Origin of the sequence: Nocardia sp. NBC_00511, assembly GCF_045161165.1 — a bacterium.
GTDB lineage: Bacteria > Actinomycetota > Actinomycetes > Mycobacteriales > Mycobacteriaceae > Nocardia.
In genome coordinates this window covers 6,251,673-6,365,352 of the sequence record NZ_CP107849.1, presented here as the reverse complement: position 1 = coordinate 6,365,352, position 113,680 = coordinate 6,251,673, and the positions used below count along the sequence as shown (strand labels likewise).

Sequence of the window (113,680 nt, the reverse complement as noted above, 5' to 3'; positions counted from 1 at the left end):
GTGACCATAAGCACAACCACGCGGGCCCGACTCGATTAATATGAGGCAGCCTCATGTCTGCGGCATTGTGGGTCCGCGGGGGGTGAGGAACCCGATGAAGGTCACGTTCGACACGCAGTACATAGGAGAGAGAACCATGGCTGCTCGAATTGCCTCGATCAGCGGGGTAGAGCACACCGCAATGCTGGGGCTGGGCGTCTACCGCCCGGCCCGCGTCGTCACCAACGACGAGGTGGCCGGCCCCATAGATTCCAGCGACGAATGGATCCGGTCGCGCTCCGGAATCCGCACCCGCCGCTTCGCTTCCGAGGACGAGACGATCCTGAAGATGAGCACCGCGGCCGCCCGCGACGCCATCGAGGCCGCCGAGATCGAGGCCGACCGGATCGACTGCGTCATCGTCGCCACCTCCACCTGGCTGTTGCTCACCCCGGCCGCCGCACCCCAGATCGCCACCGAGCTCGGGCTCACCGGCGTCGCCGCCTTCGACATCTCGGCCGGCTGCGCGGGCTTCTGCCACGCCGTCGCCATGGCATCGGACCTGGTCAAGGGCGGTACCGCGCGCAACGTGCTGGTGATCGGCGTGGAACGGCTCACCGACACGGTGAACCCGGCCGACCGCGGCACCGCCTTCCTGTTCGCCGACGGCGCGGGCGCGGTGGTGATCGGTCCCGCCGAGGAGTCCGGCATCGGCCCCACCGTGTGGGGTTCGGACGGCACCCAGCACCACGCCATCCGCCAGAACAAGGACTGGATGCAGTTCTTCCGCGAGATCGACGAGCAGGGCACCGACGCCGTCCGCCCGTACCTCGCCATGGAGGGCACGGCCGTCTACCGTTGGGCCGCACACTCTTTGGAGAAGGTGTGCCGCGACGCCATCGAAAAGGCGGGCCTCACCACCGACGACCTCGACGCCATGGTCCCGCATCAGGCCAACGGCCGGATCATCGAGATCATGGCCCGGGTGCTGAAACTCCCGGAGAACTGCGCCCTCGCCAACGACATCGAGGAGACCGGAAACACCTCGGCCGCTTCGGTTCCGCTGGCCATGGAGGCGCTGATGCGCAACGGCGACGCCAAACCCGGCGGCGTCGCGCTGCTCATCGCCTTCGGAGCGGGCCTGTCCTACGCGGCACAGGTGGTCCAGCTCCCGAACTGGAAGTAGCTTCGGGCTCCGAGTTATCCGATATCCCAGACGGCGGTCACCGTGAAAGTGACCGTCTGCTGGCCGGGTTCGAGGTTGATGCTGGGCGCGGCCGAGGGGGCGGCGTCCCGGTACATCGGGGTGGGCGTTGCGCCGCTGCCGTTTTCGCTGATGGTCTTCACCGTCTTCAGCTTCAGCCCCGACAGGTCCGCGTACTGCTGGGCGCGGCTCTTGGCATCATCGAAGGCGCGGGCGCGGGCATCGGAGAGCAGTTTGGTGTTGTCCTCCAACGCGAATGCCACCGAGCTGATGCGGGTGTCGTTGCCGCCCGCCTGTACCGCGGCGGACAGGATGCCCGACGCCTTCGGCAGGTCGCGCACCGCCACGTGCATGGAATTGGTGGCCCGATAGCCGGTGATGGCGTGCCCGTCGGTCCCATAACTGGGCTGCACCGACAGGTCGCTGGTGGTGATGTCCTCGCGTTTGGCCCCGGCGTTCACCATGGCGTCGGTGATGGACTTGGCCTTCGCGTTGGACTGGTCGACGGCGCTGGACACGTCGGCCGCGTTCACCTCGGTGCCGAGGTCGGCGTTGAGCACATCCGGTGTGCCCTGCACCTTTCCGGTTCCGGTGACGGTCACGGTCCGGTCGCCGGAGTCGGAGCTGCCGCAGCCGGTGAGCAGCAGTGCGACCCCGGTCGCCACGGCGCAGATGCCTGTCAGTCGTCGCATGCCCTCGAACCTACGCATGTCCGCCGGTGCGCAGCGGCGGAACACGCGGGGTTCTCAGTGCTCGACGGTGACCTTGATCCGATCGAGGGTCTGGTGCATGCCGTCGACCAGCGCGGCCTCGAAGTGCTCCTCGCCGCCGAACGCGGTGTCGATGGCCTTCTGCAGCCACCACGGCAGCTTGGCCGGAACGTCGCGACGCTGGGTCAGCGTGGTGCCGCCGTTCGCGGTCGGTTCGAGGTTGTAGCTCCAGACGGTGTGGTTCTCGGTCATCCGGAAGGCGATGGCGCGATTGGGCTCGAATCGCACCACGCGCGAGGTGGTCGGATACCAGTACCCGTCCGCGCGATTGAGATTCACCATCCAGGTGCCGGTGTGCAGGGTGCGGCCGAGGGGACGCACCCGCTTGGTCTGCGGGCTGAATTCCGGGGTGCGCTTCAGATCGGAGACGACGCCCCAGACCTGCTCGGGGGATGCCGCGATATCGATGCTGGCTTCCAGGGTGTTCGGCAACGTTGCCTCCGGGGACGAGAGTCGGTTTCAGGCATCGTAGGGGTGGTGGTGTGGGTCACCGTATATACGGTGTTCCGCATCACCGGGTTCGATCGATGGCTATGGCAACGACCATGAGTTGAAAATCAACTAGATCACATTCCGGCGGTGTCGATGTCCGAAATGTAATGGGCAGCGCACAATGTGGGATAAACGAAGCAACAGACACTGCCACCAGCTTCCGATCGGGAAACGTGAGGTGATCGGCCGTGAACCTGCGCTCGCTCCTGCATCGCGAGACCAAGAAGGTCCCGCTGCTCCCGCCGCCCCGCTCCACCGGGCAGCAGCGGCGTTTCAGACGTAAGTCCAACGGGGACCTCGAAGAGTGCCTGGAATGCCTGCTGACCCCCGGTGAGCTGGATCTGGTTCAGCGTCATCGGATTTGATCGGGGCCGCCGCGATGTTGTGCTTCTCGCGAAATCGGACCGCTCGGACGTATGCCGACTTGCGTCGCCTATTCATACTCGTTAGGTGACTTCACCAGTTGCCGCGAAGCCGGCCATCCTCAGCGTCGACGACGATCCTGGCGTCTCACGCGCGGTCGTGCGGGATCTGCGTCGCCGATACGGGGCGGACTATCGGATTCTGCGGGCCGAGTCGGGCGCGGACGCGCTCGATGCCTTGCGTGAGATGAAACTGCGCGGCCAGCCGGTCGCGGTCCTGATCGCCGACTACCGGATGCCCGGTATGAACGGCGTCGAATTCCTGGAGCAGGCCATGGACCTGCACCCGTATGCCCGTCGCGTACTGCTCACCGCGTACGCCGACACCAACGCGGCCATCGAGGCCATCAACGTGGTCGATCTCGACCACTACCTGCTCAAGCCGTGGGACCCGCCGGAGGAGAAGCTCTACCCGGTCGTCGACGCCCTGCTGGACGCCTGGCGCTCCGACGAGCACAAGCCGGTCACCGAGACCAAGGTGGTCGGGCATCGCTGGTCGGCCCGCTGCTCCGAGGTGCGAGAGTTCTTGGCGCGCAACCAGTTGCCGTATCGCTGGTATCAGGTGGACGAGCCGGAGGGCGCGCGGCTGCTGACCGCCGCGGGCACCGACGCGGACCACTGCCCGGTCATCATCAACCCGGGCGGCGAGGTGCTGATCATGCCCACCGACGCCGAACTGGCGGCCGGTGTCGGCCTCAACACGGATGCCTCCAGCGACTTCTACGACCTGATCGTGATCGGCGGCGGACCGGCCGGTCTCGGCGCGGCGGTTTACGGCGCGTCGGAAGGTCTGCGCACGGTGCTGGTGGAACGCACCGCCACCGGCGGACAGGCCGGGCAGAGCTCCCGCATCGAGAACTACCTGGGCTTCCCCGACGGCGTCTCCGGCGCACAGCTCGCCGACCGGGCGCGGCGACAGGCCGTGAAATTCGGGGCCGAGCTGATCACCGCCCGCGAAGTGGTGGCCCTCGAGGCCTGCGGCGCGGCCCGCGTGGTGCGCTTCGCCGACGGCGGCACCGTGGCCGCGCACTCGGTGCTCATCGCGACCGGCGTCAACTACCGCCACCACCCCGCTCCCGGCGTCGACGAATACACCGGCCGCGGCGTCTACTACGGCTCGGCCATGACCGAGGCCAGCGACTGCGCCGACCGCGACGTCTACATCGTGGGCGGCGCGAACTCGGCGGGTCAGGCGGCCGTCTTCCTGTCGCGCAAGGCCGCCGCCGTGCACATCCTGGTGCGCGGTGACTCGCTGGAATCGTCCATGTCGCACTACCTGATCCAGCAGATCGAGCAGATCCCCAACATCAAGGTGCAGACCCGCACCGAGGTGGTCTCCGCCGACGGCGACGACCACCTGGAACGCATCGTGCTGCGCAACAACGACACCGGCGTGGAAGAAAAGGTGGACGCCGAGCGTTTGTTCCTGTTCATCGGGGCCGCACCGGAAACCGACTGGCTCGACGGCCTGGTCGAACGTGACGACCACGGCTATGTGCTGGCGGGACCCGATCTGATGGTGGACGGCGCCAAGCCCGCGGGCTGGGAGCTGCCGCGTCCCCCGCAACATCTCGAGACCAGTGTGCCCGGCGTTTTCGTGGCCGGTGACGTGCGGTCGGAGTCCGCGAAGCGAGTGGCCTCCGCGGTCGGTGAGGGCGCGATGGCCGTCATGCTGGTGCACCGCTGGCTCGCGAAACAGTAGGAGTAGGCGAATGGGCAACACCCGATTGATCTGCGACCCGAACGAACTGCGTGACCTGTTCCTGTTCGAGAAGCTCAACGACGAACAGCTGGCGTGGCTGTGCCGCGACGGCCGGGTCGAAATGTTCGAGCCGGGACTGGTTTTCCGCGAGGGCGACCCGGCCACCTGCTTCTACGTCCTCATGGAGGGCGAGGTCCGGCTGACCAAGATGTCGGGCGGCGAGGAGATCGAACTCGTCCGCACCAGCCATCACGGGTCCTACTCCGGCGCGTGGACCGCCTACATGGGCGACAAGGTCGAGCAGCTCTACAACGCGTCGTTCTATGTGACGGTGCCGTCGAAGTTCTTCGTCCTCGACGCCGGAACCTTCGCGCACATGGTGCAGGAATGGTTCCCGATGGCGCTGCACCTGCTCGAAGGCGTGTTCTTCGGCAACCGCAACGCCAATGAGCGCATCGGACAGCGGGAACGGCTGCTGGCGCTGGGTTCGCTGTCGGCGGGCCTGACCCACGAACTCAACAATCCGGCCGCCGCCGCGGTCCGCGCCACCTCCTCGCTGCGCGAGCGGGTCGCGGGCATGCGGCACAAGCTCAAGATGATGGCGGCGGGCAAGTTCAACTCCGAGACCCTCGAGGCGCTGGTCCAGTTGCAGGAGGAGGCGGCCGCGCAGGTCGCCAAGGCGCCCACGCTGACCTCCCTGGAAGCCTCCGACCGCGAGGACGAACTCGGGGACTGGCTGGAGAACCACGGCATCGGCAACCCGTGGGATCTCGCGCCCAACTTCGTGCAGGCCGGCTTCGACATCGACTGGATGGAGAAGATCCACGGCACGCTGACCGATTGCGGCACCGATGTTTTCGAGGGCGCGATCCGCTGGCTCAACTACACCGTCGAGACCGAACTGCTGATGAACGAGATCACCGACTCGACGCAGCGCATCTCGTCGCTGGTGAACGCGGCCAAGCAGTACTCGCAGATGGACCGCGCGCCCTTCCAGGTGGTGGACATCCACGACCTGCTGGATTCCACGCTGGTCATGCTGGCGCGCAAGATCGGCGACGACATCACGGTGATCAAGGAGTACGACCACGGCCTGCCGCCGGTGCCGTGCTACGCCGCCGAGATGAATCAGGTGTGGACGAATCTGATCGACAACGCGGTCGCGGCCATGGGTGGCAGCGGTACGCTCACCGTTCGGACCTACCGCGAGAACGAGTGTGTCGCAGTGGAAATCGGTGACACCGGCCCCGGCGTGCCGGAGGAGATCCGGACCCGGATCTTCGAACCGTTCTTCACCACCAAACCGGTCGGCGAGGGCACCGGGCTCGGCCTGGACATCTCCTTCCGCATCGTGGTGAACAAGCATCACGGCGATATCCGGGTCGAATCCGAGCCCGGGAACACCCGATTCATCGTCCGGCTGCCGATCGAAGGCGCGGACGTGGCCGAATCCGTTTCAGCGGCAACCATTATGGAGGGCAACTGATGGCCGAGCAGATCGAAGGCATCGATATCGCGGTGTCGCCCAGCGGTTCCGGCTGCGTCGAATGCGACGCCGCGGGCGGCTGGTGGGTGCACCTGCGCCGCTGCGCGCAGTGCGGGCATGTCGGCTGTTGCGACATGTCGCCGAACCAGCACGGCACCAAGCACTTCCAGAGCACCGGGCATCCGTTCATCCAGAGCTTCGAGCCGGGTGAGGACTGGTTCTACAACTTCACCAGCGAGGAGATGTACGAGGGCGGGCCGGAACTCGCGCCGCCGCACGCACATCCGGCGGATCAGCCGGTGCCGGGTCCGCGCGGCCGGGTCCCCGCCGACTGGCAGCAGCACCTGAACTGATCGACGGCGTGGACGGCCGCTGAGCTTCGTCTTCCCGGGCCCGCCCCGGCCGGGTACGCTGCTGCTCGCGCCGGGTGGCTCCGGCGCGCAGGTGTTCCCGGGAAGCTCGGAAAGCAGGCATGAAGCGTCTATCGATCGTCGCCCTCGCGGCAGGTGCGATGGCCTTGAGTCTCGCCGGATGCGGTTCGGATCAGTCCGTGGCGGCCACCGGGCAGAAGCAAGCAGCCAGTTCCACCGCTGTGGTCAAACCGCTGGTCCCGGCCGCTTCGGTCACTCCCGTGGCACCCGTGATCGAGCCGCCCGCCGACGCGCCGGTCACCGCGACGGTGGTCAAGAAGACGACCGCGCCGGACGGTGCGCAGACCACCTGCGGCGACTTCCGCAATCTCAGCGAGGACGCCGAGCAGCAGGTCATCCAGCAGGTGCTGGCCGCCAATCCCGGCTCGTTCCTGGACGGCAATCCGCACTCGGCGCTGAGCACCGCGAAGCTGGCCTGCCTGTCCGGTAGCTACACCGATACTCCGGTCGCCGTCGCAATTCGGGTGTCCGCCAAATAGTTTGGATCCCGGCCATGGTCGGCCAGGGATCAGCGGCCGGTCGGCCCGCTCTCGCATCGTGGCGACGTGTGGACGGCTGTGGGGATACGGCGTGTTCGCGAGCGTATCCTGCTCAAACGAATGAGTGTTGCGAGAACGGGTGGCTGGATGGACGTCGACGGACTGGTCGAATTCGAGCGGCATCGACCACGACTGTTCGCACTGGCCTATCGGATGCTGGGTTCCGCCGCCGAGGCCGAGGACGCGGTGCAGGAGGCCTATCTGCGCTGGGACGCCAGCAATCGCGCCGAAATCCGTTCCGCCGAAGCCTGGTTGACCACCATCCTGGTGAATCTCTGCCGCAGCACCCTGGATTCGGCTCGCGCCCGCCGCGAGAGCTACGTCGGTCCGTGGCTGCCGGAACCCGTGCCGACCGGCCGCGGCGAACTCGGCCCCCTGGAATCCGCCGAACAGCGCGAAATGGTGTCGCTGGCCTTCCTGACCCTGATGGAACGGCTGACCCCCGCTGAACGCGCCGTCTTCGTGCTGCGGGAGGCCTTCGGCTACGCCCACCGCGAGATCGCCGACATGCTCGAACTGTCGGAGGCCAACTCCCAGCAGCTGTATCGCCGTGCCTCGCAACGGGTTCGCGAGGATCGACCCCGCTACGACCCCGCCCCGAAGCACGCGCGGGCGCTGCTGGAGAAGTTCCTGGTGGCGGCGAACGCCGGGGATGTGGCCGCGCTCGAGGCCATGTTCGCCGCCGACATCGTCTCCATGGCCGACGGCGGCGCCAACGTCAACGCCGCCCGCCGCGCGGTCGTCGGCGCGCACCGGGCCGCCCGCTACTTCACCTGGCTGTTCGCCCAGGAGGTCCCCGACCTCACCGTCACCCTCGACGAGGTCAACGGCGCACCGGCGTTCGTGGCGCGCTCCGGCGGCATCCCCGTCGTGGTGGCCACCGCGGAGTTCGCCGGCGACTCCATCGCCGCCGTGCACCTGATCGTGAACCCGGACAAGCTCGAGTACTTCGCCCGCACCACCGCTCCGATCTGAGCTGGATCGCGATGTGACCCAGCACACGTCGCGAAGCTGTCAGGGATTCGGGGGCTGCGTGGTCTAGAGGGTGTCGGCGCCGAACGGGGCCGGGCAAGGAGCACTCTCGTGAACACGCAGCATCGAATCGTCGTCCTGGGTGCGGGGTACGCGGGACTGGCCGCGGCACAGCGGGCGGTCAAGGCCAAGGGCGCGCGGGTCACCGTGATCGACGCGCACACCGAATTCGTCGACCGGGTGCGACTGCACCAGGTCCTCGCGGGTCAGGACGTGGCGCGCTGGGATCTGCGGAAATCGTTGCAGGACAAGGGCATCGACTTCATCAACGGGTGGGCCGCGCGGGTGGACGCCGAGGCGCGACAGGTCGAGCTCGCCGACGGTGCGACCGTCGGCTACGACACCCTGATCTACGCGCTCGGCAGCCGCGGCAACCGGTCGGGTGTGCCGGGCGCGGGCGAGCACGCCCACTCGGTGGCCGTCGCCGAGGATCTGCGCGCCATCCCCGAGTTGGCCGGTCGGGTCGCGGTGGTGGGTGCGGGCGCGACCGGTATCGAGGTGGCGGCCGAGCTTGCGGAGTCGCGGCCCGATCTCGAGGTGGTCCTGGTCAGCAGCGACGAGCCCGGCGTGTGGCTGACGCCCAAGGCCACCAGGCACATTCGCGCCACCATGGACCGGCTCGGTGTCGAGGTGCGCGTCGCGAAGGTCGCCGAGGTGACCGCCGCCGGACTCGAACTGGTCGACGGTGCGCGGATCGCGGCCGAAACCGTGCTCTGGACAACGGGTTTCGCGGTCCCGGCGGTGGCGGCCGACTCGGGTCTGCCGGTGGACCCGCGCGGCCGGATCCTGGTCGACGAGCAGTTGCGGGTGCCGGCGCATCCGGAGATCTACGCGGTGGGTGATGCCGCGGTGATGGTCGGGGTGAACGGTCGGGAGGCCCGGATGTCGTGCCAGGCAGCGCAACCCGCGGGCAAGTACGTGGGTGCGGCGGTCGTCGCGCGGCTGCGCGGGAAGACGCCGCGGCCGCATCGGCCGCGTTTCGTGCTGACCTGCGTGAGCCTGGGGCGCCGGGACGGGATCATCCAGTTCATGCACGCCGACGATTCGAACGCCCGCACGGTGCTGACCGGGCGGACGGCGGCGGGCATCAAGGAGTTCATCGTGCGGGCGGTGGGTTCGGCGGCCAAGCCGTGAGAGAAATCGTCAACCAAGGGTTGACCATCGAATGATGGTCAACCTAGAGTTGACGCATGACGAACTCTCTCCGCCTCGACGATCTGATCGACGGCATCAAGAAAGCCCGCCCCGACAACGCCCTGGACCAGCTCTCCGACGCCGTCGTCGTCGCCGGGCACATGAGCGAGGTGGGCGACCACCTCATCGGCCACTTCGTCGACCAGGCCCGCCGCTCCGGCGCCTCCTGGACCGATATCGGCCAGAGCATGGGCGTCACCAAGCAGGCCGCCCAGAAGCGCTTCGTGCCCAAGGCCCCCGGCGACCCGAGCGAGGCGGCGGCCCTCGACCCCAGCGCCGGATTCGCACGCTTCACCTCGCGCGCTCGGCATGTGGTGGTGGCCGCGCAGGAGGAGACCCGCAATGCCGGGCACGCCGAGATTCGCCCCGAGCACCTGATCCTGGGTCTGCTCAGCGAGCCGGAATCGCTCGCGGTGCACGCCATCGTCGCCAAGGGTGTTTCGGTCGAGGCCGTACGCCGGGTCGCCACCGCCGCGCTGCCGCCCGCCGCGACCGAACCGCTGCCCGCGCTCATCCCCTTCAGTGCGCAGTCCCGCAAGACCCTCGAATTGACCTTTCGGGAGGCGTTGCGATTCGGGCACAACTATGTGGGCACCGAGCACCTGCTGCTGGCGCTGCTGGATGTGGAGGACGGTTCCGGGGTGCTGTCCGGACTGGGTCTGGACAAGGAGTCGATCACCGCGGAGTTGACCGCCCTGCTCGCCTCCCTGCCCACGGTCGGCGAGTCCGGGGACACGCCGAAGTAGGTCCGATATCCGGCGCGCCGCGGACACGCAGAAGTCCGCATGTCGCTGCGACACGCTGCCGACCTGGTGATGTAGGGCAAGCGGGCGGTCCCGCGTCGCCGGGTCCCGTGGTGTGCGTGATGCGGCAGATACGATTGTGGAATGGCGGGATCCGAAAGTTCCGACCTGGTAGCGGGGGAACTGCGCGCTGACCTGCTGCGCGCGCTGAGTTATGTCTCCACCGAGGACACTCCCGACGGCGGCTACATCGTGAACGGCGACCTCCCACCCGAGGTGGCGCCGCCGTTCATTCGGGCCATCATGCGCATCGAAGCCGAACTTCTCCTGCAAGACGCCGAGCTCGTGACCGTCGAGCACGGTGAGCCTCGCACTCCGGAGGAGCGTCGGACCGACGCGCTGATCGCGCTGCTGCTGCGCGTGGACGACCGGTCGCACTTCTCGTAGTCCTCGCGAGACATCGGCCGCCGAGTGTGCTCGCGCGGCCAGAATGTCGTCGCGTCATGGGGATTCGCACCCTCGAATATCGCGGAGTTCCCTGTTCAGGGGCCTCGGGGCCGCGCCTTGACCTTGCACTCGCCTGGTGGGAGTGCTAGAAAGGGCATTGGCACTCCGAACCTGGGAGTGCTAGGTCGGGGCGGTGAGGCCGGGCTCCAAAGAGCCACTGGTCGTCCGTCGCGGGCACCAAGCCTGGCCAGAACCTGTCAATCCCCAGATCTGGAGGATCTCAACGCAATGGCCAAGACAATTGCGTACGACGAAGAGGCTCGCCGCGGACTCGAGCGTGGCCTGAACGCCCTCGCTGACGCCGTCAAGGTGACGCTCGGCCCCAAGGGTCGCAACGTCGTGCTGGAGAAGAAGTGGGGCGCCCCCACCATCACCAACGATGGTGTCTCCATCGCCAAGGAAATCGAGCTCGAGGACCCGTACGAGAAGATCGGCGCGGAACTCGTCAAGGAAGTTGCCAAGAAGACCGACGACGTCGCGGGTGACGGCACCACCACCGCCACCGTGCTCGCCCAGGCTCTGGTTCGCGAAGGCCTGCGCAACGTCGCGGCCGGCGCCAACCCGCTGGGTCTGAAGCGTGGCATCGAGAAGGCCGTCGAGGCCGTCACCACCTCCCTGCTCGCCACCGCCAAGGAGGTCGAGACCAAGGAGCAGATCGCTGCCACCGCCGGGATCTCGGCCGGCGACTCGTCCATCGGTGAGCTCATCGCCGAGGCCATGGACAAGGTCGGCAAGGAAGGTGTCATCACCGTCGAGGAGAGCAACACCTTCGGTCTCCAGCTGGAGCTCACCGAGGGCATGCGCTTCGACAAGGGCTACATCTCCGGTTACTTCGTGACCGACCCGGAGCGCCAGGAAGCCACCCTCGAGGATCCCTACATCCTGCTGGTCGGCTCCAAGGTCTCCACCGTCAAGGACCTGCTGCCGCTGCTGGAGAAGGTCATCCAGGCCGGCAAGCCGCTGCTGATCATCGCCGAAGATGTTGAAGGCGAAGCGCTTTCGACCCTGGTCGTGAACAAGATCCGTGGCACCTTCAAGTCCATCGCCGTCAAGGCGCCGGGCTTCGGTGACCGTCGCAAGGCCATGCTGGCCGATATCGCCATCCTCACCGGTGGCGAGGTCATCAGCGAAGAGGTCGGCCTCTCGCTGGAGACCGCCGGCATCGAGCTGCTGGGCCAGGCCCGCAAGGTCGTCATCACCAAGGACGAGACCACCATCGTCGAGGGCGCGGGCGACCCGGAGGCCATCAAGGGCCGGGTGCAGCAGATCCGCACCGAGATCGAGAACTCGGACTCGGACTACGACCGTGAGAAGCTGCAGGAGCGGCTGGCCAAGCTGGCCGGCGGCGTCGCGGTCATCAAGGCCGGTGCCGCCACCGAGGTCGAGCTCAAGGAGCGCAAGCACCGCATCGAAGATGCCGTGCGCAACGCCAAGGCCGCCGTCGAAGAGGGCATCGTCGCCGGTGGTGGCGTCGCCCTGCTGCAGTCGGCTCCCGCGCTGGACGCCCTGACCCTGACCGGCGACGAGGCCACCGGTGCGAACATCGTTCGCGTCGCGCTGTCCGCGCCGCTGAAGCAGATCGCCTTCAACGCGGGCCTGGAGCCCGGCGTTGTCGCCGAGAAGGTCTCGAACCTCCCGGCGGGCCACGGCCTGAACGCCGACTCGGGCGAGTACGTCGACCTGCTGGCCGCCGGCGTTGCCGACCCGGTCAAGGTCACCCGCTCGGCCCTGCAGAACGCCGCCTCCATCGCGGCGCTGTTCCTCACCACCGAGGCCGTCGTCGCCGACAAGCCGGAGAAGGCTGCCCCCGCGGGCGACCCGACCGGTGGCATGGGCGGCATGGACTTCTAAGTCCTGCTCCGGCAACGGAATTGAACAACGAGGGCCCGGCCACCTGACGGTGGCCGGGCCCTCGGCTCGTCTGCGGGGTCGCCGCGTCGGTGATCGGCCCTCGGGGGTCGGCCTCCCGCTAGTTCATCTTGCCTTCCATGCCGCTGTAGATCTCGGTGGCTTCGACGAAGCCGCCGCCGATGCGCTGGGCGAGGGCGAAGGCCTCGTCGCACTTGCGCAGGGAGGTCGCGGTGTCGGCGTCGTCGTGGACGGCGGCGAGGCGGGAGTGGTTGGCGCGCAGGTTGGTTCGGGCCGCATCGACCTCGGCGGGGAGGACGAAGCCGCCGACCGTGTAGTTGGTGTGGATGCTCTCCTCGGATTCCCATTCGAGTCTCGGGAAGGTCTGGGGTAGTGCGCCGAGTAGTGGTGCGTTGCTGCCGAATCCGGTGGGGTAGCCCAGCTCGGCTTCGACGCTCAGCCAGGTGGGCCAGACCTTGCCGCGGTCCATCCAGCCGGGGAGCAGCCGGGAGGTGAACTCCAGCAGCACGAATTGCAGGTTGCCGGTGAGCAATTCGGCCGCGTCGTGCACGCTGTCGTCGAAGAGGTCGGGGACCTCGGTGCGTCCGGCGCGCAGGGCGAGGGCGGCGCTGCGCAGCAGGCGCATCTTCCAGAACACGAAGGTAGGCAGGTTCTCGTCGTCCGGGACCTCGCCGCTGGCGTCCGGTTCGGTGCGGTCGGCCAGCGCCGGATCCAGTTGGTGCAGTGCGGCTTTCGCCAGTTCGTCGACGGTGTCCGGGGTGGCGCGCATATAGCGGAGCACCCATTCCGTCACCTCTTCGGGCGCTTCGGCGGTGATCAGGTACGGTCGTCCCCACACGTACAGGCCGCTGTCGAAACTGCCGCCGTAACCGGCTTCCTTCAGTGCGCCGAGCGCCCAGGCTTTCGCGCGGAACCGAACCTTGGTCTGTTCGGCCGCGTACCCCACCAGATCGTCGAGGTCGGTGTCGTGGCCCGCACCGGCGAGGTACGGCAGCACCCGCCGCTCGATCAATCCCATATCCACAGCGTGAAAGCTGGTGTCATATCCCACGTTTCGCACAGTAGCGGCGGCAGGCGACAGCGGTGGGCACCCGTATCGGTGGACGGATCAGTAGGTTGGCGCGAAGCCGACCAGATCGGCGATCAGGTTCATCTGGTGATCGAAGTAGTCGGGGACCGCGGCGATGGTGCCGTCGAGGCGGCCGAAGATCTCGACAGGGCGGAATCGCTTACACCCGGGCGCCCAGCAGGCGAACTTCGCGGGCTATGTGCTGTGGAGTGGCTGGATGCTGGCTCTGGCGGTCACATTCCGCTCCCGGTGAATCGGGCGCTGCGGATGGCGTCGGCGCGTTCGGGGAGCAGATTGTCGACGAGGGCGGTGAAGCGGCCGAGGACCGGGGCCAGGCGGCGCGGGCGGTCGATGATGGCGTCGCAGATGATTTGCCCGCCCTGCTCCGGAGTCAGGGCGTCGGCATTGCCGTAGAGCGGGTTGGGCGCGATCATCGGCGTCCGCACCAGCGGCAGGTAGATGGAGGTGAATCGCAGGTTCTCGGTGAGGGTTTCGGCCTGCAGGTTGGCGCTGAGCGAGTCGAGGGCGGCCTTCGACGCGACGTAGGCGGCGTAGCCGGGGCCGCCGTAGAGATTGGCCAGCGACAAGATGTTGACGACCTGCCCGTCGCGCCGCTCCCGCATGCCGGGCGCGAAGGCCAGGATCAGCCGGACGGCGGCGAAGTAGTTGAGCCGCATGGTGCGTTCGAAGTCGTGGAAGCGGTCGTAGGACTCGTCGAGCCGCCGCCGGATGGAGCGTCCGGCATTGTTGACCAGCACGTCGACGCCGCCGTGGTCGGCGAGCACCTTGGCCGCGACGGCGTCGAGGGCGTCGAAATCGTTGAGGTCGCAGGCGTAGACGGCGGCCCGTCCGCCGCGCGCGGTGATCTGTTCGGCGAGTTCGCGCAGCTCGTCCTCGCGCCGGGCGACCAGCAGCACCAGGCCGCCGGCGTCCGCGATCTGCTCGGCGGCCGCGCGTCCGATGCCGGAGGAGGCCCCGGTGATCAGCACGGTCCGGTCGGCGACGGCGTCGCGCAGGGTGCGTTGCCGTCGCAGTCGCGCGAGGCTGACCTGGGTGTCGAGGCCGTGTTTGATCCGGTACAGCAGTTCGCCGAGCTCGTTCATGGTTAGGGATGCTAAGGGCCACAGGTGGATTCGACCCGGGAATCGACCCCGCACGCCTCTAATGCCGGGTGCAGTCGTAGGCCGCGATCGAGGACCCGTCTCCGGGCAGTTCCGCGCAGTGCTGCCGGATCCAGGTGACGCGCTCGTCGTCGCCGGGACTCAGCAGCACCAGCCCGACCTCGTGGTCGTCGATCATCCGGGCCAACTCCGCGAGCCCGGGCACCGGGGCCTCGCCGGTGAATCCGCCGATGCTCGGAACCTGTTGCCCGCTGGTCAGAATGAACGGCGAGGCCAGCACCGTGGTGTAGGTGACCAGCGGATACTTCGGGTGGCCCGGCAGTTTCGCGAGTTCCCGGTTCAGCTTTTCGGCCTCGGGGATCGAGGCGGCCATGAACCCCTGGGTGATCTGCCGTGCGGTCGCGGATTCGAAAGGCGTGTCCAGCGGCCCGAATCCATTGACGACCACCGACACCGCGGCGACCGCGGGCGCGATCAGTGCGGTCGCGACCAGCAGCGCGACCCCGGCTGGGTCGCGGCGCGGGAAGGCGGCGGGCAGCACGGCCGCAGCCAGGCAGGTCAGCACCGTCGCGAGCAGGACCGTGAATCGCACCCAGTGCGGCGCGGGTTCGAGCAGGAACCAGCCGTATACCGCCGTCGCCGCCACCGCGACGACGGCGCACCCGAACACCCGCCGATCGGCCGACCGCAGTACGGCCGTCGCGCCCATCCCGATCAGTGCGGCGATCGCCGGGATCAGCACCGCCAGGTAGTAGGGGTTCACGGTGCCGATCACCAGGAAGACTGCCACGTGGATGACCAGCCAGCCGCCCCACAGCGTCAGCGCGGCGGTGCCGTGGTCCGTGCGTGGCCGTCGCCGCGCCGCCCAGGCCAGCCCGAGCAGGCAGATCAGCGCGAGCGGTGCCAGCCATCCGGCCTCGCGTCCGCCGCCGCCACCGAAGACATGGTCGAACCGGTTGTCGGGCCCGAGTACCAGTGCCGCCCGGTAACCCGCACTCGGAGATCCCGCAGTGGAGAAATTCGCCGAGCCGACGGTGAATCCGTCATTGGTGCGACTGGCCGCGTTGTAGACGAAGACCTGCTCGAACAGCGAGTTGTGGTGGCTGCCGTCGACATAGGGCCGACCTCCGGCGGGGAGCAGGCTCACCACCGTCATCCAGCTCAGCGATGCCGCCACCGCGACCGCACCGAAGCAGAGTATTCCGGTAACCCGTTGTCGCAGAGCGTCTTTCGGTGTCGCGATCAGAACGGCCGCCGCGAACGCCGGAATCACGAGCCAGGCCTGCACCATCTTGGCCTGGAACGCGAGGCCGATCCACAGCCCGCAGTAGATCAGGTGCCGGGTCCGCCCCGATCGGATGGCGCTGACCACCTGGTCGGCGGCCAGTACCAGCAGCAGGATGAGCAGGGTGTCGGAGATATTGCCGCGATCGAGGGCGACGGCCGCGGGTGCCAGTGCCATGACCAGTGCCGCGACGATCCCGGCCGCGGGCCCCGATAGTCGGCGCACCACGCGGTAGAGCACGAGCACGGTCAGCGCGCCCTCGATGACCTGCGGTAGCAGGTAGGCCCACAGGTGTGGCCCGAAGATCCGCACCGACAGCGCCTGTAGCCACAGTGAACCGGGCAGTTTGTCGATGCTGATGGTGGCGGCCGGATCGAAGGCCGCGAAGAAGAAGTTGTGCCAGCTCTGGCTCATCGAGCGCGCGGCGGCCGAGTAGTACAGGTGTGGTGTCTGCGCGCCGATGCCCCAGGCGTAGAGGACTGTCGCCGTCGCGGTGATGGCGAGCAGGGCGGGCCGGGCCCAGCGCGGTTGATCCGCGGGTCCGCGCAACCAGCGCGCCGGGGTGCCGCCGGATCGGCCGGGCGCTGCGATTACCGCTGTCACAGCCTCAATCTCGACCCGGGCGGTACGCATGTCAAAGGAATTCACCCTGTAGGAGGAGGGTTTCGCCGCGGAATCGCCCGTAGGGAGTACCGGACCCGGTCCGGGGGTGGAGATCGGATCCGGGTCGACTCAGGGTCGGTCGCGCCGCGCGGAGAGGGTGGCGGCGACATCGATGGGCCGGATTCCGAGCTCGGCGGCCGCGGCGGCGACCCGGGCTTGCACGCCGGCGTCGGCGGGGCGCCCGGTGTCGTAGAGGAGTTCGACCAACTCGATGGCCGCGATGGCCTGGGTCCGGGTGAGTAGTCGATCCGGCAGCCAACTGACACGCCAGTCGGTTTCTTTATGGCCCGGTAGGCGTTCTGCGAACTCGCCGACGACAGCACTGGTAATCGACCAATCGCAGACATACACACCAACCAAGGTCGTCTGTCGCGGCGTTTGTGGCAAGACCGGGCGAAGTGAATGGCGGACGGCGTCGATCAATACGCGGGGTGGACGCGACAAGATGGACAAACAGCGTCCTGACCAGCCGATTTGACATTGATTCGTAGCAACACGTAACTTAATCCAGGTCAGAGCGACACGGACACCGACCCGGAGCCCCAAGGGCCTGGGAAACGAGGTTGTACGAGGAGCGCCTGATGCTCACACTGGTTCGGTCCTGATCAGCGGATTTGGTTCTGTTGAGATGGATGAGCTATGTTTTACCAGCAGCCTCACCGACAAGCGGGACAAGAGCCCGGGGTTTCGGTGTGTGCGTGTGTTCTTTGAGAACTCAATAGTGTGTCGATGAATGTCAGTGCCAATTATTTAATTGGTTCCGATCTTTCGCACCCCCGTGTGGAGGGTCGGACATTTAGTCAGCAAATACTTTTGCTGGCGTTTGATTTTGCCAAGGTTTTCGGACTCTGGTTAATTCTTCCAATTAGCTCTTCGGAGCGAGTTGAGAGTCTTCAACGGAGAGTTTGATCCTGGCTCAGGACGAACGCTGGCGGCGTGCTTAACACATGCAAGTCGAGCGGTAAGGCCCTTCGGGGTACACGAGCGGCGAACGGGTGAGTAACACGTGGGTGATCTGCCTCGCACTCTGGGATAAGCCCGGGAAACTGGGTCTAATACCGGATATGACTTTCGGATGCATGTCCGATGGTGGAAAGATTTATCGGTGCGAGATGGGCCCGCGGCCTATCAGCTTGTTGGTGAGGTAACGGCTCACCAAGGCGACGACGGGTAGCCGACCTGAGAGGGTGACCGGCCACACTGGGACTGAGACACGGCCCAGACTCCTACGGGAGGCAGCAGTGGGGAATATTGCACAATGGGCGAAAGCCTGATGCAGCGACGCCGCGTGAGGGATGACGGCCTTCGGGTTGTAAACCTCTTTCGACAGGGACGAAGCGCAAGTGACGGTACCTGTAGAAGAAGCACCGGCCAACTACGTGCCAGCAGCCGCGGTAATACGTAGGGTGCGAGCGTTGTCCGGAATTACTGGGCGTAAAGAGCTTGTAGGCGGTCTGTCACGTCTTCTGTGAAAACTTGGGGCTCAACCTTAAGCTTGCAGGGGATACGGGCAGACTAGAGTACTTCAGGGGAGACTGGAATTCCTGGTGTAGCGGTGAAATGCGCAGATATCAGGAGGAACACCGGTGGCGAAGGCGGGTCTCTGGGAAGTAACTGACGCTGAGAAGCGAAAGCATGGGTAGCAAACAGGATTAGATACCCTGGTAGTCCATGCCGTAAACGGTGGGTACTAGGTGTGGGTTTCCTTCCACGGGATCCGTGCCGTAGCTAACGCATTAAGTACCCCGCCTGGGGAGTACGGCCGCAAGGCTAAAACTCAAAGGAATTGACGGGGGCCCGCACAAGCGGCGGAGCATGTGGATTAATTCGATGCAACGCGAAGAACCTTACCTGGGTTTGACATACACCGGAAAGCCGTAGAGATACGGCCCCCCTTGTGGTCGGTGTACAGGTGGTGCATGGCTGTCGTCAGCTCGTGTCGTGAGATGTTGGGTTAAGTCCCGCAACGAGCGCAACCCTTATCTTATGTTGCCAGCGCGTAATGGCGGGGACTCGTGAGAGACTGCCGGGGTCAACTCGGAGGAAGGTGGGGACGACGTCAAGTCATCATGCCCCTTATGTCCAGGGCTTCACACATGCTACAATGGCCGGTACAGAGGGCTGCGATACCGTGAGGTGGAGCGAATCCCTTAAAGCCGGTCTCAGTTCGGATCGGGGTCTGCAACTCGACCCCGTGAAGTTGGAGTCGCTAGTAATCGCAGATCAGCAACGCTGCGGTGAATACGTTCCCGGGCCTTGTACACACCGCCCGTCACGTCATGAAAGTCGGTAACACCCGAAGCCGGTGGCCTAACCCTTGTGGAGGGAGCCGTCGAAGGTGGGATTGGCGATTGGGACGAAGTCGTAACAAGGTAGCCGTACCGGAAGGTGCGGCTGGATCACCTCCTTTCTAAGGAGCACATCTCCACGACTCTTCACACAGGTGAATGACGTTGTGGCAGAGACCGTTTCGGACTCACATGTAGTCCGGCGGACGCTCATGGGTGGAACACTGACAACCTTCATCGCATTGCGGTTGGTCCTCTGTGACCGACCCGCGAATGGATATACCGACACACTATTGGGTCCTGAAAGAACAGACGCGAGTCTGAACTTTCTAGGAAATCAACAAACGACGAGACTGGCTTTCAGTCATACCGCCGAGCTTTGCTCGGGCTGGTGCTGAGATCAAAGCGCAGTCTCGTGTGTTGTTTGAGAACTGCACAGTGGACGCGAGCATCTTTGTTAGTAAGTGAAAAAGAGCGTACGGTGGATGCCTTGGCACCAGGAGCCGATGAAGGACGTAGTAGGCTGCGATAAGCCTCGGGGAGCTGTCAAACGAGCTGAGATCCGAGGATTTCCGAATGGGGAAACCCAGCACGAGTGATGTCGTGTTACCCGCGCCTGAATATATAGGGCGTGTGGAGGGAACGTGGGGAAGTGAAACATCTCAGTACCCACAGGAAGAGAAAACAACAGTGATTCCGTGAGTAGTGGCGAGCGAAAGCGGAAGAGGCTAAACCAGGAGCGTGTGATAGCCGGCAGGCGTTGCGTTCTTGGGGTTGTGGGATCTACTTTCTCATCACTGCCGTGATGGGCGACAGTCAGAAAAGAATGCGTTAGTCGAATTGGTCTGGGATGGCCGACCGTAGAGGGTGAGAGTCCTGTAGACGAAAACGTGTTCTCTGTCGTAGTAGACACCCGAGTAGCAGCGGGCCCGTGAAATCTGCTGTGAATCTGCCGGGACCACCCGGTAAGCCTGAATACTCCCTGGTGACCGATAGCGGACTAGTACCGTGAGGGAAAGGTGAAAAGTACCCCGGGAGGGGAGTGAAATAGTACCTGAAACCGTGCGCTTACAATCCGTCAGAGCCTTCCACTTTGTGGTGGGGTGATGGCGTGCCTTTTGAAGAATGAGCCTGCGAGTCATCGGTGTGTGGCAAGGTTAACCCGTGTGGGGTAGCCGTAGCGAAAGCGAGTCCGAATAGGGCGTTTGAGTCGCACACTATGGACCCGAAGCGGAGTGATCTACCCATGGCCAGGGTGAAGCGACGGTAAGACGTCGTGGAGGCCCGAACCCACTTAGGTTGAAAACTGAGGGGATGAGCTGTGGGTAGGGGTGAAAGGCCAATCAAACTCCGTGATAGCTGGTTCTCCCCGAAATGCATTTAGGTGCAGCGTCGCGTGTTTCTCACCGGAGGTAGAGCTACTGGATGGCCTAGGGGGCCTACAAGCTTACCGAAGTCAGCCAAACTCCGAATGCCGGTGAGTGAGAGCGCGGCAGTGAGACTGTGGGGGATAAGCTTCATAGTCGAGAGGGAAACAGCCCAGATCGCCAGCTAAGGTCCCTAAGCGTGTACTAAGTGGAAAAGGATGTGGGGTCGCGAAGACAACCAGGAGGTTGGCTTAGAAGCAGCCACCCTTGAAAGAGTGCGTAATAGCTCACTGGTCAAGTGATCCTGCGCCGACAATGTAGCGGGGCTCAAGTACACCACCGAAGCTGCGGCATTCAGACATTATCCCGCTTTCGAGCCAGGAGTCTGGATGGGTAGGGGAGCGTCCTATAGCCAGGGAAGCGGCGGAGTGATCCAGCCGTGGAGGCTATGGGAGTGAGAATGCAGGCATGAGTAGCGAAAGACGAGTGAGAAACTCGTCCGCCGAATGACCAAGGGTTCCTGGGCCAGGTTAATCCGCCCAGGGTGAGTCGGGACCTAAGGCGAGGCCGACAGGCGTAGTCGATGGACAACGGGTTGATATTCCCGTACCCGTGTATCCGCGCCAAATATCGAATCAGTTGTGCTAAGTATCCAAAAGCGGTCTTATCGAGCCTTCGGGCGAGAGGGAGCGTGGCTGCATACGACCCTGGCTGTAGTAGGTAAGCGATGGGGTGACGCAGGAAGGTAGCTGGGCCAGGTGATGGAATACCTGGTGTAAGCCTGTAGGGCGTTGTGTAGGCAAATCCGCACAGCATATAGCCTGAGAGGTGATGCGTAGCCGATTGAGGCGAATTCAGTGATCCTATGCTGCCGAGAAAAGCCTCTAGTGAGTTGGTACACGGCCCGTACCCCAAACCGACACAGGTGGTCAGGTAGAGAATACTAAGGCGATCGAGATAACTGTGGTTAAGGAACTCGGCAAAATACCTCCGTAACTTCGGGAGAAGGAGGGCCATGTCTGGTGAAGGGACTTGCTCCTGGAGCTGGGTGTGGTCGCAGAGACCAGTGAGAAGCGACTGTTTACTAAAAACACAGGTCCGTGCGAAGTCGTAAGACGATGTATACGGACTGACGCCTGCCCGGTGCCGGAAGGTTAAGAGGACCGGTTAGCACTTCGGTGCGAAGCTGAGAATTTAAGCCCCGGTAAACGGCGGTGGTAACTATAACCATCCTAAGGTAGCGAAATTCCTTGTCGGGTAAGTTCCGACCTGCACGAATGGCGTAACGACTTCTCAGCTGTCTCAACCACAGACTCGGCGAAATTGCAGTACGAGTAAAGATGCTCGTTACGCGCGGCAGGACGAAAAGACCCCGGGACCTTCACTATAGCTTGGTATTGGTGTTCGGTACGGTTTGTGTAGGATAGGTGGGAGACTTTGATCCAGGGACGCCAGTTTCTGGGGAGTCGTCGTTGAAATACCACTCTGATCGTATTGGACCTCTAACCTCGGACCCTGATCGGGTTCAGGGACAGTGCCTGGTGGGTAGTTTAACTGGGGCGGTTGCCTCCCAAAATGTAACGGAGGCGCCCAAAGGTTCCCTCAGCCTGGTTGGCAATCAGGTGTCGAGTGCAAGTGCACAAGGGAGCTTGACTGTGAGACCGACAGGTCGAGCAGGGACGAAAGTCGGGACTAGTGATCCGGCACCGGCAAGTGGAAGCGGTGTCGCTCAACGGATAAAAGGTACCCCGGGGATAACAGGCTGATCTTCCCCAAGAGTCCATATCGACGGGATGGTTTGGCACCTCGATGTCGGCTCGTCGCATCCTGGGGCTGGAGTAGGTCCCAAGGGTTGGGCTGTTCGCCCATTAAAGCGGCACGCGAGCTGGGTTTAGAACGTCGTGAGACAGTTCGGTCTCTATCCGCCGCGCGCGTCAGAAACTTGAGGAAGGCTGTCCCTAGTACGAGAGGACCGGGACGGACGAACCTCTGGTGTGCCAGTTGTTCCGCCAGGAGCACGGCTGGTTTGCTACGTTCGGAAGGGATAACCGCTGAAAGCATCTAAGCGGGAAGCCTGTTCCAAGATGAGGTTTCTCACCCCCTCGAGGGGTTAAGGCCCCCAACAGACCATTGGGTTGATAGGCCGGAACTGGAAGCCCTGTAAGGGGTGTAGGTGACCGGTACTAATAGGCCGAGGACTTACCAACAAAGTTGCTACGCGTCCACTGTGCGGTATCTGAAACAACACACAGATCACCGAGAAGACAGAAGCCCCACCATCATTCGTGATGGGCAGGGTGGATGGCTCTCTGTGTGACAGTTTCATAGAGTTACGGCGGCTATAGCGGTGGGGAAACGCCCGGTCCCATTCCGAACCCGGAAGCTAAGGCCACCTGCGCCGATGGTACTGCACTCGACAGGGTGTGGGAGAGTAGGACACCGCCGGAACATCATTCGCGAAACCCCCCTGACTTCGGTCAGGGGGGTTTCTGCGTTTTCTGGGGAACATTTTCCGGGGCGGGGAAGGTTCGATAGAGCATGGTTGTGGTGCCGGAGTCTGTCGAAGGGGTTTCGGGCCAAGCGGATTCGAGTCCGGGGGATCGGCGACGGCTCTGGGTGACGCTCGGCTATCTGGTGCTGCTTATGGTGTCGACCGTGGCGTTGACGCTGATCGATGATTCGACGATGGATCGAGTGCTGTTGCGGGCCAGCACGAATCTCGACAATCTCCTGCACGGCCATGTGGGCACGCTGCTGTCGAGTGCGTTCTTCATCGGGACCGGGGTGACGGCCTGGGTGATTCTGGCGATGTTGGCGGCCTTGCTCGCGTTGGCGGAGCTGCGGTTCGGGGCGGGGAGGTTGGTTCGCGTCTTTCTGGCGGGGCATGTCGGGGCGACCCTGGTGGTCGCTGTCGGACTGTGGGCCGCGGTGCGGGAGGACTGGCTGCCGGATTCCATCTCCGATGCCGAGGATGTCGGGATCAGTTATGGCGCGGTCGCTTTGGTGGGGGCGCTGGTGGCGGTGTTGCCCGCGGCGGCGCGGTGGTCGTGGTCGGCGGTGTGGCTGGCCTTCGCGGTGGACGGGGTGCTGGCGGGGCGGACGTTCACCAATGTCGGGCATCTGCTTTCGCTGGTGATCGGATTGGTGTTGGGGTATCGGATGATTCGGCGCGGTTCGGTGCCGGAGCGGCCGTTGACCTGGGTGGAGGCGGGGTTGCTCGCGGTATCCGCGGGGTTGGCGGGCGGCTTGCTGCTCGGCTGAGCGGAGCAATGGAGAGCACTGCTCTTGACTCGGACCGGCATTGCTGTGATCATTGGTCTCAATAGAGAGCACTGATCTCGGAGATGCAAATGTTGAGCACGATCTGGCAGGACTTCAACCTCGCAGTGGCCTTCGGGGCGGAACTCGTCGCCGTTGGCGCACTGGCGTATTGGGGCTACCGCACGGGACATGGCCGGGTGGCGAAGCTGGCGTGGGCCGTCGGTGCGGCGGTCGCGGCCATGGTGCTGTGGGGCCTGTTCGCCGCACCGCACGCGAGCTTCTCGATTCCGGCGGCGGCGGTGCTCACCAAGATCGCGGTCTTCGGTGGCGCGGCCCTCGGACTGTGGCGGCTCGGTCATCGGACGGCGGCGGTGGTCTTCCCCGTGCTGGTCGCCGTGAACCTGCTCGTCATCCACCTCGGCCACCTGTCGATGTGACGGAGGGTCGTTGGCCCGCTGGGAAATTCGCGCGACAGTGTCGGTGTCGCACGGTACGTTCACAGGGCGTGGTCGGATGGGCCCGCTGTCGATCCGAAGTCTGAAAGGGGCCGGTCATGCGTGATCTCCGCAGCGCCGTTGTGGCCCGTTCGCGCTTCGAGGTGATTCTGGTGTCTTCGCCGGCTCGGTGCCGGCTGCGCGGCCGGTACTGAGTCGAACCCCGGACCCTGTGGTCCCGGGGAATCGCGCTGTTCTTTTCCGGATCAGCACGAAGGACGTAAGACCGTGCGTACCAACATTTCTCGACAAGACCTGGCAGCCGTTCGCAATCTCGGGATTCTCGCGCATGTCGATGCCGGGAAGACCACCGTGACCGAGCGGATGCTGTTCCTCACCGGAATGACCCACAAGCGCGGCGAGGTGCACGACGGCACCACCGTCACCGATTTCGATGCGCAGGAACGTGATCGGGGCATCACCATTTTCGCCGCGGCCGTGAGCTGCCGCTGGCGTGAGCATCGGCTGACCGTCATCGATACGCCGGGGCACGTCGACTTCTCCGCGGAGGTCGAACGTTCCCTGCGTGTGCTCGATGGCGCGGTGGCGGTGTTCGATGCCGTCGCGGGGGTGGAGCCGCAGAGCGAATCGGTGTGGCGTCGCGCCGACCGGCACGGCGTCCCGCGCATCGCGTTCGTCAACAAGATGGACCGGGCCGGGGCCGACCTCGACGCCGCCGTCGAGTCGATTCGGCAACGGCTGCACCCGGTTCCGCTGCTGCTCCAGCTGCCGATCCGCACCGGTGACGTGTTCACCGGCGTGGTCGACCTGGTCGCACTGCGGGCGCTGCGCTGGGACGCCGCGACCGGTGTCGTCGACGAGCCCGTGCCCGCCGACCTGGCGGATGCGGCGCTCGCACGACGGCGCGCGCTGGAAGAGGCGGTGGCCGAACGGGATTCGGCGGCGCTCGAGGAGTTCGTCGAGCAGTCGGCGCTGACCGCCGAGACCTTGGCGGCCGGGCTGCGACGGCTGACGATCACCGGTGCCGTGGTGCCTGTGCTGTGCGGTGCGGCCTACCGCGATATCGGGGTGGAGCCGCTGCTGGACGCGGTGGTCGCGTATCTGCCGTCGCCGCTGGATCGGCCACCGGTGACCGGAATCTCCGGTGCCGGAACCGAATCGGCGCGAACCGTGGAGCCGGGGCAGCCGCTGGCGGCGCTGGCGTTCAAGGTGCAGGCCACCCCTACCGGGCGGCTCACCTTCGTCCGCGTGTATTCGGGTGTGCTCGCCAAGGGCGACACCGTGCTCGATGCCGGTACCCGGCAGCGGGAGCGGGTCGCGCGCATCCTGCGGGTGCAGGCCGATCGGCACGAGGAGGTCGCGGTGGCGACGGCCGGTGACATCGTCGCGCTGGTCGGTCCCAAGTCGGCGCGGGTGGGTGCGACGCTGTGCGCGCCGGACGAACCCGTGCTGCTGGAGCCGCCCGCGGCGACCGAGCCGGTGGTGTCGGTGGCGGTGGAGGCGCGTTCCAATGCCGACACCGAGAAGCTGGCGGTGGCGCTGGCCCGGCTCGCCGAGGAGGATCCGTCGCTGGTGGTGCGGACCGATGCGGAGACCGGGCAGACGCTGCTGGCCGGGCTGGGCGAACTGCATCTCGAGGTGGTGGTGGAGAAGTTGCGCCGTGACCGCGGGCTGGAGGTGTCGGTGGGCAGGCCGCAGGTGGCGTACCGGGAGACCGTGGTGCGCGGCGTGCGGGGCTTCACCTATCGGCACGTCAAGCAGGACGGTGGTTCGGGGCAGTGGGCGCACATCATTCTCGATGTGCAGCCGCTGAGCGAATCCGATGCCGGGGCAACCGGTTTCGAGTTCGTGTCGACGGTGGTCGGTGGCCGGGTGCCCGCGGAGTTCGTGCGCGCGGTGGAGGCCGGGTGCCGGGACGCGCTGGCGGCGGGTCCGCTGGGCGGGCATCCGGTCACCGGGCTGCGGGTCACCCTGACCGACGGCGCCACGCACTCGAAGGACTCCTCGGACCTGGCGTTCCGCACTGCGGGGCGGCTGGGGCTGCGGGAAGCCTTGCGCGCGAGCACGATGGCGGTCCTGGAGCCTCTCGCCGAGCTGACGGCGACCGCGCCCGAGCAGTACGTGGGCGCGGTGCTGGGTGATCTGGCCGCTCGTCGCGGGCGGGTCACGGGTTCGGTGTCGCGGCCCGGTGTCGCGGTGCTGACGGCCACCGTGCCGCTCGCCGAATTGTTCGGCTACGCAACGCGTTTGCGCAGCCGGACGCAGGGGCGCGGGACGTTCACCACCAGCCCGGTGGGGTACGCGGTCGCGCCGTGAGTGAGTAGCGATCCGGCGGGTGGGCGACGACTGTGTCGCGTACCCGCCGGGTTCGTTGCGAGGGTGGCTCATACCTCAAGGGTTGATTGTAGTCGCGACAACAGTTACTGTTGTCGCGACAACAGATTCATCGGCAGGGAGAAAAGCCATGATGTACTCGTTCACCGAAGCGGCCGTGATCACCGGCGATATCGACAAGATCTGGGCGGTCGCCACCGACGTGGCGCGCTGGTCGGAGTGGGATCCGCACGAGGAGAAGTCCCGCATCGACGGGGAGTTCGCGGCCGGAACCCGGGGCTGGGTGAAGCCCAAGGGCGCGCCCGCCGGGCCGTTCACCATCGTGGATGTGGCGGCCGGGCAGTCGTGGACCAGCGAGGCCGGGATTCCGTTCGGGAAGCTGCGCGGACACCGCACCTACGAGGCGCTCGGCGACGGCACCGTGCGGGTGTCGGAGAATGTCGAGGTACACGGTCCGATGGGCCCGCTGTTCAAGTTGATCTGGGAGAAGGGGATGCGGGCGGACATGCCGCGCACCTTCGCGGCATTGGAGCAGGAGGCGCTACGGCGTGGCTGAATCGTCGGATACCCCGCGCGGGCCGGTCGGCGTCCCGCGCGGACCGCTCATGAGTCCCGGGTTCTGGCTGCACCACGCCGCGCTGGAGTGGCGCGCGACGCTGGAGCGGAATCTGCGGCCGCTGGGGCTCACGCCCACCCAGTTCAACCTGCTGGCCTCGGCGGGTTGGCTGGGGCGGCAGGGTGAGTCGCCGACCCAGCAGCAGGTGGCCGACATGTCGGGGTCGGATCGAATGATGGCGTCCAAGGTGCTGCGCGCGCTCGAGGAGCGCGGGCTGCTGGCGCGGCGCGCCGATCCCGCCGACGCCCGGGTGCTGCGCATCGAACTCACCACCGCCGGCAGGGAATTGGTCGGCCAGGGGGTGCAGATCGCCGTGGACACCGACGTGCAGGTGTTCGGCGCGAACGGCGACGAGCTGCGCGAGCAGCTGAAACCGATTGTCGCTCACCGCCTTCCGGAGTGAATCCGGTCAGTCCTTGACCAGGATCGCGCGCGTGTAGAGCAGGGCGAAACCGAGGCGCTGGGTGTTCTGCTGGGATTTGGAACCGGGCTGGGTGGTGATCACCGCGATATCGCAGCCGCCCCGGGCGGCCTCGGCGAGGCGGGCGGACAGCAGCGCGGACTGCACGCCGTGGCGGCGGTGCTCGGGAAGGGTTGCCGCGCCGGTGAGTTGGGCCACGCCGCCGGACATGCGCAGGCTCGCGCCGCCCGCCACCGCGCCCGTGCGGCGGGCCAGGTAGCGGCGGATACCGGCCGCGCCGGTCAGGTCGCGCATGGCATTGGCGATGATCTCGGCGGGGAACTCCTCGTGCGAGGCGACGCCCTGGGTATCGGGGTGGGCGAAGCCGGTGGCGACGGCGTCGAGCCAGGTGTCGAATTCGCTTTCGCCGCTGGGGGATACGTCGACACCGTCGGCGCTCTCGGCGGTGCGGTCGCCGTGCAGTTCGAGGCCGAGCACGTTCTCGAAGGACACCAGCCGGTAGCCGCGGGTGGTGAGCAGTTCGGCGACGCCGGGATCGCCGAGCTGCGAGACTTCGGCCTGCACCGGTGCCCCGCGGGCCGCGAACAGCCGCTCGATCTCGTCGAGCTCGGCCGGATCCGGTACTCCGGCGAAGCCCAGCCCCGCCACCTTGTTCAACGGTGAACCGTCCTCGGCACAGGCGGCTACGCCGCCCGCGATCGGGATCACGAAGCCGGAACCGGTGCCCAGCCGGGTCGCGGCCGCGGCGCTGCCCTTCTCGATCAGCTCGGTTTCGACCCGCTCGATCCGTGCCGCCAGCTCCACCCCGCAGAACAGTGTGCCCTGATTGCTCGCCATGCGCCCGAGCCTAATTCGCCGGGTCCTCCCGAAGCCCGTCATTTTTCCGCGTCGTAGGGTCGGGTGGTGGCTGGTGATCAGGTGGGCGCGCTCGTGGTCGGATTCGACCTGGACATGACGTTGATCGACTCGCGCCCGGGGATCGCGGCGGTGTGGGACGAGGTGTCGGCCCGGACCGGGGTGCCCATCGATTCCGAGCTGGTGGTGTCGCGGCTGGGTCCGCCGCTGGCGGAGGAGGCGGCGAACTGGTTCCCCGAGCACCAGGTGCCGGGGGTGCTGACGATGTACCGCGAGCTGTATCCGGAGATCGGGGTGGAGTCGGCGCTGCCGCTGCCCGGGGTGGCGGAGTCGCTGGCCGCGGTGCATCGGGCCGGGGGCACGGTGCTGGTGATCACCGCCAAGTACGAGCCGAACGCACGGCTGCACCTCGAGCATCTCGGGCTGGCGGTGGACGAGCTGGTCGGCAATGCCTGGGCGGAGGAGAAGGGCGAGGTGCTGCGCGAGCGCGGTGCGGCCATCTATGTCGGGGATCATCTCGGCGACATCCGGGCTGCCAAGGTGGCCGACGCGGTGTCGGTGGCGGTGACCACCGGACCCTATGCGGCGGAGGAACTCTCGGCCGCGGGCGCGGATGTGGTGCTGCGCGATCTCACCGGATTCCCGTCCTGGCTGGCCGGTCACCTCGCGGGCTGAAGCCCTGCTCACCATGCGGGAGTGAGCTTTCCGACGCTGGTTAGCGTCATCCCGATTCGAATCCTGTCGGTGTCCGGGATGCCCGGATTAGTCTTCGACTCACGGTCACGAGTATCAGCACGTTCGAGCCCCGGCTCGCTGATCGGCAACCCTCGCGCGGCGGTGGGGTGCCCCGGGTGACGACCAGGCGGCGTCCGAGTGGGCGGCGCAAGCGCAAGCTCATTCCCTATGCCCGGCTGCGCCGGTGCGTGAGTGCAGAGGTTTGTCATGAGCAGGAAATGGTCCGGATCGCGTGCGCGTCGGATTGTGGTGGGAGTCGCCGCGGCGGCGTTGGCAGCGGGAACGTTGTCGGCGTGCGCGGGCAACTCGTCCGACAGTAGTTCCGACACAGTGTATTTCGGTGTCTCGGGGCCGAAGACGGGCACCTCGGCCGAGTACGGGCGGCTCTGGCAGCAGGGTTTCGACCTGGCGCTCGAGCAGGTCAACGCGGCGGGCGGGATCGACGGCAAGAAGGTCGCGCTGAAATGGGAGGACTCCCAGTCCGATCCGAAGCAGACGGTGCCGATCGCCACCAAGTTCGTCGACGACAGGTCGATCATCGCCGAGCTCGGCGACTTCTCCTCACCCGCCTCGATCGCGGCCTCGCCGGTGTACAACCGCGGCAAGCTGGTGCAGTACGGGTTCACCAACTCCTCGACCGACTTCACCAAGGGCGGCGACTACTCCTGGAGCCCGTCGGTCACCCTGGACACCGTGCAGGCCGCGGTCACCGACTGGGTGAAGGCGAAGGCGACCAGGGTTTCCGTCGTTTATCTCGAATCCGACTGGGGCAAGCAGGATTTCGGCTTCTTCCAGCAGTACGCGAAGCAGAAGGGGATCGACATCGTCTACTCGTCGTCGATCCTGCCGGACTCGCAGGACTTCCGGCCGGTGCTGATCAAGGCACGCGACGCCAACCCGGACGCGGTGGTGCACCTGGGTTACGGTCCGGACGGCGCGCTGGTGGTCAAGCAGCTGCGTGATGTCGGGTACAAGGGTCAGTTCTTCGGTGGCCAGAACACCCCGCAGTTCGTGGAGCTGGCGGGCACCGCGGCCGAGGGCGACATCGTCAACGGCGTCTTCTCCCCGTCGGACACCAACCCGAAGATCCAGGACTTCGTCACCAAGTTCCGGGCCGAGTACAACACCGAGCCCGGCGACTTCAACGTCTACGCCTATGACGCGATCAACGCACTGGTCAAGGCCGCCAAGTTCGGCGGCGCGAACCGTGAGGGCATCCTGAAGGGCCTGCGCGAGGTCAAGGACTTCGACGGCATCGGGTTCACCACGCCCTTCGCCTTCGACCAGCAGACGCGTCGGCCCAGCAACATCAAGCCGATCCAGCTGGTGCTGCAGAACGGCAAGTTCGTTCCCGTCGCCTCCGCCAAGTAGCGGCGCATGTTCGACACGCTCATCGCGGGTCTGGTCCACGGCAACGCGTACGCGCTCATCGCCGTGGGCATCACCCTGATATTCGGGGTCAGCAATGTCATCAACTTCGCGCACGGCGCGATCTTCGCCTTCGGGTCGGTGCTGGGCTGGTGGCTGATCGCCCAGCACGGGGTGCCACTGTGGGCGGCGCTGATCGTGGTGGTCGCGGTGACCGCGCTGCTCGGCGTCGGCATCGACGTGCTCGCGGTGCGGCCGCTGCGGCGCGCCCCGGCCATCGCGGCGCTGCTGGCGACGGTGGCGGCCGGACTGATCATCGAGAACGTGGTGGCGCTGGTCTTCGGGCCGGACACCCGGCCGTTCCCGCAGGTGTTGTCCACCAACAACTTCCAGGTCGGCGGGGTGCGATTCGGGACCTCGGACGTGACCATGTTCGCCATCACCGTCACGGTCATGGCGGGGCTGTGGGCGTTCCTGCGGTACAGCCGTCACGGGCTGGCCATTCGCGCCACCGCTCAGGATCCGGACGCGGCCGCGCAGATGGGCATCCGGGTCGGCCGGGTGCAGTCGCTGGCCTTCGCCATCGCCTCCGGGCTGGGCGGGCTGGCGGGCATCTTCGTGGGGCTCTACAACTCCAATATCTCGCCGACCAACGGCAGCATCGTCGGGTTGACCGGTTTCGTGGCCGCCACCATCGGCGGGCTCGGGTCGATTCCGGGCGCGGTGATCGGCGGGTTCGTGCTGGCGCTGGTGGAGGCGTTCGGCATCTACTGGCTCGGCGACGGCTACCGCGACCTGATCACCTTCGGGCTACTGGTGATCTTCCTGGTGGTCCGGCCGGGTGGGCTGCTGGCCCGCCCGCCCGCCATCGAATCCGAGCCGATGACCGGCACCTTCCTGGGCGCCGGGCGGGAGCTGCGGGTGCGCTGGTGGCACGCGGTGATCGCGTTCGGCGTTGCGGCGGTGGCGATTCCGTTGTTGGCCGACGACTACAGCATCTCGGTCGGCACCCAGATCCTGGCCTACGCGATCATCGCGGTGTCGATGACGCTGGTGGCCGGGTCGGCGGGACAGCTGGCCATCGGGCAGGCGGGGCCGATCGCGATCGGCGCGTACACCTCGGCGGTGCTGACGGTGTCGCACGGCTGGGCGTTCCTGCCCGCCGTCGTCATCGCGGGAATTGTCGCGGCCGGGGTGTCTTCGGTGCTGGCCGCGCCGCTGTGGCGGTTGGGCGGGCACTATGTGGCCATCGCGACGCTGGGGATCGGCATCGTGACGGTGGCGATCATTCGCAACTGGGAGTCGGTGACGCGCGGCAGCTACGGCATCTTCGGGATTCCGCCCGCCAGCCTGTTCGGCCACGAATTCACCACGCACACCGAGCTTTTCCGGCTCGAGCTGGTGGTGCTGGCGATCACCATCGCGGTGCTGATCGGGGTGCAGCGGTCCCGGCTGGGCACCGCCATCCGCGCCATCGGCGCGGACGAGGTTGCGGCGCGGTCGGCGGGCGTGCCGGTGCGCGATTACAAGGCGCTGGCGTTCGCGGTGGCGGCGTTCTTCTCCGGGATCGGCGGGGCGCTGCTGGCGCACCAGTACTCCTACATCGATCCGACGGTGTTCAACCTGCCGATGTCGCTGCTGGTGGTGACGATCCTGGTGCTCGGCGGCACCGCCTCGCCCTACGGCGCGGTGCTGGGCGCGATCGTGCTGATCGGCGTCCCCGAGGCGCTGCGGCTGGCGCCGTCGCTGCGAATCGTGTTGTACGGCTTGGTATTGCTGCTGGTGGTGCGGTTCCGGCCGCAGGGCATCCTGGTGCTGAGGAGGCAACGTGTCCCGGTCATCGCCTGAACGTATCGCCGTGCCCGACGAGCCGGTGCTGAGCGTCCTCGGACTGCGGCGGGCCTTCGGCGGGGTGCGAGCGGTGGACGGTGTCGAATTCTCCATCGCGCCCGGTGAATTCGTCTCGATCATCGGACCCAACGGGTCCGGGAAGTCGACCACGGTGAACCTGATCTCCGGGGTGCTGAAGCCGGATTCCGGGCAGGTGCTGGTGCGCGGCAAGCGAATTCGGCCCGGCCGCCCCGAGGCCGCCGCGGAGGCGGGCATCGCCCGCACCTTCCAGAACGGGCGGGTGTTCGGGAATCTGACGGTGCGCGAGAATGTGGACGTCGGATTGCACACCACGCTGTACGCCACCCGGCCGCTGCGTGGTCTGGCGAATATCCCGGTGCTGCGGTGGATTTCGTTGCTGGCCGAACTCGGGGTGGCGCTCGCGCCGACCCCGGCGGCGCGGGCGGAGCGGCGGGCGGCGGAGGAGCGGGTGGATGCCGAGCTGGCGCGGTTCGAGGAACGGCTGGCGCCGCGAGCCGACCATCCGACCTACACGCTGTCCTACGCCAATCGCCGTCGCACCGAGATCGCGCGAGCGCTGGCGCTGCGACCGCAGCTGCTGCTGCTCGACGAGCCCGCGGCGGGCATGAACCAGACCGAGACCGCCGAAATCGGCAGGCAGCTGGCCGATCTGAAGGCGCAGGGTCAGACGATCCTGCTGGTCGAACACAAGATGGACCTGGTGCACGACCTGTCGGATCGGGTGCTGGTGCTGGACGAGGGCCGGGTGATCGCCGAGGGCACGCCCGCGCAGGTGCTCGCCGACCCGCGGGTGATCGAGGCGTATCTGGGTCGCAGCCGGCTGCCGGTGGCGGATGCGCCGGAACCGGTCGGGGAGATCGCGGAAGAGAAAGCGACGGCGGATGTCTGAGAATGCGGTGGCGGCCCTCGGTCCCGGAAACTTTCGCGAGAACACCGAACCGATCCTCGAATTCGACCGCGTGGTGGTGCATTACGGGACGTCGCGGGCATTGAACGAAGTGTCCCTGCGGGTTCGGCCCGGTGAGATCGTCTCGCTGCTGGGCGGCAACGCCTCCGGGAAGTCGACGACCATGAAGACCGCGCTCGGCTTGATCAAACCCAGCTCCGGGTCGGTGCGCATCGACGGCGTCGAGGTGAACAGGACACCGCCTTCGGCGCGGATCGCGGCGGGGCTGGCCTCGGTGCCGGAGGCTCGCAGGGTTTTCCCGGCCATGACGGTGGAGGAGAATCTGTTCGTCGGCGGCTATATCCGCAGGGAGCGCCGGTCGGTGCTGGCCGCGCGGGCGGCGGAGTTGTTCGAGCATTTCCCGCGGCTGGCGCAGCGTCGAGGCCAGCGGGCGGGCACCCTGTCCGGCGGGGAGCAGCAGATGCTGGCCTTCGCGCGAGCGCTGATGAGCAAACCGCGGCTCATCTGCATGGACGAGCCCACCATGGGCCTGTCGCCGCTGTTCGTGGATCGGGTGCTGGACGAGATCGCCCGGTTGAACCGGGAATTGGGGCTGGCCATCCTGATCGTCGAGCAGCAGGCGGAGTTGGCCCTGAGCATCGCGCACACCGCGAACGTGCTGCGCACCGGGGAGATCGTGCTGCACGGCCCGGCCGCGGAGTTGATCGGGGATCCGGCGGTGCGCGACGCCTATCTGGGAAAGGTGACCACATGACACCGCAGCGGCTGGGTTTCTTCACCCGGCTGGTCCGCACCGATCCGGCCCAGGACGCGGCCACGGTGTACCGCCACGCCCTCGAACAGGTCGAACTGGCCGAGCGGCTCGGCTACGACACCGCCTGGGTGGCCCAGCATCATCTGGACCCGGCCGAGGGCGGACTGCCCTCGCCGCTGGTGTTCCTGGCGCACGCCGCCGCCCGGTTTCCACGCATCCGGCTGGGCACCGCCATCGTCACACTGGCGCTGGAGGATCCGATCAAGCTCGCCGAGGACGCGGCCGTGCTGGATGTGCTCTCGGGCGGCAGGCTCGAATTGGGCGTGGGCGCAGGAGGTTCCAGGCACGCGTTCGAGCTCTTCGAGTTCGGTGCCGCCGATCGGCAGCAGGTCTACGCGGACAAGCTCGCGACGGTGGTGGCGGCGCTGCGGGGTGCGCCGCTGGTCGGCGATCGGTCATTGAATCCTGCTGCGGGACAGCTGAGTTCGCGGATCTGGCAGGCGACCTTCTCGGCCGCGGGTGCGGCGCGGGCGGGGCGGGCCGGTGACGGTCTGCTGCTGTCGAAGTCGCAGCCGCGGGATCCGGCCGCGCCGGAGGCCACCCTGTGGGAGATCCAGAACGAGCTCGTCGACGCCTACCTGGATGCGCTGCCGACCGGGGTGGAGCCCCGGATCGGTGCTTCCCGAGGCGTTTTCGTGGCCGACGACGCGGACGCGGCGCGCACCCTCGCCGAGCAGGGTGCGCTGCGCTTCCTGGAACAACTGGGCCACAACGGCGGTCCGGATATCGCGAACACCGTCGCGGAGGTGCTGCGCGACATCTACGTCGGCACGCCCGGCGCGGTGGCCGCGCAGTTGGCGGCGGATTCGGCGCTGCGGCACGCCACCGACTTCATCGTGCAGGTGCATCCGGTCGATCCCGGCCACGAGGCGACCCTGCGCTCCATCGAACTCATCGCCACCGAGGTTGCGCCGCAACTGGGTTGGCATGCCGAGGAAAGGATTCACGCGTGAGTCGATCCACCACATCGACCGGGGACGTCATCGACGCGGTGCTCGGTGCGGACGCCGAGGCCGTGCGGGCGCTGCGGCAGACCCGGCCCGCCGTCGTCGAGCACACGCAGGGCGTGTACGAGGCGCTGCTGAACGGGCCGGAGTCCGCGGGGATCGGGCGGGAGCGGCTGGTGGCGGTGGCGGTCGCCGTCGCGGAACTGGCGGGCGCGCCGGTGCTGGCCGCGCACTACGCGACGCTGGGAACGGTTCCGGCGGAAAATGATCCGGTGCTGGCGGCGCTGCTGCGGCACGCGGCGCGGGTCTCGACCGCGCCCTCGGAGCTGCAGCGCGCGGACATCGACGCGCTCGCCGCGGCCGGACTGTCCCCGCGCGACATCGTGACGGTCTCGCAGTTGATCGGTTTCGTGCACTTCCAGGTTCGGTTGCTGGCCGGGCTGAGTCTGATCGGAGGCGGCGATGAGTGAGACGACCGAGGTGCGCGGTGTCGAGAGCTCGCGGGTGCCAGCCGAATTCACCCAGGATCAGCTGGACTGGGTGCCGTGGGTGGAACCGATCCTGCTGGCCGCCGCGGACGACCGGCAGCAACCTTTGCTCGCCGGGGATCGCGGGGTCGGGCCGTATTTTCGGCTACTCGCGCGCAATCCCGAGGTGCTGGCGCATCGCAGCGCCAACGACAGGGAGATCTTCTACGGCCGCGACGGCCTGGCGCGGGCGGAGCGCGAACTCGCGGCGACCGTGACCTCGCGGCACAACGGCTGTGTGTACTGCGCTTCCGTTCATTCACGTTTCACTTCCGCGCTCTCCGGGCGTGGCGCGGACGTGCAGCGGTTGCTGGACGAGGGTAATGCGGTGCGGATCGACCAGCGCTGGGATGCGGTCATCGATTTCGTGGACGCGCTGGCAGCCAACCCGCCGCGGGCTACCCCGGCGCAGCTGGCGCGGCTGCGTGAGCTGGGATTCTCGGCGGTGGAGTTGCACGATCTGGTGCTGTCGGCGGCGTCCTTCTCGTGGGCGAACCGGCTCATGCTGACCCTCGGTGAGCCGGAGGTCGCCGCCTAGCCCGGTCCGAACCCGCTGGTAGACGCCCGTCTAGGGATCTATCGAAAAAGTTCTAGAATTTTCCGGATAAATCTTCCCAAGTCAGGTCTCGAATCGGTATCGTCCGGGTGGCTAACCGTCAGTGACGTCACTGGCGAACCCCTGTGAGATCGGAGCACCATCATGGCCAACCTGCTGTCCGATGTTCTCGTGCAAACTCTCCTGAAGCTGCTGGCAACCGGCTCGGCGAGTGGTTCGGCCTAGCTGCCACACCAGTGCGACCTTTCGGCTACTGCGCGGAAGCCGGAAGGCGAGCGAGGGCCCGATCTTTGACGAGGGGATCGGGCCTTTCTCATGTCTCCGCGCGTCCGGACGACACGCCCAATTAATGCTAAAAACTTCCTCGAAAAGTATTCCGTCCAGTTCCCCTGCTCTGTAATGTGTTGAGTGGCAAACGATCAGTGACTTTCGGGTCAAAGCGACATCGGGCCGCGTGTCTTCCCCCGGACGCGCGTTCCGAACCCGGGCCGGTTCCCCTGCCTATATCCACCGCTCCGGGTGCGTCGCCGCGTTCTGAATCATTGAGCCATCTTTCGGCTATCGCGCGGTATGTCGAAGGAACAAACGAAGGGCCCGATCCATGACGAGGGGATCGGGCCCTTCGGTATTGTCTGGCGCAATGTCACAGGAAACGAACGCGGGAAGAATGTACGCCGGGCAGCCCGTAGAAGACCGGCAACGGCAGCGTCGTGCGCGTTTTCTGGAGTCCGGGTTGACGGTGTTCGCGCGCGATGGATACGCCAATAGTTCGGTGGGCGCCATCTGTAAGGACGCCGGGCTCTCCTCGAGGCAGTTCTACGAGGAGTTCACGGGGCGCGAATCGCTGCTGCTCGAACTCTACGAGCAGATCGATCGCGAATCGCGGGAAGCCGTGGCGGCCACCATCGCCGAGCACTCCGACGCCAGCGCCATCGATATCATCGACGCAGCCGTACGCGCCTATATCGAATCCATCGGCCGAGATCCGCGCAAGGCCAGAGTGGCGCTGGTCGAAGTCGTGGGCGCGGGACCCAAGGTCGAGAAGTTCCGCCTGGAGCTGCGCCGGGCCTGGGGCGCGCTGCTGGCCAGCGCCGCCGAGGACGCCGCGCTGCACGGCGAAATCCCGCCCGGTGACTACGAAATGCGCGTGCTGGCCATCATCGGCGCGGTCAACTACGTGGTCGACGCGTGGAGCGGATCCGAACCGCGCCAGCCGCTCGACGACGTGATCCGGGTGCTGCGCCGCGTCATCATGGGTGCGGTCAGTGCTTGATCCCGAGCATCGAAGCGCTTGACCGAAACGCACTGAATTCCGAACTCGCTCTCCCCAACTCGAATTCGCGCCCGGCCGCTTGGCGGCCGGGCGCGACCTGTACCGGTAGCCTGCCGCACATGGAGACTGTGCCGATCCAGATGCCGGACGGGACCACGGTGCCGGTGCGGCTCATCCCGGCCGCCCGCTCACGTCGGCACCCCATCACCCCCGACACCCCGCGCCCGGTGGTGGTGATCGCGCCCGGTCTGGGCGTGCCCGGCGAGTACTACTCGCTGTTCGGAAATCCCTTGGCGGCCCGCGGGTTCGATGTGGCGCTGCTGGAAATGCGCGGCAACGGGGACAGCCGACCCAAGCCGGGGCCCGGAAGCTCCTGGGGATATCAGGAATTGGTGGCGGTGGATTTTCCCGCCATGTTCGAGGTGGTGCGGGAACGCTTCCCCGACAGCACGCCGTATCTGCTGGGGCACAGCATGGGCGGGCAGCTGGCCGTCATGTACGCGTCCCGGATCCGCGGCCGCCTCGGCGGGCTGATCCTGGTCGCGTCGGGGACGCCCTATCACCGCGGCTACAAAGGGCTTGCCGCGCCGGGCTTTCTGCTCGGCAGCGCCGCAATCTCGTTGACCGCCAACCTCGCCGGGTTCTGGCCGGGCGACACCATCACCGCGGGCGGGTTCGGGCGGCAGTCCAAGGCCCTCATCGCCGATTGGGCGCGATTGGCGCGCACCGGGCGGTTCCAGCCCGCCGGGGCGGATATCGACTACGAGGAGCGCATCGGGCGGCTGAAGCTGCCGGTGCTGTCGATCACGCTGACCGGAGACGAACTCACCCCGCGGAGTTCGGCCCGGCATCTGCTCGACAAGCTGCCCGATGCCGACATCACCAGCTGGCACAATCCGGCGCGGCTTGGGCACAACGGCTGGATCAGCGATCCCGAATCCACCCTCGACCGGGTCGAGAAGTGGTTGCGGGACCGCTGATTCGGCGCGTCGCGATCAGATCGAGCGGGACCGGGACCACGCACTTCGGCAGATACGTGCTCAACCATTCGTTCATGCGTCCCGGTCTGGTCACCGTGGCGGTCTCGATCGCCGTGGGCTACGGGATCTCCGCGCTGATCGCCTAGCCCGGCTCGCTCAGTCCTTCGGGTCCAGCAGGCGCTGGGTGAAGAACTCGTAGATCAGCGCGGCCTGGTAGGCGGACTGCTTGTTGTCCGCCGCCCCGCCGTGACCGCCTTCGATGTTCTCGTAGTAGCGGACGTCGTGGCCCTCGGATTCCAAGAGCGCGGCCATCTTTCGCGCATGGCCGGGGTGCACGCGGTCGTCTCGGGTGGAGGTGGTCAGCAGGATCGGCGGGTACTGCCGGTCGGCGCTGGTGTTCTGGTACGGCGAGTACTTCGAGAGGTACTCCCACTCCTGTGGGTTGTCCGGGTCGCCGTACTCGGCCATCCAGGACGCGCCCGCCAGCAGCAGGTGGTAGCGCTTCATGTCCAGCAGCGGCACCTGGCACACGATGGCGCCGAAGAGTTCCGGATAGCGGGTGAGCATGACGCCCATAAGCAGTCCGCCGTTGCTGCCGCCGACCGCGCCCAGCTGCGCGTGCGTGGTGATGCCGCGCGCCACCAGGTCCCGCGCGACCGCGGCGAAATCCTCGAAGGCCTTGTGCCGGTTGGCCTTCAGCACGGAGGTGTGCCATTCGGGGCCGTATTCGCCGCCGCCGCGGATATTGGTCATCACGTAGGTGCCGCCGCGTTCGAGCCAGGCCATGCCGACCGCGCCGCTGTAGCCCGGCGTGCGCGAGACCTCGAAACCGCCGTAGCCGGACATGATGGTGGGGGCGGGCGTGCCGCGCCGATCACGGTGGCGGATAACGAAATACGGGATCTCGGTGCCGTCGTCGGACCGGGCGAAGAACTGCTCGGTCTCGATGCCGTCGGCGTCGAAGAACTCCGGCTCGGTCTTGATCACCTCGATCGCGCCGCCGACCGCACCGGTCAGCAGGGTGGCGGGGCGGGTGAATCCACTGGTGGCGAGCATGAATTCGTCGCCGCCCTCCAGCCGGTCGAGGTTCATCACGCTGGTGGTGGCCATGGCCGGGGTGTCGGCGAGGGGTTCGCGGGTCCAGCCGCCCGGGCCGGGGGTGACCACGTGCAGTCTGGTCTGCACGTCCTCGAGGGTGACCAGCAGCAGGTGATGCTCGGTCCAGCCGTAGCCGTGCAGTGCGGTGTGCGCGTCGGGCAGGAATACCGGCACGAAATCGCTTGCACCGGACATGAATTCGTCGAAATTCGTGGCCAGCAGTGCGCCCGCCGGATAGCTTTCGCCGCCGGTCTCCCACGGCGACTTCAGCCGCACCAGCAGCCATTCGCGATACCAGGACACCGAGGCGTCGGTGGGCGCCTCGATGCGGTGGCGCGCGTTGTCCGCCGGATCGAGCAGGTACACCTCCTCGTTGAAGAAGTCGGTGGAGCGGCCCAGGAAGTGCCGTTCGAAGCCGGGGGTGCGGTCGAATCCGGCGGAGACCGCCACATCACCGGTCTCGCCCTCGTAGACGAATTCGGCTGTCTCCAAAGGAGTTCCGCGCCGCCAGCGCTTCACCACCCGGGGGTAGCCGGAATCGGTGAGTGAGCCGGGGCCGAAGTCGGTGCCGATGTAGAGGGTGTCGTCGTCGATCCAGGAGAAGTCGGACTTGGCCTCCGGCAGGTAGAAGCCGCCGTCCTCGGGGGCGATGAATTCCCTTGTCTCGATGTCGAATTCGCGCAGCACCTTGGCGTCGGCGCCGCCGCGCGACAGGTTGATCAGGGCCCGCCGCTGGGCCGGGCGCAGCACCGCGGCCCCGCCCCACACCCAGTTCTCGCCCTCCGCGGCGGCCACCGCGTCCAGGTCGATGAGGACATCCCAGTCGGGTTCGGCCTCGGCGTACTCGGCGAAGGTGGTGCGCCGCCACAGGCCCTTCGGGTGCTGCGCGTCGCGCCAGTAGTTGTAGAGCCACGGTCCGCGCCGCGCCGGATAGGCGATGCGGGTGTCGGTGTCGAGCATGGCCAGTACGCGCGACTCGAGCTCGTGGAAGCGATCCGAGGACGCGAACAGCCGCTGCGAGACCTCGTTTCGTTCGCGCGCCCACGCCAGGGCCGCTTCGCTGGTGACTTCTTCGAGCCACAGGTAAGGATCCGTCACGCTCTCGTCAACACCGGTCATGCCCATATTGTTGCCGAGTCCACGGTTCGCCGGCCGCGAACGTGTCGCTCCGCACGGTCGCGCCCGGTCAGTAGGATTGCTGTTTCGACGCCCGCCCGAACCAGGAGGTTTCGCAGTGCCGCACGAGTTCGGGCCCAGGCTGTGGGAACAACACTGCTGCCTGCCGCTGTCGCCCGGTGCGGATATCGCCGAGCTGACCCGCTATCCGGCGGGCTCGTATCTGTCGGTGAACGTGGGATATTCGCCGCAGACCACCCGCGACACGCTCGAACTGCTGACCCAGTTCCGGCGAGATGCCTTGACGGACGAGCGGTTCCGGCTGGTGCACAGCATCGAGGACGCGTGGCCGTCGCAGCCGACCGCCGAGACCGACGCCACCCTGGCGCTGTCGTTCGACCTCGAGGACGCCGGACCGCTCGAGGGTGACCTCGACAATGTCGAACTGTTCTACGAACTCGGCCTGCGCTCGCTGCTGCCCACCTACAACTACGCCAACGCGGCCGGATCCGGCTGTCTCGACGCCGAGGACACCGGGCTGACCGCCTACGGGCGCGAGTTGATCGGCAAGCTCAACGAGGTCGGGGTGTTCGCCGACGGCTCGCACTGTTCGCGGCGCACGGGGCTCGACATCGCCGAGGTCACCACGGTGCCGATGATCTACAGCCACTCCAATTTCGCGGCGGTGTGGGCACATCCGCGCAATATCACCGACGACCAGGCCAAGGCGTGCGCCGCCACCGGCGGTGTGATCGGCATCAACGGGGTGGGAATCTTCCTGGGGCACAACGAGATTGCGGATCGTGCCGAGCGTGTGGTGGCTATGGCCGATCACGTCGTGCACGGAGTGGAGCTGCTGGGCATCGAGCATGTCGGCGTCGGCTCGGACTATTCGTTCGACGCCGAGGACTTCAATCACATGCTGGCCGGCAATCCGGAGCTGTTCTCCGAGGAGTACACCGGCTACGGGCAGTTGCAGTGGGTGCCGCCGGAGGATCTGCTCGGCGCCTCCGAGTTCCCCGGACTCGACGAAGTGCTTGCCGGGCGCGGGTTCTCGGTGGCCGACCGGGCCGCGGTGTTCGGCGGGAACTTCGCGCGCGTGGCCCGCGCCGTGTGGCGTGATTAGACTCGCGCTGCGAGGTTGCTCGACGCTCGATCCGTTGCTCGCCGACCGAGAGGGATGCACCGATGACAGAGCTCGATCCCGCCGTCCAGCATTTCGTCGAGGCCGTCAACGCCAATGATTCCAAGGCGTTGTTCGCGCTGCTCACCGCGGACGCCAGCATGTCCGACGACGGGCAGGAACGGAATCTCGCCCAGTGGACCGAGTCGGAGATCTTCGCCACCAACGCGCGGATGAAACTCGAATCCATCTCCGGCCCGGACGCATTCGTGGCCGAATACTCCAATGACCGCTGGGGTGCGATGCGCACCGCGTGGCGGTTCACCCTGCGTGACGGACTGATCAGTCGGTTCGAGACCGGGCAGGCCTGACCGCCGGGCGTGTTCCGCATCTCACGCGGGCGGGGGATGGCTGGGTGAGCGCGGCGCGACAGCGCTACTCTCGATGCCGTGACTTCCCACTACGATGTCGTCGTTCTCGGCGCTGGTCCCGGCGGTTACGTCGCCGCGATTCGTGCCGCTCAACTCGGCCTGCGAACAGCGATCGTCGAGCAGAAATACTGGGGTGGCGTGTGCCTGAACGTGGGCTGCATCCCGTCCAAGGCACTGCTGCGCAACGCTGAGCTGGCCCATATTTTCACCAAGGAAGCCAAGACCTTCGGTATCTCCGGGGAGGTCTCCTTCGACTTCGGTTCCGCGTTCGATCGCAGCCGCAAGGTCGCGGACGGCCGGGTCAAGGGCGTCCACTTCCTGATGAAGAAGAACAAGATCGACGAGTTCGACGGCAAGGGGACGTTCACCGGCCCGAAGGCGCTGTCCGTCGCGCTCACCAAGGGCGGCACCGAGGAGATCACGTTCGACAACGTGATCATCGCGACCGGCACCATCACCAAGCTGCTGCCCGGCACCCAGCTGTCGGCCAATGTGGTGACCTACGAGGAGCAGATCCTCACCCGCGACCTGCCGGGCTCGATCCTGGTGGTCGGCGCGGGCGCGATCGGCATGGAGTTCGCCTACGTCCTGAAGAACTACGGCGTGGATGTGCGCATCGTCGAATTCCTCGACCGCGCACTGCCGAACGAGGACGCCGACGTCTCCAAGGAGATCACCAAGGCGTACAAGAAGCTCGGCATCACCATCACCACCGGTGCCGCCGTGCAGTCCATCGACGACGACGGGTCCAAGGTCACCGTCGCCATCAAGGACAACAAGTCCGGCGCCATCGAGACCGTCACCGTCGACAAGGTGCTGCAGGCAGTCGGTTTCGCGCCGCGCGTGGAGGGCTACGGCCTGGAGAACACCGGCGTGCAGCTCACCGATCGCGGCGCCATCGCCATCGACGAGTCCATGAAGACCAACGTCCCCGGCATCTACGCCATCGGTGACGTCACCGCCAAGCTGCAGCTGGCGCACGTCGCCGAGGCACAGGGCGTCGTCGCCGCCGAGACCATCGCCGGTGCGGAGACCCTGCCGCTGGGCGACTACCGGATGATGCCGCGCGCCACCTTCTGCCAGCCGCAGGTCGCCTCCTTCGGTCTCACCGAGGAGCAGGCCCGCGCCGAAGGCCACGACATCAAGGTCGCCACCTTCCCGTTCACCGCCAACGGCAAGGCGCACGGCCTCGGTGACCCGAACGGTTTCGTCAAGCTGATCGCCGACACCAAGTACGGCGAACTGCTCGGCGGCCACCTCATCGGCCCGGACGTCTCCGAGCTGCTGCCGGAGCTCACCCTGGCCCAGAAGTGGGACCTCACGGTCAACGAACTGGCCCGCAACGTCCACACTCACCCGACCCTGTCGGAAGCGTTGCAGGAAGCGATCCACGGCCTCGCCGGCCACATGATCAACTTCTGATCCTGAACAGCCGAACGGCCCGATGTCAGCGAAAGTTGCTGGCATCGGGCCGTTTTCGTATGCGGCCGCGGTGGAGTCCGCGGCTCAGGTGCGGTGGTAGGCGTCCTGGGCGGCGGTGATGGTGGTGATGTTGGCTTCGAGGATTTCGATCAGGCCGACGAGTTGGTCGGCCACCTGGGCGCCGAGGGCGGTGAGGGTGTACTCGACGACCGGTGGAATCGATTGCTGGACTTCGCGATTGACCATGCCGTCGCGTTCCAGGAGCTGTAGCGTCTGCGAGAGCATGCGCTCGGAGATGCCGTCGACGCGGCGGCGCAGGGCGCTGAAGCGGTACGGGCCCTCGCGCAGCGCGGCCAGGGCGAGAACGCCCCAGCGGCTCGCGACGTCTTGTAGCACCGGGCGCGAGAGGCAGTTGCGGGCGAAGACGTCGGCTTCCAGGGTCGGGTCGTCCGCGTAGGACTGTTCGGGAGGCCGCGTGGTCATGACACTCAGATTACCTTCCGTTCAGGTAGCGGTTCTGGAATAGTATGTGCTTACTATTAGTTAGTACGTCACGACAGTGCAGTTCATTCCCGATACCTGGAGGTAGTCATGACCGTCGCAGTCACCGGAGCAAGTGGTCAGCTGGGCCGGCTCGTCGTCGAGTCGCTGTTGAAGGACGGCAACCAGCAGGTGGTGGCCGTGGTCCGCGATCCGGCCAAGGTGGCCGACCTGGCCGAGCGCGGCGTCGAGATCCGGGTCGCGAGCTACGACGATCCCGAGGCCCTCGAGCGGGCGTTCGCCGGCGTCCAGCGGGTGCTGCTGGTCTCGGGCAACGAATTCTCCAAGCGGGTCGACCAGCACGCCAATGTGCTGCACGCCGCCGAGAACGCGGGCGTCGAACTGCTGGCCTACACCAGCATTCCGCAGGCCCAAGCCAACCCGATGATCCTGGCGCAGGAGCACACCGGCACCGAAGCCGTACTCGCCGAGGCGAAGATCCCGACCACGCTGCTGCGCAACAGCTGGTACTGGGAGAACTACACCGGCGGCCTCGCGCACACCGTCGAATCCGGCGTCCTCTACGGCGCGGCCCGCGACGGCAAGGTATCCGGCGCCTCCCGCGTCGACTACGCCGATGCCGCCGCACGCGTGCTGACCACCGACGGCCACGCGGGCAAGGTGTACGAGCTCGGTGGCGACACCCACAGCTATGCCGAACTGGCACAGGTCATTTCGGAGGTTTCCGGTAAGCCGGTGCGCTACCAGGATCTGCCGGAGGACGACTACGCCGCCGCCCTCGCGGGTGCGGGCCTGGACGCGGGCTACGCCGCGGTGCTCGCCGACGCCGACACCGGCATCGCGGACGGCGTCCTCACCGTCGACACCGGTGATCTCGAGCGCCTGCTGGGTCGTCCGGTGACCCCGGCCGCCGATGTCTTCCGCGCGGCCCTGAGCTGACGCCGCCGCATCTCACCGAGCGGGCAGGCGCACTCATCAATACCAGTTGTGGGCCTGCCAGAACGCCCAGGCCGCGTTGGGGTTGCCGTAGCGCTCGCACATGTAGCGGTAGGCCCAGCGCAACTGGGTGATCGGGTTGAACATCCAGTCGGGGCCCTCGCTGAACATCTTGTGCGCGGGCAGCGCCTGGGCCAGGCCGTAGGCCCCGGAGGTGGGGTTGATGGCGAAGATCTGCCAGCTGCTCTCGTGGCTGATGATCTGATCGAACGACTCGTACTGGTCGAGCGGAACGATCAGGTGCGCGGAGGCTTGCAGCGCGACCTTGGAGAAGGTCTGCGTCATGCCCCAGAGCTGGAGCAGTGTGCTCGGATCCACGGGCGATTTGACGATGTTCAGCCCGTCGAGCGGGTTGGCGATCGCGGTGGCGGCCTCGGCGTGCGCGCCGGGGCTGCCGAGGACGAGCAGCGCCGGGACGATCGCGGCGAGCAGCAGCTTTCGGGACAAGGTGTGCAACGTGCGGTCCTTCCGTGTCGGTTCTCAACCCCCGCCGGTCACCACAGCCACGAAAAAATAGACCAATCTGTCTTCAATTCCATCGACGCTACGCGCCCCCACTGCCGCAATCGGTGCAGCGACACGCAGCGAATTGCCTGATCAATGGGCATTTCAGATTCCGTCGGCGTGTTCCGCCCGGCCGCGCAGCAGCTTGCGCTCGGTCTCGTTGGCGGTCAGCTCCGCCGCCCGCTCGAAGGCGATGCGGGCCTGAGCGCCGCGGCCCAGTCGCGACAGTAGATCCCCGCGCACCGCGTGCAGCAGGTGATAGTCGTCCAGGGTGCCCGCCACCGCGTCCACCAGCTCCAGCCCCGCGGCCGGGCCGTGCACCATGGTCACCGCCACCGCCCGGTTCAACTCCACCACCGGCGACGGAAAGCGTTGTGCCAGTTGGGCATACAGTCCGGCGATGCGCCGCCAATCGGTGTCGCCCGCGGTCGCGGCCAGTGCGTGCACGGCGGCGATCGCGGCTTGCAGCGCATAGCGTCCGGGCTGGCGACCGAGGGTGCGGTTGCGGGTGTGCGCCTGCGCAAGCGCCGCGAAACCCCTTCGGATATAAAGGCGATTCCAGCGCGACCGGTCCTGGTCCGGCAGCAGCACCAGCTCGCCGTCCGGCGCGCTGCGGGCGTGCGTGCGCGAGGCCTGTAGCTCGATCAGGGCGGCCAGGCCGTGCGCCTCCGGCTCGTCGGGCAGCAGCCCGGCCAGGATGCGCGCCAAACGCAGTGCGTCGTCACACAATTCGGCCCGCACCCAGCTCTCGCCCGAGGTGGCGGTGTAGCCCTCGTTGAAGATCAGGTAGACGACTTCCAGCACCGAGTCGAGCCGGGCGGCCAGTTCCGCGCCCTCGGGCACCTCGTAGGGGATCCGTTTGTCGGCGATGGTCTTCTTGGCGCGCACGATGCGTTGCGCCACAGTCGATTCCGGCACCAGATAGGCGCGCGCGATCTCGGTGGTGGTGAGGCCGCCGACCATGCGCAGGGTGAGCGCGGTGCGGGCGGGAGCCGACAGCACCGGATGGCAGGCGGTGAAGATCATTCGCAGCAGGTCGTCGGCGATGGCGGGCGACTCGTCACCGGGCTGCGGGCCGGGCGGCGACTGCTCGTCGAGCAGCGCCTCCCGGCCCAGCAGCTCGAGCTTGCGGGCGAAGGTGGCGTCCCGCCGGATACGGTCCACCGCACGGTGTTTCGCGGTGAGCATGAGCCAGCCGCCGGGATTCGGCGGGACGCCCTCGCGCGGCCACTGTTCCAGGGCCGCGACGAGAGCGTCCTGCGCGAGTTCCTCGGCGGTGGAGATGTCACCCACCACCCGGGTCAGACCGGCCACCAATCGCGGCCACTCGATGCGCCACGCCGCCTCGACGGCCCGGCGGGCGCGCAGGTCCGCACTCACGCGCGGTGGCTCCGGCGCGGGCTGACCCGTTGCGGGATCGGGGGATTCAGCTTTCGCCGTCCAGTTGCCGGACCTCGACCTCGATCTCCCACTCGGGGCCGTGCACGCGCAAGAATCGGGATGCCCACTCCACCGCCTCCTCGTTCGACCGGGTCTGCAGCAGACAGTAGCCGCCGATGATCTCCTTGGATTCGGTGAACGGGCCGTCGATGACGGTCTGTTTGCCGCCGGACTGGCGCACGCGCACGCCCTCCTCGGTGGGGCGCAGACCGGCGGTGTCGAGCAGGACGCCCGCTTTGGTCATCTCCTCGATGAGCGCGTTCATATCGGTCATCAGCTGGTCGTCGGGGCCGCCCTCGGGGGCCGCGGACGGGTCCAGGCGGATCAGCACGAGGTGTCGCATGATGGCAATCCTCTCTAGGCGATCTGGTAGCGGGCGTAGACCACGCCGGTGTCGAACACCTTGGTCTCGAGCACGTTCAGGTTCAGGGCGGCCTTCTCCGGGAACAGCGGTGTGCCCGAGCCGACGGTCAGCGGGTGGATCATGACGCGGAACTCGTCGACGAGTCCCTCGGCGATGAACCAGTGCACCAGTTTCGGGCTGGCGTAGATCGACAGGGTGCCGCCGTCCTGGGCCTTGAGCGCCCGGACCTGCGCGGCCGCATCGCCCGAGATGACGCGAGTGTTGTTCCAGCCCGGCTCTTTCAGCGTGTTGGAGAAGACGTACTTGTCCACCTCGGTCACCCACTCGGCGTGGTCCTTCTCGTGCGCGCCCATCTCCGGGTTGTCGGCGACGGTCGACCAGAAGTCGCGCATGCCCTCGAAGGTGCGGCGGCCGTAGAGGGCCGCGTCCACATCGGCGCGGATGTGCTGGTCACCGTATTCGGCCAGTTCCTCGCTGTAGCCGCGGTGGGTCCATTCGAATCCGCTGCCGGTGTGCGAGTCGACGAAGCCGTCGAGGGTCACGTGCTCGAGTGCCACAACTTTTCTCATCGGGAGGTGCCTTCCGCATCGGGGTTGTGGGGCCGCTCTCTTCGACCCTCGCCTACTCCTCGAACGAGTGCCCGCCGAATCGACACCGCCGCGCGAAAAAGTTTCAGAAACTTTCCAGACCCACTGGACCGACTGGATGATCAGCCCGTTCGGGTCGAGGACCTATCCGCCGGGCGGGCTCGCGGGGCTGATTGAAAACCGCAGGACCTGAGGGGTTTCGGGTCGCGTCGGACGATCCGGTCGAGCAAACCGATCGGGACGATGGTCTCAATCTTGTGGCGCGACGCCGCGGTCGCGGGCAGAATTCCAGCTATGCCGCGATCCACACCGGCAATCGTCGCCACCGAAACCTTCAGCCGGGCAGCGCAGCCGGTGCTCGCTGTCGGGGACGGGTTGGTGCTGCGTCCCTGGCTGCGCCGCGACGGCCCCGAGGTGTTCGTGGCCTTCCAGGATCCGGCGATTCGCCGCTGGCATGTCCGCAGCGCCGACACCGCCGAGGAGGTCGACGACTGGGTCGATGCCTGGGCGCGCTCCTGGACCAGCGGCACCGCCGCCAACTGGGCGATCGCCGACGCCCGCACCGGCCGCCTGATGGGGCGCGCCTCCCTGCATCACATGGAGCTCTGGCACGGCGAAGCCGAGGTCGCCTACTGGGTCGTCCCCGCCGCGCGCGGCCGTGGCCTCGCCTCGCGCGCCGTCGACGCGCTCGCCGAGTGGGCCTTCGAAGTGGCCGGTTTCCATCGCCTGGAACTTCGGCACTCGGTCCACAATGTCCAATCCTGCCGGGTGGCAGCCAAATCCGCTTTCACCCTCGAGGGCGTCAATCGCAGCGCGGGGCTGCACGAGGACGGCTGGCACGACATGCACCTGCATGCCAGGGTGCGCACCGACAGCCATGCCGAGCCCGTCGCCCGCCATCGTCGCGCCACCCCGGAGATTCCGCCGGAACCGGCCACTCAGCCGGTTTTCCGCTTGCGCCGCTGAGTCGCGCTTCGCCCGATTTGTTCCGCTCGTGTTCCGACGGGGATCGACCTTGACCCTTGAGTAAGAATACGTACGACCGTATGCTCAGAAATATGGAACAAGTCATTCGCTCCGAGGCGACCGATCCGTTCTGCCTGGATCAGGCGGACGCCGTCGCGCTGCTGGCCGGAGCACCGTGGACCAGATATGCCGTTGTCGGAGACAGTCTTTCGCTCGGGACCGGCGATCCCACCCCCGGATACGGGACCCAGGGCTGGCCGGACCGGGTCGCGGCCGTGCTGCGCGCGGTCCGCCCGGACCTGGCCTACCTCAATGTCTCCGAGATCGGAGCGACCACCACCCGCACCCTGGAACATCAGCTGGAGCCGCTGCTCGACTTCGCGCCGGACCTGCTGCACCTGCCGTGCGGAGCCAACGACATCGTGCGCCGGAACCCGGACTTCGGGGAGATCGAGCGGACGCTGCGGCAGCTGTATCGGCGGGCGCGAGCGACCGGGGCGGTGCTGACCACGTTCACTCTCGGCAGCGCGTATGTCGTTCCGGTGTTCCAGGATTGGGCGCAGCGGGTGGTGACCGTCAACGCGATCGTGCGCGGGCTGGCCGCCGAGTACGGGGCGATCGTGATCGACATGCACGACCATCCGATCAACGAGCGCGCCGATCTGCTCAGCGCGGACCGCATTCACTTCTCGACCTCGGGACAGGCGGTGCTGGCGGCCGAGATGGTGCGGGCACTGGCCGTGGAGATCGCCGACCATGCCGAATAGTCAACGGGCGGCGAACCGGACGGTACCGAACACGGACTCGAATTCCATTCCGTGGCTGACGATCTCGATCGGATTGGCCGCACTGTTCATGGCCGTGCTCGACTCGTTCATCGTGGTGGTCGCGGGCCCCTCGATCGCGGCGGATCTGGGCGCCTCCGCCGGTGCGGTGCAGTGGGTGCTGGCGGGCTATCAACTCAGCTACGCGGTCTTCATCATCACCGCGACCCGGCTGGCGGATCTGCACGGCCGCAAGCGAATGCTGCTGCTCGGGGTGGCGCTGTTCACGCTGTCGTCGATCGCCTGCGCGCTGGCACCGACGGCGGGCAGTCTGATCGCCGCGCGGGTGGTGCAGGGTTTCGGTGCGGCACTGATGGTTCCGCAGGTGTTCGCGTACGTGACCGTGCTGGTGCCCGCGGCGCGACGGCACAGCGTGTACGGCGTGCTCGGCATCGTGATGGGCCTGGCCACCATCGGCGGGCAGCTCATCGGCGGACTGCTGATCGCCGCCGACCTGTTCGGCAGCGGGTGGCGGCTGGTGTTCTGGGTCAACGTGCCGATCGGCCTGGTGATCTGTTGTCTCGCCGCACGATTCGTGCCGGAGACCGACCGGGACGCCACCCGTGGGCTGGATCTGCCGGGTGTCGGGGCGCTCAGCGCGGCACTGTCGTTGCTGGTGCTGCCGCTGATCCAGGGGCAGCAGGCGGGCTGGCCGCTGTGGACCTGGGCGTGCTTCGCGGGCAGTGCGGTCGGATTCGGTGCGTTCGTCGTGATCGAGCGGCGTTCGGAACGGCGGGGCGGGGATCCGCTGGTGCCGCTGACGCTGTTCCGGCAGCGTTCGTTCGCGCTCGGGATCGTGCTGGTGCTCGCCCTGTACGCGCTGATCTACTCGTACTACCTGGCCTTGTCGGTCACCATGCAGCAGGGTCTCGGGCTGTCGGCGCTCGGCGCCGGACTGGTCTATCTACCCGCGGCCGTCGCCTTCTTCGTGTTCAGTCTCGTTGCGGGCCGGACCATTCCGAAATACGGACGCCGGGTGCTCGAGGTCGGCGCGGTCATCATGGCGAGCGGCTACCTGGCGACCGGGCTGCTGCTGGTGTCCGGACCGCGGATCACCCCGCTGCTGGTGATTCCGACCCTGGTGTGGCAGAGCGTCGGTGGCGGCCTGGTCATCACTCCCGCCCTCAACACGGTGCTGAGCCGGGTCCGCCCGGAGTCCGCCGGTGTCGCGTCGGGAGCCCTGTCCACGGCGCAGCAGTGCGGGGGAGCGCTCGGTGTCGCGGTCGTCGGGGCGATCTTCTTCGGCTCCTTCCACCCCACGACCGGCGACCCGGTCGCGGCGGCCGGTCACGCTTTCGCCGCCGCCTCATTCGCCACCTTCGTCATCGCCGTCCTCGCGGCCGTCCTCGTCTTCCTGCTGCCGCAGCGGCCCGCGGCCTCCACCTAGAACCGTCCACCGAAACACCTGTCAGACAAGGAATCTCGATGTTCTTCACCACACCCACCGACGGTGCCACCCTCGCCTACGAGGACTACGGCACCGGACCGGCCGTCGTCTTCGTCGCGGGAGCCATGCTCGGCTCCGATATGTGGGAGTACCAACTGCCGTTCTTCCTCGACCGCGGTTTCCGTTGCGTCACACTGGATCGGCGCGGTCACGGTCGTTCGGATCGGCCGCGCGGCGGCTACGACCTGGACACCACGGCCGAGGACCTCGCCGCGCTGCTGGAACACCTGGAGCTGACCGACGCCACCCTGGTCGGACACTCCACCGGCGGCGCCGAGATCACCCGCTACCTGGCCCGGCACGGCGAATCCCGGGTCGCGCGAGTGGCTTTCGTCTCGGCGATCCTGCCGTTCTTGAAGCTCACCGACGACAATCCGGCGGGGGTTCCGGAGGCGGTGCTGGACGATATGCTGCACCGCATTCGCACTGATCGGCCGAAATGGATGGCCCGGCAGTCGCAGCTGTATTTCGCCGAGCAGTTCGGCACCGAGGTTTCGCCCGAGCAGGCCGATCTCACCTACCGGCAATGCTTGTCGACGCCGTCGTGGGTGATCCTGAAGATCCAGGAGGCCATCTTCCACAGCGACAATCGGGAAGCGTTGCGCGCCATCACCGTTCCGGTGCTGATCGTGCACGGTGATGCCGACTTCTCCGCGCCGATCGAGGTCACCGGCCGTCGCACCGCCGAACTCGTGCCGTCTGCCGACTATCGCGAATATTCGAATGCCGGGCACGGTCTCTACGTCACGCATGCCGACCGGCTCAACAATGAGCTGCTCGACTTCCTGAAGCCCGTGGTCGCATGACGACCATCGGCGTCGAGGTGATCGGCGGGGATGGCGGAGAACCGATCCTGGTCCTGCCGGGCGGGGGTGTGCGGTCGCCGGAGTATCTGGGGGATGTGCGGGTCTGGGGTGTGAGTCGGCCGCTCGCCGTCGTGTATTACCGAGGTACGCCGCGAACCGGTGGGCTGCCGGGGCCGTGGTGGGATCAGTTCGACGATCTCGAGGGCGTGCGGCGCGAGCTGGGTCTGTCGTCGGTCGAGGTGATCGCGCACTCCGCCGGCGCACGAGTTGCGTTGGCGTACGCGGCATCCGGTGCGCCGGTGCGGCGGATGGCCCTGGTGGCACCGCCTGCGACGTGGCTGACCGGGACCGAGAGCGATGTCGAGACGTTGGCGGCGGCCCGCGCGGACGAGCCGCTGATCGTGGCGGCACTGGCCGCGCCGCCCCTGGATCTCCGCGACGAGGCGGAGTATCGAGAGTGGTTGCGCGTGACCGCACCCCTGGGATACGCCCGCTGGGACGCGGCGGCCGAGCGGCACTCCGCCACGGGGACAACGAGTTTCGAGGCATTGCGCGCGTTCTTCATGGCGCCGATACCCGATGCGCTGCTGGCGCGGATCCCCGCACTCACACTGCCCGTGCATGTCATCGGAGGTGCGGCGGATCTGCTGTCCGGGCGGGCACCGGTGGAGGCGCTGGCCGGGATGTTCACCAACGGGTCGGTGGAGCTGATCGCCGACTGCGGCCACTACCCGTGGATCGACCAACCCGCCGCTTACGCGGCGGCTCTGAGCCGGTGGTCAGCTGCCGGGTGAGTGCAGGACGGCCTCGATGACGCGGCGGATCTTCGCGATCACCGTCGCGTCGCCGAGGCGCAGCGCGGTATTGCCGGACCGCAGCACGGCATCGATCTGGAAGGCCGCGAGTTCGGGATCCAGTTCTTCGATCTCACCCTGTGCGATCGCGATCGACAGTTCCTCGGAAAGGGTTGCCACCCATTCCGTTTGATAGGCCGCGAGCTTGTCGCGCACCTCGCCGGGGCGGCTGTCGTACTGGGCGAGGTTCGCGGATTGGAAGCAGCCGCCGTCGAAGAGCGGCTGCTCGGCGTACGCGATCCAGCGCTCGATCAGCGCGCGGAAGCGGGGCAGGCCGCGAGGTTCGGCCGCGGTCGGCCGGACCACGAAGTCGGCGAACATGGCGCGGGCGTGGTCGATGGTGGCCAGTTGCAGGCTTCCCTTGGTGCGAAACAGCGTTTGCAGACCGGCCTTGCTCAACCCGATATCCGTGGCGATTCGCCCGAAGCTCAAGCCCTCCAGGCTTTCCAGCGAGGCGATGTGCACGGCGCGGGCCAAGGCCAGCTGCCGAGTCCGCGCACCACGCAGGAGACGCTTGTCGGTGATGTCGCTGTCCGTCGCCGAACCTTGCATACGGCCGATCGTACGCCATCGGCCGGGTGTGGCGGTCCGGCTCGGTCAGTGGTCGGTTTGGATGCGCAGGGCGGTGATGGTGCTGGCCAGGCCCTCGTACTGGTTTGTGAGCAGGACTATTTCGATGAGGTGGCGTTCGTCGTAGTGGGTGGAGAGGGTCTGCCAGGTGGCGTCGTCGAGGTCGCGGGTGGTGACCAGCTGGTCGACGGCGGTGAGCAGGGCGCGTTCCTTGTCGGTCCAGGCGGGGGACGCGGGGCCCTCGTCGCGGAGGCGGTCGAGGATTTCGGCGGTGATGCCCGCGCGGCGGCCGAGGCGGATGTGGTGGTCCATCTCGTAGTCGCATTGCCGCAGGTGCGCGACGCGCAGGATGACCAGTTCGGACTCGTAGCGGCGGAGTTTGCCGCCGGGCATGAGGCGGCCCGAGTAGTGCAGCCAGCCGCGGAACAGGCCGCCGGTGCGGCCCAGCGTGCTGAACAGATGCGCGTCCTCGGTGCCGGCGGCGCGGGAAAGCGCCTGCCAGACAACCCAGTTCACGGGGCCCAGCTCCCGCAGTCGGCCGGGAGCGATACGTGGCTTCGTCGACACCATGCCCACCAGTCAACACCCTGTCCCAGTCGGCTGCCAGGTCACTCGCGGACAGCCTGTGCGAGCCGGGTCAGCTCGAGGGCGCGGCGGGCCCGGGTCAGCACGTGCGCGCGGGAACTGGTGAGGTGCGCCAGCAGCGTGCGCAGGGCCAGATCGAGGTCGCCCGAGAGCAGGTGTTCGGCGATGGTGATGTGGTCGTCGGCCATGGCCGCGATGCGGGCGGGGGTGGGCATGTCGAGGGAGCGGACCGGGCGGACGCGGGCGTGCACGGTGACGAGGGCGTCGGCGAGCGCGGTATTGCCCGCGGCGGCCAGCAGGGTGGTGTGGAACTGTTCGTCGGCCGCGATGAGAGCGGGGCCGGGATCCGGCGGATGGTTGCGGATGCGCCGCCAGATCTCCAATTCCCTCCGCAGCTCGGACATGTCGTGCAAGGTGACGGCGGGCAGCGCGCTCTCTGGTCTGCCGAGCGGCTCGGGCCGGGGATCGGTGTCGGCTTCGACCAGCGGTTCGGCGATATCGGCCGGGGTGGCCTGCAAGCGCTGAATGCCCCTGGTCTCCAGCACTATTCGCAGTTCGTACAGGTCGCCCAGCTCGTTCACCCGGGGGCGGTAGGGGTAGAGGCCGTCGGTGTGGCGTTCCAGCAGGCCGTCGGCGTAGAGGCGGGCCAGGGCCTCGCGGACGGGGGTGCGGGAGACGCCGTAGGTCTCGGCGAGCCGTTCCTCGCCGAGTCGTTCGGTCGGCACCAGCGCGCCCGCCGCCAGATCGTGCCGCAGTGCTCGATAGACCCGCTCGGACAACGGAATACGCCCCCTGCGCGCGTTCACCGGGCGTCCGATCAGATGGCCATGGCCAGGCGCACCGCGGATTCCGCGCCCGCACCGCCCGCACCGGAATCGGTGACCCGGCCCGAGCGCAGCACGTAGTACTGCTGCGCGGCCTGCAACGCGAAACCGATGTGCTGCTCCACCAGCAGCACACTGAGCCCGCCGCGCGCGGTGAGATCGATGATGGTGCGCTCGATCTCGGCGACCACCGACGGCTGGATGCCCTCGGTCGGCTCGTCGAGAATCAGCAGCCTGGGCTCGGTGATCAGGGCGCGCGCGATGGCCAGCTGCTGGCGCTGACCGCCGGAGAGCAGGCCCGCCTTGCGGGTCAGCAGTTCCTTCAGCGCCGGGAACAGGTCGAGGGATTCGGCGATCAGTTCCTTGGCGCGGGCGCGGCCGTCGGCCACCACATGCAAATTCTCCATTGTGGACAGCTGTGGAAAACTCTGCTGACCCTGTGGCACGTAGGCGATTCCGCGCTTCACCCGCCGCGACGGTGACATCTTGGTGATGTCCTCGCCGTCGAAGCGGATCCGGCCGGACTTGGCGGGCAGCAGCCCGACCGCCGCCCGCAGCAGCGATGTCTTGCCGGCTCCGTTGTGGCCCATGATGGCGGCCACGCCGTCGTCCGGAACCGTCAGGGAGACACCGTGGATCACCTCGGTGCGGCCGTAGCCGGTGTGCAGATCAACTAGCTCGAGCATCGGCGTCCTCCTTCGCCTCGTCCGACTCTTGTTCCGGCACAGTGGTTTCCGACTCAGCCGGTGGCAGTTCACCGGCGGCGGCGGTGCCCAGATAGACCTCCTGCACCTTCGGGTCGGCCTGCACCTGTTCGACGCTGCCCTCGCTGAGCACCTTGCCGCCCGCGAGCACCGTCACCGAGTTCGCGAACGCCCGCATGAAGTCCATATCGTGTTCGACCACCACGATCACCCGCTCACCGCCGATGCGGCGCAACAGGTTTCCGGTCTCCTCGCGCTCCTCGGCGCTCATGCCCGCGACCGGTTCGTCCAGCAGCAGCACCGACGCGTTCTGCACCAGCAGCATGCCGATCTCCAGCCACTGCTTCTGGCCGTGCGCGAGTACCCCGGCCGGTTTGTCGCGCAGCGCGCCGAGACCGGTGAGTTCCAGGGCCTCCTCGATGGCGGGCAGCACCGACTTGCGTTTGCGCAGCAGTGTCAGCGCGGAACGTCCCGCGCCCGCCGCGATGTCGAGGTTCTGCAGCACCGTGAGCTGTTCGAAGACGCTCGCGGTCTGGAAGGTGCGGCCGACGCCCAGCCGGGCGATCTGATGCACCTTGCGACCGATCAGCTCGGTGCCGGACTTGCGGGCCGAACCGGTGGCGGGGGTGAGCCCGGTGATGGCGTCGATCAGGGTGGTCTTGCCCGCGCCGTTGGGTCCGATCAGGAAGCGCAGGTCACCGGACAGCACCGTGAGGTCGACGTCGGAGACGGCCTTGAAGCCGTCGAAACTGATGCTGAGACCACGGATTTCGAGGTATTCGCTCATCGCGCTTCCACCTTCTCTTCGACCGCGGGCGCGACGGGTTCGGCCGGGGTGACCGCGACGGCGACCGGCTCCGGCTCGTCGATCGCCTTGGGCCGCAACCGATCCAGCAGTTGCCTGGTCATCGGGCCGAATCCGGCGAGCCCGGCCGGAATGAACCCGACCACCACGATGAACAGCGCGCCCTGCAAATACGTCCACGCGGACGGGAAGTGCTCGGAGAACGTGGTCTGCGCCCACGCCACCCCGATCGCGCCCAGCACCGGACCCAGCAGGGTGGCGCGGCCGCCGATGGCGACACCGATCAGGAATGCGATGGACGGGACGACGCCGATGTCGGCGGGGGAGATGATGCCGACGATCGGCGTGAACAGCGCACCGGCGATCCCGGAGAAGAACGCCGCCACCACGTACGCGACGATCTTGATATTGGCCGGGTCGTAGCCCAGGAAGCGCACCCGCTCCTCCTGATCACGCACCGCGACCAGCAGTTCCCCGTACCGGCTGTTCATGAGCTGCCGCGCGATGGCGACCACGATCAGCAGCGTCGCCGAGGCGATGAAGAACAGCATCCGCCGGTTCACCGGATCATCCAGGCGGAAACCGAAGAACGCGCGGAAATCGCTGAGCCCGGTGAAGCCGCCGATGGTCTGCTGACCGGTGAGCAGAATCGCCAGCGCGGCCGCCAGCGCCTGACTCAGGATCGCGAAGTACGCACCCTTGACCCGGCGCTTGAACACGCCGAACCCGAGCACCGCCGCCACCAGCGCGGGCAGCACCGCGATACCCAGCAGCGCGACCGGCGCGGACGCGAAAGGCTGCCAGTACGAAGGCAATTTGTCGACACCGGCGATGCTCATGAACTCCGGCACGTCCTCGTGCGCCTTCGTCGCATCGGTCATCTGCAGATGCATGGCCATGATGTAGGCGCCGATGCCGAAGAACACGCCCTGCCCGAGCACCAGCATGCCGCCGCGCCCCCACGCCAGGCCGATCCCGACCGCGACGATGGCGAAGCACAGGAACTTCGCCAGCAGACTCAACCGGAAATCGCTGAGCATGGCGGGCGCGACGAGGAACAGTACGACGGCGGCAATCGCGAAGCCGCCCAGGGTTTTCAGAGATGAGAGTCGCCCGATGATGGTCATGCCAGGCTCCTGGTTCGAACCGTGAACAGGCCCTGCGGGCGGGCCTGCAGGAAGATCACGACCACGATGAAGACGATCACCTTGGCGACCGTCGCGGTGGTCGAGTATTCGACGAAGGAATTGAGCAGGCCCATGGCGAAGGCCGCGATCACGGTGCCCTTGATCTGGCCCAGACCGCCGATCACCACCACCAGGAAGGCGTCGACCAGATAGGACTGGCCGATCGTCGGGCTGGTGGAGCCGATCAGGGTCAGGGCCACACCGGCCACGGCGGCGAGACCGGAACCGATGAAGAAGGTGCTGATATCGGTGATTCGGGAAGAGACACCGGAGGTTTCGGCAAGACTCCGGTTCTGCACCACGGCCCGGATCCGGCGACCCAGCGGGGTGGTCTTGAGCGCGGTGGCCAGCGCGATCACCGCTGCCAGCGCCAATACCAGGATGAAGATGCGGGTCTTGGGCACCACCGTGCCCGCGATCCCGATGCCGCCGGTCAGCCATTCGGGCGTCACCACGTTCTTGGCGGGCGCACCGAAGATATTGCGCGCCACCTGCTGCAACACCAACCCGACACCGAAGGTGACCAGCAGGGTGTCCAGCGGGCGGTCGTACATCCAACGGATGAGACCCATTTCCAGGGCCGCACCGAGCAGTCCGCCGACGATGAATCCGACGAACAATGACACGATCAGCGCCACCCCCGTCGCCGAGATCAGCTGCTGCACAACATAGGTGGTGTAACAACCGGCCATGATGAACTCACCGTGCGCCATATTGATCACGCCCATCTGACCGAAGGTCAAAGACAGGCCCAGCGCGGCGAGCAACAAGATCGAGCCGAGGCTCAACCCCGTGAACAGCTGTCCGACAACGACTTCCATTTCGTACCTCTTGACTCTCAGGGGTGACGGTGGCGCCGTGCGGCTGGTGCGGGATCGCTCCCGCACCAGCCGCCCCTCATCGGCGACCGCCGAGAACTGCTACTACCTACTTGAGGCCCTTGGCCCAGTCGTAGGTGGTCAGGTACGGGTCCGGTTCGATCGGCTTGCCGGAATCCCAGACGGTGTAGATCAGGCCGTCCGGGTGGATTTCGCCGATGCGGGCCGTCTTGGTGATGTGGTGGTTGTCGCCGTTGATGGTGACGGTGCCCTCGGGGGCGTCGAAAGTGACTCCGCCAGCGGACTTCTGGATGTCGGCGACCGCGAAGGACTTGGCCTTCTCGACCGTGTTCTTCCACAGGTAGACCGAGGTGTAGGCGGCCTCCATCGGGTCGGAGGTGGGCTTGTTCGCGCCGTAGGCGGCCTTGTAGGCGGCGACGAACGCCTTGTTCGCGGGGGAGTCGACGGTCTGGTAGTAGTTCCAGGCGGTCAGCTGGCCGGCCACGTTCTGCGGGCCGATACCGGCGACCTCCTCCTCGGCGATGGACACCGAGACCACCGGCATGTCAGCGGCTTTCAGGCCCGCGTTGGCGTATTCGCGGAAGAACGCCACATTGGAGTCGCCGTTGAGGGTGTTGAACACCGCGCCCGCCTTGGCATTGCGGACCTTGTTGACGATGGTGGAGAAATCCGTCGAGCCCAGCGGCGCGTAGTCCTCGCCCTTGATCTCGATGCCGTTGGCCTTGGCGTACGCCTTGATCTCGCGATTGGCGGTCTGCGGGAAGACGTAGTCGGAGCCCACCAGGTAGAGGGAGGTGATGCCCTTCTGCTTGAGGTAGTCCAGCGCCGGAATGATCTGCTGGTTGGTGGTGGCGCCGGTGTAGAAGATGTTCTTGGAATCCTCCAGGCCCTCGTACTGAACCGGGTAGTACAGCAGCGAATTCAGGGATTCGAACTTGGGCTTCATGGCCTTGCGGGACGCGGAGGTCCAGCCGCCGAACACCGCGGCGACGCAGTCGGAGCTGATCAGCTTCTCGGCCTTCTCGGCGAAGGTCTTCGGATCCGACGCACCGTCCTCGAGCACCACCTCGAGCTTCTTGCCCATGACGCCGCCCGCCGCGTTGATCTGATCCACCGCCAGCTTGGTGGCATTGGCGACGGTGACCTCACTGATGGCCATGGTGCCGGTCAGCGAGTGCAGGGATCCGATCTTGATGGTGTCCTTCGAGGTGTCCACGCAGGACTTGGCATTGGAACCCGAAGCGGTGTCGCTGTCACGCGAACCACAGCCCGCGATCATCACGGCGGACAGTGCCAGCGCGGTCGGGATGGTGATCGCCTTCATCAGGCGCCGATGTCGGGCCCGGCGGGGAGAATCGTGCATTGGGCGGATCCTTCTCACTAACGGTGTTCGGCGACGCCGCGTGCGCCGCTTGCGAATACCGCCGCGTATACAACGGCTGTATTCGTGGAACGAACCGTAAACGGGAAGTGTTGCGCCGGAATGACTCTCGATGAATGTCCGATTTCCCATGTTTCGGTGGCGTGAATTTCCGCTCACGGCAACGGGATACGACCGGCGGTCTCTCGGATCGTCGCAGATCAGGGTATGCAAAACGGCTCGAGCCGGTACCAGCGGAAGCTGGCACCGGCTCGAAAGCGATGGTGAGGTGGGGTTTACGGCAGCGATCAGTAGCAGTACGCCAGGTTGGTGTTCGGGGTGACGTAGCACGGCCGGGTGGTGCTCGGCGCGCCGGAGCCGCTGAGGCCGCCGAGCATCGCACCGCCCAGGATCCCGGCGGGTATCGCCATGAACCCGAAACCGAGGCTGATGACGGTGACCACGAGACCGAGGATGCCGCCGATGAGCGCGCCGGCCGCCGCGTTGGCGCTGCCGGTTTGGGCGGTGCCCGCCGCGACGGCGGTGGCGGTCGGGTGTGCGACCAGTGCGGCGCCGTCCTCAGCGATGCCGGGGTTCAGCGAGAGCACCTGGTCGGTGCCGTCGATGGTCACCGAGAGCGGCATCGTGGAAGTGACGATGCCGTTTCCGTCGAGGATGTTCACCGCGGTGTCGGTGAGCTGGAACGCGCCCCCGGTCAGGGTGGTGGTGACGGTGTGGTCCGCATCGGAACGAACCACGTCGTAATGGATGCCGTCCTGGTCTCCGGCCAGATGCGAAATGGCCTGCACATCCTGTGCGTTCGATTCCGGCGCCGCATACGATGTGCCCCCCGTGATAGCCATGGCGCCGATGGTGAGCGCAGCTGTGGCGATGATCTTTCTCATTTTCACAAGGCCATCTTCGGCCGCGGGTACGACATCTTTTACACCCCCGAATAGGTCACCGTATCGGTCGATGTGACCGGGACCGGTCTCACTGAATGACGTAGGGGGAGATGGAGCTTCGGTGTTCGCTGATGTCGAGGGATTTGCCGAGGGGTGGGAAGGCGCGTTGGGGGCAGGAGGCGCGTTCGCAGACTCGGCAGCCGGCGCCGATGGGGGTGGGTTTGGGGTCGTTGAGGTCCAGGCCGTCGGCGTAGACGGTGCGGCCGGCGTGGCGGAGTTCGCAGCCCAGGCCGATGGCGAAGATCTTGGAGGGCTCGCCGTAGCGGGTGGCGCGGCGTTCCACCGTGCGGGCCACCCAGAGGTATTTGCGGCCGTCGGGCATCTGGGCGATCTGCGTCATGATCTTGGCGGGGTAGGCGAAGGTCTCGTAGACATTCCACAGCGGGCAGGTGCCGCCGCTGGAGGAGAAGTGGAAACCGGTGGCGGACTGGCGTTTCGACATGTTTCCGGCCCGGTCCACGCGGACGAAGGAGAACGGGACGCCGCGCAGTTTCGGGCGTTGCAGGGTGGAGAGCCGGTGGCAGATGGTCTCGTAGCTCTGGGTGAAGAACGCCGACAGCCGCTCGATGTCGTAGCGGAAATCCTCGGCCACCTCGTGGAAATGCGCGTACGGCAGCACGGTGGCGGCCGCGAAATAGTTGGCCAGACCGAGTTTCGCCAGCACCCGGGATTCGTGGCTGGAGAAACCGCCCTCCTCCACCAGCTTCTCGATCAGGTCGCCGCATTCCAGGTAGGCCAGCTCCGCGGCCAGTTTGAACACGCGTTGCCCGCCGGAGAGATGCGGTGCGATCTCCAGGCGGCGCTGACCGGTGTCGAAACGGTGCAGCAGACCGTCGCCCAGGTCGATGCGCTCCACGATCTGCACGCCGTGCGCGTCGGCCAGGCGACGCGGGATCTCGCGCTTGAGATCACCGCCGTGGAAACGCATGCGATGCGTGAGTTCCTCTGCGGCGGTATCCAATTCGTGAATGTAGTTCTGGCGCTGATAGAAGTAGTCGCGGACTTCCTCGTGCGGCTTCGAGATGGCCCCGGAACCGCTGCCGTCCGCGAAACGGTCCTCGGTGGCCGCCGCCAGCTGCGCGGTGGTATTGCGGTAGCGGCGATGCATGTTCACCATGGCGCGCGCCAAACCCGGGTGCGCGGAAACCATTTCGGCGATCTCCTGCGCGTCGGCCTCCACCCCGAGCTCCTGATCCAGCACCACCTCCTGGAGTTCGGCGATCAGCCGGGTGTCGTCCTGGGAGGAGAAGAAACCCGCGTCCACCCCGAAGACTTCGCTGATGCGCAGCAGAACCGGTACGGTGAGCGGGCGTACGTCGTGCTCGATCTGATTGAGGTAGCTGGCCGAGATCTCCAGCTTCTTGGCCAGCGAGACCTGACTCAAACCGCGTTCGGTGCGCAGCTGACGCAGCCGTGCGCCGACATAGGTCTTGGCCATGTGACCGAGTCTATGGACGTTTTCGCACCGTTGCCAATGCCGAATTAGCAGGCGCGCTGAGCGATGGGTCACAACCGTTGTCGGTGGCGGCGGTTACCGTCGAACAGTGCTCTTGTCTGATGTGGTCGAGGCGTCGCGGAATGCGCGGGAGACCTCGTCGCGCAAGAACAAGATCAACTCCTTCGCCGGGCTGCTGAAACTCACCGCGCCCGACGAACTCGCGCAGGTGGTGGCCTGGCTCTCCGGTGAACTGCCGCAGGGCCGCATCGGCACCGGCTGGCGAACCCTCACCACCATGGAGGTGCCACCCGCCACCGCCGCCCGCCTGACCGTCGCCGAGGTGGACGACGCGTTCACCGCGCTCGCCGAGGTCAGCGGCACCGGCTCCACCGCCCGCCGCCGCGACCTGCTGACCGCGCTGTTCGTGGCCGCGACCCCCGCCGAACACGACTTCCTGCTGCGCCTGCTCACCGGCGAGATGCGCCAGGGCGCGCTCACCGCCATCGTCGCCGAGGCGGTCGCCGCCGCCTTCGACGTGCCGATCGCCGCGGTGCGCCGCGCCCACATGCTGTCGGGCCGACTACCGGTCACCGCGCTCGCCGCCCGCAGCGGCGGGGTCGAGGCGCTGGCCGCCTTCCGGCTCGAGGTCGGCCGCCCGATCCAGCCCATGCTGGCCTCACCCGGTGCCAGCCTCGAGGAGGCGCTGGGCGAATTCGACGGCGAGGCCAGCGTCGAGGTGAAGATGGACGGCGCGCGCATCCAGGTGCACCGCGACGGCGACGAGGTCAGGATCTTCACCCGGACCCTGCGCGACATCACCGGGAGCGTCCCCGAATTGGTCTCGCTGGCAAGGCGATTGGACTGTGTCAGTGTAGTGCTCGATGGAGAGACGTTGGCGCTCAACGATTCCGGGCGACCCCGGCCCTTCCAGGAGACCATGAGCCGCTTCGGCGCGGCCACCGCCCAGGAACTGCTGCTGCACCCGTACTTCTTCGACTGCCTGCACCTCGACGGTGTGGACCTGCTCGACGCCCCGCTGCGGGAACGCCGCGCCGCACTGGCCCGGGTCGCCCCCGGACTCAGCATCCCGGCCCTGGTCGCGCCCGACGCCGAGACGGCCGCCGAATACTTCGACGGTGCGCTGGCCGCCGGGCACGAGGGCATCATGGTCAAGGATCTGGACGCGCCCTACGCGGCGGGACGGCGCGGGCGCTCCTGGCTCAAGATCAAACCCACTCACACCCTCGATCTGGTGGTGCTGGGCGCGGAATGGGGATACGGCCGCCGCACCGGCTATCTGTCGAATCTGCATCTGGGCGCACGGGATCCGGAGGGCGGCGACCCGATCATGGTGGGCAAGACCTTCAAGGGCCTCACCGATGCGCTGCTGCAGTGGCAGACCGCCGAATTCCCGCGGCACGAGCGCAGTCGCGACGGCAATACCGTTTATCTGTTCCCGGAACTGGTGGTGGAGATCGCGCTCGACGGCGTCCAGACCAGCCCGCGCTACGACGGCGGTGTGGCACTGCGTTTCGCCCGGGTGGTCAGGTACCGGCCCGACAAGGAACCCGCCGACGCCGACACCATCGACACCGTGCGCGCCCTGCTGCCGCCCCAGAAATAGCTGGCAAAACAGACCGCCTCACAGGCGATTCACAGCGCAGTCCAGGTTCGCTCCGAGATTCGGGGATCAAGATTCAAGAGTCGAAACGTCGAGCCGGACGGTTGTCAGGTGACGGGACGCAGGAACTGCCACCGCATCTCCCACGCGGAATCCCTGCGAGCCCGTGCCGTCCAGCTCGAACTCGACGGTGGATTGCGCATGGTCCACCATTGTGGCCGGTGGCGCCTCGCCCCCTCGCCGGGCGCCGCCGGCCGCGGTCAATTCCTCAGCGCCTCTCGCTCAGCATTCCAATTCCCGATTGCCGGTCAAATTCGGCAGTCGGCGTCGGCCCGCGGCCAATTCACCCGCGAGATCCTCATAGGCGACGGCCAATTCGGTGAGCCGCTGCGCGGCATCCTGCATGGTGTCGTCGGGCGACATGGCCAGACTCAGATAGGCCAGGGCCGAGAACTGGGCCAGCCGGTCCACCACCGTCCCCACCGTCTCGGTGTGCAGATGCGCGTCACGCGCGGCCTTCGGCAGCTCCGCGGCCACCCAGCAGTCGATGTCGTGCACCAGCAGGGCCCGATCGTGATCGATGTTCCCGGTCGCGCCCAGCGCCGCCGTCAGTCTCCGCTCGTGCAGGTCCGCGAGTAATCCGGCGCAGCGCAGCACCGGATGATCGTCGGGTGGCAGACCGCGGCAGGCCTGCAGCAGCAGATGTTTCGGTGGGAGCGAATGCACGGCCGACATACTGCCCCGTGAATATCTCCGAATGGCAACGACATTCGACGTCACGACATTCGGTGCCACATAGCGGTGCAGGGGTTGCATCCGGTGCCGTCCCGTGTCGAGATGGTGGAGTGATCCTCACCGTGACGCTGAACCCCGCATACGACATGACCTATCGGGTTGAGCATTTCGAGCGGGGACGTGCCCAGCGGGTGCGGTCGGTCGACCAGCGCCTCGGCGGGCGCGGCATCAATGTCACCCGGGTGCTCAATCAGCTGGGGAAATACGCGCGCGCCACCGGTTTCGCCGACCACGCCTTCGCCGCGGCCGCCGAACTCGAGATGCCGGTCGACTTCGTGCACGCGCTGCCCTGGGTGCGGCGCACCGTGGTGATCAGCGAATCCGCCGACGGCACCGCCACCGCGCTGTGGGAACCCGGGCCGCGCCTGACCGAGCCGCATGCCGTCGACCAGCTGCGGGTAAGGGTCAACGGCATGCTCTCGGATATGAGCGGACTGGTCATCGCGGGCTCGCTGCCCGACGGGGTGAGCCCGGTGCTGCCCGCGGAACTCGCGCGCGCCGCGATCGCCGCCGGGGTGCCGACCATCTGCGACTTCGACGGTCCCGCACTGAAAGTCGCGGCCGGGGTGCCGGGCATCGTGCTGACCCCCAATACCGAGGAACTCGAACGGCTCACCGGACGTCCGGCGGGCACGGTCGCGGAAATCCTCGCCGCCGTGGATCCGCTGCTCGCCGACGGGGTGGCCGCGGTGGTCGTCACCCGCGGCGGAGCGGGCATGGTCGGGGTGACCGCCACCCGGGCCTGGTCGGCCGCGCTGCCGAAGCCGCTGGCCGGAAATCCCACCGGGGCGGGCGATGCCGCGGTGGCGGCGCTCATCGCGGGTCTGGCCGCTGCCGGGAACCCGGATTGGCCCGAGCTGCTCGCCGACGCGGTCGCGACTTCCGCTGCGGCCGTTGTCATTCCGGTTGCCGGGGAGATCGATCGGGTGCTGCGCGAGCGGCTGCTGCCCACGGTGCGGGTGCGGGAACTGGAGATCGTCGGCGCCCGCTCCTGACACGCCGAGCGGTAGCTGGTCCCGGACGCGGCGTGTCGAGCCCGCCCGGAGGGTGTGAAACATTCCTGCGCACCTGCTGTGAACTCGGTCCGGGGCGGCGTGGTGCGCGGATTCGGGGGCGCGGACCGGGTTAGGTTGGGGGAGTGTCGGACCTAGGGACTCAGCCCGATCGGGGGTCGGACGTGGACGACGGGTATCGAATGCCGCGCGCGGTGCGCGCGGCACAACTGCTCGCCCTCGGGCTGGCACTGCTGGGCATCGCGTGCACCGCGTCCTCGGGCTGGCTGCTCGGCACCCGGCCCGCCCTCGCCACCGCGATCCCGTTCGTCCCCGGCCTGCTGCTCGGGTTGGTCGCGCTCACCTTCAACTCCGAAGGCCAATCCGTGCGCATCGGCGCGATCCTCGTCGCCGCCATGAACATGCTGTGGACCGTCCCGTCCGTCACCGACGGCCGCCCGCCCGGACCGCTCGGGCCGATCGTCTCGCTCGCGGTGATCGTGCTGCTGTTCCGGCGCGAGGCCCGCGACTGGTTCGAACCCCAGGGCTGGTAACAAGTCCGTCATCCAGTCACGCGATTCGCAATCTGCGTGCAATTGCGGACACCTACCGTGACGGTATGAGTTCGGAAGTCGCCGCGGGAACAGGCATTCACATCAGCGGACTGAGCAAGACCTTCCGCACCGGGCGGCGCGTGGTGCCGGCGCTGGACGCCGTCGACCTGCACACCGCGCAGGGGGCGTTCCTGTCCCTGCTCGGGCCGTCCGGCTGCGGGAAATCCACCATTCTGCGCATCCTCGCCGATCTGGACACGCCCACCACCGGCACCGCGCTGATCAACGGCGAGACGCCCGCGGAACTGCGGCGACGGCACGAATTCGGGATCGCGTTCCAGGACTCCGCGCTGTTGCCCTGGCGCAGTGTGGAATCCAATATCAAACTGCCGCTGCAGGTCGCCGGACTGCCCGCCGACCCGAAACTCGTCGCGGACCTGATCGCGCTGGTCGGCCTCGACGGCTTCGAGAAGGCCAAACCGGCCCAGCTGTCCGGCGGTATGCGGCAACGGGTTTCGATCGCGCGTGCCCTGGTGGTCAAACCCCGCGTGCTGCTGCTGGACGAACCCTTCGGCGCCCTCGACGATATGACCCGGCAGCGACTCAACCTCGAACTGCTGCGCATCTGGACCGAGAAACCCGCCACCACACTGATGGTCACGCACGGCATCGCCGAGGCGGTGTTCCTCTCCGACGTGGTCGCGGTGATGAGTCCGCGGCCCGGGCGGGTGGTCGAGATGGTGACCATCGACCTGCCGCGGCCGCGCACCCCGGAGATGATGCGCAGCCCCGAATTCCACAAGCTGCACGACTACCTGTCCGAACTGCTCTTCGGGCGCGGCGGACAGGGCGGGGTGGTGGCGGAATGATGATTCGAGAACGCCTGGGGCTGAACCGGATCGGCGGCCTCGCCGGGATCGTGGCACTGGTGCTGCTGTGGACCGTGCTGGCCGAACTGCGGGTCGCGGGCGGGACCGTGCCGAGCCCCTGGAACGTGCTGCACACCATGTACAGCGACGGCTGGGCGCTCTACGGTCCCAACTTCCGGGTCACCGCCGCCGGTGCGCTACAGGGCTTCCTGTGGGGGAACCTGCTGGCCATCGCGCTCGCCGTGCTGGTGGTGCTGATTCCGCCGATCGAGATGCTGGTGACGCAGCTGGCCATCCTCAGCTACTGCACACCGCTGCTGGCGCTCGGGCCGATCATCCTGGTGGTGTTCGGCGGGCGCACCCCGACGGTGTTCCTGGCGGCCATGTATTGCTTCTTCACCACCATGGTCGGCACCGTGTCGGGGCTGCGGTCGGCCGATCGCACCAGCCTGGACCTGATCCGCGCCTACGGGGGCGGCAGATGGGAGCGGCTGCGGCGGGTGCAGTTGATCGCGGCGCTGCCGAACACGTTGGCGGCGTTGAAGATCGCCGCGCCCTCGGCGGTGCTGGGCGCGATCATCGGTGAGTATCTGGGCGGCGTCGACAGCGGGATCGGGGTCGCGCTGACGGCCGCGCAGACCTCCTACAACGTGCCGCGCACCTGGGGTATGGCGCTGGCCGCCGCTGCACTGGCCGGACTCGGGTACGCGATCGTGGCGCTGGTCGCGCGGGTCGCCGTGCCGTGGACGCGAGCGGAGGCGTGATGACCGATCGGACCATGGAAACGCGGCCCGGGGCGGCGACGCGGGTGCGCAACCTGCTGCGGCCGATCGGGAGATTCCTACTGCCGCTGGTGGTTTCGCTACTGCTGCTGGTAGCCCTGTGGTACGGCTTCCTGAAGCTGTACCCGCAGGTCGGACTGGTCGGCAAGAGCCCCGGCGACGTGTGGACCTACCTGGTGACCGGGCCGAGCGCGGACTCCGCGCGGCAGGTGATCTTCGCGGAAATGCGAATCACCCTGCGCGACGCCTTCATCGGATTCGGAGCCGGCATGGGCGCGGCGCTGGTCGTAGCCGCCCTGTTCATCGGAATACCCGCTGTCGCACAGGCTTTCATGCCGGTCGCGATGCTGCTGCGGTCGGTGCCGCTGGTCGCCATCACGCCGATCATCGTGCTGGTGTTCGGCCGCGGACTGTTCGGGGTCACCGTGATGGCCGCCATCGTGGTGTTCTTCCCGGCCCTTGTCATGATCATGACCGGATTGCGGTCCGCGCCCCGGCAGGCCACCGAACTGGTGCGGGCCTACGGCGGCTCGAACTGGACCGCCATGCGCATGGTGGCGATCCCGGCGGCGCTGCCCTCGGTGTTCGCGGCCGCGCGAGTCTCGGTGCCGGGCGCGTTGATCGGCGCGCTGCTCGGCGAATGGCTGGGCAGCGGAACCGGATTGGGGGCGGGCCTGATCCGCGCCATCCCCACTTTCCAGTACAACCGGTTGTGGGCGTCGATCGCGCTGGTCACCGTGGTGTCGGTAGTCGCCTACGCGGTGGTCGGCGTGGCCGAGAATCTGGTGCTCGCGCGATTCGCGCCGGAACGCGAACGGGACTGAGGCATTAGTTAACACGGCGCACACAAATACCTTCGCGAAAGAAAAGCGGTGGAAATCCGAACAACCTAGATTCGGCACATGAGTGGTATGTCCCGGCCGGTCGCGGCCACGCAAATGTCCCTGGGTCGGCGATCGTTCCTCCGCTACGCCGGCATCTCCGGTCTTGCGCTCGGCGCGACCGGGCTGGTCGCGGCGTGCGGCAGCAGTTCCTCCGGTTCCGGCAACGGCAGCACCGCCGACGGCTCGAAATACGGGACGGTCGCGGTGCAGCTGTCCTGGCTCAAGAACATCGAATTCGCGGGCGAGTATTTCGCCGACGCCAAGGGCTATTACAAGGACGCCGGATTCGGGTCGGTGAACCTGGTCGCGGGCGGCGCGGCCAGCACCTCGGTGGAGGCCGGGCTGGGCACCGGCAAGATCTGGATCGGCATGTCCGCGCCGCAGACCACCGCGCCCGCCGTACTGGAGGGGTTGAACGCCAAGATCGTCGGCACCACGTATCAGAAGAACCCGTTCTGCATCGTGAGCTCCGCGGCCAAACCGATCAAGACGCCGCAGGACATGAAGGGCCGCAAGATCGGCGTGCAGGACACCAACCAGCTGATCTTCAACGCGCTGCTGGCGGCCAACAACATGACACCCGCCGACGTCACCATCGTGCCCGCGCAATACGATCCGACCCCGCTGGCCAGCGGCGAGGTCGACGGCTGGGTCAGCTACGTCACCAACGAGCCGATCACCCTGAGCGCCAAGGGATTCGCCAACGCCAACTTCCTGTTCGCCGACTTCGGGCTGCCGCTGGTCGCCGAGACGCTGACCGTCAGTCAGAAGACCATCGACTCCGAACGCGACAAGCTCAAGGCGTTCCTGGTCGCCGAGATCAAGGGCTGGAAGGACGTGGTCGCGAATCCGGCCGAAGGCGCGCGGTTGGCCGTCGAGGTGTACGGCAAGGATCAGCGCCTCGACAAGGACGAGCAGACCAAGGAGGCCACCGCGCAGAACGGGCTGGTGGTGTCCGCCGACACTCAGGCCAACGGGCTGTTCACCATGACCGACGACCTGATCGCCAAGAACATCGCCGCACTGGGCAAGTCGAAGATCGACATCAAGGCCAGCCAGCTGTTCGACCTATCGGTGCTCAAAGAGGTTTACACCGAGCATCCGGAACTGAAGGGGTAGAAGCTGTTTCGCGGATCGGCGGCGGGTTCAGCGCACCAGCTGGACGTGCCGCCGCCCGGCGCTCGGCTTGGTCGACAGCGGCTCGGCGGACGCGCCGTTGCGCACCGCGAGCAGCTCGGCGGCGATCGCCACGGCCGTCTCGGCGGGCGTGCGCGCACCGACATCCAGACCGGCGGGGGAGTGCAGGCGGGAGAGGATCTCATCGTCGAAACCGCCCGCTTGCAGCGCCTCCAGCCGATGGCCGTGCGAAGCCGGGGTACCCAGGGCCGCCAGGTATCCCAGCTCGGGTAGTCGCAAAGCCACAGTGAGCAGCGGGATCTCGAACTTGGGGTCGTGCGACAGCACGATCAGCGCGGTGCTGCCGTCGATCTGGCCCGCCGACGACAACGTGTTCAGATAGCGGTGCGGCCAATCCACCACCACCTCGCAGCCCGGATAGGCGGCGGCATTGGCGAAGGTCGGACGGGCGTCGCAGATGGTGATCCGGTAGCCGAGCAGTTTGGCCTGGGTGGCCAGCGCGGACGCGAACATGTTGGCGCCCACCAGGATCAGATGCGGCGGCCGCGCGAACGAGGACACGAACACATCCGAATCCGGCAGCGACACCAGCTCGGTGCCGTGCTTGCGATCGGTGACCAGATGCTGGCCGATCACATCCGGATCCGAATGCCACACCACCGTGAACACGGTGACCTGCCGCTGCGCGACGATATCGGCCGCCACGTCCGGGAACTCGGGAAAATGCCGGTGCGAGAACGGTTCCGTGAAGACATCCAGGGTGCCGACGCAATCCATCTGGGCGTCCAGGCCGCTGCCCGGGCCGAAGCGGTGCAGACCGCGGCGACCGGTGCGCGCGGACTCCATCGCCGCCTCGTAGGCCGCCGCCTCCGCGCAACCCGCCGACACCGAACCGAACGCCCGCCCGTCCGCGTCGACCACCATGGCCGAACCCGCCGGAACCGCCGTAGCACCCTGGGAGCGAACGAGAGTGGCCAATCCGCCGGTCCGCCCGCTGTGCCACACCTGAAGAAGGTCGTCGACGATTTCCCGCATCACATGCTCCCGCTCACCGTGCGTTGTCCGCCGGGTAATCCCGATCGAGCCCCGTAGCGAGGTCATCGCACGTGACGCACACCATATCCGTTCGACGGCGTAAATAAGTGCCTGCCCCGGAATTTCCCCGAGCGCTCGCCGAAACTCCCGCCCAATGTTCACGCCCCAGTACCACCGGATGCCCCGGCATATCCCCGAAAACCGCACGCGCCAATCGGCTCTCGCTCACCCGCGCCGCCGCGATCACCCGGGACACCACGGCCCCACCCACATCCGGCGTATCTACCGGCATGATCGCCACGAATTCCGGCGGGCCCCCGAAACTCCCCGCGGCACCGTTCCGCGCGCCGGAATTCCGCGCGGCAACATTCCCCGATGGTTCTGTCCGTGCCGCAATGAAATGCTCCGGCGAAACCCGTTCGGCGGCAACCGGACTCGTCAGACCGTCGCGGTGCGCGCTCACCGAGGGGGTTGCGGCGGCGGCCAGTCCCGCGCGCGTGGAGGTGCTCAGACCCACCTCCCAGTCCGAAGCCCACACGGGCAGAACGCCTTCCGGCAAGGCGATGCCGGAGGTTTGCGACACCAGCCAGGAGCCGTCCGCCGCCCGATACGCGGGCCCGGTCGCACCCAGCACCACGAAGATCCGCGCACAGCCTCCGTCGCGCAGCGCGGCCACCGCCGTGCGCAGCCACGCACCACCCTCGGCCAGCACTTTCGGCATCCCGTAGCGGGTACCGGCACCGGCCGCGAGCAGGATGCCGTCGCAGCGTTCGGGGGTCACGCCGTGCAGGGTAGTCCCGGATGTCCGGGTCCGCTCGCCGAGCGGTCGCGGGTCGCCGCACCGCTTCCGGGCCGGGCACCCGGACGGCCGGTCAGGCGTCGAAACCGAGGCGGCGCAGATCCTCCCGGACCCGGTCGGGCAGCGGGATCGATTCGCGGCGACAGCGGGCAACGGCCTGTGCGAGCTCGACGCGCACCTGGTCGGCGAGTTTGATGCCCATGCCCTCGTAGAGGTGGAGGGCCTTGCAGAGCAGATCGCAGGGGCGCCAGTGCGGCCCGGACCGCAGGGCGATGCCGGCCAGCGCACGCAGGGCGTCGGCCTCGCCGTGCGGGTCCAGGGCGCGGCGGGTGATCTCCAGGGAGGCGGCGTAGAACTCCTGGGCGGCATCCAGATCACCGGCGTCGCGCTCGACATGGCCGAGACCACGCAGGGCGTCGGCCTGCAGCAGATGGTCGGCGGTCTCGATGCCGATGCGGTACGCGTCGTTCAAATACTCACGGGCGGTGAGGAAGCGGGACGACACCCGGAACATGCTGCCCAGACCCCACAGCGACCAGCCCTGGCTGTAGTGGTCACCGATGGCGCGGGCGATGACCAGCGCGTCCGCGTAGTACGCTCGGGCGCTGTCGTGGTCGCCGCTCACCCGCTCCATATGGCCGAGACCGCGCAGCGCGTCACCCTCGAACTTCTGGTTCGCGAGCTCACGCGCCAGCTCCAGCACCTCGAAGTAGGCGACCCGGGCGCGCTCGTAATCGCCTATGTGCCTGGTGACTTCGGCGAAACCCCACAGCGAGGCCGCCCGGCGGCGGATGTCACCGAGCAGCGTCGCGATGGAATGCGCCTCGGCGAAACATGCCGCCGACACGTCGTAGCCGCACGCCCGGCGATGCACCGTGCCCAGCTCGAACAGGATGTCGCAGGCCGTCGACGGATCATCGGCGCTGCGCGCGATATCCAAGGCGCGCAACAACAACCAGCGGGCATCCGACCAGTGGCCGAGCTCCGACAGATAGGTGCCCAGCAGCCGCGCCAGCTCACCGGTGTCCGGCTCGGAACCCGTCACCCGCACACAGCCCAGCAGTAGTTCGCGCTCCCGCTGCAGCCATTCGCGGGCCCGCTCCGCCGCACCCGTCGGATCCGGGATCGGCGCCGCCGGGAAACTGCCCGCCACCTCGTAGGGGCGCTGCGCACCCGCCTGCCGCGCCACCCCCAGACAGTGCCGGACCAGGCGGCCCACCGCCGCGGTGTGCTCGCTCGGCAGGTCCTCGGTGTCGGCCTTCACCCGCGCGAAAAGCTTTGTCACATCATGGATCCGGTAGCGCTGGCCGCTCGGCCCGCTCTCCGCCGGATCCAGCAGACCCACCTCGAACACTTGCCGGATCAGGCCGTACGCCTGCGCCTTCGGCACCCCCGCCATCGGCGCCAGGGTCTCCGCGGTGATCTCGGTGCCGGGGAACCAGCCCAGCAATCGCACCGATCGCCGCAGCGCCGGATCAGGCAGCCGCTGATACGACAGCTCGAACGCCGCCCGCAGCGTCTCGCCCTCGGCGGAGAAACGATCCAGGGCCCGCTCCAGCAGCGAATCCTCCGGCTCCCGGCTCGGACCCTCCCGCAACCGATCCGCCAACTCGGTGAAATCCGCGGCCGCCGCACCCAGCAGATCCGCACCCTGATAGGCGATCTGCCCGGCGATCAAACGGATCGCCAGGGGCAGCCCGCCCGCGGCCCGCAACACCTCACGGGCGGCGGCCACGTCGTAATCCGGTGGCAGATGGCCCAATTCGACCAGCAACTGCTCCGCCTCCGCGGGCACCATCGGCTCCAGCTGCAACGGCATCGCACCGGTCAGGCCGGTCAGATTGTGGCGGCTGGTGATCAGCACGAAGCAGTCCCGCGACTCCGGCAGCAGCGGGCGCACCTGCTTGGAGTCCAGGGCGTTGTCGAGCACCAGCAGCACCCGCCTGTCCCGCATCTCACGCCGCCAGCGCGCCGAGCGGCGTTCGGTATCGGTCTCGATGGTCTCCGGTGGCACCCCGATCTTCAACAGCATCTGCTCCAGCACCCCCGCCGTGGTGCGCGGCGGGCGGCCGTCGGTGTGCCCGTGCAGGTTCTCCCAGATCACCTGATCCGGGAAGCGATCGCGGAACGCCTCCACCAGCCAGCGGGCCAGCGCCGTCTTGCCCATGCCCGCCAGGCCGTTGAGCACGTGCACGGTCGGACCGCGCCGGGACAGATGCGCGTCCACCCGATCCCGCAGCAGCCGCTGCTGTTCGGCGCGACCCACGAAAGGCACCAGGCCACTGGGGAATCCGGAATCCGCAGCGGGCAGCGCGGTGGTGCGCAGGGCCACCTCGGCGCGGAACGCCGCGACGTCCGCGCTCGGCATCTGCGCCAGATCCGCGGTGTCCACCAGCCGATCCCAGCTGGTGCGATACAGCGCCGCCAGGGTCTTGAGCACCTCCAGCGTCGGGCGCGGATGCGCGCGGCCCGCACCGCGCGGCCCCGGCCACGACTCGTATTCGGAGATCCGCGCGGCCTTCATCGGCGCCGACGGCTTTCCCGTGCGCTGATTGAACCGATCGGCCACCTGCTGCTGGGTGAATTCGTTCGCCAGCCGCCACGCCTTGCGCGGGCGGCAGCCCCGATGCCGCAATTCCGCGGCCAACGGCTCCAGCATCTCGTTCTCGCGCAAGCCGATTCCGAGTAGAATCCGGCGCAGTTCCTTGCGCGCGTCCGCCCCGTAGATCTCGGATTCGCCATTCTGTGACATCGTGCGCCTCCCCCATGCGGCGGCCGCCACGAAACCGCCCCCCACCGCTGTGAATATTTCCTTGGTACTGCGCGAATCCGGCCAGGTCAAGGACGGCGGGCAATGCCAAGAATTCGCGAAAAGCCGTGGGATCGAACGCGGCTCGCATTGTCGCGACCATTGATCTACCGAACAGGAACGGACACGGGGGACGGGTCCGCGTCGCAGTAAGGACGGATCAATGGCTGTTTTCGATCACCAATGGCTCATCACCAGTGATGAGGTGCACGAGGTCGCATTCCGGGTCGATGTGCCCGAAGATCACCGCGGCCGCTGGTTGCTGTCGTATCTGCCCACCGACCGCCGCCTGAACCGGGAGCAGGCAATGGCCGGAATGGTGCTGGCCGAAATGATCCTCATCGGATTGCTCCGGCCCGGCGGCGAATTCGACGGCGAGATCGCCGCCCTGCACGCGGGCATGCTGGGGCTCACCGTCACCGACGCCATGTGCCTGCTCGCGCTGCGCGACAGCGTCGGCGAGCTCGACGAGGACGTTCGCGATCGGAATCGGCTCGGGGAGCGGGTGATCTGATGATCGTCGACATCGGCGGCTTCGCCTTCTTCCTGGCGCTGCCGCGACGCTGCCACCCCGGTGTCTTCGCCGTGGCCTTCGGCGCGGTGCTGGCCTTCGCCGTCCTGGTGATGCTGGTGGTCTCGACCAGCTGCGGAGACCACGTCAGCACCGATCCGGGTCCGGCCATCGGCTCGACGCCGCTGACCACCGTCTGCGCGCCGTTCTGCATCGCGGCCACGACCACCGCCGAACTGCCACTGACCGGCTGAGGGGATCGGTCGGGGGAAGGTTCGGCGGAACGGGAGCGGGACCCGCACCAACCGGTGCGGGTCCCGCTTTTCCGTGTGAGTTCCACTGTCCGGCAGGGGAATTCGATGCTATCCGGATCAGAGCAGGGCCAGCGCGGCCAGCAGGCCGGAGAGGGCGACCACCTGGAGGGCGACCCGGGCATTGAGGACGCTGTCCCACTTGTCCTGCAGGGCACGGGCATTCGCGGGGATGACGCCGGACTGCGCGGCGGCGGTCTGGGCGGTGTTCACCGGCTTGGCGACCTTGACGTAGATGCCGAGCCAGCAGAGCAGGGCGGCCAGCGCGATACCGGCGGCCACGGCCGCCGCGGTCTGCCCGGCGACGGCGGCGACCACGGTGGTCAGCAGCGCGGTGATGACGCCGCCCGCACCGAAGATCGGCATCCGGCGGTCGCCGTAGTAGTGGCCCCAGCCCGCGCTGACGGTGACGGTGGCGTCGTCGAGGCGGCGGTACACCGAGCGGGTGATGAGGGCGACGGACCAGTCGGTGCCGTAGACGACGGCATTGGCGAGGACGGCGACCGCGGCGAGGATCTGACCGGTGACGATGAGCATGGGGAGTGCCTCTTCCTACTGATATCTAGCGGCGCTAGGAACTGAAGCAACGATAACAGCAGCCCGGCTAGTTTGTCTAGCGGTGCTAGAAACTCGACCCGGCGAGACCGATTGGTCTGATTTGTGGACCCCCGTGGTATGTCTCACAAGTACCAAGATCACAATGATCTGTGAAGGTGCTCACATCGGGACGGCCGTCGGCGCGTCATGCACCAGTGGCCGTCGTCACGCAAACAGTACGGGCGTTATGCAAAACTGCATGTCAGGGCTACTGGCAAGTAGATTCCGCCGCTGCTATTCACAAGCAAATTTTGCAGCATTAGCAAAATGCTGGTGAAAGCTAGCGTGGATTCACACTTGCAACAGGTAGACGGGACTTTTGTCCTGTGCCATCGTGTGGAAGTACACCTCGCGGGCCTAGCAAGTCTGCAAATTGCCGCTCCAGCAGTGGTCGGACATCGAAGACGGAAACGTCGCGAGAGTCCGCCCCGCGGGGCTACCGAGACCGAACGAAGAAGTGGAGCCAGAGATGTCGAAGGTCGGCACCCCGAAGACCGCTGCGGAACTCCAGCAGGATTGGGACACCAACCCCCGCTGGAAGGGCGTCACCCGCAACTACACGGCCGATCAGGTCGTCAAGCTGCAGGGCACCGTCGTCGAGGAGGCCACCCTCGCTCGCCGCGGCTCGGAGATCCTCTGGGATCTCGTCAACAACGAGGACTACATCAACTCGCTGGGCGCCCTCACCGGCAACCAGGCCGTGCAGCAGGTTCGCGCCGGCCTGAAGGCCATCTACCTGTCCGGTTGGCAGGTCGCCGGTGACGCCAACCTGTCCGGCCACACCTACCCGGACCAGTCGCTGTACCCGGCCAACTCGGTTCCGGCCGTGGTCCGCCGCATCAACAACGCGCTGCTGCGCGCCGACGAGATCGCCAAGGTCGAGGGTGACACCTCGGTCGCCAACTGGCTGGCCCCGATCGTCGCCGACGCCGAAGCCGGCTTCGGTGGCGCCCTGAACGCCTACGAGCTGCAGAAGGCCATGATCGTGGCCGGCGCCGCGGGCGTGCACTGGGAAGACCAGCTGGCCTCGGAGAAGAAGTGCGGCCACCTCGGTGGCAAGGTGCTGATCCCCACCCAGCAGCACATCCGCACCCTGACCTCCGCGCGTCTGGCCTCCGACGTCGCCGGCGTGCCGTCGGTGATCATCGCCCGTACCGACGCCGAAGCCGCCACCCTCATCACCTCCGATGTGGACGAGCGCGACCAGGAGTTCCTGGACGGCACCCGCACCGCCGAGGGCTTCTTCGGTACCCGCAACGGCATCGACCCGTGCATCGCGCGTGCCAAGGCCTACGCCCCCTACGCCGACCTCATCTGGATGGAGACCGGCGTGCCGGACCTCGAGGTCGCGCGCAAGTTCGCCGAGTCGGTTCGCAGCGAGTTCCCGGACCAGCTGCTGGCCTACAACTGCTCGCCTTCGTTCAACTGGAAGGCGCACCTGGACGACGCGACCATCGCGAAGTTCCAGCGTGAGCTCGGCGCCATGGGCTTCAAGTTCCAGTTCATCACCCTGGCCGGCTTCCACTCGCTCAACTACGGCATGTTCGACCTGGCCTACGGCTACGCCCGCGAGGGCATGACCGCCTTCGTCGACCTGCAGGAGCGCGAGTTCAAGGCCGCCGCCGAGCGTGGCTTCACCGCCGTCAAGCACCAGCGTGAGGTCGGCGCCGGTTACTTCGACACCATCGCCACCACCGTCGACCCCAACACCAGCACCGCTGCGCTGAAGGGTTCCACCGAAGAGGGCCAGTTCCACTGAGATCGGGACTCCGGTTCTGCTGAAACCCGCGGTCACCCTGCGTGACAACAGGTTTCGAGAACTTCACCCGGCGCGGCAGTCGCATCACAACCTCCGCCGCACCGGAACCCGGAACCCGCCGGGAGGGATGGCAAGCCCCTCCCGGCGGTGTTCACCCGCCCTTCCCGTCGACAGCCCCGACGGGGAGGGCATTTCCCTATAACTTCAAACGTGAAGACCTTACGAAGGCGCAGGGTCGTTAAGTGAGTACGACGCCTTCATCACAGCTACAACGGCCTACTGGCGACGTTCGATGCGAGACAACTGATTTCGTGACGGTGGGGGTAACTCACCGGGTACGACCAAAATCGGTTCGGCACTCGACGTAAGTCCGGATGCAGAAGTGGCAACGGTATTTAGTCCCCCGCAAAAGTTGCGGGGAGGCGGAACGGAGCGGGACGTGAGCGAAAAGATTCAGCGCGTTGGAATTATCGGCGCCGGTCAGATGGGCGCGGGTATCGCAGAGGTCTGCGCTCGGGCGCACGTCGATGTGCTCGTGTTCGAACAGACCCGTGAACTGGCTGCTGCGGGGCGCTCGCGCATCCTGCGGTCCCTCGACCGTGGCGTGTCCAGCGGCAAGATCACCGAGCGGGAGCGGGAGCAGACCGCCTGGCGGCTGCGCTTCACCAGCGACCTCGGTGACTTCGCCGATCGTCAGCTGGTCGTCGAGGCCGTGGTCGAGAACGAAGATGTGAAGACCGCCATCTTCGCCGAACTCGACAAGGTCGTCACCGACCCGAACGCGGTGCTGGCCTCCAACACCTCCTCCATCCCGATCATGAAGATCGCCGTCGCCACCACTCTCCCCGAGCGCGTGGTCGGCCTGCACTTCTTCAACCCGGTGCCGGTGCTGCCGCTCGTCGAGCTGGTCACCACGCTCAAGACCACCGAAACCGTCACCAAGCGCGCCGAACAGTTCGCCGCCGACATCCTCGGCAAGCAGGTCGTGCGCTCCGCCGACCGCTCCGGCTTCGTCGTCAACGCGCTGCTGGTGCCGTACCTGCTCTCGGCCATCCGCATGGTCGAATCCGGTTTCGCCACCAAGGAAGACGTCGACAAGGCCATGGTGCTGGGCTGCGCCCACCCGATGGGCCCGCTGGCGCTGACCGACCTGGTCGGCCTCGACACCGTCAAGTCCATCGCCGACTCCATGTACGACGAGTTCAAGGAGCCGCTGTACTCCGCGCCGCCGCTGCTGTCGCGCATGGTCGAAGCCGGTCTGCTGGGCAAGAAGGCCGGTGCGGGCTTCTACCAGTACAGCTCCCCCGCCTCTCCGCGTATTTAGCGGGCGGCAGAGAGCCGTTGGCGGCGGGCAACCCGTGCCGGCGGTTGGGTGCCGAATCAACTTTGGACGTACCCGACGAGTTACCCCGACCGTTGCGAAATCAGTTGCCGCGTTCGGAATCGACAACTTGTCGGGTGCGGCCAGGGCGCTTGTCAACTGCGCCTGCGTTATTTACCCAAGGTGCGCGTTGCCGGGCATGTGGCGGCGTCTACCTCTATCGGGCATAAGCTGCAAACAGGTCGAGCGGGACCGGCAGCTCGGAAGGAGTGTCCTTTCATGGTCAACGTCACCGATGGTTTCGGATCCAGCATCCTGGGATATCCGCGGGTCGGAGAACACCGGCAACTCAAGCGTGCTTTGGAGTCGTACTGGCACGGCACGCTCTCCCATGACGAACTCCTCGCGGTCGGCCGCGAGATCCAGGAGAGCCAGTACCTGGAACTGGCCGCCACCGGGTTGACGCAGGTCCCCGGCAATACCTTCTCCTTCTACGACCACATCCTCGACAACGCGCTGCTGTTCGGCGCGGTCCCCAAGCGGTTCGAAGCCGAGCGAGCGGGCACCGACCCCCTGGACTTCTACTTCCTGATGGCTCGCGGCCGTCCCGACCTGCCGCCGCTCGAGCTGGTCAAACTGCTCAACACCCCGTACCACTACCGGCAGCCAGAACTCGAGGCCGACACCGAATTCACGCTGCACCCCGAGGCGCTGCTCGACGAATTCGATCGCGCCAAGGCCGCGGGCATCGAACTGCGCCCGGTCGTGCTCGGCCCGCTGTCGCTGCTGCTGCTGTCCAAGACCGGACACGTGCCCGGCGAAACCGAATTCGACAAGCTGGTGCTGCTCGACAAGCTGCTACCGGTGTACGAGGAACTCTTCGAGGTGCTCGCCAAGCGCGGCGCCACCTGTGTGCAGCTCGACGAGCCCTGCTTCACCAGCGACCGCTCGCCGTCCACCATGGAGCTGTTCGAGAAGACCTACGCGACCCTGTCCAAGGCCCCGCTGCGCCCGCGCATGCTGGTCACCGGACAGTACGGCGACTTCGGCGAGGCCATCGAAATCCTGTGCCGCACTTCGGTGGAGGCCATCGGACTCGACCTGGCCAGCCACCGCGCCCGGCCCGAGGACCTCGCGAAGATCCCCGGCATCCGGCGCAAACGGCTCTACGCGGGCGTCATCAGCGGCACCAATGTGTGGCGCGCCGATCGGCACTTCACCCTCGAATACCTCAATGCTCTCGCCCAGGTCTGCCCCGACATGGTGGTGTCCACCGGCTCGTCGCTGCTGCACGTGCCCTACGACCTGCTCGTCGAACACGAGCTGGAAGCCAATGTCGCCGACCGCCTCGCCTTCGCCAAACAGAAGGTGCTGGAAGTGGTTTCGCTGGCCAAGGCGCTCACCGAGGGACCCTCGGACAACTGGCGCAAGCGCCCCACTTCCGTGCACTTCAAGCAGAAGCACGCGGTGCGGCAGCGGGTGTACTCGGTGACCCCGCAGATGCGCGAGCGCGAACCCTACGAGACGCGCAAGATCGCGCAGCAGGCCGCGCTGCCGCTGCCGCTGGTGCCCGCCACCACGCTGGGCTCGTTCCCGCAGAGCTCCGCCGCCCGGCAGGCCCGCCACGATCTCGTCGAGGGCAAGCTGTCCTTCGAGGACTACCGCAAGCGCATCGAAGCCGAGATCGAGGGCACCATCCGGCTGCAGGAGGACATCGGCCTCGACGTGCTCGTGCACGGTGAACACGAGCGCAACGACATGATCCAGTTCTTCGCCGAACAGCTCGACGGCTTCGCCTCCACTCTGTTCGGCTGGGTGCAGGTGTACGGATCCCGTTGTGTGCGACCGCCGATCGTGTACGGCGACGTGGCCCGGCCCGCCGCCATGTCGGTGGAATGGACCGCCTACGCGCAGTCGCTCACCGACAAGCCGGTCAAGGGCATGGTCACCGGACCGGTCACCATGCTGGCGCGTTCCTTCGTGCGCCAGGACCAGCCGCTCTACGAGACCGCCGACCAGGTGGCGCTGGCCATTCGCGACGAGGTGGTGGATCTGGAGAAGGCGGGCATCGCCATCATCCAGGTCGACGAGCCGTCCATCCGGGAACTACTGCCGCTGCGCAAGAAGGGGCAGGCCGAATACCTGCGCTGGGCGGTCGGGGCGTTCAAGCTGGCCACCTCCGGGGTCAAGCCGGAAACCCAGATCCACACGCACATCGGCTATTCCAGCCGCGGTGACGTGGTCGCCGCCATCGAGGAACTCGACGCCGACGTCACCGCCATCGTCGCCACCCGCTCCATCGAATGGGTGCTGGAAGCGTTGAAGGAGGACTGCGCCGAGGGGCGCGGCCTCACCCACGGTGTCGGCCCGGGTGTGTACGAGAGCCGTTCGGCGCGCATCCCCGACATCGACGAACTCGACGAATTGCTCACCGCCGCAGCCGAAGCCCTCACCCCGGAGCGGCTGTGGGCCAACCCGGACGGTGGTTTGAAGACCCGTCACCACTGGCAGCTCGACCCCTCGCTGCGCAACCTGGTCGCCGCCGCGCGCCGGGTGCGCCGCCGGGCCGAGGCCGCGGGGGAGTAGTCCGGAGCGTTTCGCCTTCGCACGGTGCGGCGGCACGGGATCAGTGAATCCTGTGCCGCCGCACCGTTTTTGTTCATGCGTTGGCGGCTTCTGGAGTGTCCGCCGTCACGAATCCGTCACGAAGCGCGAAATACCCTTCGGAACACAGCGTTTCGAGAAAGGAAGCGGTCATGGACCCGACAGGCAAGAGCGATCAGCCGACGGACGATCCCCAGACGGACAAGCCGTACGACGATTCGTACAAGAACAAGTCCGACCAGCAGTCGGAGGATCCGGCCTGGAAGACCGGGCCGTAGGCGCCCGCTCCGATGAGTAGAGCCGAGATGTCGGTGGGTCCCGCTACGGTGAGCGCGTGAACCGCACGGATCGGCTCTACGCGATCGTCGAGGAACTGCGGGCGATATCTCCGCGCCTGCGCACCGCGCGCGACCTGGCCGCCCGCCACGGCGTCAGCGTCCGGACGGTGGAGCGTGATATCAGCGCGCTCCAGCAGTCGGGTGTCCCGATCTACGCCGATGTCGGGCGGCGCGGTGGCTATGCGCTCGAGAAGAGCATGTCGCTGCCGCCGTTGAACTTCACCGCGGCCGAGGCGGTGGCGCTGGCCGTCGCGATCGCCCGCGGCGGCGACGGACCGTTCGCGCAGGCGGGGCAGAGCGCGCTGCGCAAGATCCTGGCCGCCATGTCGGCCCAGAGTGCCGACGCGGCACGGCAACTCGCGGACCGGGTGCGCATTCTGGAAGGGCCCGAGGACATCGCGCCCATCCCCATCCCACCCGAGGTCGAGCAGGCGGTGCTGGCGCGTCGCGTGCTGCGCCTGGACTACCTCGACAGATCGGGGACCTACAGCACCCGCGAGGTGGAACCCGTCGCGCTGCTGCACGGCAGCAACGGCTGGTATCTGCTGGCCTGGTGCCTGCTGCGCGACGAACCACGCAACTTCCGGCTGGATCGGATCAAGGCCATCGAACTCACCGACCGGGTCGGGACGGAGCGGACCATCGAGATGTGCCGTCCGGCCGAACCGGTGCACGAGGTCCGGATGATCTCGCTCGGATAGGTCCGGAAACACCGACAGGGGGTTGTCGCCGGAGCGGGAGATCGTAGTGAGGCAAGGGAAACCACGAGCCTCAGGGAGATCACGATGACCGCACCCGCCTTCAACACCGTCGCCTGGTTCCAGATCGCCAGCGACCAGCCCGACCGCGCCAAGGAGTTCTACGGATCGCTGTTCGGCTGGAACTTCGTCCCGGACCCGAACGGCGCCGGCCGCTACGACCTGATCACCTACCCGGGCAGCGAGATCCCGGCCGGCGGTGTCGGCCACACCGACGACGAATCCGAGAACCACGCCATCTTCTTCGTCCTGGTGCCGGATGTCGCCGCCACCGTCGCGGCCGCCGAAGCGGCGGGCGGCAAGGTGGAGATTCCAGCCACCACCTCGCCCAACGGCCTGGTGTTCGCGCAGCTGGTCGACGTGTCCGGCAACAGCTTCGGCGTCTTCACCCCGGCCCCGCGGTAACTCACGGCGGCAGTGGCCCTGCGGGACAACGGTTTTTACCGATCACGGCACGGGTTAGCCTGAATCGACGTTGATTCCAGGCAGGAGTGTGGACCGTGGGAATGTTCGACCAGTTCAAAGAGGCGGCGGGCAAGGCGGCGGAGCTGGCCGGCCAGCACGCCGACAAGCTGGAACCGTTGATCGAGAAGGCCGGTGACCTGGTCGACGAGAAGACCGAGGGCAAGTTCGCCGGACAGGTCGACAAGGTCCAGGAGGCGGCCCGCAAGGCGCTGCACGAGCAGGCCGGACAGTAGTGGCGCGGGGCGTCGCCGTCATCGTGGACGGCGATGCCCCTGTCCCGCAATCGATTACATGGTGGCCGTGTCGATGACGAAGCGGTAGCGCACATCGCTGGCGATCACCCGGTCGTAGGCCTCGCCGATGCGATCGGCCGAGATCACCTCGATCTCCGCGCCGATCCCGTGCACCGCACAGAAATCCAGCATCTCCTGGGTCTGCGGGATGCCGCCGATCATCGACCCGGACAGTGAACGCCGGAACCCGGCCAGGCTGGAAGCCCTGATGGAATAAGGGTTTTCGGGCAGGCCCAGCAGCACCAGGGTGCCGTCCAGGCGCAGCAGCCTGAGGTAGTTCTCGATCGGCAGATCCGCCGACACCGTGTTGATGATCAGGTCGAAAGAACCGCGCAGCTTCTTGAAGGTGTCGCGGTCACCGGTCGCGTAGTAGTGCGCCGCGCCGAACCGCGCGCCGTCCTCCTGCTTGGACAGCGAATGGCTCAGCACGGTGACCTCCGCGCCCATCGCCGCCGCGATCTTCACGCCCACATGCCCGAGCCCGCCCATGCCGATGATGGCGACTTTCTTGCCCGGCCCGGCATTCCAGTGCCGCAGCGGCGAGAACAGGGTGATGCCCGCGCACAGCAGCGGCGCGGCCGCGTCCAGCCCGATGCCCTCCGGAATCGCGAGCACGAAACCCTCGGTCACCACGACCTGCGTCGAGTAGCCGCCGAGCGTATTGCCGCCCGCCTGCTGGGTTTCCGGCACCGCGCTGTTGTAGGTCCAGACGATCCCGTTGAGGCAGTACTGCTGCTCACCGGCCAGGCACGGCTCGCAGTGACCGCAGGAATCGACCATGCAGCCCACGCCGACCCGATCGCCGACCTGATGCCGGGTCACCTCCGATCCGACCGCGGCGACCAGACCGGCGATCTCGTGGCCGGGCACGCACGGGTAGGCGGTGCCGCGCCATTCGTTGCGGGCGGTGTGGATGTCGGAGTGGCAGATTCCCGCGTACTTCACGTCGATCAGCACATCGTGCGGGCCGAGTTCGCGGCGCTCGATGGCGACCTTCTCGAACGGCCCGTCGGGCGCGGATACGGCATAGGCGGCAGCGGTGCTCATGCACTCATGCCTACTCCGGCATCCCCGCAATCTCCAACCGTTCGTCCGGAATGTCACGGTCGGCGCGGCGTGGCGAACACTCGGCGAATGGTCGGCATGCTGGTCGGATGGCGATTCTGGTGTCCCTGCTGTCGATGTGCGCGACCCTGATCGGTGGGCTCATCGCGGTGCGCATCGGCGATCGCAAACGTCTGGTACTCGGTCTCGCCGCGGGCGTCATGCTCGGCGTCGTCGCCTTCGACCTGATGCCCGAAGCGCTCGAACAGGACACCCGGATCGCGCTCGGGGTGCCGGTGCCGCTGCTGACCGCGGTCATCGGCTTCTTCACCGTCCACATCATCGAACGCTCGATGGCCCTGCACACCGGGTACGAGGACGAATTCGCGGCACACCAGCATCAGCACGACTTCACCTCGCTGGGCCTGTTCGCGGGCGCGGGGCTGGTGTTCCACAGCCTGCTCGACGGGCTCAGCATCGGATTCGGTTTCCAAGCCGGTGCGTCCATCGGCGCAGCCGTCGCCATCGCGGTCGTCTGCCACGACTTCGCCGACGGCTTCAACACTTTCACCATCACCACCCTCTACGGCAACGAACGCAAACGCGGACTGCTGATGCTCGGCCTCGACGCGCTGGCACCCGTCGTCGGCGCGATCATCGGCACCCTGGTGAAGGTGCCCGCCGAGTTCGCGGGCATCTACCTCGGCTACTTCGCGGGCTTCCTGCTCTACCTGGCGACCGCCGACATCCTGCCCGAAGCGCACGCCGGCAAGCCCGCGCGCGGACCGCTGGTGTGCACACTGGCCGGGGTCCTGTTCATGCTGGGGATCGCGGCCCTCAGTCACTGAAAAACTGGTACACAATGGAATACAAGCTCGAACCGGCGGGCGAGAACGGCAGTCGGGAGGCTCCGTGGACGACGGCAGACGTCGAGGCCGCAGCGGCCGGTCGCTGATCTTCCTCGTCGTGGTGGCGCTCGGGGTGGCCGGATTCCTCGGCTACCGCGGCGAGCTACCCGGTTTCGTGTTCGGCGACGACACCACCACCGCCAGCCTCAGCGGTCCACCGCTGCCACCGCTCGACGCCACCCTGATCTCCCGGGTCGCCGAGCCCGCGCTGGTCAACATCACCGCCGGCATCCGCCCGTACGGGCTCGGCGCGGCTGGATCCGGGATCGTGCTCACCGCGGCGGGGGAGATCCTGACCAGCCATCACGTCATCAAGAACGCCGACACCGTGTCCGTCACCGATGTCGGCACCGGCGCGGTCTACCCGGCCACCGTCGAGGGCTACGACTCCGGTGCGGACATCGCGCTGCTCGCGCTGACCGGCGCGGACGGCCTGCCCGTCGCGCGCATCGGCAGCTCCGCACCCCTGCACCTGGGCGATGACGTGCTGGCCATCGGCAACGCGGGTGGCACCGGATCGCCGACCGCGGTGGGCGGCAGCATCACCAGCCTCAACTCCGACATCGTGGCCCGCAATGCCGCCGACCTGTCGCGAAAGTCGTTGCACGACATGATCGAAGTGGCCGCCGCCGTCGCCGCCGGACAGTCCGGGGGCGCGCTGGTGGACCGCTACGGCGCGGTCATCGGCGTGATCACCGCCGCCTCCGGCGACTTCGCGAAGGCAATGGGCAAGGGCCCCAGCGGATATGCGGTGCCCATCGACACCGCCATGAACGTGGTGCGCCAAATCCGTTCCGGCACACCGACGGACACCGTCCACATCGGGCCGACCGCCACCCTCGGCATCCTCACCTCCGACGCCCGGCCCGCCGGCGCGCACATCGACGTCGCGATCTACGGGCTGCCCGCCTTCAATGCCGGACTCGCCGACGGCGAGACCATCACCGGCCTCGACGATCGCCCCATCCCCGACTCACAAACGCTGAAAGCCGCACTCAACGCCCATAAACCCGACGATGTGGTGCGGCTCGAGATCAGCGACCTGACCGGTGCGAAGCGGACGGTGAGCGTGACGCTCACCGTCGGCCCGCCCAACTAGAACTTGCTGTTCCAGTAGCTCTGGAACTGGATGTACACGATCAGCACGACCACCGCGTAGAAGATGGCGACCAGCGTCCAGCGCCACTCCACCACGATCTGCCACACCCCGCGCGAACGCCCGAAAAGCAATCCGGTGGTGACCGCCAGCAGTGCGGGCGTCACCGCCCACACCACCATGCACCACGGGCACAGGGCGCGGATCTCGAACACCGCGTCCCACACCAGCCAGCCGATGGCCGCGACACCGACCAGGTAACCCAGCCACATGCCGCCGATGATCCAGCGCGGCAACGAGATTCCCGCCACCAGCAGCAGAGCCAGCGTCACCATCACCGAGAAGCCGATCACGCCGATGATCGGATTCGGGAATCCGAACATCGACGCCGAAGGAGCCTCCATCACCGTCGAACACGACAGTGTCTGATCGATCGAGCACAGTGGCTTGTAGCCGGGCTCGGTCAACGACTTGAACTTCTCGACCAGCAGCGTCACCGACGCACCCCAGCCGATCAACGCACCCAGCAGCAGCGCCCAGGCCGAGCGCGGTCCGGCCGAGATCATCACTTGGCCGCGTTCGCGATCACCGAGGTCATGCCGCCGGTGGTCATCAGCGCCTTGGGATCCTGCACCTGGGTGCCATTCACGTACACGGTCGGCGTCGACTGCAGGCCGGTCGCGAAGACCGCCTTGGTCTCGTCGCCGACATAGCCGATGTACTTGCCGCTCTTGATATCCGCGGCCACCGACGGATCGGTGTAGCCCGCGTCGGTCGCGATCTGGATCAGCTGGTCATCGGTCATGCCGTTGCCGTTCTCCGCCGGCTGCTTGGCGTACATGGTGCCCAGCCAGTTCTGGAACTTCGACGGATCCGAGGCCGCGACCACATAGGCGGCATTGGCCGCGCGGGTCGAGTACTTGTTGCCGTTGGAGGCGCGATCCAGGAACGAGATGATGTTGTATTCGACCACCGCGTCACCCTTCTGGGCGGCCGCGGCCAGCGCGTCGGTGTTCGACTTCTCGAACATCTGGCAGGCCGGGCACTGCAGGTCGGCCACCACCTGGACCTTGACCTTCGAGCTCGGATTACCGATCACGATGGCGCCGCCCGCGGTGACGTTCGGCGGGACCGCGCCCGCGCTCGCGTCGTGCGTGACGGCCGGAGCGAACCCGCTCGTGGCCGCCGGCTTGTCCTTGTTGTCGTCGGACTTGCGCATCGCCAGCCCGATGCCGATGGCCGCCACCAGGCCCACCAGCACCGCCGCCACCGCGACCTGAATGAAGATCTTGCGATTGCGATCGGCCTTCTGGGCCTGTGCCAGCGGGTTCCGCCGATCACCCGGTTTGCTGCTCACCTGCGCGCTCACCACGCCTTCCGTTGTCACGACACATGCGGGCACCATCTTTGCCCGCGAACCTGAGAACTTCCTAGAAGTAGTCGTGCCGGGACCCGGCCGAGTTCACTACGACGAGCGAGTTTACGAGGGTGACCGCCGGAATTCACCGGCCTGCCGCATGTGTTCGCGCATTTTCGCAGGCGTTGATCACGCTTTCTTGAGGCGCTTTTTCTGTTCTTCCACATCGAAGTTCGCGGCCGGCCAATCCAGCTTCAGATTCTGCAGGGCGTCGATGAGCAGTTCGGTGACGGCCAGGCGGGAGTACCACTTGTTGTCGCAGGGCAGCACATGCCAGGGCGCGTACTCGGTGTTGGTGCGATCCAGCACCGCCTGGTACGCCTCCTGATACGCGGGCCAGAACGCGCGCTCGTCGATATCGGCGGGATTGAACTTCCAGTACTTGTCGGGGCGGTCCAGGCGCTGCTGCAGGCGCTTCTTCTGCTCGTCGAGGGAGACGAACATGGCGACCTTCACGATGGTGGTGCCGTCGTCGACGATCTTGCGCTCGAACTTGTTGATCTCGTCGTAGCGCTTCTCCCACACCTCCGGCGCGACCAGGTCGTGCACGCGCACCACCAGCACGTCCTCGTAGTGCGAGCGGTCGAAGACGCCGATCTGCCCGCCCTTGGGCAGTGCCCGGCGAATACGCCACAGGTAGTTGTGCCGCTGCTCCTCCGGGGTCGGCACACCGAACGCGGTGTGGTCGACACCCTGCGGGTCGACCGAGCCGATCACGTGCCGGACGATGCCGCCCTTGCCCGCGGTGTCCATGCCCTGCAGCACCAGCAGCACGCTGCGGGTGTCGCCGGAACGGCCGTTGGCATACAGCTTCTCCTGCAGGTCGGAGAGCACCTGGGTGCGCTCGGCCAGCAGGGCCTCACCGGCCTTCTTGTCGCCCTTGAAGCCCGGGGTCGCAGCTGTATTCACATCGTTCACCTGCACGCCATCGGCCCGTAGGGCCTTGGTGGCCGGTTTCGACCAGGATGTCGCCTTCGCCATTCGTCATGCGTAGCACGACACGGAGTTTCGCGCAGGCAACCGCGCCGATTCACACCCGCGCGAGATGCTCCAGCTGAGCGGCCAGTTCGTCGTCGGAGACCGGCGTCAGCGACAGGTCGGCGGCCGTGGTCAGCAGATATCGGCCGTCACCTGAGAAATCCAGCCAGGTGCGATGCCGGGTCGGCGGCGACAGCGGATTCGCGGGTTCGACCGTGACGGTGATGAATCCGCGTCCGTCCACCGGCTCCCGCAGCTTGCGGCGGAAACTGTCGGCATTGCGCAAACGGTCGGCATCCCGGGCCGGATCACTGCGCCGCACCCGCTCGTCGACCGCCCGGACCGCCGAGATCTCACCGGTCACCCCGGCGTCCGGATACAGCACCGCCTGCTGCGGTTCGCGCAGCGGAGCCGACCGGCCCGGCGGCGCGGACCCGATGATCTCCACCAGCTCCCGGCCCAATTGCTCGGCCGGGCACAGCAATACGGTCACCGTGTCCGGTAGCGACACCAGGATCCCGGCCCGCTGCTGCGCCACCGCCGCGAACGCGAGAATGCGCCGCGCCCGCGGTCCCGCGGTGCGCTCGCCGTACAGCGTGACCGTGGTGGTGTCGGTGCGGGCGCACAGCGCCAGTGCGGCTCCCAGATCCGGATCGGTGCGCCGCACGTAGCGATGCCGCAATTCCGGTGCGCCCTCCGGACTTCCGGGCCCCGCGGGGCCGGTGTCGAGTGGGTAGGGTCGCCGTTCCAGACCGGTTTCGCGGGTCCAGATCAGCGCGAACTCGTCCGGGGTCAGGATCCATTTCACGTGGCCGACCCCCCTTTCTTGGGTACCACCCTCCGTCCCGATCGCGACCCTACCGGAGAGTTTCTGCGGGTGCGCCCTGTCACCGGACAGCGCGATCTGTGACCTATCGCACCCGCATCGCGAATTGCTATCACCGAATTCTTACGGCGCGTCGCCTTCGGGTCCCGGGTGTGCGCCTCGGGCGGGCATTTTCGTGGCGTAACCCGCGAGTCCGGCCACCACGGAATCGAATTCGGCGGTGGCGAGCTCGATGATGCTGGCGCGCAGCGCTTCCGGATCCGCGCCCGCGAGAATGCCGCGCCGGATCTCGGCGTGCAGTGCCCGGTCCAGGCCCGCGATGGCGGCGGCGGCCAGGCGCGGGCGCGGATCGTCGACTCCGGTGTCGACGGCCGCCGCGAGTGCCTGTGCCAGTGCGGCTTCCGTGCGTTCGCCGAGGTGGCGCAGCCGGGCCTGTAGTGCGGTGCTGTCGTCGATCAGGCGCCAGAAGGCGGTGGCCTCGGCGGACAGGCCGAGGGTGGGGTCGTTCGCGGCGAGTCGAGCGAGGAAGGCGCGCCGCACCGCCGCGACCGCGGATTCGCCGGGCTCGCGGTCGCGGACCGCGGCGGCCAGGCGGTCGGCGACCTCGTCCTGGCGGTCGAAGAACAGGTCTTCCTTGGTGGGGAAGTAGTTGAAGGCGGTGTTGACCGAGACGTTCGCGGCCCGCGCGACCTCGGCGACCGTCACCCCGTCGAACCCCTTGGCCAGGAACAGCGTCATCGCCGTGTCGGCCAGCGTCGTGCGGGTGGCGCGCTTCTTCTCCTCGCGCAGGGCCATCCGGCCTCCCTTCGTCCGGTAGATCATACGGTCACTCCAAAATTGGTGTGACACCAAAATTCCGCGTACGGTCGGGACCATGACACTCAGATTCGGGATCTACGCGGGCGGACTCGGGGCCGACGAGGCCGGAAACATCACGCCCGGACCGGCCGAGAATCCGGAACGCATCACCGAGGCACTCGACCGGCTGCACGGCGACCGGCCGTTCGTGGTGCGCGGCTACGTTCAGTACAGCGACGCGTTGAACCTGCACCGATCCGCCCCGCCCGAGCCGTGGCAGTACTGCGGCGGGCCGCGGACGCTGGACCTGGTGGTGTGTTTCCGGGAGCCCGGCCACGACCTGACCGGATGGCTCACCTTCCTGCGCAAGCAGATTCGCGACCACGGCGAGGTGCTCACCAGCCTCCAGATCGCCGAGGAAGCCAACCACGACGGACCGGGTGGCGACGGCGGGAGCGCGGCGGTCCGGCAGGCCATTGTCGAAGGCGTGCTGGCCGCGCGCGACGAGATCGACCGGCTCGGGCTCGTTGTCCTCGTCGGCTGCAACTCCACGCCCACTCTCGATCCGGCACAGGAGTTCTGGACCGATCTGGGCCGCCGCGGCGGCGCCGAATTCCGCGACGCCCTCGGCTACGCGGGCCTCGACTTCTTCCCCGACGTCTTCCGGCCGATCCCCGGGGATCGGCTCACGGCCGCCATCACCGCGGTGGTGACCGCCTTCCGGCGCGACAGCCTCGCCGCGGCGGGCATCCCGGACACCACCCCGATTCACATCACCGAAAACGGTTGGGCCACCAGCGCTGGACGACCCTACGACCGCCAGTCCGAAGTGCTCACCACGGTGGTCGAGACCGTCGACGGACTCGCCGACGAGCTGCACATCACCACCTACGAACACTTCGCCCTGCGTGACGCCGACAGCGACAACGGCAGCCCGTTCTACGAACTCGGTTTGCTGCGTTCGGATTACACGCCGAAACCCGCGTTCGACCGCTACCGGGAGCTGATCGCCGAACGCGGCGTCACAGGGTGAAACCAGGGGCTGTTGTCGCCTATCCGCCGATCGGACCGGCGAACGGCAGCACCACCCGGCACGAAACCGGTTCGGCGGCAACAGGATCGAGTGCGTTGAGGACCACGCGCACCGCGACCGGATCAGCGGTCAGTTCATTGTGCTCGGTGAAATCGGTCGGGCACAGATCCTGCAGTACGACCGGGTCGACATTGGGCCCCGTCAGCAGGCCCGTCGGCCACGGGGTGGCGATCTCGTCGTAGCGGGTGACGATCGTGGTGAACCGAATATCCGGTGCCAGAGCCGGATCCGCGTCCAGGTCGATCGCGTTGCGGGCGCCCGGTGACAGTGCGCACGGACCGCACTGCGCGGTCAATTGCGCACCGAGCGGGGAGGATTCGAGCAGCGGTTGCAGGTCCGCGAGCCCGCTGACCGTCGATCCGTGGAACGGGGCGGCCAGTGCGACGAAGCGACCGACCTTCGGAATGCCGCCCAGGTGGTTCAGGTAGTAGAACGACACCGCGCCACCCATGGAATGGGCCACCAGATCGACCTTTTCGCTGCCGGTGGCGGCGCGCACCCGGTCGATGAAGTCGCTGATCTGGTGGGCGCTGGTGTCGATCGGTGCGACCGCGCCGAAGGTCGGTCCCAGGCCGCCGGTGCCGTAAGTGGTGCTGAAAACGCAGTATCCGGCATTCGTCAGCAGCGGTGCCAGGGTGTTCCAGGCGATGGTGTCGTTGCCGAGGCCGTGCAGCAGCACCACCGGATCCGGGTGTGCCGCACCGGGTTCGCAGGTCCAATCGTTCGCGCCGGGTGGCGCCTGGCCGGGTGCGGTGAGCTCGGCGGCGAGGCCACCGAAGTAGCTGTAGCTCGGATCCGGCTGGTCGGCGGCCGCGTGGCCCGCGACGCAGGCCGCGAACAGGGCCGTGATCGCGGCGAGGATGGTCAGGCGCATGGGCACTCCCTGTTTCGTACTGCCGGTCGGTCGCGCCGGACACCCCCTGCGCGACAGGCGTGACCGACCGGTCGGTCACAGGGTAATATCCGTACTGCCCGAAAGGGAAGAGCAAGCGCACGAAAGGATTTCGGAGATGCCCCGACCTGCCGAACCGGGCCGCACCGCCCTCCTGCAGGCGGGCGCGGAGGTCGCCGCGCGCACCGGGTTGCGCGGCCTGTCCGTCAATGCCGTGGTGGCCGCCGCGGGCATGGCCAAAGGCACCTTCTACCACCACTTTTCGGACCGGCGCAGCTACGTGATCGCCCTGCATCGCCGCTACCACGACGAGCTGACCGTCACGGTCCTGACGGTCGTCGCGGGCCTGGAACCCGGGCGGGAGCGACTGCATCTGGGGCTCACGGCCTACCTCGACGGCTGCCTGCGGACGGTCGGCACCAAAGCCTTTCTCGCCCAGTCTCGTACCGACACCGACCTGCTGGAGGAGGTGCAGGCCCGCAACCAGGTGGTGGCCGGTCTCATCACGCCCGACCTGACCACCATGGGGTGGAACGATCCCGGCGCCGTCGCTGCGCTGGTGGTGGCGATGGCGGCCGAAATCGCGCTGGCAGAGCTGTATTCCGGTGAGCCGGAACCCGCGCTGCGCGCCGCCCTCGCCGCGCTCGTCGACCGGAAACCCGGCTGATCCGCGCGACGCGGGCAGGCGGCTCAGGCCGGATCGACCTCGATGGTGATGTCCGCCTTGCGAAGCCGATCGGTGAGCGCGTCACCCATGGCCGAGGCCGGGGTCAGGATGCCCGCCAGCTCCGGCAGCGAATCGAAGGCCAGGCAGAGACCCGCCTGGCCCAGCATCACCGAGGTGGCCTGGTAGCCCGGATCGCCCTTGCCGGCGAACGTGCACACGTACTTCGCGCCCGAGGTGGTGTTGGCGAAGGTCCGCATGGTGAACCAGCCACTGCGGCGGGCGTTCTCGCTCGGGCCGGTGCCCGGCTTCGGGACGATGCGGTCGAGCAGCTTGCGACCCGCCGACACCCGCGACAGCACCGCGCCCGCCGCCATGGTGGCCACGATGCCGCCCGCGATACCGGCCGCGACCAGTGGCGCGGTGGGGGAGGACCCGGCGCTCATCACCTCGCGGTAGCGGAAGTTCTTGCCGTACGGCCAACCCAGCAGGCCGTTGGAGCGGCGCACGATCTTGGTGTTGTGCGCGCCCATGATGAACGTCGACACCCAGCCGCTGAGGCTCGGATCGATGTTCGAGGCCCGCTGCAGCGCCTGATCGGTCTGGCGGCCGACATCCGGCTCCAGGGCCTTGTCGGGGCTCAGCGAATACGGGTGCGACATCACCGACGCCTTGGCCGGGTCGGCCGCGATGGCCTCCATCATGGCGCGACCGGAATCGATGGTGCCGCCGCTCATTCCGCCCTTGAGCCACGCCACCAGCGTGGTGTCGGTGAGCTCACCGGTGTTGTCGGCGACGGTGCGCTTGTAGAGCTGGTAGACGCTCAGATCCGACGGAATCGAGTCGTAGCCACAGGAAGTCACGATCTTCGCGCCGGTCTCGGCGGCCTTGTCGCCGAAGCGGTCGATGCAGTCGCGGATGAACAGCGGCTCACCGGTGAGATCCGCGTAGTGGGTGCCGTTCTCCGCGCACGCCTGCACCAGCGGGACGCCGTAACGCAGGTACGGACCGACCGTGGTCACCACGACCTTGGTGCGGGCCGCGAGCGCGTCGAGGCTGGCCTGATCGGTCGAATCCGCCTGCACCAGCGGCCATTCCGCGGCCGCCGCGCCCAGCTCGGCGCGCACCGCGGCCAGCTTCTCCGCCGACCGGCCCGCCAGCGCGATCTTCGCCCCGGCCGGAGCGGCCTGGATCAGATACTCCGCGGTCAGCTTGCCGACGAAGCCGGTCGCGCCGAATAGGACGAGGTCGAATTCCCTGTCAGCCACTGTGTCTCACCTTTTCGAGTCGTCTTTCACGCCTTGGCGCGCTTACGGGTCTTTTTGGCGGGCCCCGTGGTGGGGGCCGGTGCGGGACGGCTCGCCATCCACCGCTGATGTTCGCGACCGAGCTCGGTGACCGGCTCGTCGCCGTAGAGCCATTCCCGGGCGATGCGATGCCAGTTCCCGGTCGCCTCCAACTGCCCGAGCATGCCGAAGGTCAGGAAGTCCGCGCGCCGCGAGAACAGATGCTCGGGCGGCAGGTTCTGCTGCTTCATGCCCTCGAAGTCGCCGCCGCGCGGATCCACCGCGAGCACGAAAGCGCCGGAAGCCAATTCGGGGGTGATGGTGAGATCCTCGTCCACCAGCGCCCATTCGCACGCGGCCAGCGCGTACTCCAGGCACTCCTCCGGTGTGATCTCGTCCGGTGATTCGATGATGCCGCGCTGAATCATCAAGTCGCGCAGGTCTTCCGCGCGATCCTCGGCCGCGGCGCGAATACAGATCGCCTCGAACTCCACGTGCTCGGGATCCATCCGGTTGTAGAGCCCGAAGTCCAGGAACGCCACCCGGCCGTCCGCGCCGAGCAGCAGATTGCCCGGATGCGGGTCGCCGCAGAACTCGTTGAACGTGAACAGCGAACCCACGTAGAACCGGTAGATGATCTCGCCGATCCGATTGCGTTCGGTGGCGGGCAGTTCCCGGATCTCCTCGAACCCGCGCCCCGGGAAATACTCGCTGACCAGCACCCGGGTGGTGGACAGCTCGGGATAGCTGGTCGGCACGAAGATGAAGGGGTGCCCGGTGTAGAGCTCCGCGATCTGCCGTTGGGTGTTGGCCTCGGCGACGTAGTCGAGTTCGCTCTCCAGGTTGAGCCGCAGTTCGTCGAGCACCGCGGGCGTCACCCACGGCATCGCCGACTGCAGGATGCGCCGGAACATGGCCAGGTTCTTGAGGTCCGCGCGCACCGCGGCATCGATGCCCGGGTACTGCACCTTCACCGCGACCTCACGCCCGTCGTGCAGCGTCCCCTTGTAGACCTGCCCGATCGATGCGGCCGCGACCGGCTCCGCACCGAATTCGGCGAACACCGCCTCCAGCGGCTGCCCGAAATCTTCCTCGATGACCGCGCGCATCACCTCGAACGAGACCGAGGGCGCGCTGTCGCGCAGCACCGCCAGCCGTCGTTGGAAGCGTTCGCGATGCTCGGGCGGCACCAGATCCAGATCCAGCACCGAGAGCATCTGCCCGAGTTTCATGGCGACGCCCTTCATGGTGCCCAGCACCATGACCATCTGTTCGGTGGCCCGGATCATCGACTCCTCGGCCATCCGGGCGCGTACCGCCTCGGATCTGCCGCGCATGGATCGGCGGGTCTTCTGGGCGCGGATCGCATTGCCCGCGACGGCAATGCCCAGCTTCGTCCCCCGAGCGAGCCTGGATGTGGGCAGCTCTTTCGCCATCAGTGATCCTCCACTGGGAGCCAACACCCCCGTTGGTGCCGACGCGACGGTTCACCCCTGTGTGGCCGCCGCGTTCAGCCTAACCACACTGTGATCTCCGGTGCTAGCGCTCAGCTAGCACTAGTTTGCGCACCCGGCTTCGCACCGTTCTCCGGATCCGGCAGCGAATGCTGCTGGGCATTGAACCAGTGCCGGTCACCGCCGGTGCGGACCATGCCCTCGACGGCGCTCCACGCCATCATGGTCAGGTAGTCGAGCATTTCCTCGCTGGACATGGTGCGGTTGGTGATCCACCAGTCCGTCGCCAGCTGCACGCCGCCGACCAGCACGTAGGCCCACAGCATCGCGCCTTCGGTCTGCACGCCGCGGTCGAAGGCCTTGTCGATGATGACCGCCGAAACCACCTGCGCGAAGAGCTTTTCGAAGTCCGCGAGGGTGGAGGTGTCGGTGGCCGAACCGTTGCCCATGATGAAGCGGTACACATCGGTGTCGGAATCGACGGTGTGCACGTAGGCGGCCAGCGTGTTGCGGACCAGCTGGTATTCGTCGAGGTCGTCGCTGATCGCCTCGTAGATGCGCGGCATCAGCGTGGTCTCGATGAACCGCTCCATGGTGGCGCGGGTGAGATCCAGCTTGTCCGAGAAATACCGGTACAGCACGGTTTTCGAAACGCCGATCTCGGCGGCGATCTCGTCCATTCCGGCGTCGCCGCCGCGGGCGCGGATCGCGGCGAGGGTGCCGTCGACCAGTTCCTCCCGGCGATCGATCTTGTGCTGCTGCCAACGGCGCTTTCGGCCGTCCTCGCGACCACCGCGGGGGCTGGCGGCCGCATCCACGGCGGCACTCACGGTGCCTTTGCTGGTCACGCTGAGTGGGCTCCTCTGATGAGTCCTGGGCTGGGCCTATTCAGCTTAAGCCCCGCGCGGGGCCGCCCGACGCCGTTCGGGACGGCGGCGGCGGGTGGTTCGTCACACCCGCTGACACGGATCAGCGACCGATACGCGCCAGAATGGAACATATGGAGCAACCTGCCGGCAGTGCCGGGGTACTCGAGCCGACCATGCCGAAGCCGAAGAACGCCCCGCCCAGCGGAGTCTTCGCCGACCTCCTCGACGACACCGGCAAGCAGCGTGAGCTGCGGCGGATGAAGGCCATCGCCACCGGTTTCCTCGCCGCCGCCACCGTCATCTACATCGTCTGCGCCTGGTTGGGCTCGCGTGGCGACGTGGGCGCGTGGGTGGGTTACGTGAAGGCCGCATCGGAGGCGGGCATGGTCGGCGCGCTCGCCGACTGGTTCGCCGTCACCGCGCTCTTCCGTCATCCGCTGGGCCTGCCGATTCCGCACACCGCCATCATCCGCAAGAAAAAAGATCAGGTGGGTGAGGGCCTCGGCGAGTTCGTCCGCACCAACTTCCTGTCCCCCGACGCGGTCGCCCTGAAGGTGAACTCGGCGCAGATCCCGGCACGTCTGGGTCGCTGGATCGCGGATCCCGAACACGCCGAACGGGTTTCGGACGAGGCGGCGACCATGCTGCGCGCGGTGGTCGGGGTGCTGCGCGACGAGGACGTCGAGCAGATCATCGATCAGACGATAGTGAAACGCATCGCCGAGCCGCAGTGGGGTCCGCCGATCGGCAAGGTGCTCAACGAACTCATCCACGACAATCGGCAGGCTCCACTGCTGGATCTGCTGGCCGAGCGCGCGCACCAGTGGGCGCTCGACTCACAGGAGACGCTGGACCGTATCGTGAATCGCGACGCACCGTCCTGGGCGCCGAAATTCGTGAACACGCTGCTGGCCGAGCGCATTTACCGGGAGTTGGTGGAATTCACCTGGAAGCTGCGCACCCAGCCCGATCACGAGGTGCGGCTGGCGGCGAACCAGTTCCTCGAGGACTTCGCACACGATCTGCAATTCGACGAGAACATGATCGAGAAGGCCGAGAAGATCAAGACCGAGCTGATGGGCCGGCACGAGATCACCGGGATGGCGCAGGCCACCTGGCGGGCGGCCAAGCGGATGATCCTGGAGTCCGCGGACGACCCGAATTCGACCCTGCGCCGTAAGGTTTCGGAGAATGTGCAACAGCTGGGCGAGCGCCTGTCGGCCGATCCGGAGTTGCGCGGGAAAGTCGACGCGTGGCTCGAGCGCGGGGTCCGATATTTGGTCACCAATTACGGCGCCGAGGTCGCGACCCTGGTGAGCGACACCGTTGCCCGCTGGGATGCGGACGAGGCGAGTCGCAAGATCGAATTGGCCGCGGGTAAGGATCTGCAATTCATCCGCATCAATGGCACGGTCGTTGGTTCGCTGGCGGGCTTGGTGATCTACGCGGTGTCGCATTTGCTCTTCAATGGCTGAACGTTTGTCCAGAATGGGTCCTCCGGCGTGGCGCCAGGCGTTTGCCGAAATGGTGCTAGCAGAGCGCTTGCAAGAGTTAGCACCCAGTCCTAGAATTGACCGCACAACCGCCGGAAGGTGAGTGATGAAGCACGATCCCGAGGTACCCGAACCGTTCGAGGGCGACGAAGCGGAGACGTCCGCCGCCGGAGATCGGTCAGGCCGCGTAGCCAACGCGGCTCACGACATCGGGGGCTTCATCCGGGCGCAACGCGAGGCCGCCCAGGTCTCGCTGCGCCAGCTCGCCACGCTGGCGGGGGTGAGCAACCCCTATCTGAGTCAGATCGAACGGGGCTTGCGCAATCCGTCCGCCGAGGTGCTCGCGCAGATCGCAAAGGGTCTGCGGGTGTCCTCGGAGGTCTTGTACATGCGGGCCGGGTACCTCGAGCAGAGGCCGCACGGCCCCGTCCGGGATGCCCTGCTGGCAGACACGCATCTGACCGAAAGGCAGAAGCAGGTCCTCCTGGACATCTACGAATCGTTCCGCCGGGAAGCGGAGACCCTCCACGCGGAGAGTCTCGGCGCGGCGGACGAGGAGGACGCAGGGGACGCAACGGACCTGATGGGGGGCGTTCCCGGGGGAAACAGGGACAACGAGGTTCCGCACAGCCAAACCGAAGTTCCGCCACGCCAGGAGAACGAGCAATGACCGAAACCACCTTGACCGCCACTGTGACCAAGCCGATCTACGCGACCGTCGGTGCGGGCGACGCCATCTACGCCGCCGCCCTCGACCTGGTCTCGCAGCTGCGTGAGCGCGCTGTCGGCGCCGACGTTTCCGGCCGCGTCGAAGAGGCCCGCGAGCGTTTCGCCAACCTCCCGGCCGACCTGCAGGAGCAGGTCGAGACCCTGCGTCAGCGCGTGCAGGCGCTGCCGTCGGAGCTGCCCGAGGATCTGGCCGAGCTGCGTGAGAAGGCCACCCCGGACGAGCTGCGCAAGCTGGTCGACCAGTACTACCACCAGCTGCTGGACCTCTACACCGACCTGGCCGCCCGCGGCGAGGAGACCGTCGAGAAGCTGCGCACCAACCCGGCCTTCGAAGAGCGTTTCGAGCAGGTCGAGTCGCGCTACAACGACCTGCTGGCGCAGACCCAGGACGTGATCGGCAAGGTTTCCGAGCAGGTCGGCCCGTACCTGGGCCGCGCCAAGGAGACCGTCGAGGATGTCGCCGAGACCGTCGACGCCGAGGTCGTGGACGTGACCACCGAGTCGGCTCCGGTCGACGAGGCGCCGAAGGTCGCCCCCGCGAAGAAGGCTCCGGCCAAGAAGGCTCCGGCCAAGAAGGCCGCGCCTGCCGCGAAGAAGTAAGCGGCCGCGGTTGATCCGCAGTCGAAAAAGCTTGTGGCCCTCGCACAACGGCGTGCGGGGGCCACAGGTGTGTGCGGGGGTCGTGTCTTCAGCGCTGGTGACTACGGCCGCGCTCCGTATGATGAGCGGGTGATGGGAATCCCCGGAATGATCCTGTGGGTGTTGCAGCTGTGCGCACTCGGTATGACGGTGTTCGCCCTCGTGCATGCCATCCGTCAGCGTCCGGATGCCTTCACGGCCGTCGACAAGCTGACCAAGCCGATCTGGATCGCGATCCTGCTGGCGTCACTGGGTGCGCTGCTGCTGGCGCAGACTCCGGTGCAGCTGCTGAGTCTCGCGGCGATCGTGGCCACCGGTGTCTATCTGGCCGATGTGCGGCCCAAGGTGGACGAGATCCAGCGTGGACCGCGCTGGTAGCACCCCGTCGAAGCGTCGAAACCCCTGGCTCGTCGGAGTCGGGGGTTGTTTCGTTTCCGGGGTGCGGAAGCTTGCGACTCGGAAACTTTTCGAGTGCTTGCACTAGCTAGCACCGCGTGGCGCAGGTTACTGTATCCAGCAGTAACACAAAGGAGTGTCCTATGCGGGCAATGCTGCCTCACCCAGCTGACCTCGGCCGGAAGGTTCGCGACCTGGTGCGCGGGCATCGGGCGGACCTGCGGACCCGGACCTACGCCAACGCGGATCTCAACCCGCCCAGCGGACCCTACGAGGTCGTCCCGGTCACCGCGAACGACGGAGCGCGACTGCGCGTCCACGCCTACGGCCCCGCCGACGGCAACGTCATGGTCCTGGTGCACGGCTGGACCTGCTGCCTCGAATACTGGAACCCCCAGATCAACGCCTTCGCCGGGGACTACCGCGTCATCGCCTACGACGTGCGCGGACACGGCGAGAGCGACGCGGGCAGCGCGGCGCTGACCACCGATCAGCTCGCCGACGACCTCGAGAGCGTCTTGGACGCGGTGCTGCGGCCGGGCCAGCGGGCCGTGCTGGTGGGCCACAGCCTCGGCGGCATGACCATGCAGGCGTGGGCCGGTCGCTACCCGGAGCAGGTGCGCCGCCGCGCGCTGGCCGTGCTGTTGACGAACACCGCGCCGGGCAACCTGATTCGCGAGACCACCGTGATGCCGTTCTTCAATCGCGGTGCGGTGCGGTTGCCGTTCGCGCTCGGTCTGCTGGGCCTCAGCGCGCCCATCGTCTTCCCGCCGATTCCACCGGTGACCTGGCTGTTCCGTCGCGGCATCATGAGCCTGGCGTCGGTCGGCGAGATCGCGGCGTTCGGTCAGAACATCGTGCGATCGTGTCCGGCGCGGGTGCGCGGCAAGTTCGGAACCCTGTTGGCGCACTTGGACGTCGGGCGCGGCGCGGCGAATCTGACGGTGCCGACGACGGTCATCGCGGGCTCCGAGGACGATATGACGCCGGTGGTGCATTCCGAGCGGATCGTCGAAATGCTCACCGAGACGGGCACTCTCGATGGTTTCCGGATCTTGAAAACTGGGCATCTAGGAAATGTGGAGGCCTACCGCGAGTTCAACGAGGAGCTCGCGCGGGTTGCGGAGTCCGCGTTCGGGATTCCCGCTCAGGTAGTGAGCGCGTAGCCGAAATATATGGGTGCTTGCACTAGCAAGCACCGTAGCAAGCGCGGTACTGTGGTCCGGAACACAAAGGAGTGCTCATGCTGGTGAAACTGCCGGAGGCAGGAGTCGGCGCGGACGCGCTGACCGCCCCTTTTCGCACCGGACTGCGGTCCCGGGTGTACCGGACCGAATCCCTCAATACCCCCCGCCCCGCCGACGTCGTTCCCGTGACCACCCGGGACGGCGCCCGCCTGCGGGTGCATGCCTACGGGCCCGCCGACGGTGACGTCCTGGTGCTGGCACACGGCTGGTCCTGCTCGATCGAATACTGGAATCCGCAGATCAACGCGTTCGCCGGGGACTACCGGGTGATCGCCTTCGATCAGCGCGGTCACGGTGAAAGTGAAAGCGGCACCCGGCCTTTCAGCGCCGCGCAGCTCGCCGACGACTTCTCCGACATCCTCGACGCGGTGCTGCGTCCGGGGCAGCGGGCGGTCCTGGTCGGGCACAGCATGGGCGGCATGACCATCCAGGCCTGGGCCGACCGGTACCCGCAGCAGGTCTCCCAGCGCGCCTCCGCGGTGCTGCTGGCCACCACGGCCGCGCGCCAGATTCCCAACCGCGCCACCGTGATTCCGCTACTCAACGATGTCATTCCGGGTCCGGACTGGCTGGCGCTGGCACTGTTCGGCACCCCGGTGCCGCTGCCCGGCGGCCCGGCGATCAACCTGATCGCCAAGCACCGACTGATGACCCGCCGGGCGACCCGCGATCAGATCCTGTTCGGCACCTCGATCGTGCGCTCGTGCCGTCCGTCGGTGCGCGCGGCCGTGGCCCGAGGTCTGCTGGAACTCGATCTGCACGGCGCCGCAGCGCATTTGACGGTGCCGACCACGGTGATCGCCGGTTCGCACGACCGGCTGCTGCCGGAGATCCACTCCCGTGAGATCGCCGATACCCTCGCCGCCGCAGGACATCTCGACCGCTACACCATCCTGCCCACCGGGCACCTGGTGAACATCGAGGCCGAGCGGGAGTTCAACGACGAACTGCGCCGGGTCATCGATACGGCGCGCCGCGGCCCGATCGCCGTCGCGGGCTGACACCGCCGCACGAAAACGCCCGCCCCGCGAAAGCGGCGGCGGGCGTTGGTGTTTGCGGATCTCATTCGAAGACGACGGTGCGGCGGCCGTGCACCAGCACCCGGCCCTCCAGATGCCAGCGCAGTCCCCGCGCCAGCACCACGCGTTCGATGTCGCGGCCCTGGCGGACCATGTCGTGCGCGGTGTCGGAGTGGTCGATGCGGGTGACGTCCTGCTCGATGATGGGCCCGGCATCCAGTTCGGCGGTGACGTAGTGGCAGGTCGCGCCGATCAGCTTCACGCCGCGCGCGAACGCCTGATGGTAGGGCCGCGCGCCGACGAACGACGGCAGGAAGCTGTGGTGGATATTGATGGCCCGCCCGGCCCAGTGCTCGCACAGGCTCGCGGGCAGCACCTGCATGAAGCGGGCCAGCACCACGGCGTCCGGATCGAAGGAGTCCACGAGTTCGCGCACCTGTTCGAAGGCGGGTCCGCGTTCGGCCGGATCCTTGGGGAACGGCACGTGATGGAACTTGATGCCGTGCGCCTCGGTGATGGCGGCCAGGTCCGGATGGTTGCCGATGACGGCCTCGATGGTGGCGGGCAGTTCCCCGCTGTGCGCGCGTCCGAGCAGGTCGTGCAGGCAGTGCCCGTCCTTGCTGACGAGCAACACGGCCCGGCGTTTCGCCCCCGAATCGAGCAGCTGCCAATCGGTTTCCGGACCCAGTTCGGCGGCGACGGCGGTGAACCGTTCGCGCAGTTCGGTCAGATCGAACGGGACGGTCGCGGCCTTGATCGCCTGCCGGGTGAAGAACCACCCGGTATCCAGGTCGGAGTGGTAGCCCGCCTCCACGATCGAGCCGCCGAATTCGGCGATGAAGGAGGTGATGCGGGCGATGATGCCGGGACGGTCCGGGCAGCCCAGGGTGAGCACGTAGCGGCGGTCGTCCGGGGTGGAACTCATCCGTCGATCTTCCCAGCAACCCTCGGGCACCGGATCACAGGGGCGAGTCGACGCCCGTGGTCACAGCGCGTAGAAGGCGTCGGCGTAGCGGAAGTCGCCCTTGATCTCGGTTTCGTAGGCGGTCAGCGGCCGGACCTGGAAGTGCGAGGTCCATTCGGGGTCGTCGGGCAGCACGCCGAGCCTGGTGCCGGGGACGAAGCCGAAGCGCGGGTAGTAGTCGAGGCTGCCGAGCAGGCCGACGAGGGGCTCGTCGAGGGCGTCCGCGGCGCCCAGGGCGGCGTGCATGAGGGCGGAGCCGAAGCCGTGGCCCTGATGGTCGGTGTGCACCCCGATCGGCCCGAGCGCGAGCACCGGGAACGGCCCGATACCGGCGCGGGTGAGGCAGACGTGGGCGACCACGCGGTCCCGGAATTCGGCCACCAGTGACAGCGTCGGGATCCAGGCGGATCCGTCGCGGAGTTGGTGGACGAGCCCGATTTCGGCCGGTTGCGCGCCGGATTCGGGGGTCGGGGAATCGGTCGAGGCGAAAGCGCTGCGGTGCACCGAGTCGATCGCGGCGGCATCACCGGTACGTTCACGACGGATCAGCACACTAAGAGTGTGCGTGACAGCGGCTGCGGGCCGCAAAGGTTTCGCCCGAGCGCGGCCCGATTGTGAAGATCTGCGAAACTCGGTGCCCATGGCTGAGATTTCCCGCTCCGATGTGGCGGCGATGATCGATCACACCCTGCTGGCCCCCGAGGCCACTGCCGCGGACGTCACGGCGCTCATCGAGGAGGCCCGGTCACTGGGCGTGTTCGCGATCTGCGTGTCGCCGTCCATGCTGCCGGTGCGCGCGCCGGATCTGGTGGTGGCGACGGTCGCGGGTTTCCCGTCCGGCAAACATCATTCGCTGGTGAAGGGCGCGGAGGCGCGGCTGGCGGTGGAGCAGGGCGCGGCCGAGGTGGACATGGTCATCGATGTGGGCGCGGCGCGCGTGGGCGACTACAACGCGGTGCTGGCCGACATCATCGCGGTGCGCGAGTCGATCGGTGACCGGGCGCTGCTGAAGGTGATCCTGGAATCCGCGGCCTTGAGTGACGAGGCGATCGTCGAGTCGTGCCGGGCCGCCGAGCGGGCGGGCGCGGATTTCGTGAAGACCTCCACCGGTTTTCATCCGTCCGGCGGTGCCAGCGCGCACGCGGTCGGATTGATGGCGGCGACGGTCGGCGGGCGGCTGGGCGTGAAGGCCAGCGGCGGCATCCGCACCGCGGCGCAGGCGGCGGAGATGATCGCCGCCGGCGCTACGCGGCTGGGTCTGTCACGGTCTCGTGAAGTGCTGGAAGGGTTTCCGGGCTAGCAGGTGACGCTGGTCTGCTGCTGGCCCTGGGCGGGCTGCAGGTCGGCGGGGCCGCCCTTCAGTGCGATGTGCAGGCCGTCCTTGGTGACCTCGACCTTGGTGGCGGTCAGGCCCATCGGGTAGGACTGCAGGCTCTCGGTCATCAGGTCGACGATGCCGGAGACCAGGTCGGTGGGCAGACCGAAGCCGAGCAGCGAGGCCGCCACCGTCTGCACCTGCACCTTGTCGCCGACGATCTGCGGCTTGACCTGCAACTGGGCCAGGCCGCCCAGCACGCTGAAGCTGAGGGTGCCGGTGCTCGGGTCGGAGGTGGCGCCGGAGACCAGGCCGCCCAGGGTTTTCACGATGCCGTCGTTGCTCCAGGTGACGTCGGCGGTGGAGCTGCCGATGGTGCCGCCCGCCTTGCCGTCGTCCTTCAGCACCACGTCGTTGAAGGTGGCGTGCACGACCATGCCCTGCGCGGGCCCGAACTTGGTGTCGTCGCTGTCGACGGTCACCGAGGAGACCTTGTTGTCGAACATGGTGAGCAGCAGCGGTTTCCAGCCGAACGACACGTCGATCTTGGAGCCCATCTGCTGCTGGAACTGCGAGCTGATGCAGTTCTCGACGCGATGGCGGGCGTAGGCCTCGCCGCCGCCGAGGCCGCCGACCAGCAGCAGCGCGACCACCAGGCCGACGATCAGCAGGGTCTTGCGATTGCGGCGCATGCCGGACGATCCTCCCTGTCCGCCACCGACTTTCGCGGGCGGCGGCGTGCCGGGCGGAAGTTGCGAGCTGCCGGACTGCGGGGTGGCGGCCGAGAAGGCGGCGGTGCCGGTGTTGCCGTACGCGGCGGTCGCGCCGGCCTCGCCGTAGGCGGTGGTGGGGGAGTCGGCGGATACGGTGGCGGAGTCGGCGTAGGCGGCCTCGCCGGGATGCGCCGCCGGGGTCGCGGGGATGGCCTGGGTGGGTTGTTCGCCGGGATGCGCGGCGTCCGACCACCATTCGGCGGACTGTCCGCCGCTGATCACCTCGGTGCGCGGATCCTGTTGCGCGCCCAGGACTTCGGTGGGGGTGCTGTCGGGCTTGCCGAGTTCGACCGGCTGCCCGGTGGCGTCCGCGGATAGCACTTCGGTGCCGTGGTCGGCGGGTCCGGTGCCATTGGCGGGTGCGCCGGTGGCGGCGTCGCGGTTGGTCGCGTCGTCCGAGGTGGGGTTCGAACTCATGGGGGCGATTGTTCCCGAGCTTTCTGTGTGAGCTCTGAGCTTCCAGTGAGGTGTCGGCTCACACGTCCGGATTGTGACGTAACCCACAGGGGTCCGGCGTAGCCTTGAGAACCATGGCAGGGGACGCGGCACCGGAGCCGGATCCGGAACACGGATGGCTCGCGCTGCGGGAGACGGCCGGGCGGCACGCGGGGTACTTCACAACCCGGCAGGTGCTGCGCACCGGGTGTGAGGTCCGTATTCGCGACGGTCTGCGCGACGGCAGCATTCTGCGTTCGGGGGTGGGTCTGCTGCGGCTGGCCGACTGGCCGGACGGTCCGCTCGACGAGTACGCCATGTGGTCGGCCTGGTTCGACGGCGCGGCCGCGGTCTCCCACCACAGTGCCGCCGAACTGCACGGATTGGGCCGGTTGCGGCCGCGTTTCGTGCATCTCTCGGCCCGGGTGGGCCGGTTTCCGCTGTCGCCGCGGCTGGTGGTGCTGCGCCGCAGTTTCGCCCGCAAGGATGTGGAGTCGGCGGGCGCGTTCCTGGTGACGACGCCGCTGCGCACTGTGCTGGATCTGGCCGAGGCCGGGATCGGGCAGGCGGCGCTGGACGAGGTGGTGGCCGACGCGGTCGCCATCCACCGCTGTGCGCGCGCCGAGATCCGTTCCGCCAGTTCGGCTCTGGACCCGCCGACGGCGGCCCGCCTGCATCGGGCGCTGACCCGCACCTGAGGTCGCGGCGGGAGCGGGGATTCCACCATGCAGGTTTCGAGTTTTGCGAAGCCCGGATTCGTGGCAGGGTGACTGACCATGGGTACGGTCGGTGCTGGCGTATGGGATCTGGTGTTTCCGCCCGGCCCTCCCGATCGGATCGCGGACATGTTCTCGGCGGCGGTGGTCGCCGACGCCGTCCGCCCGTACGACGCCGATCTGGCGCAATCCGTGGAGACCTGCCGGGACTGGCGGCACGGATATCACCGGGTGTTCCGCGGGCTGACCGCCCTGGCGATCACCTCGCCCGAGATCTCGCTGGGTATCGCCGAGGCCGGACTGTTGTCGATGCGGCACATGCTGCGGTTCGCGGTGGGCCGCACGGTGTCGACGCTGGACGAGGTCGACGTGGACGCCGTCGCCGACGGGGCGAGGCTGGAGACGGCCGTGGTGGCCGGTACCGCCGCACCGGCGACCCGCCTCGAAGTGCCCTGGCGCGGACGGGTGCTCGCCGAGGACGAACTGCGGCGGCAGCTGGCCGACTGGCGTGACCGAGGCATTGTCGAAGCGGATTTCGCGGCCGCCGTCGAGCAGGTGGTCGACAATCCGGAGTGGCTGCGCCTCAACGGTTTCCGGGTGACCGTGACCGGTGCGGGCGCGGAGCTCGGCCCGCTGCGGCCGCTGCTGGACTGGGGTGCGGAGGTGCTGGCCGTGGATCGGCCGGGCCGGGCGCGCTGGGAGAAGCTGCGCGAGATCGCCGCCACCGGGGCCGGGGTGCTGCGGTATCCGTTGTCCGACAACGGTCCCGGCGTGGATATCGCCAGAAGTTTTCCGGCGCTGGCCGGATGGATCATCGAGCACAGTCCGGTGCGGCCGGTGCTCGGCCTGTACGCGGGTTTGCCCGGTGCGGCCGGGGTGCGGCTGGCGGCGGCCGGTGATGTGCTCGCCGAGACACTGCTGCGGCATCGCCCGGAAACCGCGCTGGCACTGCTGGGTTCGCCGACCGACACCTACGCGGTACCGGCGTCGGTGGTGGCGGCGGCCCGGGATCACCTGACGCGCCGCGGAATTCGCGGCAGCGCACAGGACCTGGTGCACCGTGTCGCCCCGAATTCCTTCTACCGCTTGAACTACACCCGCCCGATCTTCGACACCGACGGCGGCGCGTGGGGCCTGTTCGACAACCTCCCGGCCTGGTCCGGCCCGGATTACGCGCTGGCCCAGCGACTTCCGCGCTGGCGTGCGGTGCGGGCCCGGGCGGCGGGTCACACCGTCTCCTTCACGGTCGCCCCACCCGCGTGGACGCGCTCGCTGATCCGCGAGAACGGCTGGCGCACCGCTGCTTACCGCGCCGCCAACCGTTTCGGCATCGAGGTCTTCGATCCGGCCACCGCGCGCACCCTGCTGGCCGCCAAACTGGTCGCCGACCTGCACGCGGATCAGGACCCGCGAATCTTCAACCCCGAGGCCATGTTCACCCGGGGCGCGGCCCACGGTGGTCTGTGGCGTCAGCCCTTCGCCCCGCGCTCCCTGCTCGCCCCCGCCGCGGTCTCCGGCACTCTCGGCGAGCTGTTCCACAAGCTCCAATGATCCGCGCGTGAGTGCGCGGATCATTGCAGCCTGCGGTCGGCCGATGCTGCCCGCGAAGGGGCTGGAGTACGGGGACCGTAGGGGCCCAGGGTAACTCGCGGTCGTGACCCCGGCGGCGGGTTCAGGGGAGTGGCGCGACCGCCGACCATGGGACGGTCAGCAGGTTGTCGCGCAGGCGGCGGCGGTAGGGGCGGAGTGGAAACCCCTGTTCGCGTAGGAGATTCGCGGCGTGTCGCCAGCGGACGCGGGGGCCGTAGGGGGCCAGGGGTGCGGCGACGGCCCAGGCGCGGTCGGCGGCGGCGAGCAGCGCGTGGATGGGTTCGCCGGGGATGTTGCGGTGGATCAACGCCTTCGGTAGTCGTTCGGCGATATCGGAGGGGGTGTCGACGGTGAAGGGGTCCCAGGCCAGGGTGAGTGACAGGGGGCGCTCGCGGTCCAGGAGGATCCAGGCGCAGCGGCGGCCGAGTTCGTCGCAGGTGCCGTCGAGGAGCAGGCCGTCGGGTGCCAGACCGGACTGGATGGTCGACCAGGCTTCGGGGACAGCCGATTCCGGGTACTGCCGCAGCACGTTGAAGGCGCGCACCAGGGTGGGCCGCAATCCGGCGAGCTCGAAGCCGCCGCGCGCGAAGCTCACGCCGTCGCGGCCGGGCACCACGCGGGCGGGGTCGATCTCCAGGCCGACCACCCGTAGGTCGGGTCGCACGGTGCGCAGCCGGGCCGCCATTTCGAGCGTGGTGACCGGGCTGGCACCGTATCCGAGGTCGACAACGAGGGGATCCACGGCATCCAGCAAACGACTGGCGACCAGTGGGTCGTGACTCATCCATCGATCCCCGCGGCGCAGCCTGTTGATGCCGGTGGTGCCGCGGGTGATCGTCCCGATCGGTTTGACTACCCGACGGGGTGCTGTTGATCCAGCCAGTTCTTGGTCACCTCGGCTTCGGCGCGGAACAGGTCCACCAGGTTCACCAGCATCAGCTGTTCGAGCTTGCGCCCGAAGAACGGAATGTTGACCTGCGCCTTGGAGGAGGTCCGCAGGGTGCACCCGGTTTCGGTGGGGAACAGTCGCATGGTGCCGCCCAGAGTGCCGGGCCCGCCCGGGATTTCGGCGGTATATTCGCCGGTTACCTCGGGTCCGAAGGGTCCGTAGGTCTCACGGCGGCTGATCACCATGTCCTTGCCGACGACCATCTGCGCCATATCGGGCAGGGTGTCGCGCGGCAGGGTGTGCCGCAGTTCGACGGTGATGCCGTCGCCATCGGAGTCGAGGCTCACGATGTCGTTCGGGGAGTGCTTGCGCAGTTCCTCGATGCGGGCATCCCAGTGATCGCGGTTCATCATCGCCGCGTACACCTCGTGCGTGGTGTGCAGCGGATAACGCGCGGAATAGTCGAGTCGGCGGGCCACGATCGCTCAGGTTACTGCCGGGAGGGCCCCGTCAGTGCGAACTCAGCCAATTGTCGGTGAACTCCGCCTCGCGCTCGAGCAGTTCGGTCAGGTGCTGCTGGATGGCGGCCTCGATCTTCTTGCCGAACAGCGGGATCTTCACGTCGATGGAGCCGTCCACCACGAAGGTGGAGCCGCTGCCGTCGTCGGTGACGGTGAGGGTGCCGTTGACGGTGGCGGGCGCGCCGTCCACGTGCGCCTCGACGGTGCCGCCGCTGCCGTGCCAGGTCTCGATGCGCGGAATGACCAGGCCGTCGGGCTTGATCGTGGTGATCTGCGGGGGGAGCTCCGACGGCGGGATGGTCTGCACCATCGCGACGCGCACCTGGTCGCCGGTGATGGCGATGCTGTCGATCCGGGCGTTCGGCCCGCCGACCGCTTCGATGCGGTCCTTCCAGTACTGCTCGTCGGCGAACGCCGCGCGCACCGCGGCCATGGGATGGGTCGAGTGCGCAGTGAAGGCCAGAGGTGTCGCCATGGTCGGACAGGCTACCGTCTGTGCCTGTGCGTACTTCTCGGGTGGTGGCGTTCGACGACCTGCGTGACCGGCTCACGGCTCACGGCGCCCGTGTGCGCGCCGACCTGCCGCTGGCGGAGCTGACGACCCTGCGGGTGGGCGGCCCGGCCACGGTGGCCGAGTGCGCATCCACCGACGCGCTGGTCGCCACCGTGCGGGAGCTGGACGAGGCGCGAATTCCGGTGCTGCTCATCGCCGGCGGCTCGAATCTGCTGATCTCCGACGCCGGTTTCGACGGGGTCGTGGTGCGGATCGCGAATTCCGGTGTCGAGATCGGTGACGGTGTGGTGCTCGCCGAGGCGGGCGCGAACTGGGACGCGGTGGTGGCCGCGACCGTCGAGGCCGGGTTCGGCGGGCTGGAATGCCTGTCGGGGATTCCGGGTTCGGCCGGGGCGACGCCGGTGCAGAACGTGGGCGCGTACGGGGTCGAGGTGGCGAGTTTGCTGCGCCGGGTGCGTTTGCTGGACCGGGCGACCGGCGAGATTCGCTGGGTGGAGCCCGCCGAGCTCGGATTCGGTTACCGCACTTCGGTTCTCAAGCACAGTGCGGCCGCGGTGGTGCTGGCGGTCGAATTCGCCCTGCGCACGGACGGTTCGAGTGCGCCGCTGCGGTACGGGGAGCTGGCCCGGGCCTTCGACGCGCAGGACGGCGAGTCGCGTCCGGCGGCGGCGGTGCGCGCCGAGGTGCTGCGCCTGCGTGCCGGTAAGGGCATGGTGCTGGATTCGGGCGATCACGACACCTGGAGTGCCGGTTCGTTCTTCACCAATCCGGTCATTCCGGACAGTGAGGTGGCTGCCGTACGTGAGGCGATCGCCACATTCGCAGGTCCGGAGGTGGCCGTGCCCACCTACCCCGGCGACGGCGGGGTAAAGTTCTCCGCGGGCTGGCTCATCGAGCGCGCCGGCTTCGCCAAGGGTTTTCCCGGCGACGGGGCTCCGGCGCGTTTGTCGACCAAACACACGCTGGCGCTGACCAATCGGGGTGCGGCTACCGCGAACGATCTGGTCACCCTCGCCCGCGAAGTTCGCGACGGTGTTGCTGAACGCTTCGGAGTGCACTTGGAACCGGAGCCGGTCACCGTGGGAGTCAGCCTGTAGCGGGTGGCTTGCGCCACCATTCAGCGTCCGGGATACACGGTTTGCGGGGGTAGGGTCGAGAAAGTGAGCAATCGAGGACTGTCCCGCCGGGCGGCCATCCGAGCCGCGCTGGCGGCGTCGGCTGTACTGGTCGCCGGGTGTTCGACGTCGGGTAAGAGCGGCACGCCCGCCCAGCCCGCCGTCCCGGCCGCCAAGGTGACCCTGGAACCGGGCAACGGCACCGACAACGTCAACCCGACCACCCTGCCGTCGGTATCGGTGGCCAACGGTCGCATCGACCAGCTGGCCCTGACCAACTCCAACGGCAAGCAGGTGACCGGCACCTTCGACGCCACCCGCAGCAAGTTCACCGTGAACGAGCCGCTCGGCTACGGGGTCGTCTACACCTGGTCGGGCACCGCGATCGGCACCGACAACAAGCCCGTCCCGATCGACGGCAAATTCACCACGGTCAGCCCGAAGGTCACCGCACCGGCCACCATCAATATCGGTGACGGCCAGGAGGTCGGCATCGCGGCGCCGATCATCATGCAGTTCAAGGGCCACGTCGAGGACAAGGAAGCCGCCGAGAAGGCGTTCGTCGTCACCGCGACCCCGGCCACCGAGGGCTCGTGGGCCTGGCTGCCGGACGAGAACGGCGGCTCCCGCGCGCACTGGCGGCCGCGCGAATATTGGCAGCCCGGCACCGCGGTGCACGTGGGCGCCAAGCTGTACGGCCAGAATCTGGGCGGCGGCGTGTTCGGCGACTCCGACCTCACCTCCGACTTCAAGATCGGCCGCTCGCAGATCGTGAAGGGCGTCGCGTCCAGCCACCGCGTGCAGGTGGTGCGCGACGGCGGCGTGGTGTTCGACTTCGCGTGCAGCTACGGCGAGGGCAACGAGGACCGCAACGTCACCCGCTCCGGCATCCACGTGGTCACGGAGAAGTACGAGGACTTCGTGATGTCGAATCCGCCGTTCTACACCAACGCGCGCGAGCGCTGGGCCGTACGCATCTCCAACAACGGTGAGTTCATTCACGCCAACCCGGAATCGATTTCCGCGCAGGGCAATTCGAACGTCACCAACGGCTGCATCAACCTCAGCCCCGGTGACGCGCAGGCCTACTTTCCGACCGCCCTCTACGGCGACCCGGTCGAGGTCACCGGCACCCGCATCCAGCTCTCGGCCGCGGATGGCGACATCTACGACTGGACCATCGACTGGGAAACCTGGAAGAGCCTCTCGGCGCTGAAAGGCGAACCCGCTGCGGTGGTTTCGGCCACCGCCGTCCCGCCGCAGCCGGTCGGCGGCCGCTGATCCAAACGTGACGGCCGGGCGATTCCGTTGAATCGTCCGGCCTTTCGCGATTCCGGGCCCGGGTTTTGCGCCCCAGTGGGACCGAGGCTTTGCGCCCCAGCAGGATTCAGCCCTTGCGCCCCAGCAGGATCAGTTCGTCGTCCTGGAAGCGGGCGAGGTCGCCGGTGGCGATCTCCTTCATCGCGGGTTCGCCGAAGTAGTTGTGGCACAGGTGCGGACCGGAGACGATGAGTTCGCCCTCGTCGGTGAGGCGGGCGTCGACGCCCTCGGCGAGCGGGCCGAGTGGGTCGCCGGGGCCCTCGAAATCGAGTTTCAGCGTGCCGGAAGTTATTGCTATCGGCATGATCTCGGGTCTGCCGTAGACGATCAGGAATTCGCAGTCGGGCAGTGCGGCGTGCGCGCGGCGTAGCAGCTCGGTGTCGGCCGGTACGCCGGTGAGGGTGATCTCGCGCAGCGTCGCCGGTGCGGTCAGCCGCCCGGATTCGATGGCGTCGAGGACCACCGCCAGGGTGTCGGAGGTGAAGGCGGCGTGCGTCGCCGCACCGAGGGTGCGGGCGAAGGCGATCGGGTCCACGTGGGTGCCGAAGCGCGGGAAGCGCGGCATCGACCACCGCGCGCCCTCCAGGAGCGCGGGCAGGCCCATCATCAACTGTTCGGTGTGCAGGTGCGAGCCCGGCATCAGGCTGCCGCCCGCGGCCAGCGCGACCAGTCCCGCGCCGACCGAACCCCGGGTGTGCACAACGGCTTCCGCGTCGGCGGTGAACAGGATCAGGGCCTCGGCCTCCGGATCCTCGGGGAGGGTGTCGAAGGTCGAACCGGTGGGCGCGCCCGACCAGCCCGGCCCGGAACCGACCAGGTGCCGCAGTGGAATCGACCCGGGCGGGGTGCCGGGTACGCGCGGCCCGGCGTGGATGTGGCGCACCGCCGGCCCCGACGTCAGATCGCCGAGCGCGGGCAGCGGCAACCCGAGTCTTCGCGCCACCCCGCGCAGTGGCCCGCTGAGCAGGTGCGGCAGCGATTCCGTTGCGGCCCAGCCGGGTTGCACCCGCTCCAGTTGCCGGGTGGGCAGCCCGTTGCCGGTGTTCGGGTCCACCACCACGATGGTGCCGCCGGCCGCGATGGTGCCGAAGACCAGCACCACCGAGTCCACGCCCGGCCGCAGCGTGAACAGCATCCGCTCGCCGGGCCGGAAGCCCTGGCTCTGCAGGCGTTTCGCGACCAGCCGGATGCGGGCATCCAATTCCGCGTAGCCGAGCGGACGTTCGCCGATCATGCCGAGCGCCGGTGCGTCGGGTGTGCGCAGCACCTGATCCCGCAGCAGGGTCAGGAAATCCTCACCCGCGGAACCGTTCCCGGCGGTCATCGAATGTCCGCCAAGTCTGGTTCGCACGGATCTGGTTCACGATGGTGGCCGACGCGGCGGGCGGCGGGTATCCACGGTTCGTTCATGGCGTTCCTCCGGCGGGTTCCGTGCGGCGGCTTACGGTTTCGGGAGCCGGTAGGCGATCGCGGCGGCCGCGGCACCCGGCCCGGCGGCCACGAACAAGGCTACGTCGGCATCGGCGAGCCTGCCGCTGTCGAGGGCGGCCAGATAGGCGACAGGGAGTGCCGAACCGGGCGCACCGCCCACCGCGTCCCCGGCCCG

General features: G+C 67.4%; 112 protein-coding genes, 3 rRNA genes and 1 riboswitch (1 of these 116 running past the window's edge). Of the genes, 69 read left to right on the top strand and 46 right to left on the bottom strand.

The features are described from left to right. The first annotated feature begins 136 nt into the window (after positions 1-136). Positions 137-1,165, top strand: a complete 1,029-nt coding sequence (locus tag OG300_RS29790; protein WP_405486629.1) for a beta-ketoacyl-ACP synthase III — start codon at positions 137-139, stop codon at positions 1,163-1,165. 14 nt (positions 1,166-1,179) lie between these two features. Here the strand turns inward: OG300_RS29790 and OG300_RS29785 are convergent, their stop codons facing one another. Continuing rightward, a complete protein-coding gene (locus OG300_RS29785) occupies positions 1,180-1,875 on the bottom strand; it encodes an SIMPL domain-containing protein (protein WP_405486627.1) in 696 nt (231 codons plus the stop codon). 54 nt (positions 1,876-1,929) lie between these two features. Beyond that, positions 1,930-2,385, bottom strand: coding sequence for an SRPBCC family protein (locus tag OG300_RS29780; protein ID WP_405486625.1), 456 nt, complete (start codon positions 2,383-2,385; stop codon positions 1,930-1,932). 248 nt (positions 2,386-2,633) lie between these two features. Here OG300_RS29780 and OG300_RS29775 point away from each other — a divergent pair, with 248 nt between their 5' ends. From OG300_RS29775 to groL, 10 genes are all read left to right on the top strand, one after another. Next, positions 2,634-2,810: a hypothetical protein gene (locus OG300_RS29775; protein ID WP_405486623.1), complete on the top strand. Its 177-nt coding sequence runs from the start codon at positions 2,634-2,636 to the stop codon at positions 2,808-2,810. Positions 2,811-2,895: 85 nt separating this feature from the next. Next, the gene (locus OG300_RS29770) at positions 2,896-4,569 is read left to right on the top strand and encodes an FAD-dependent oxidoreductase (RefSeq protein WP_405486621.1); all 1,674 of its coding nucleotides are present in this window, start codon (positions 2,896-2,898) and stop codon (positions 4,567-4,569) included. A 10-nt stretch (positions 4,570-4,579) separates the two neighbouring features. Continuing rightward, a complete protein-coding gene (locus OG300_RS29765) occupies positions 4,580-6,055 on the top strand; it encodes an ATP-binding protein (protein ID WP_405486619.1) in 1,476 nt (491 codons plus the stop codon). Further along, the gene (locus OG300_RS29760) at positions 6,055-6,408 is read left to right on the top strand and encodes a UBP-type zinc finger domain-containing protein (protein WP_405486617.1); all 354 of its coding nucleotides are present in this window, start codon (positions 6,055-6,057) and stop codon (positions 6,406-6,408) included. Before OG300_RS29765 ends, OG300_RS29760 begins: the two co-directional genes overlap by 1 nt. Positions 6,409-6,527: 119 nt before the next feature. Further along, positions 6,528-6,965: a hypothetical protein gene (locus tag OG300_RS29755; RefSeq protein WP_405486615.1), complete on the top strand. Its 438-nt coding sequence runs from the start codon at positions 6,528-6,530 to the stop codon at positions 6,963-6,965. 120 nt (positions 6,966-7,085) lie between these two features. Continuing rightward, positions 7,086-8,000, top strand: coding sequence for an RNA polymerase sigma-70 factor (locus OG300_RS29750; protein WP_405486613.1), 915 nt, complete (start codon positions 7,086-7,088; stop codon positions 7,998-8,000). A gap of 108 nt (positions 8,001-8,108) precedes the next feature. Further along, complete coding sequence (locus tag OG300_RS29745; RefSeq protein ID WP_405486611.1) at positions 8,109-9,191, top strand: NAD(P)/FAD-dependent oxidoreductase; 1,083 nt, start codon at positions 8,109-8,111, stop codon at positions 9,189-9,191. A 56-nt stretch (positions 9,192-9,247) separates the two neighbouring features. Beyond that, entirely contained in the window at positions 9,248-9,997 is a 750-nt protein-coding gene (locus tag OG300_RS29740; protein WP_405486609.1) for a Clp protease N-terminal domain-containing protein, read from the top strand. A 141-nt stretch (positions 9,998-10,138) separates the two neighbouring features. Next, positions 10,139-10,441 (top strand): hypothetical protein, encoded by a 303-nt coding sequence (locus OG300_RS29735; RefSeq protein ID WP_405486607.1) that lies wholly within the window; start codon positions 10,139-10,141, stop codon positions 10,439-10,441. A gap of 288 nt (positions 10,442-10,729) precedes the next feature. Continuing rightward, positions 10,730-12,352 carry a chaperonin GroEL gene (gene groL / locus OG300_RS29730; protein ID WP_405486605.1) on the top strand — a complete coding sequence of 541 codons (1,623 nt, stop codon included), beginning with the start codon at positions 10,730-10,732 and terminating at the stop codon, positions 12,350-12,352. Between the two features lie 118 nt (positions 12,353-12,470). Here the strand turns inward: groL and OG300_RS29725 are convergent, their stop codons facing one another. From OG300_RS29725 to OG300_RS29710, 4 genes are all read right to left on the bottom strand, one after another. Beyond that, on the bottom strand, positions 12,471-13,388 hold the full coding sequence (locus OG300_RS29725) for a hypothetical protein (RefSeq protein WP_405486603.1): 918 nt from the start codon (positions 13,386-13,388) through the stop codon (positions 12,471-12,473). A gap of 284 nt (positions 13,389-13,672) precedes the next feature. Beyond that, positions 13,673-14,542 (bottom strand): SDR family NAD(P)-dependent oxidoreductase, encoded by an 870-nt coding sequence (locus OG300_RS29720; RefSeq protein ID WP_405486601.1) that lies wholly within the window; start codon positions 14,540-14,542, stop codon positions 13,673-13,675. A 58-nt stretch (positions 14,543-14,600) separates the two neighbouring features. Next, positions 14,601-16,448: an ArnT family glycosyltransferase gene (locus tag OG300_RS29715; protein ID WP_405486599.1), complete on the bottom strand. Its 1,848-nt coding sequence runs from the start codon at positions 16,446-16,448 to the stop codon at positions 14,601-14,603. 129 nt (positions 16,449-16,577) lie between these two features. Beyond that, positions 16,578-16,859 carry a hypothetical protein gene (locus OG300_RS29710; RefSeq protein WP_405486597.1) on the bottom strand — a complete coding sequence of 94 codons (282 nt, stop codon included), beginning with the start codon at positions 16,857-16,859 and terminating at the stop codon, positions 16,578-16,580. Between the two features lie 542 nt (positions 16,860-17,401). On the opposite strand from OG300_RS29710, the gene OG300_RS29705 reads away from it, so the two are divergent. The 8 genes from OG300_RS29705 to OG300_RS29670 all read left to right on the top strand — a co-directional run bounded on the left by OG300_RS29705 (position 17,402) and on the right by OG300_RS29670 (position 27,232). Further along, positions 17,402-18,918, top strand: a 16S ribosomal RNA gene (locus OG300_RS29705). 336 nt (positions 18,919-19,254) lie between these two features. Then, a 23S ribosomal RNA gene (locus OG300_RS29700) occupies positions 19,255-22,370 on the top strand. Positions 22,371-22,494: 124 nt separating this feature from the next. Then, positions 22,495-22,611: ribosomal RNA gene (gene rrf, locus OG300_RS29695) — 5S ribosomal RNA — on the top strand. The 16S, 23S and 5S rRNA genes sit together here, the layout of an rRNA operon. Positions 22,612-22,701: 90 nt before the next feature. Beyond that, positions 22,702-23,424, top strand: coding sequence for a rhomboid-like protein (locus tag OG300_RS29690; RefSeq protein WP_405486596.1), 723 nt, complete (start codon positions 22,702-22,704; stop codon positions 23,422-23,424). Between the two features lie 89 nt (positions 23,425-23,513). Then, positions 23,514-23,861 (top strand): YrdB family protein, encoded by a 348-nt coding sequence (locus OG300_RS29685; protein WP_405486594.1) that lies wholly within the window; start codon positions 23,514-23,516, stop codon positions 23,859-23,861. A 285-nt stretch (positions 23,862-24,146) separates the two neighbouring features. Next, positions 24,147-26,195: an elongation factor G gene (gene fusA, locus OG300_RS29680; RefSeq protein WP_405486592.1), complete on the top strand. Its 2,049-nt coding sequence runs from the start codon at positions 24,147-24,149 to the stop codon at positions 26,193-26,195. A 148-nt stretch (positions 26,196-26,343) separates the two neighbouring features. After that, the gene (locus OG300_RS29675) at positions 26,344-26,769 is read left to right on the top strand and encodes an SRPBCC family protein (protein WP_405486590.1); all 426 of its coding nucleotides are present in this window, start codon (positions 26,344-26,346) and stop codon (positions 26,767-26,769) included. Continuing rightward, positions 26,762-27,232 (top strand): MarR family winged helix-turn-helix transcriptional regulator, encoded by a 471-nt coding sequence (locus tag OG300_RS29670; RefSeq protein ID WP_405486588.1) that lies wholly within the window; start codon positions 26,762-26,764, stop codon positions 27,230-27,232. The genes OG300_RS29675 and OG300_RS29670 overlap by 8 nt, the downstream gene beginning before the upstream one ends. A gap of 6 nt (positions 27,233-27,238) precedes the next feature. Here OG300_RS29670 and OG300_RS29665 read toward each other — a convergent pair whose 3' ends face one another. Beyond that, positions 27,239-28,066 (bottom strand): GNAT family N-acetyltransferase, encoded by an 828-nt coding sequence (locus OG300_RS29665; protein WP_405498727.1) that lies wholly within the window; start codon positions 28,064-28,066, stop codon positions 27,239-27,241. An 87-nt stretch (positions 28,067-28,153) separates the two neighbouring features. Here OG300_RS29665 and OG300_RS29660 point away from each other — a divergent pair, with 87 nt between their 5' ends. From OG300_RS29660 to OG300_RS29615, 10 genes are all read left to right on the top strand, one after another. Then, entirely contained in the window at positions 28,154-28,780 is a 627-nt protein-coding gene (locus OG300_RS29660; protein ID WP_405486586.1) for an HAD family hydrolase, read from the top strand. Between the two features lie 103 nt (positions 28,781-28,883). Further along, a riboswitch (SAM riboswitch) is annotated at positions 28,884-29,000 on the top strand. A 170-nt stretch (positions 29,001-29,170) separates the two neighbouring features. Continuing rightward, positions 29,171-30,211, top strand: a complete 1,041-nt coding sequence (locus OG300_RS29655) for an ABC transporter substrate-binding protein (RefSeq protein WP_405486584.1) — start codon at positions 29,171-29,173, stop codon at positions 30,209-30,211. Positions 30,212-30,217: 6 nt separating this feature from the next. Beyond that, the gene (locus OG300_RS29650) at positions 30,218-32,056 is read left to right on the top strand and encodes an ABC transporter permease (RefSeq protein WP_405486582.1); all 1,839 of its coding nucleotides are present in this window, start codon (positions 30,218-30,220) and stop codon (positions 32,054-32,056) included. Beyond that, positions 32,037-32,969: an ABC transporter ATP-binding protein gene (locus OG300_RS29645; RefSeq protein ID WP_405486580.1), complete on the top strand. Its 933-nt coding sequence runs from the start codon at positions 32,037-32,039 to the stop codon at positions 32,967-32,969. The genes OG300_RS29650 and OG300_RS29645 overlap by 20 nt, the downstream gene beginning before the upstream one ends. After that, complete coding sequence (locus OG300_RS29640; RefSeq protein ID WP_405486578.1) at positions 32,962-33,741, top strand: ABC transporter ATP-binding protein; 780 nt, start codon at positions 32,962-32,964, stop codon at positions 33,739-33,741. The genes OG300_RS29645 and OG300_RS29640 overlap by 8 nt, the downstream gene beginning before the upstream one ends. Beyond that, entirely contained in the window at positions 33,738-34,754 is a 1,017-nt protein-coding gene (locus OG300_RS29635; RefSeq protein WP_405486576.1) for a putative FMN-dependent luciferase-like monooxygenase, read from the top strand. The genes OG300_RS29640 and OG300_RS29635 overlap by 4 nt, the downstream gene beginning before the upstream one ends. Further along, positions 34,751-35,218 (top strand): CMD domain-containing protein, encoded by a 468-nt coding sequence (locus OG300_RS29630; RefSeq protein ID WP_405486574.1) that lies wholly within the window; start codon positions 34,751-34,753, stop codon positions 35,216-35,218. Before OG300_RS29635 ends, OG300_RS29630 begins: the two co-directional genes overlap by 4 nt. Further along, positions 35,211-35,813: a peroxidase-related enzyme gene (locus tag OG300_RS29625; protein ID WP_405486572.1), complete on the top strand. Its 603-nt coding sequence runs from the start codon at positions 35,211-35,213 to the stop codon at positions 35,811-35,813. The genes OG300_RS29630 and OG300_RS29625 overlap by 8 nt, the downstream gene beginning before the upstream one ends. Positions 35,814-36,471: 658 nt before the next feature. Then, entirely contained in the window at positions 36,472-37,104 is a 633-nt protein-coding gene (locus OG300_RS29620) for a TetR/AcrR family transcriptional regulator (RefSeq protein WP_235949243.1), read from the top strand. A gap of 119 nt (positions 37,105-37,223) precedes the next feature. Further along, complete coding sequence (locus tag OG300_RS29615; RefSeq protein ID WP_405486570.1) at positions 37,224-38,084, top strand: alpha/beta fold hydrolase; 861 nt, start codon at positions 37,224-37,226, stop codon at positions 38,082-38,084. A 156-nt stretch (positions 38,085-38,240) separates the two neighbouring features. On the opposite strand, the gene OG300_RS29610 is transcribed toward OG300_RS29615, so the two are convergent. After that, positions 38,241-40,301, bottom strand: a complete 2,061-nt coding sequence (locus OG300_RS29610) for a prolyl oligopeptidase family protein (protein WP_405486568.1) — start codon at positions 40,299-40,301, stop codon at positions 38,241-38,243. 115 nt (positions 40,302-40,416) lie between these two features. On the opposite strand from OG300_RS29610, the gene OG300_RS29605 reads away from it, so the two are divergent. The 3 genes from OG300_RS29605 to lpdA all read left to right on the top strand — a co-directional run bounded on the left by OG300_RS29605 (position 40,417) and on the right by lpdA (position 43,274). Further along, on the top strand, positions 40,417-41,424 hold the full coding sequence (locus OG300_RS29605) for a dipeptidase (RefSeq protein WP_405486566.1): 1,008 nt from the start codon (positions 40,417-40,419) through the stop codon (positions 41,422-41,424). A gap of 62 nt (positions 41,425-41,486) precedes the next feature. Further along, positions 41,487-41,792, top strand: coding sequence for a nuclear transport factor 2 family protein (locus tag OG300_RS29600; protein ID WP_405486564.1), 306 nt, complete (start codon positions 41,487-41,489; stop codon positions 41,790-41,792). Positions 41,793-41,870: 78 nt separating this feature from the next. Beyond that, positions 41,871-43,274, top strand: coding sequence for a dihydrolipoyl dehydrogenase (gene lpdA / locus OG300_RS29595; protein ID WP_405486562.1), 1,404 nt, complete (start codon positions 41,871-41,873; stop codon positions 43,272-43,274). Between the two features lie 84 nt (positions 43,275-43,358). Here lpdA and OG300_RS29590 read toward each other — a convergent pair whose 3' ends face one another. Then, positions 43,359-43,757 carry a winged helix-turn-helix transcriptional regulator gene (locus tag OG300_RS29590; RefSeq protein WP_405486560.1) on the bottom strand — a complete coding sequence of 133 codons (399 nt, stop codon included), beginning with the start codon at positions 43,755-43,757 and terminating at the stop codon, positions 43,359-43,361. Between the two features lie 108 nt (positions 43,758-43,865). Between OG300_RS29590 and OG300_RS29585 the strand changes: the two genes are divergently transcribed. Further along, positions 43,866-44,714: an SDR family oxidoreductase gene (locus tag OG300_RS29585; protein ID WP_405486558.1), complete on the top strand. Its 849-nt coding sequence runs from the start codon at positions 43,866-43,868 to the stop codon at positions 44,712-44,714. A gap of 36 nt (positions 44,715-44,750) precedes the next feature. Here the strand turns inward: OG300_RS29585 and OG300_RS29580 are convergent, their stop codons facing one another. The 4 genes from OG300_RS29580 to OG300_RS29565 form a co-directional block, all read right to left on the bottom strand. After that, positions 44,751-45,227, bottom strand: a complete 477-nt coding sequence (locus OG300_RS29580) for a transglycosylase SLT domain-containing protein (protein ID WP_405486556.1) — start codon at positions 45,225-45,227, stop codon at positions 44,751-44,753. A 153-nt stretch (positions 45,228-45,380) separates the two neighbouring features. Then, positions 45,381-46,655, bottom strand: a complete 1,275-nt coding sequence (locus OG300_RS29575; RefSeq protein ID WP_405486554.1) for an RNA polymerase sigma factor — start codon at positions 46,653-46,655, stop codon at positions 45,381-45,383. Between the two features lie 46 nt (positions 46,656-46,701). After that, the gene (locus OG300_RS29570; RefSeq protein ID WP_405486552.1) at positions 46,702-47,058 is read right to left on the bottom strand and encodes a YciI family protein; all 357 of its coding nucleotides are present in this window, start codon (positions 47,056-47,058) and stop codon (positions 46,702-46,704) included. A 14-nt stretch (positions 47,059-47,072) separates the two neighbouring features. Beyond that, on the bottom strand, positions 47,073-47,648 hold the full coding sequence (locus OG300_RS29565; RefSeq protein ID WP_405486550.1) for a dihydrofolate reductase family protein: 576 nt from the start codon (positions 47,646-47,648) through the stop codon (positions 47,073-47,075). A 312-nt stretch (positions 47,649-47,960) separates the two neighbouring features. On the opposite strand from OG300_RS29565, the gene OG300_RS29560 reads away from it, so the two are divergent. The 5 genes from OG300_RS29560 to OG300_RS29540 all read left to right on the top strand — a co-directional run bounded on the left by OG300_RS29560 (position 47,961) and on the right by OG300_RS29540 (position 52,503). Next, a complete protein-coding gene (locus OG300_RS29560) occupies positions 47,961-48,632 on the top strand; it encodes a GNAT family N-acetyltransferase (RefSeq protein WP_405486548.1) in 672 nt (223 codons plus the stop codon). A 92-nt stretch (positions 48,633-48,724) separates the two neighbouring features. Further along, on the top strand, positions 48,725-49,399 hold the full coding sequence (locus OG300_RS29555) for an SGNH/GDSL hydrolase family protein (protein ID WP_405486546.1): 675 nt from the start codon (positions 48,725-48,727) through the stop codon (positions 49,397-49,399). Then, a complete protein-coding gene (locus OG300_RS29550) occupies positions 49,389-50,843 on the top strand; it encodes an MFS transporter (protein ID WP_405486544.1) in 1,455 nt (484 codons plus the stop codon). The genes OG300_RS29555 and OG300_RS29550 overlap by 11 nt, the downstream gene beginning before the upstream one ends. 38 nt (positions 50,844-50,881) lie before the next feature. After that, positions 50,882-51,709: an alpha/beta fold hydrolase gene (locus OG300_RS29545; protein WP_405486542.1), complete on the top strand. Its 828-nt coding sequence runs from the start codon at positions 50,882-50,884 to the stop codon at positions 51,707-51,709. Beyond that, positions 51,706-52,503: an alpha/beta fold hydrolase gene (locus tag OG300_RS29540; protein ID WP_405486540.1), complete on the top strand. Its 798-nt coding sequence runs from the start codon at positions 51,706-51,708 to the stop codon at positions 52,501-52,503. Before OG300_RS29545 ends, OG300_RS29540 begins: the two co-directional genes overlap by 4 nt. Here OG300_RS29540 and OG300_RS29535 read toward each other — a convergent pair. From OG300_RS29535 to ramB, 10 genes are all read right to left on the bottom strand, one after another. Next, positions 52,489-53,115, bottom strand: a complete 627-nt coding sequence (locus OG300_RS29535) for a TetR/AcrR family transcriptional regulator (protein WP_405486538.1) — start codon at positions 53,113-53,115, stop codon at positions 52,489-52,491. The genes OG300_RS29540 and OG300_RS29535 overlap by 15 nt on opposite strands. Positions 53,116-53,160: 45 nt before the next feature. Beyond that, positions 53,161-53,703 (bottom strand): carboxymuconolactone decarboxylase family protein, encoded by a 543-nt coding sequence (locus OG300_RS29530; RefSeq protein ID WP_405486536.1) that lies wholly within the window; start codon positions 53,701-53,703, stop codon positions 53,161-53,163. Positions 53,704-53,741: 38 nt separating this feature from the next. Beyond that, the gene (locus OG300_RS29525) at positions 53,742-54,497 is read right to left on the bottom strand and encodes a GntR family transcriptional regulator (RefSeq protein WP_405486534.1); all 756 of its coding nucleotides are present in this window, start codon (positions 54,495-54,497) and stop codon (positions 53,742-53,744) included. A gap of 38 nt (positions 54,498-54,535) precedes the next feature. Continuing rightward, positions 54,536-55,228, bottom strand: coding sequence for an urea ABC transporter ATP-binding subunit UrtE (gene urtE / locus OG300_RS29520; protein WP_405486532.1), 693 nt, complete (start codon positions 55,226-55,228; stop codon positions 54,536-54,538). Further along, positions 55,212-56,033 (bottom strand): urea ABC transporter ATP-binding protein UrtD, encoded by an 822-nt coding sequence (gene urtD, locus OG300_RS29515; protein ID WP_405486530.1) that lies wholly within the window; start codon positions 56,031-56,033, stop codon positions 55,212-55,214. The genes urtE and urtD overlap by 17 nt, the downstream gene beginning before the upstream one ends. Then, positions 56,030-57,178 (bottom strand): urea ABC transporter permease subunit UrtC, encoded by a 1,149-nt coding sequence (urtC, locus tag OG300_RS29510; protein ID WP_405486528.1) that lies wholly within the window; start codon positions 57,176-57,178, stop codon positions 56,030-56,032. Before urtC ends, urtD begins: the two co-directional genes overlap by 4 nt. Beyond that, complete coding sequence (gene urtB, locus OG300_RS29505) at positions 57,175-58,059, bottom strand: urea ABC transporter permease subunit UrtB (RefSeq protein ID WP_405486526.1); 885 nt, start codon at positions 58,057-58,059, stop codon at positions 57,175-57,177. Before urtB ends, urtC begins: the two co-directional genes overlap by 4 nt. A gap of 106 nt (positions 58,060-58,165) precedes the next feature. Next, positions 58,166-59,401, bottom strand: coding sequence for an urea ABC transporter substrate-binding protein (gene urtA / locus OG300_RS29500; RefSeq protein WP_405498726.1), 1,236 nt, complete (start codon positions 59,399-59,401; stop codon positions 58,166-58,168). A gap of 344 nt (positions 59,402-59,745) precedes the next feature. Beyond that, the gene (locus OG300_RS29495; protein WP_405486524.1) at positions 59,746-60,300 is read right to left on the bottom strand and encodes a hypothetical protein; all 555 of its coding nucleotides are present in this window, start codon (positions 60,298-60,300) and stop codon (positions 59,746-59,748) included. A 130-nt stretch (positions 60,301-60,430) separates the two neighbouring features. Then, positions 60,431-61,840, bottom strand: a complete 1,410-nt coding sequence (gene ramB, locus OG300_RS29490) for an acetate metabolism transcriptional regulator RamB (protein WP_405486522.1) — start codon at positions 61,838-61,840, stop codon at positions 60,431-60,433. A gap of 106 nt (positions 61,841-61,946) precedes the next feature. Here ramB and OG300_RS29485 point away from each other — a divergent pair, with 106 nt between their 5' ends. Beyond that, positions 61,947-63,464 (top strand): ATP-dependent DNA ligase, encoded by a 1,518-nt coding sequence (locus OG300_RS29485; protein WP_405486520.1) that lies wholly within the window; start codon positions 61,947-61,949, stop codon positions 63,462-63,464. A gap of 279 nt (positions 63,465-63,743) precedes the next feature. Here the strand turns inward: OG300_RS29485 and OG300_RS29480 are convergent, their stop codons facing one another. Continuing rightward, positions 63,744-64,187, bottom strand: coding sequence for a DUF4254 domain-containing protein (locus OG300_RS29480; RefSeq protein ID WP_405486518.1), 444 nt, complete (start codon positions 64,185-64,187; stop codon positions 63,744-63,746). A gap of 131 nt (positions 64,188-64,318) precedes the next feature. Between OG300_RS29480 and OG300_RS29475 the strand changes: the two genes are divergently transcribed. From OG300_RS29475 to OG300_RS29450, 6 genes are all read left to right on the top strand, one after another. Beyond that, complete coding sequence (locus OG300_RS29475; RefSeq protein ID WP_405486516.1) at positions 64,319-65,251, top strand: hexose kinase; 933 nt, start codon at positions 64,319-64,321, stop codon at positions 65,249-65,251. Positions 65,252-65,394: 143 nt separating this feature from the next. Next, entirely contained in the window at positions 65,395-65,802 is a 408-nt protein-coding gene (locus OG300_RS29470; RefSeq protein ID WP_405486514.1) for a hypothetical protein, read from the top strand. Between the two features lie 65 nt (positions 65,803-65,867). Continuing rightward, complete coding sequence (locus tag OG300_RS29465; RefSeq protein WP_405486512.1) at positions 65,868-66,671, top strand: ABC transporter ATP-binding protein; 804 nt, start codon at positions 65,868-65,870, stop codon at positions 66,669-66,671. After that, positions 66,668-67,435 carry an ABC transporter permease gene (locus OG300_RS29460; protein WP_405486510.1) on the top strand — a complete coding sequence of 256 codons (768 nt, stop codon included), beginning with the start codon at positions 66,668-66,670 and terminating at the stop codon, positions 67,433-67,435. Before OG300_RS29465 ends, OG300_RS29460 begins: the two co-directional genes overlap by 4 nt. Beyond that, positions 67,435-68,277, top strand: a complete 843-nt coding sequence (locus tag OG300_RS29455; protein WP_405486508.1) for an ABC transporter permease — start codon at positions 67,435-67,437, stop codon at positions 68,275-68,277. Before OG300_RS29460 ends, OG300_RS29455 begins: the two co-directional genes overlap by 1 nt. Positions 68,278-68,364: 87 nt before the next feature. Beyond that, positions 68,365-69,456, top strand: a complete 1,092-nt coding sequence (locus tag OG300_RS29450) for an ABC transporter substrate-binding protein (RefSeq protein WP_405498725.1) — start codon at positions 68,365-68,367, stop codon at positions 69,454-69,456. Between the two features lie 27 nt (positions 69,457-69,483). Here the strand turns inward: OG300_RS29450 and OG300_RS29445 are convergent, their stop codons facing one another. The 3 genes from OG300_RS29445 to OG300_RS29435 all read right to left on the bottom strand — a co-directional run bounded on the left by OG300_RS29445 (position 69,484) and on the right by OG300_RS29435 (position 74,060). Continuing rightward, the gene (locus tag OG300_RS29445; protein ID WP_405486506.1) at positions 69,484-70,509 is read right to left on the bottom strand and encodes an XdhC family protein; all 1,026 of its coding nucleotides are present in this window, start codon (positions 70,507-70,509) and stop codon (positions 69,484-69,486) included. 13 nt (positions 70,510-70,522) lie between these two features. Then, positions 70,523-71,290, bottom strand: a complete 768-nt coding sequence (locus OG300_RS29440; RefSeq protein ID WP_405486504.1) for an NTP transferase domain-containing protein — start codon at positions 71,288-71,290, stop codon at positions 70,523-70,525. A gap of 91 nt (positions 71,291-71,381) precedes the next feature. Next, positions 71,382-74,060 (bottom strand): tetratricopeptide repeat protein, encoded by a 2,679-nt coding sequence (locus OG300_RS29435; protein WP_405486502.1) that lies wholly within the window; start codon positions 74,058-74,060, stop codon positions 71,382-71,384. A gap of 220 nt (positions 74,061-74,280) precedes the next feature. Between OG300_RS29435 and OG300_RS29430 the strand changes: the two genes are divergently transcribed. Both OG300_RS29430 and OG300_RS29425 read left to right on the top strand, forming a co-directional pair. Further along, positions 74,281-74,631, top strand: a complete 351-nt coding sequence (locus tag OG300_RS29430) for a hypothetical protein (RefSeq protein WP_405486500.1) — start codon at positions 74,281-74,283, stop codon at positions 74,629-74,631. Further along, complete coding sequence (locus OG300_RS29425) at positions 74,631-74,882, top strand: hypothetical protein (RefSeq protein ID WP_405486498.1); 252 nt, start codon at positions 74,631-74,633, stop codon at positions 74,880-74,882. The genes OG300_RS29430 and OG300_RS29425 overlap by 1 nt, the downstream gene beginning before the upstream one ends. A 117-nt stretch (positions 74,883-74,999) precedes the next feature. On the opposite strand, the gene OG300_RS29420 is transcribed toward OG300_RS29425, so the two are convergent. Beyond that, the gene (locus tag OG300_RS29420; RefSeq protein ID WP_405486496.1) at positions 75,000-75,476 is read right to left on the bottom strand and encodes a DUF1772 domain-containing protein; all 477 of its coding nucleotides are present in this window, start codon (positions 75,474-75,476) and stop codon (positions 75,000-75,002) included. A 529-nt stretch (positions 75,477-76,005) separates the two neighbouring features. On the opposite strand from OG300_RS29420, the gene aceA reads away from it, so the two are divergent. The 7 genes from aceA to OG300_RS29385 all read left to right on the top strand — a co-directional run bounded on the left by aceA (position 76,006) and on the right by OG300_RS29385 (position 83,014). After that, positions 76,006-77,295 (top strand): isocitrate lyase, encoded by a 1,290-nt coding sequence (gene aceA, locus OG300_RS29415; RefSeq protein WP_405486494.1) that lies wholly within the window; start codon positions 76,006-76,008, stop codon positions 77,293-77,295. Positions 77,296-77,734: 439 nt separating this feature from the next. Continuing rightward, the gene (locus OG300_RS29410; RefSeq protein WP_405486492.1) at positions 77,735-78,619 is read left to right on the top strand and encodes a 3-hydroxybutyryl-CoA dehydrogenase; all 885 of its coding nucleotides are present in this window, start codon (positions 77,735-77,737) and stop codon (positions 78,617-78,619) included. A gap of 276 nt (positions 78,620-78,895) precedes the next feature. Next, positions 78,896-81,202, top strand: a complete 2,307-nt coding sequence (metE, locus tag OG300_RS29405; RefSeq protein WP_405486490.1) for a 5-methyltetrahydropteroyltriglutamate--homocysteine S-methyltransferase — start codon at positions 78,896-78,898, stop codon at positions 81,200-81,202. A 170-nt stretch (positions 81,203-81,372) separates the two neighbouring features. Continuing rightward, a complete protein-coding gene (locus OG300_RS29400; RefSeq protein WP_405486488.1) occupies positions 81,373-81,498 on the top strand; it encodes a hypothetical protein in 126 nt (41 codons plus the stop codon). A 56-nt stretch (positions 81,499-81,554) separates the two neighbouring features. Next, a complete protein-coding gene (locus OG300_RS29395) occupies positions 81,555-82,259 on the top strand; it encodes a helix-turn-helix transcriptional regulator (RefSeq protein WP_405486486.1) in 705 nt (234 codons plus the stop codon). Positions 82,260-82,343: 84 nt separating this feature from the next. Further along, a complete protein-coding gene (locus tag OG300_RS29390; RefSeq protein ID WP_405486484.1) occupies positions 82,344-82,721 on the top strand; it encodes a VOC family protein in 378 nt (125 codons plus the stop codon). A gap of 101 nt (positions 82,722-82,822) precedes the next feature. After that, on the top strand, positions 82,823-83,014 hold the full coding sequence (locus OG300_RS29385) for an antitoxin (protein WP_405498724.1): 192 nt from the start codon (positions 82,823-82,825) through the stop codon (positions 83,012-83,014). A 54-nt stretch (positions 83,015-83,068) separates the two neighbouring features. On the opposite strand, the gene OG300_RS29380 is transcribed toward OG300_RS29385, so the two are convergent. After that, positions 83,069-84,121 carry an NAD(P)-dependent alcohol dehydrogenase gene (locus OG300_RS29380; protein WP_405486482.1) on the bottom strand — a complete coding sequence of 351 codons (1,053 nt, stop codon included), beginning with the start codon at positions 84,119-84,121 and terminating at the stop codon, positions 83,069-83,071. A gap of 107 nt (positions 84,122-84,228) precedes the next feature. Here OG300_RS29380 and OG300_RS29375 point away from each other — a divergent pair, with 107 nt between their 5' ends. After that, entirely contained in the window at positions 84,229-84,966 is a 738-nt protein-coding gene (locus OG300_RS29375) for a ZIP family metal transporter (protein ID WP_405486480.1), read from the top strand. Positions 84,967-85,030: 64 nt separating this feature from the next. Further along, positions 85,031-86,125, top strand: coding sequence for a S1C family serine protease (locus OG300_RS29370; protein WP_405486478.1), 1,095 nt, complete (start codon positions 85,031-85,033; stop codon positions 86,123-86,125). Here the strand turns inward: OG300_RS29370 and OG300_RS29365 are convergent. From OG300_RS29365 to OG300_RS29345, 5 genes are all read right to left on the bottom strand, one after another. Further along, complete coding sequence (locus tag OG300_RS29365; protein WP_405486476.1) at positions 86,122-86,688, bottom strand: vitamin K epoxide reductase family protein; 567 nt, start codon at positions 86,686-86,688, stop codon at positions 86,122-86,124. The two genes, OG300_RS29370 and OG300_RS29365, sit on opposite strands and share 4 nt — an antisense overlap. Then, positions 86,688-87,509 (bottom strand): thioredoxin domain-containing protein, encoded by an 822-nt coding sequence (locus OG300_RS29360; RefSeq protein WP_405486474.1) that lies wholly within the window; start codon positions 87,507-87,509, stop codon positions 86,688-86,690. The genes OG300_RS29365 and OG300_RS29360 overlap by 1 nt, the downstream gene beginning before the upstream one ends. 159 nt (positions 87,510-87,668) lie before the next feature. Beyond that, the gene (locus OG300_RS29355) at positions 87,669-88,520 is read right to left on the bottom strand and encodes a polyphosphate kinase 2 family protein (RefSeq protein WP_405486472.1); all 852 of its coding nucleotides are present in this window, start codon (positions 88,518-88,520) and stop codon (positions 87,669-87,671) included. 49 nt (positions 88,521-88,569) lie between these two features. Then, positions 88,570-89,325: an ESX secretion-associated protein EspG gene (locus OG300_RS29350; protein ID WP_405486470.1), complete on the bottom strand. Its 756-nt coding sequence runs from the start codon at positions 89,323-89,325 to the stop codon at positions 88,570-88,572. Between the two features lie 141 nt (positions 89,326-89,466). After that, positions 89,467-90,165 carry a TetR/AcrR family transcriptional regulator gene (locus OG300_RS29345; protein WP_405486468.1) on the bottom strand — a complete coding sequence of 233 codons (699 nt, stop codon included), beginning with the start codon at positions 90,163-90,165 and terminating at the stop codon, positions 89,467-89,469. Between the two features lie 52 nt (positions 90,166-90,217). Between OG300_RS29345 and OG300_RS29340 the strand changes: the two genes are divergently transcribed. Further along, positions 90,218-91,174 (top strand): hypothetical protein, encoded by a 957-nt coding sequence (locus OG300_RS29340; RefSeq protein ID WP_405486466.1) that lies wholly within the window; start codon positions 90,218-90,220, stop codon positions 91,172-91,174. Between the two features lie 19 nt (positions 91,175-91,193). Here the strand turns inward: OG300_RS29340 and OG300_RS29335 are convergent, their stop codons facing one another. Continuing rightward, positions 91,194-92,108 carry an esterase/lipase family protein gene (locus OG300_RS29335; protein ID WP_405486464.1) on the bottom strand — a complete coding sequence of 305 codons (915 nt, stop codon included), beginning with the start codon at positions 92,106-92,108 and terminating at the stop codon, positions 91,194-91,196. Between the two features lie 136 nt (positions 92,109-92,244). Between OG300_RS29335 and OG300_RS29330 the strand changes: the two genes are divergently transcribed. Next, positions 92,245-92,793: a TetR/AcrR family transcriptional regulator gene (locus OG300_RS29330; protein WP_405486462.1), complete on the top strand. Its 549-nt coding sequence runs from the start codon at positions 92,245-92,247 to the stop codon at positions 92,791-92,793. Positions 92,794-92,816: 23 nt separating this feature from the next. Here the strand turns inward: OG300_RS29330 and OG300_RS29325 are convergent, their stop codons facing one another. The 3 genes from OG300_RS29325 to OG300_RS29315 all read right to left on the bottom strand — a co-directional run bounded on the left by OG300_RS29325 (position 92,817) and on the right by OG300_RS29315 (position 96,378). Continuing rightward, positions 92,817-94,058 carry a saccharopine dehydrogenase family protein gene (locus OG300_RS29325; RefSeq protein WP_405486460.1) on the bottom strand — a complete coding sequence of 414 codons (1,242 nt, stop codon included), beginning with the start codon at positions 94,056-94,058 and terminating at the stop codon, positions 92,817-92,819. A 26-nt stretch (positions 94,059-94,084) separates the two neighbouring features. Further along, positions 94,085-95,512 carry an ABC1 kinase family protein gene (locus tag OG300_RS29320; protein ID WP_405486458.1) on the bottom strand — a complete coding sequence of 476 codons (1,428 nt, stop codon included), beginning with the start codon at positions 95,510-95,512 and terminating at the stop codon, positions 94,085-94,087. A gap of 110 nt (positions 95,513-95,622) precedes the next feature. Beyond that, positions 95,623-96,378, bottom strand: a complete 756-nt coding sequence (locus OG300_RS29315; protein WP_405486456.1) for a TetR/AcrR family transcriptional regulator — start codon at positions 96,376-96,378, stop codon at positions 95,623-95,625. Between the two features lie 194 nt (positions 96,379-96,572). Here OG300_RS29315 and OG300_RS29310 point away from each other — a divergent pair, with 194 nt between their 5' ends. From OG300_RS29310 to OG300_RS29285, 6 genes are all read left to right on the top strand, one after another. Continuing rightward, on the top strand, positions 96,573-97,874 hold the full coding sequence (locus OG300_RS29310) for a DUF445 domain-containing protein (protein ID WP_405498723.1): 1,302 nt from the start codon (positions 96,573-96,575) through the stop codon (positions 97,872-97,874). Positions 97,875-97,998: 124 nt separating this feature from the next. Then, positions 97,999-98,562, top strand: a complete 564-nt coding sequence (locus tag OG300_RS29305) for a helix-turn-helix domain-containing protein (RefSeq protein ID WP_405486454.1) — start codon at positions 97,999-98,001, stop codon at positions 98,560-98,562. Next, positions 98,559-99,221, top strand: a complete 663-nt coding sequence (locus OG300_RS29300) for a heparin-binding hemagglutinin (RefSeq protein ID WP_405486452.1) — start codon at positions 98,559-98,561, stop codon at positions 99,219-99,221. The genes OG300_RS29305 and OG300_RS29300 overlap by 4 nt, the downstream gene beginning before the upstream one ends. A 132-nt stretch (positions 99,222-99,353) precedes the next feature. Further along, a complete protein-coding gene (locus OG300_RS29295; protein WP_405486450.1) occupies positions 99,354-99,638 on the top strand; it encodes a DUF2516 family protein in 285 nt (94 codons plus the stop codon). Between the two features lie 161 nt (positions 99,639-99,799). Further along, complete coding sequence (locus tag OG300_RS29290) at positions 99,800-100,822, top strand: alpha/beta fold hydrolase (protein ID WP_405486448.1); 1,023 nt, start codon at positions 99,800-99,802, stop codon at positions 100,820-100,822. Positions 100,823-100,899: 77 nt separating this feature from the next. Next, positions 100,900-101,904 (top strand): alpha/beta fold hydrolase, encoded by a 1,005-nt coding sequence (locus OG300_RS29285; RefSeq protein ID WP_405486446.1) that lies wholly within the window; start codon positions 100,900-100,902, stop codon positions 101,902-101,904. Positions 101,905-101,965: 61 nt separating this feature from the next. On the opposite strand, the gene purU is transcribed toward OG300_RS29285, so the two are convergent. Together purU and OG300_RS29275 are read right to left on the bottom strand one after the other, a co-directional pair. Then, on the bottom strand, positions 101,966-102,847 hold the full coding sequence (gene purU, locus OG300_RS29280; protein WP_405486444.1) for a formyltetrahydrofolate deformylase: 882 nt from the start codon (positions 102,845-102,847) through the stop codon (positions 101,966-101,968). Between the two features lie 60 nt (positions 102,848-102,907). Next, entirely contained in the window at positions 102,908-103,438 is a 531-nt protein-coding gene (locus OG300_RS29275) for a GNAT family N-acetyltransferase (RefSeq protein ID WP_405486442.1), read from the bottom strand. Between the two features lie 88 nt (positions 103,439-103,526). Here OG300_RS29275 and deoC point away from each other — a divergent pair, with 88 nt between their 5' ends. Beyond that, on the top strand, positions 103,527-104,186 hold the full coding sequence (gene deoC / locus OG300_RS29270; RefSeq protein WP_405486440.1) for a deoxyribose-phosphate aldolase: 660 nt from the start codon (positions 103,527-103,529) through the stop codon (positions 104,184-104,186). Here deoC and OG300_RS29265 read toward each other — a convergent pair. Next, entirely contained in the window at positions 104,183-104,893 is a 711-nt protein-coding gene (locus OG300_RS29265; protein WP_405498722.1) for a DUF2993 domain-containing protein, read from the bottom strand. The two genes, deoC and OG300_RS29265, sit on opposite strands and share 4 nt — an antisense overlap. 611 nt (positions 104,894-105,504) lie before the next feature. On the opposite strand from OG300_RS29265, the gene OG300_RS29260 reads away from it, so the two are divergent. Both OG300_RS29260 and OG300_RS29255 read left to right on the top strand, forming a co-directional pair. Continuing rightward, complete coding sequence (locus tag OG300_RS29260) at positions 105,505-106,107, top strand: hypothetical protein (RefSeq protein WP_405486438.1); 603 nt, start codon at positions 105,505-105,507, stop codon at positions 106,105-106,107. A 78-nt stretch (positions 106,108-106,185) separates the two neighbouring features. Beyond that, on the top strand, positions 106,186-107,676 hold the full coding sequence (locus OG300_RS29255) for a hypothetical protein (RefSeq protein ID WP_405486436.1): 1,491 nt from the start codon (positions 106,186-106,188) through the stop codon (positions 107,674-107,676). A 121-nt stretch (positions 107,677-107,797) separates the two neighbouring features. Here OG300_RS29255 and OG300_RS29250 read toward each other — a convergent pair whose 3' ends face one another. The 3 genes from OG300_RS29250 to OG300_RS29240 form a co-directional block, all read right to left on the bottom strand. Continuing rightward, positions 107,798-108,499 carry a class I SAM-dependent methyltransferase gene (locus OG300_RS29250; protein ID WP_405486434.1) on the bottom strand — a complete coding sequence of 234 codons (702 nt, stop codon included), beginning with the start codon at positions 108,497-108,499 and terminating at the stop codon, positions 107,798-107,800. Between the two features lie 68 nt (positions 108,500-108,567). Continuing rightward, a complete protein-coding gene (locus OG300_RS29245) occupies positions 108,568-109,083 on the bottom strand; it encodes a DUF2505 domain-containing protein (RefSeq protein WP_405486432.1) in 516 nt (171 codons plus the stop codon). Positions 109,084-109,114: 31 nt separating this feature from the next. Continuing rightward, positions 109,115-109,600, bottom strand: coding sequence for a DUF2505 domain-containing protein (locus OG300_RS29240; protein ID WP_405486430.1), 486 nt, complete (start codon positions 109,598-109,600; stop codon positions 109,115-109,117). 41 nt (positions 109,601-109,641) lie between these two features. On the opposite strand from OG300_RS29240, the gene OG300_RS29235 reads away from it, so the two are divergent. Both OG300_RS29235 and OG300_RS29230 read left to right on the top strand, forming a co-directional pair. Next, positions 109,642-110,736, top strand: a complete 1,095-nt coding sequence (locus OG300_RS29235) for a UDP-N-acetylmuramate dehydrogenase (RefSeq protein ID WP_405498721.1) — start codon at positions 109,642-109,644, stop codon at positions 110,734-110,736. 63 nt (positions 110,737-110,799) lie between these two features. Further along, a complete protein-coding gene (locus OG300_RS29230) occupies positions 110,800-112,035 on the top strand; it encodes an Ig-like domain-containing protein (RefSeq protein ID WP_405486428.1) in 1,236 nt (411 codons plus the stop codon). A 106-nt stretch (positions 112,036-112,141) separates the two neighbouring features. On the opposite strand, the gene OG300_RS29225 is transcribed toward OG300_RS29230, so the two are convergent. Both OG300_RS29225 and OG300_RS29220 read right to left on the bottom strand, forming a co-directional pair. Beyond that, a complete protein-coding gene (locus OG300_RS29225) occupies positions 112,142-113,398 on the bottom strand; it encodes an AMP-binding protein (RefSeq protein ID WP_405486426.1) in 1,257 nt (418 codons plus the stop codon). 117 nt (positions 113,399-113,515) lie between these two features. After that, positions 113,516-113,680, bottom strand: partial view of a hypothetical protein gene (locus OG300_RS29220; protein WP_405486424.1) — the 3' end only. It continues 771 nt past the right edge of the window; the window shows 165 of its 936 coding nt (coding positions 772-936); the start codon falls outside the window, past its right edge; its stop codon occupies positions 113,516-113,518.

Coding starts and splice junctions, on each gene's coding strand:
- OG300_RS29435 (WP_405486502.1), bottom strand. CDS start 74,060: ATGTCACAGAATGGCGAATCCGAGATCTACGGGGCGGACGCGCGCAAG.
- OG300_RS29755 (WP_405486615.1), top strand. CDS start 6,528: ATGAAGCGTCTATCGATCGTCGCCCTCGCGGCAGGTGCGATGGCCTTG.
- OG300_RS29720 (WP_405486601.1), bottom strand. CDS start 14,542: ATGAACGAGCTCGGCGAACTGCTGTACCGGATCAAACACGGCCTCGAC.
- OG300_RS29255 (WP_405486436.1), top strand. CDS start 106,186: ATGGGTACGGTCGGTGCTGGCGTATGGGATCTGGTGTTTCCGCCCGGC.
- OG300_RS29400 (WP_405486488.1), top strand. CDS start 81,373: ATGGACCCGACAGGCAAGAGCGATCAGCCGACGGACGATCCCCAGACG.
- OG300_RS29460 (WP_405486510.1), top strand. CDS start 66,668: ATGATGATTCGAGAACGCCTGGGGCTGAACCGGATCGGCGGCCTCGCC.
- OG300_RS29375 (WP_405486480.1), top strand. CDS start 84,229: ATGGCGATTCTGGTGTCCCTGCTGTCGATGTGCGCGACCCTGATCGGT.
- OG300_RS29365 (WP_405486476.1), bottom strand. CDS start 86,688: ATGATCTCGGCCGGACCGCGCTCGGCCTGGGCGCTGCTGCTGGGTGCG.
- OG300_RS29305 (WP_405486454.1), top strand. CDS start 97,999: ATGAAGCACGATCCCGAGGTACCCGAACCGTTCGAGGGCGACGAAGCG.
- urtB (WP_405486526.1), bottom strand. CDS start 58,059: ATGGAAGTCGTTGTCGGACAGCTGTTCACGGGGTTGAGCCTCGGCTCG.
- urtE (WP_405486532.1), bottom strand. CDS start 55,228: ATGCTCGAGCTAGTTGATCTGCACACCGGCTACGGCCGCACCGAGGTG.
- urtD (WP_405486530.1), bottom strand. CDS start 56,033: ATGAGCGAATACCTCGAAATCCGTGGTCTCAGCATCAGTTTCGACGGC.
- OG300_RS29290 (WP_405486448.1), top strand. CDS start 99,800: ATGCGGGCAATGCTGCCTCACCCAGCTGACCTCGGCCGGAAGGTTCGC.
- OG300_RS29295 (WP_405486450.1), top strand. CDS start 99,354: ATGGGAATCCCCGGAATGATCCTGTGGGTGTTGCAGCTGTGCGCACTC.
- OG300_RS29560 (WP_405486548.1), top strand. CDS start 47,961: ATGCCGCGATCCACACCGGCAATCGTCGCCACCGAAACCTTCAGCCGG.
- OG300_RS29495 (WP_405486524.1), bottom strand. CDS start 60,300: ATGGCTATCACGGGGGGCACATCGTATGCGGCGCCGGAATCGAACGCA.
- OG300_RS29300 (WP_405486452.1), top strand. CDS start 98,559: ATGACCGAAACCACCTTGACCGCCACTGTGACCAAGCCGATCTACGCG.
- OG300_RS29355 (WP_405486472.1), bottom strand. CDS start 88,520: ATGGCGAAGGCGACATCCTGGTCGAAACCGGCCACCAAGGCCCTACGG.
- OG300_RS29675 (WP_405486590.1), top strand. CDS start 26,344: ATGATGTACTCGTTCACCGAAGCGGCCGTGATCACCGGCGATATCGAC.
- OG300_RS29465 (WP_405486512.1), top strand. CDS start 65,868: ATGAGTTCGGAAGTCGCCGCGGGAACAGGCATTCACATCAGCGGACTG.
- OG300_RS29635 (WP_405486576.1), top strand. CDS start 33,738: ATGACACCGCAGCGGCTGGGTTTCTTCACCCGGCTGGTCCGCACCGAT.
- OG300_RS29735 (WP_405486607.1), top strand. CDS start 10,139: ATGGCGGGATCCGAAAGTTCCGACCTGGTAGCGGGGGAACTGCGCGCT.
- OG300_RS29615 (WP_405486570.1), top strand. CDS start 37,224: ATGGAGACTGTGCCGATCCAGATGCCGGACGGGACCACGGTGCCGGTG.
- OG300_RS29260 (WP_405486438.1), top strand. CDS start 105,505: ATGGCAGGGGACGCGGCACCGGAGCCGGATCCGGAACACGGATGGCTC.
- OG300_RS29790 (WP_405486629.1), top strand. CDS start 137: ATGGCTGCTCGAATTGCCTCGATCAGCGGGGTAGAGCACACCGCAATG.
- aceA (WP_405486494.1), top strand. CDS start 76,006: ATGTCGAAGGTCGGCACCCCGAAGACCGCTGCGGAACTCCAGCAGGAT.
- OG300_RS29420 (WP_405486496.1), bottom strand. CDS start 75,476: ATGCTCATCGTCACCGGTCAGATCCTCGCCGCGGTCGCCGTCCTCGCC.
- OG300_RS29765 (WP_405486619.1), top strand. CDS start 4,580: ATGGGCAACACCCGATTGATCTGCGACCCGAACGAACTGCGTGACCTG.
- urtA (WP_405498726.1), bottom strand. CDS start 59,401: ATGAAGGCGATCACCATCCCGACCGCGCTGGCACTGTCCGCCGTGATG.
- OG300_RS29740 (WP_405486609.1), top strand. CDS start 9,248: ATGACGAACTCTCTCCGCCTCGACGATCTGATCGACGGCATCAAGAAA.
- OG300_RS29265 (WP_405498722.1), bottom strand. CDS start 104,893: ATGCGCCGCAATCGCAAGACCCTGCTGATCGTCGGCCTGGTGGTCGCG.
- OG300_RS29625 (WP_405486572.1), top strand. CDS start 35,211: ATGAGTGAGACGACCGAGGTGCGCGGTGTCGAGAGCTCGCGGGTGCCA.
- OG300_RS29430 (WP_405486500.1), top strand. CDS start 74,281: ATGGCTGTTTTCGATCACCAATGGCTCATCACCAGTGATGAGGTGCAC.
- OG300_RS29535 (WP_405486538.1), bottom strand. CDS start 53,115: ATGCAAGGTTCGGCGACGGACAGCGACATCACCGACAAGCGTCTCCTG.
- OG300_RS29585 (WP_405486558.1), top strand. CDS start 43,866: ATGACCGTCGCAGTCACCGGAGCAAGTGGTCAGCTGGGCCGGCTCGTC.
- OG300_RS29640 (WP_405486578.1), top strand. CDS start 32,962: ATGTCTGAGAATGCGGTGGCGGCCCTCGGTCCCGGAAACTTTCGCGAG.
- ramB (WP_405486522.1), bottom strand. CDS start 61,840: ATGGCCAAGACCTATGTCGGCGCACGGCTGCGTCAGCTGCGCACCGAA.
- OG300_RS29385 (WP_405498724.1), top strand. CDS start 82,823: ATGTTCGACCAGTTCAAAGAGGCGGCGGGCAAGGCGGCGGAGCTGGCC.
- OG300_RS29650 (WP_405486582.1), top strand. CDS start 30,218: ATGTTCGACACGCTCATCGCGGGTCTGGTCCACGGCAACGCGTACGCG.
- OG300_RS29685 (WP_405486594.1), top strand. CDS start 23,514: ATGTTGAGCACGATCTGGCAGGACTTCAACCTCGCAGTGGCCTTCGGG.
- urtC (WP_405486528.1), bottom strand. CDS start 57,178: ATGACCATCATCGGGCGACTCTCATCTCTGAAAACCCTGGGCGGCTTC.
- OG300_RS29750 (WP_405486613.1), top strand. CDS start 7,086: ATGAGTGTTGCGAGAACGGGTGGCTGGATGGACGTCGACGGACTGGTC.
- OG300_RS29600 (WP_405486564.1), top strand. CDS start 41,487: ATGACAGAGCTCGATCCCGCCGTCCAGCATTTCGTCGAGGCCGTCAAC.
- OG300_RS29555 (WP_405486546.1), top strand. CDS start 48,725: ATGGAACAAGTCATTCGCTCCGAGGCGACCGATCCGTTCTGCCTGGAT.
- OG300_RS29540 (WP_405486540.1), top strand. CDS start 51,706: ATGACGACCATCGGCGTCGAGGTGATCGGCGGGGATGGCGGAGAACCG.
- OG300_RS29240 (WP_405486430.1), bottom strand. CDS start 109,600: ATGGCGACACCTCTGGCCTTCACTGCGCACTCGACCCATCCCATGGCC.
- OG300_RS29425 (WP_405486498.1), top strand. CDS start 74,631: ATGATCGTCGACATCGGCGGCTTCGCCTTCTTCCTGGCGCTGCCGCGA.
- OG300_RS29390 (WP_405486484.1), top strand. CDS start 82,344: ATGACCGCACCCGCCTTCAACACCGTCGCCTGGTTCCAGATCGCCAGC.
- OG300_RS29785 (WP_405486627.1), bottom strand. CDS start 1,875: ATGCGACGACTGACAGGCATCTGCGCCGTGGCGACCGGGGTCGCACTG.
- OG300_RS29760 (WP_405486617.1), top strand. CDS start 6,055: ATGGCCGAGCAGATCGAAGGCATCGATATCGCGGTGTCGCCCAGCGGT.
- OG300_RS29330 (WP_405486462.1), top strand. CDS start 92,245: ATGCCCCGACCTGCCGAACCGGGCCGCACCGCCCTCCTGCAGGCGGGC.
- OG300_RS29225 (WP_405486426.1), bottom strand. CDS start 113,398: ATGACCGCCGGGAACGGTTCCGCGGGTGAGGATTTCCTGACCCTGCTG.
- OG300_RS29335 (WP_405486464.1), bottom strand. CDS start 92,108: ATGCGCCTGACCATCCTCGCCGCGATCACGGCCCTGTTCGCGGCCTGC.
- OG300_RS29250 (WP_405486434.1), bottom strand. CDS start 108,499: ATGAGTCACGACCCACTGGTCGCCAGTCGTTTGCTGGATGCCGTGGAT.
- deoC (WP_405486440.1), top strand. CDS start 103,527: ATGGCTGAGATTTCCCGCTCCGATGTGGCGGCGATGATCGATCACACC.
- OG300_RS29285 (WP_405486446.1), top strand. CDS start 100,900: ATGCTGGTGAAACTGCCGGAGGCAGGAGTCGGCGCGGACGCGCTGACC.
- OG300_RS29565 (WP_405486550.1), bottom strand. CDS start 47,648: ATGAGAAAAGTTGTGGCACTCGAGCACGTGACCCTCGACGGCTTCGTC.
- OG300_RS29590 (WP_405486560.1), bottom strand. CDS start 43,757: ATGACCACGCGGCCTCCCGAACAGTCCTACGCGGACGACCCGACCCTG.
- OG300_RS29320 (WP_405486458.1), bottom strand. CDS start 95,512: ATGGCGAAAGAGCTGCCCACATCCAGGCTCGCTCGGGGGACGAAGCTG.
- OG300_RS29610 (WP_405486568.1), bottom strand. CDS start 40,301: ATGACCGGTGTTGACGAGAGCGTGACGGATCCTTACCTGTGGCTCGAA.
- OG300_RS29570 (WP_405486552.1), bottom strand. CDS start 47,058: ATGCGACACCTCGTGCTGATCCGCCTGGACCCGTCCGCGGCCCCCGAG.
- OG300_RS29530 (WP_405486536.1), bottom strand. CDS start 53,703: ATGGTGTCGACGAAGCCACGTATCGCTCCCGGCCGACTGCGGGAGCTG.
- OG300_RS29345 (WP_405486468.1), bottom strand. CDS start 90,165: ATGATCTACCGGACGAAGGGAGGCCGGATGGCCCTGCGCGAGGAGAAG.
- metE (WP_405486490.1), top strand. CDS start 78,896: ATGGTCAACGTCACCGATGGTTTCGGATCCAGCATCCTGGGATATCCG.
- OG300_RS29450 (WP_405498725.1), top strand. CDS start 68,365: ATGTCCCGGCCGGTCGCGGCCACGCAAATGTCCCTGGGTCGGCGATCG.
- OG300_RS29445 (WP_405486506.1), bottom strand. CDS start 70,509: ATGCGGGAAATCGTCGACGACCTTCTTCAGGTGTGGCACAGCGGGCGG.
- OG300_RS29725 (WP_405486603.1), bottom strand. CDS start 13,388: ATGGGATTGATCGAGCGGCGGGTGCTGCCGTACCTCGCCGGTGCGGGC.
- groL (WP_405486605.1), top strand. CDS start 10,730: ATGGCCAAGACAATTGCGTACGACGAAGAGGCTCGCCGCGGACTCGAG.
- OG300_RS29455 (WP_405486508.1), top strand. CDS start 67,435: ATGACCGATCGGACCATGGAAACGCGGCCCGGGGCGGCGACGCGGGTG.
- OG300_RS29310 (WP_405498723.1), top strand. CDS start 96,573: ATGCCGAAGCCGAAGAACGCCCCGCCCAGCGGAGTCTTCGCCGACCTC.
- OG300_RS29340 (WP_405486466.1), top strand. CDS start 90,218: ATGACACTCAGATTCGGGATCTACGCGGGCGGACTCGGGGCCGACGAG.
- purU (WP_405486444.1), bottom strand. CDS start 102,847: ATGAGTTCCACCCCGGACGACCGCCGCTACGTGCTCACCCTGGGCTGC.
- OG300_RS29550 (WP_405486544.1), top strand. CDS start 49,389: ATGCCGAATAGTCAACGGGCGGCGAACCGGACGGTACCGAACACGGAC.
- OG300_RS29545 (WP_405486542.1), top strand. CDS start 50,882: ATGTTCTTCACCACACCCACCGACGGTGCCACCCTCGCCTACGAGGAC.
- OG300_RS29620 (WP_235949243.1), top strand. CDS start 36,472: ATGTCACAGGAAACGAACGCGGGAAGAATGTACGCCGGGCAGCCCGTA.
- OG300_RS29380 (WP_405486482.1), bottom strand. CDS start 84,121: ATGAGCACCGCTGCCGCCTATGCCGTATCCGCGCCCGACGGGCCGTTC.
- OG300_RS29690 (WP_405486596.1), top strand. CDS start 22,702: ATGGTTGTGGTGCCGGAGTCTGTCGAAGGGGTTTCGGGCCAAGCGGAT.